This is a genomic window from Nostoc sp. (genome assembly GCF_036917535.1).
Lineage (GTDB): Bacteria > Cyanobacteriota > Cyanobacteriia > Cyanobacteriales > Nostocaceae > Nostoc.
The window spans coordinates 1-111,918 of sequence record NZ_JBALDA010000067.1 but is presented as its reverse complement, the minus strand read 5'-3'; the positions used below and the strand labels follow the sequence as shown (position 1 = coordinate 111,918).

Genomic DNA, 111,918 nt, shown 5'->3' with positions numbered 1-111,918 from the left:
CGGACTGTTGCTTTTAATCCCAATGGTGATACCTTAGCTAGTGGTAGTGACGACCAAACAGTGAAATTGTGGGATGTTAAAACCGGGCAATGCCTCAAAACCTTTGAGGGGCATATAAGTTGGGTACGGACTGTTGCTTTTAATCCCAATGGTGATACCTTAGCTAGTGGTAGTGACGACCAAACAGTGAAATTGTGGGATGTTAAAACCGGGCAATGCCTTACCTTACACGGGCATACAAGTCGAATATGGTCAGTTGCCTTTAGTCCCAATGGTGATACCTTAGCAAGCGGTAGTGACGACCCGGCAGTGAAGTTGTGGGATGTTAAAACCGGGCAATGTTTTAAAACCTTGCAGGGAGGTGCTAGCCGAGTATGGTCAGTTGCTTTTGCTCCAAAAGAGGATGTAAACAGTTCAGATAATTACATTCTGGGAAGTGGTACTGACGACCAAAAAGTCAGATTATGGAATGCTCAGGGGGAATGCCTCAAAATCTTGCACGGACACAAGAGTCGAGTATGGTCAGTAGCTTTTAGTTCAGATGGTAAAACCTTAGCAAGTGCCAGTAGCGACCAAACAATCAGATTGTGGGATGTCGAGACCGGGGAATGTCTTAGAACCATCCAGGGACATACAAATTGGATACGTTCAGTTGCCTTTAGTCCAGATGGACACACCTTGGCAAGTAGTGACGACCAAACAGTCAGATTGTGGCATGTCAAGACTGGGGAATGTCTTAGAACTATGCAGGAACAACATACGAGCCTAGTATGGTCAGTTGCTTTTAGTCCAAATGGTCAAACTTTAGCAAGTGGTAGCGAAGACCAGACAGTGAAGTTGTGGGAGGTCGAGACAGGAAAATGCCTCAAAACCTTGCAAAAACATAAGAGTTGGGTATGGTCAGTTGCCTTTAGTCCAAATGGTAAAACCTTAGCAAGTGGCAGTGACGACCAAACAGTAATATTGTGGGATACTCAAACGTGGGAAGACTTCAAAATCTTGCACGGACACAAGAGCCGAGTATGGTCAGTTGCTTTTAGTCCAGATGGTAAAACCTTAGCAAGTGGCGGTGACGACCAAACAGTAATATTGTGGAATACCCAAAGGTGGGAAGACTTCAAAATGTTGGAGAAGCAGCATACCCTTTGTGTAAGAACCGTCGCTTTTAGTCCAAATGGTCAAACTCTAGCAAGTGGTAGCGAAGATCAGACAATTAAACTTTGGAATGTTGATACAGGTAGCTGCCGAAAAACTTTGAAAATAGAAAAACTCTATGAAGGTATGAATATTACGGGTGTTACAGGTTTAAAAGATTCCCAAAAAAGAACGCTGAAAGTTTTGGGAGCAGTTGAAAAATGAAGCTTCTTGATGGTGATGATTTACCCCAAAGTCACAAATTGAAAACGGAGGGATATGAAACAAACAAGTTAGTCCACCTTAGACAAGCGATCGCACTTATTTCAGATCATGCTGATCCTGCTGCTGAGATTGGCGTAGAAGAGGCAGGGGGGCAAAATGTTTATGTTCGTCAGCTTGGCGAAACTTTGGCATCTCTGGGTTGGCAGGTAGATATGTTCACTCGTAAAGTCGATCCAAAAACTCCTGCTATTGTCCAGCACTCACCCCACTGTCGAACTATCCGTCTGGTTGCTGGACCAGAGCAATTTATTCCACGAGACGAAATTTTCCAATTTATGCCTCAGTTTGTGCAAGCATTCGAGGCATTTCGACTTAAGGAAGCAATTTACTATCCCCTAGTTCACACCAACTATTGGCTCTCTGGCTGGATTGGTTTGCAATTAAAGAAAATCCACAAGATTCAGTTGGTTCATACTTATCACTCTCTAGGTGTAGTAAAGTATAAGGTCGTTCCAAATCTATCTCCAATTGCAGATACTCGACTTAGCGTTGAAAAACAAATTCTTGAGCAAGCAGATTGTGTCATTGCAAACAGTCCTCAAGAACAAGAGTATTTGCGTACACTAGTTTCTCAGAAAGGTCATATTAAAGTTATTCCCTGTGGAACTGATAACTATCTTCGCACGGTGTCAAAGGAACAGGCTCGGGCGAAGTTAGGGTTAGATGCGGCTGAAGAAATTGTGCTTTGTGTAGCACGGTTTGACCCTCGCAAAGGCATTGAGACAGCAGTTCGAGCCTGTGCGAAATCTAAAGCTAAAACCATAGGCAACTTGCGCCTAGTCATTGTTGGAGGGAGTTGCCCAGGTCGTATAGATGAACAAGAACGAAAACGGATTGAGCAGATTGTGCAGGAAGTAGGTCTTGCTGAGAGAACTGTATTTGCTGGTCGGGTTGACCATAACGTGTTGCCATTTTACTACTCTGCTGCTGATGTATGCGTTATACCTAGTTATTACGAGCCATTTGGACTGGTAGCTATTGAGGCAATGGCTTGTGGTACTCCTGTAGTAGCTTCCAATGTCGGCGGCTTAAAATTCACTGTCTTACCAGAACAGACAGGCTTATTAGCTCCGCCTCAAGATACTGTAGCTTTTGCTACTGCAATAGATAAGATTCTATTAGACAAGCAATTTTCTAAACAACTCAGTAGACAGGCTTCAGTGCTAGTGCGCGAACGTTTTAGCTTGGATAGTATAGTAAGCCAGTTGAGCAACCTTTACCAATACCTCATAGCTCAGTCAATCGAGCGTTGTCATTGTTAGTTCATATACATCCGTGACAGGTTAACCCTCTCCTAAGAAACCGCATTTGCTTGGGGTTGGGGAATAAGCTCAAAACCCAATTGCTGTGCTCTTTTGTGGAGATTGTTGGGGTCCAGCCAAGATACGGATACTGTTGGCGAATTCCCTAAACAGCTAAAAACAGCTAAACTGAACCAATTAGTTCAGAAATGAAACGATTGAGAACCTTCTGAACAGTTTTATACCCAGTTGCTTGCTTACCTAACTTCAGTTTAGACAAAACACGGTCACGTAAAATTTCAAGTTCTGAAATCGTTGGCAACCCAACAGACTGTCTTTCGCTGGCGGTATCAGATGTTAAAAGAAACTCCCTCTGCCGTGTAATACTCAGTTGAAGTTCGTTTTCCCCCTGATGGGGAGCTAAAAATTGTGAGTCTTTCTGTGTAATACACGGGTTGGCGTTATGCTTAACAATGTGTTCTAAATAGTCAGCCCTGGTTAAACCCAAACCATTTAGAGGCTATCCCAATAGCTTTCCAGATCTCATCAGTCAGTCGCAAAGAACGTACTTCGCGATAATCATCATTCTTGAGCACGAACTTTCCCTGAATATCCCGTTTCAACATCAACTTAACCGTGTATTAGATCGTAAGTTTAACTCGAAATCACAATGATTTACCGATCGCTCGTTTTTGTCCGACTTCAGAAAATCGCGTTGCTCTCACTTGCTCTCAGTTTTTCTTTGTTTCAAATCTACCAATGTGAGTAATTTAGATCAGTTGTCCGATCGCTATTTGTTCGGGAATCACCTAACCGTGTACCCATCGTACAATTAGCCGTAGGTCATTTAAAGCATTACTATTAGATTATTAATCCCCAACTAGCTGGGAATTCCCACCACAATTAAGTTGATTAGGGTGGGCAAAGCCTTGACCACCCTATAAACTAATTTACGCCCCGCAGCTTGCGAGTATTATCAACTAAACTCTGAGCAAATTGATCGAATCTTTGAGAGAGCTTTTCATCTACTAGTTTGCCTTCAGGACTGAAAGCACCCCAAGCTTGTCCGATCGCAATTTGTTCGGGAATCACCCAACCGTGTACCCATCGTATAATTAGTCGTAGGTCATTTAGAGCGTTGCTATTAGACTGACCACCCAAGACACTAATTAATCCTGTCACTTTATCAGACAGTTGCTCAAAACTCATCAAATCCAGAGCATTTTTTAGGACACCACTAACGCCACCATGATACTCAGGTGTCGCTAAAATTAACCCATCAGCCTGACTAACTGTATCTTGCAACCGCTGAACATCTGGATACTCTGGATACTCCTTTGCGCCAGTACAAAATGGTAGCTGCAACTGCCGTAAATCGAGAATTTCTACCTCTGCACCTACAGCTTCAACCCTTTGTGCTGCGACTTCTAAAGCAACCTGGGTATAAGAATTGGACCTTAAACTACCACCAATGCCAATAATTTTCACCATAATTAACCCACAAACTACTAACTAGCTACTATTATCAGATTTCTTAAAAAGCGGAATCGTTATGACTATGTTTATCTTAGCGATTTGTGCTTGAATGTGTCAAATTAATATCTACCGGGATTGGGGGAGCAGGGGGGACGAAGGGGACAAGGGGACAAGGGGACAAGGGGGACAATAGTGAATTATTAAATAAGTCTCTCCCCGAAGTTCTGATGCCTACGGCGGGCTACGCCAACGCCGGAAGCCGGCGCTCAGACTTTTCTCCTTATCTTCCTCCTCTTCCTTGTCTACCTTGTCTCTTCTGCATGCCTTGTTTGCCCGATCTCAAACAGCTGCATAAATCTAGATAACCCTCGCTTAACTTTATGTAATAGCCTGAAGAAACTTGGGAATGCTTTTGTGTGGAAGTTAGACTAGATAAGAAAAGTGTAATTTCCAGTTATTACAATTTTTGATAGAAGAATGGGCATAAAACCAGCGCTTAACTTGTGCCAGCAGACAAAGGGTAATTATTATGACAAATTTAGGAAAAAAAGCATTGATAAAAAGGCAGTCCTTAAAGCGCGTTGCTTGGTTTGGTGCGTTGGCGCAACCCGCCGTAGGCATCGCTGCTAGTCTGATTATGTTGCCAGGAATTTTCGGAAGTACTCCTGTGATGGCACAAAAAGCAGAAACCACTTCGCTAAATTATGGTGACTTGATCGAGAAAGTGAAGGCCGGAGAAGTCCAGAAAGTAGAGCTTGACGAAACCGAACAGCTAGCAAAGGTTTATCTCAAGGGGCAAAAAGATAATACACCACCGCAACAGGTGAGACTTTTAGCACAAAACACAGAGTTAGTCAATATTCTCAAAGATAAGAATGTTGATTTTGGCGAAGTTTCCTCTGCTAACAGTCGAGCGGCTGTTGGACTGTTGATTAATTTGATGTGGATTTTGCCATTGGGGGCTTTAATGCTCTTGTTCCTTCGGCGCTCTACTAATGCTTCTAGCCAAGCGATGAATTTCGGCAAATCCAAAGCTCGCTTCCAAATGGAGGCAAAAACTGGAGTGAAATTTGAAGATGTCGCCGGAGTTGAAGAAGCTAAAGAAGAACTCGAGGAAGTTGTGACTTTCTTGAAACAGCCGGAAAGATTTACTGCTGTAGGCGCACGTATTCCCAAAGGTGTGCTGTTAATTGGCCCCCCTGGTACTGGTAAAACTTTACTAGCAAAAGCGATCGCGGGTGAAGCTGGTGTACCATTCTTTAGTATTTCCGGTTCGGAATTTGTGGAAATGTTCGTAGGCGTGGGTGCATCTCGCGTGCGCGACCTCTTCAAGAAAGCCAAAGATAATGCCCCTTGTTTAATATTTATCGATGAAATTGACGCAGTAGGTAGACAACGGGGTGCTGGGATCGGTGGTGGTAACGACGAGCGCGAACAAACCCTCAACCAACTGCTCACCGAAATGGATGGTTTTGAAGGTAACACAGGCATAATTATTATTGCAGCCACTAACCGCCCAGATGTTTTAGATACAGCATTACTCAGACCGGGACGTTTTGACAGACAAGTGATGGTCGATCCACCCGATCTCAAAGGGCGACTGGAAATTTTGAAAGTCCACGCCCGCAATAAGAAAATTGATCCTAGCGTATCATTAGAAGCGATCGCTCGCCGCACTCCTGGTTTTACTGGCGCAGACTTAGCTAATTTACTCAACGAAGCCGCTATTCTCACCGCCAGAAGACGTAAAGAAGCTGTCACCCTTTTAGAAATTGATGCTGCTGTAGACCGAGTTGTTGCAGGTATGGAAGGTACCGCTTTAGTAGACAGCAAGAGCAAGCGCTTGATTGCCTATCATGAAGTTGGACACGCTTTAGTAGGTACATTGCTTAAAGACCATGACCCTGTGCAGAAAGTTACATTAATTCCACGGGGACAAGCACTCGGATTAACTTGGTTTACTCCCAACGAAGAGCAGGGATTAATTTCGCGTTCCCAACTTAAATCGAGAATTACTGCGACTTTGGGTGGTCGCGCCGCTGAGGAAATCGTTTTTGGTAAGCCAGAAGTGACCACAGGTGCAAGCAATGACTTGCAACACGTCACAGGGATGGCGCGGCAGATGGTGACACGCTTCGGGATGTCAGAATTAGGCCCATTGTCCTTGGAAAATCAGAGTGCAGAGGTATTTTTAGGGCGCGACTGGATGAATAAATCAGACTATTCTGAGGAAATTGCTGCCAAAATTGATTCACAAGTGCGCGAAATTGTTAGCAATTCTTACATTAAAGCCAAAGAACTCTTGGAAGAAAACCGTGTAGTTTTGGAGCGTTTAGTAGATTTGCTAGCAGAACAGGAAACAATTGAAGGTGATGTATTCCGCAAAATCGTTACCGATCATGTTCAGGTAGCTGATGAACAATTGGCTGTACCTCATTAAAAACATGAGTGAGAAATAATGTAAAGACGTAGCACTGCTACGTCTCTACAAGGGTTTTGGATAATGCATATTTAATTGGGAGCATCTCATATCAATTCAAAATTCAAAATGACGCTCTCTACGAGACGCTAAAAGCGTAGCTTGCAACTCTTACAGAGTACGCGGACTCGCTCTAAACGTTCGCGTAGCGTCTCTAAGAGTTGCCATGCCGTTGGCGTTCGCGTTAGCGTCTCTGAAAGAGAAGCCTCTCGTTCGCGTTAGCGTCTCTGAAAGAGAAGAGAAGGCTTTACGCTGCACTAACAAAATTCACGCATTAAGAAAGCCAGACAGAACAAAGGTATGTCTGTATGTATCTGTCGCATTCTTTTTTCAAATTGGTATCAGTTTTTGGAGTGGCTCAAAGCGACAATAATCCATTAAGGTAGGCGCAGCGATGGACAAGCACTTGAGGTACATTTTCGCGCTTCCATTGCGCTCTAGAAATCTTAGTTCGACGGTCAACCTGTTTAATGAAGATTCAACAGATTCATCCCAATTCTTTATAAGCTTGCACTAAATGATTATCTCTCTCTTCCTTAGCGTTCTTGGCGTTCTTGGCGGTTCGTTTTTCAAGATTAAGTGCATCTTCATGGAGAATTGATATCAGCATCAAAATCCGTACCCTAAAAGCTATATCTGCCAAAAAAACCAATATTATTAGCAGGGCTTTGCGGATAAATCTACTTATTAACTGGGTCTAAGAAGGCTGTTCCTGGTTTTCTAACCTGAAACAAAACCAGTGATGCCGGCTCCGTGGTACTAGTATTTCTAGCACGAACAACAAGATTAATTGGTTCCATGATTGCTTTGCCAGCAGGAACTATAATCGAAGGCTCTCCAGATTGAAAGTCTACTGAATAGGAACCACTAATCGTATAAGCAAATACAGGTGATGCATGTGTATGCCAAATACTTACCTCTCCTGGTGCTAAAGTTGCTGTGAGAATCTCGCTTTCTAAGACTGGAACTTTGGGTATGTCATTAGTTTTCACATTGAGAGCAACAGTTGGCGCTGGTGTGAATTGCTTTGCAGGAGTTTGCGCTAATGAAATTTCTCTGATTCCAACTACAAATACAATCATGATAAACAATCCAAATATGACTTGCTTAACTCTCATCTTTGCTCCCTCTATAGAATACTGATAGAATACCCTATATTTGCTTTCAATAATTTTCTTCAGACTATTCTTTCTAATCAGGTCGGGAATCAAATAACTATTTAAACTGCAAGTCAGCTAGCCAGATAGGAGTAAACTTGTAAATCCAGTCTCGCAGGAGATAGCCGATTGCTTCCGGTAGTTTGTCCAAACTGACCAACCTGACCAGAAGTGGTAAAGTTTCAATCACAATACCGCCAAACCGAGCTTCATCAGCGCGTAACTTCAATGCATCAATGTAGCAAAGTTGACTTGTATAGGGATTTATTTTTATGAATATCCCTAAATTTACGCTTGGCTATCAACTAACTTTAGATTGCTGAAAATCCAAAGGTTAAGATTTCCGACTTATTAAAAAAGTTGGGAATTTTATTGTAAAAAAATTATAATACTACCTCAGCCTTTCCAGAAAGTAGCACACATAAAGTCTTGTCACTATAAAGCTTAAACTATTGTATTATATATACCCAAACAATGTACTACAAGTAAACATAAACATCATGAAATATAGATTTTGGGCAAGTTATCTGCTTGCTGCTTTGGCATTTCTGCCCTTCGAGCCTGTAAGCATTACTCAGGTTTTGGCAATAGAGTCAGTTTACCAACTGGCACAAGCAAAATCTGCTTACACCCAATATATGCAATTTGGTTATAATGAAACCAAACGGAGAAACTATAGAAAAGCTTTATTGAATTTTCAGCAAGCAGAGCGGCTACGTCCTGGAGATAGGTATGCTACTGTTGCAATTAGAAATGTTACTGGTTATATTCAACGCGGTAGCAGTAGAAATCGTATCGCCTTTGTCCCAGGTAGACCTGGTAGAGTGAAGTCAGCAGGAACGCGGGGAAGTTGTTTTCAAACTGGACAATACCTTATTCCCCTGACACCAACAGATAAGGAAGCTCAACGAACCACAGCAGAGTATCCCACATTCTTTTTCTACATTCCTCAAACCTCTACAACAGTGCAAGCACTAGAATTTGTTTTGCGGGATGGTGATAGCATTGACCCATTGTATAAAGGAACTTTCAAGCCTGTTGGGCAAAATGGTATTGTTAGCGTAAATGTACCTGTCGGTCAGCCATCTTTACAAATCGGTAAAGAATATAATTGGACTTTTTCGATGATTTGCGATCCTAATAATCGCGATAAAGACTCTTATGTAGAAGGTACAATTGTGCGATCGCAAGATGAAAACTTGTCTCTTGAGTTAAATCAACCAAACACAGACTTAGATCGGGCAGTTTTATTTGCAACCGCCGGATTTTGGGAGGATTCTCTAAGAACTTTAGCTAATTTACGCCGCCAGCGTCCTAACGATCCTGAAGTTGAGAAATATTGGGAAGATTTGTTGAATTCAGTAGGGATAAAAGAAATTGTAAACAAGCCTTTATTGCCCTGTTGTACTGCTCAGAAATAAATTAACAATTACTTAAAAACCCGGTTTTGATGAGAAGCCGGGTTTTTTACTCTTCATGCCCAGTAACAATGCTAGCCAGCAGATTAACTTAACTTTATAATGCGTAGGCGTAGCCCGTCGTAGACATCGCAAACCATCTCCATGAAAATCGCTTGGCGCGGATAGTATTAGTTCTCGCTAATTACTGCTGTAAGTCAACCTGGTAGAGAAACAGGAAGTGCAAAGTCAAATCAAACGCTACATTTTGTGTAACTATCTCTTTAAGTTCGGTAATCCACACTACAGATGTATTATTACACCAAGGCAAATCTTCCATAGCAATGCTAATTTATACAGAACTTTAACTTGCATTTCACAGGTAGACAACCTTGTGAGACAGACAATTGCGACTTTTTGAGTATTTTATGAGCTTATTTGACAGTGTATTTGATAATCCAAAAAATGCTCTCTTTCTTAGAGAAGATTCTAGGACAGAAGGGAAGTTGCCGCTTGCTATTGAGCAAATAATTGAAACAGAATTAGGATATTTTAATCAATCAGTATCTATTACTAACCAAAATCAGATTCCAGACACACCTCAAATACCGATTCAGAATCCTACAACTTGGTTAAAGATTCCAGATGTCATCTGCTGCTTTGTAGATATGGAAGGATCTACAAAACTTAGTGTCGGACTACATGACAAAACAACAGCAAAAGCGTATCGATTTTTCACAGAAACAGCTATCAGAATTTTTCATCAATTTGGAGCTGCATATATTGATATTAAAGGAGACGGAGTTTTTAGCCTATTCAACAAGAGCCAATCTTATACAGCACTTGCTGCAACTGTATCATTTAAAACATTTGTTTATGAACATTTTACGCCTAAAGTTCAAAAACTAACTGAACAGAATGTTGGCGGTCATTTTGGAATTGATCAGAAAACTGTCTTAGTTCGTAGATTTGGTTTGAAGAGTTATCAAAATAGGACAGATAGGCAGAATGAGGTCTGGGCTGGAAAACCCATAAATATGGCAGCAAAACTAGCTAGTTTATCTACAAATAATAGGCTTTGGGTATCAGATAGATTTTTCTATAATCTCAAAGATGAGCAGGCTATATATTCTTGTGGATGTCCAAATGGTGTTAAGGTGGAGCTTTGGAAAAAGGAAGATGTATCTAAAGACAGTAGATTTGACTTTGATAATGCTTACAGTCTTGGTAGTAATTGGTGTGAAAGACATGGTAAGTCTTTTTGCTCAAATTTAGTAAAGCTAGACACTGAAAATTAGGCTTATTTTTTCGGATAAATCTTTATGTTTACATCAAAGCTTATTTAAATTTTTGAACTAGTAAATAATTGGCTAAAATTTGCAGAAGCTAAAAATGTAATTCTTCTTAGTTTATCTGGTATTATAATTACTATTGTTAGTACATATATTAAAACTACTGCAAATATATCAATGTCAATTTACATAGGATTAATAATTGTAGTGTCTCTATTATTTATTAGCTTATTAATTTGTTTTTTATCTTTTCTTCCTAAAATTGATATTGAGCATTTTGTTTGGTTAAAATCAAAACCATCTAAAAAATCTAAATTTATACTAAAAGATACTGATAATTTTTATTTTTTCAACGATCTTAAGAAATATCAACCTGATACTTTGCTAAACTCAATGAATAGGTTATATTTTGATAATCAAGTACAAACACCATATAGAAAAGAAGATTTAGATATAGCAAACCAAATAATTATTAACTCAGAAATTACATCAATAAAGTTGATGCTTTTCAGAATAGCTTTATGGCATCTAATATGTTCTATTATTACTATTCTATTTTCATTACTAATTAGTATATTACTACATAGTAAATCATAAGTTATAAGTATTTGACACAGATGTAGAGAGACTGTAATGAAAAATTAAGTTTAAATTGTATTGTTTAAGATAAAAGACAACTGCTTTCACACAACTATTGATTAGGCTGCTATAAAAGCTTAAGCTTTCTTAAATGGAGAATCCGCCGAAAAGATTGTCCAAAGTTTTTTATATTGCTAGAACAAGTTATAGTACGAGCACCTTCTATTTTGCCAACAAGGTATGACGGGTTGGCTAATTTTTTGGTTAAATGTTTGCAGGTTACAATAATAAATAACTACAACTATTTTGCTAAAAACAGTGTATGAAGTTCAATGTAATACTTGATCGTGATGAAGATGGGGTTTGGATTGTCGAGTGCCCCAGTATACCTGGTTGTGTTAGTCAAGGTCAGTCAAGAGAAGAAGCCCTGGAAAATATCAAAGACGCGATCGCAGCTTGTCTTCAAGTTCGTGCTGAACTTGGTTTACCGCTCACTGTGGAGACTCATCAAGTAGAGGTTACAGCTTAATCATGGCATCTGCCCTTCCGGTTCTCAGTGGGCGTGAAGTTGTCCGTGTGTTTGAATCGTTCGGTTGGGAGTTTGCACGTCAAAGTGCTAGTCACATTATCCTGGTTAAGAAAGGCGAAACAGTAACCTTATCTGTACCAGATCATCGTGAGGTGGCAAAAGGAACATTACGTAGTCTCATCCGTACTGCTGGACTTACAGTTAATGAATTCATTGCCGCCATCTAATGGCGTGGTCATTGTGTTGAGATGATTTACCTTTAAATTAAGCAATTTCCCAAGCTTTTTGGTACAGTATTCTAGAAAATCCATATCACGAGAATAAGCGATCGCCTTTGGCGTTGGCGCAGCCATCGCTCAAAAGCAATTGCCAGTTTATTGCTCAGAATCAAGAATGCAGTTGCTATGATCAAACGCCTGCTTGTAGTCGAGTCTCCCGGAAAAGTTAAAAAACTCAGTCAAATTCTGGGTTCAGATTGGAAAGTTCTCGCAAGTTGTGGTCATATCCGAGAACTCAGCAATGAAGGGGACGATTCCTTGGGCTTTGTCATGGATGGTAGTAATGTTCGGTGCAATTACATCCCGCGTGACCAACGAGCGAAAGAAACAATCCAGAAGCTCAAGTCTGCGGTGAGGCAGGTTGATGAAGTTGTCTTAGCAACTGACCCAGACCGGGAAGGCGAGACAATCGCTTGGCATCTCAAAGAAACGCTGGGTTTAAGGGAACCGAAACGAGTAATTTATACTGAGATTACAGCATCGGCGGTACAGAGTGCGATCGCAAATCCCAGAAAGCTAAACCAAAATTTAATCGGTGCTGGGTTGTGCCGAGATTGCTTAGATAAGTTGGTAGGTTATAAAGGTAGTCCTTTAGTTTGGGCATTGAATAACGGCGCTAAGAGTGTTGGCAGAGTCCAAAGCGCGACTTTGCACCTGATTTGTCAGCGAGAAAACGAAATTCTGACTTTTGTCCCCCAAGATTACTGGAGTGTCTGGGTAGATTATGCAGAAGGATTCCGGGCTTTTTACAAAGGTACGGTCGATTCTGCAAAAGATACAGCAGAACAAGAAACTGAAACTCATGATGATGCGAAGGTAGGTAATAGTCCAGAAACACCGGAATCTAAGCGTGTTCTTTCTGAAGCAGAGGCTACACGTTTAGTTGAAGAAGCACAACGACATCCTCATCAGGTGATTCATTTTGAAGGAAAAATCGTTAACCGCCAGCCACCTCCACCATTTACAACTTCCAGCCTCCAGCAAGCAGCTGGTTCAAAGTTGAGGTTTGCTCCTGATAAAACTATGGTTGTTGCCCAAAAACTGTATGAAGCAGGGTTAATAACATATATGCGAACAGACTCAGTAATGCTGAGTCCAGAATTTTGTGCCAGCGCCCGTAAATGGTTAGAGCAAAATGATCCGCCGAATGTACCGCCGCAAGTCGCCAAGCATCGCAGTAGCAAATCGGCTCAAGAAGCACATGAAGCGATTCGTCCCACGGATGTGTTTCGCCCTTCAGTTCAATTGCGCTCTGAACTTCCTGATGATCAGTTTAATCTGTATGTGATGATCTGGAAACGATCAATTGCTTCTCAGTGTCGTGCTGCTCAATTGCGTAAAACTTTGGTGATTACTCAGTCTGGTTCTCTACTATGGTCAGCCAGAGGGCAAGTAATTGAATTTTACGGTTATGCCCGTTACTGGAACAATCTCAGTAAGGATAGTGTTTTACCTTCATTACAACAAGGACAAGCATTGAAACTGGAGAATGCTGGACATGAAAAGAAGCAGACCCAGCCACCGCCGCGTTATAGCGAACCCAAATTAGTGCAACTGATGGAACGTAAAGGAATTGGTCGCCCAAGTACTTATGCTCCTACTGTTGCTACTTTAAAAAAACGAAATTATGTCGAGTTGAAAAAAGACCATCTGCAACCGACAGCGTTAGGGTTAGAAGTTGATGCATTTTTGCTCAAAGCACTGCCTGATTTACTAGAGGCGGAATTCACAGCGAAAATGGAAGATGCCCTTGATGCCATTTCCGAAGGAAAAAACTCTTGGCAGCATTATTTAACTAGTTGGAATCAAAATTACTTTCTACCAGCACTTTCCAAAGCTAAAACTGTAGTTGCGAGTACTCCAACAGGTAAAGCTAATGCGATAAGCAGCGAGCGCAAATATGAAACTTCCAAGACACGATGCCCTGAGTGCAAAAATTTTCTCGCTAAAATTCCGAGTAGTAAGGTCAAAAAGAAATATTTCCTCAAATGCACAAAAGGCTGTGATGTAGTGCTATTTTGGAGCGATTTTAACAAAAGTTGGCAGCCACCACAAACTAAAGCAGTCCAGGCTGAGAATCAACAAAAGCCTCCCGTGAAAATGACGGAATATCCCTGCCCGGTATGTAAGAAACCTTTGGAAGAGTACAGTTATATCAAAGAGGGGCAGAGTAAGACCATGTTGCGATGTTCTGACTTACAATCGCGTAAGGATACTAAACATAAAGATGTGGCTTATTTTAGTACGCAAAAAGGGTGGTGGAGTCCTAAGTTTGGGGAAATATCAAAAACTTAACTAAGTTATCCAACCCTAGCTCATCTCACCTCTAGACAAAGAAATTGGAGTTTTACCTGATAACGCCTTTAACTAGCCAAGTTTGATACCCTGTTGGTTGAGTAGATTTATCAACAATTTTTTAAACACACCACTTAGGATACCAATAAGAGGAGTAGGAACAGTTAGGAGATATCGGCGGAAAGTTTTGACATCGAAGGGCCAAACGGGCAACTCATCGGTCAAAGTGTATAAAGTACGTAGCTGCTGAATTTTTTCAGATTTTTTCTTGAAAGCTTCTGTGTCTTCAGCCAGACTAGTATAAATCCCTGAATAATCTGCTCGGAACTGCCGAGCAATTTTATCTAAAGACTTTTCTTTAGCTCTTTTCATACCGTTATTTGCTGCTAGCAATGGCCCAAAAAAACATCCCATTGATATAAAAATATACAATGGAATTACTAGATGAACGAACCAGAATCCTTTTCCGACATCTTGTGTAATCGCCTGATACTCAATCACGCCAATCAAGATACCCAAAACACCAACTAGATAGGCAGTTTTAAGCGAATAATCACTAAGACATCGAAGACCGCCACAGCGATCGGGATGAAGAGGATTAATATCGAGATCCCTGTTTCCTAAAATTCGATAGAAAATCCAAATATTTGTAATCAGATTGAGAACAAGTATACTACCCATATATACGACTGCAAATGCGGCAATCGTAATAATCAATCTTGGCAGAAGACTAGAGCTAGTCCAACTTTCTTCTAATCTAGGTCGGGTTATAAAGACAATAGTGCTGAAAAAGAGAGCGCTGGCAAGTGCAGAGAGTTTGCGCCATTTTTGAGAATAGAGGTTAAGAACAAATTGATCAATCTGAAAAAAGTCAATTTCTAATACGTCAGATTTTTCAAGCTCTTGAATTACTTTATTGATCGCTTGAAAACTCCACAAGTAATATCCCAATGTTATTGGATTGATGAAAAGTCCTACTAGCCAGGGAATCCAGTCTTGAAGCAACCCCATTTGCTCGTGCTTAGACCATAATGTATTACTTATCCATGCAGTAAACAAATAAACTACAGTAGCAGTAATTGCTGCCAACAACCCGAAAGTTAGAGGAGAAAGACGAAATTTTTCAATTACTAGATACGCAACAGGATCAAATCGGTGAAGGTTTCGTTTGTGCGAAATATCGTTTGTCATTCTTTCTTGAACAATGGGTCAGGTAAATAACACCATACATACTTATGATAAAATGTGCCAATTTTTGCAAGATATAGTAACAAAGCAGGTGAGCCGAAAAAGCATACTCCATAACCATTTTGAATTCTTAATTTAAAATTTTACGTAGCGGTACTAAGTATTTATAAACACGTAATGGACTTAGTAGCAAGTTCTGCGGGGTTTAGATTTTCGTAGTGTTCAAAGGGTTGGTGAATCCAGGGGTTATCAGCCAAATAATTGACATAATAATCGGGTTTTAGAACTGAACAGGCTTTATACCAAAGAACAGCGGTGCGAATTTCCTCAATTGAGGAATCATTATTTTGCTTGAGCCAGGGTATAGTTTGTTTCAGTGTTATCCCAGAGTCTACTAAGTCATCCACTAGGAGAATGCGTGAACCTAATTTTTCTGTGGTCATTGTCAAGTGCTGGGAGAAAATTAAATTACTTCTTTCTTGCTTACCAGTGCCACTGTATGATGAAGTTGCTAAAATTGCCAGTGGCTGCTGGTATATACGGGAAAGAATATCTCCAACTCGTAGTCCTCCTCTGGCAAGACAGATAATCTGGTTGAATTCCCAACCGGATTCATAAATCTGAATAGCCAGTTGTTCAATTTTTTGGTGATAATCTGACCAAGAAACATAAAGGTCTGGCATAAGTCTAACGGGAGTCGTAGATGGCTAGTATTGAAGGCGATCGCAAACTTTTTATTTTAGTATGAGCGCAAGTTATTATGAAAGATTCTGCCGCTGATGGCGGTGCCAAACGAGATATTCTCAGTGAAAAACTCAACTTAAAAACAAAGCTGGCTTACGGTGCAGGAGATTTAGGGCCAGCAATCACCGCAAATATCTCCGTCTTTTTTCTGCTGGTTTTCTTCACGAATGTTGCTGGTATCCCTGCGGGTTTAGCTGGCAGTATTTTGATGATTGGCAAAATCTGGGATGGCATAAACGATCCGTTTGTCGGGTTCCTGACTGATAAAACGAAATCTCGTCGTTGGGGGCGTCGTCTTCCTTGGATGTTTTATGGAGCAATCCCTTTTGGAATTTTCTTTTTCTTGCAGTGGATTGTACCGCAATTTAGTGCAAATCAAAGTGATAATATTTGGCCATTATTTTGGTATTACGTAGTCATTGGGGTGATATCTCAGGCGTTTTACACGGTTGTAAATTTGCCTTATACGGCTATGACTCCAGAACTGACTCAAGATTACGACGAACGCACCAGCCTTAACAGCTATCGCTTTACATTTTCTATTGGTGGCAGCATTTTATCGTTGATTTTAACGCAAATTGTTTTTTCACTGATTGCCGATCGCCAACAACAATATCTTGTTTTAGCAGCAGTTTCTACTGTAATTTCGATTTTAGGATTATATTGGTGCGTTTTTGGAGTCCGCGATCGCATCTTAGCTTTTGAGGCTAAACGCAGCCAAACCGAAGAACCTGCATCTCTTTCCTTCTTTGAACAGCTAAAAATTGTCTTTAGTAACCGACCTTTTTTATTTGTTATTGGTATATATCTTTGTTCTTGGCTAGGGGTGCAAGTAACAGCCAGCATTATTCCTTATTTTGTAGTCGATTGTATGAAACTCAAAGAATCAGATGTGCCCACAGTCATGATTGCAGTCCAAGGAACTGCTCTGTTAATGCTATTTGTCTGGGGAGCGTTGAGTAAAAAAATTGGGAAAAAAGTTGTTTATTTTCTGGGAATGAGTTTGTGGCTCATAGCAGCTGCCGGACTATTTTTCTTACAACCTGGTCAAATAGTTTTGATGTATGTGATGGCTGTCATGGCTGGTATTGGTGTATCCACAGCTTATCTAATTCCCTGGTCGATGATTCCAGATGTGATTGAATTAGATGAACTCCAAACTGGACAACGCAGAGAAGGCATTTTTTATGGGTTCATGGTTTTGCTGCAAAAATTTGGTTTGGCTTTGGGGCTGTTTTTGGTAGGAAATGCTTTGCAAGTAGCCGGTTTCAAAGAATCTGTAGCCGGAAGCCCACTACCGATGCAACCGGAATCGGCACTGTTTGCTGTTCGCGTTGCTGTTGGCCCCATACCGACAGTTTGTTTGATTTTTGGCTTAATTTTAACGTATTTTTACCCAATTACCCGCGAGATGCACGCTGAAATTATGCTGAAACTCAAAGAACGGCAACAAAAGAGGGAGAGTTAAAAGAGCAGGGGAGCATACTTCGACTGCGCTCAGTAACCTGGGGAGTAGGGGAGCAGGGGAGCGTAGAAGAAATTCTTAACTCCCAGTCTCCAGTCCTGAATCAAAAACTTTAACCGTTGTCTCTACAACTTTTCAGAAAACATTTTTAATGTGATATTGAGCGGATACGATTGGAGTTTGAAGAAATCACTCAAGTATCACCGCACAACGATGGTGATTTCAGGAGCGATTTTTGTAGCAACGGTGTATCTATTCATAATTGTGCCTAAAGGTTTGTTCCCAACGCAGATGTCGGACAAATTACGGCAACCACTCAGGCATCATAAGATATATCTTTTGATGAGATGGTAAAACATCAACAAGCTGTTGCTGCGATCTACGAGAACTTCATTCATCCATTGACAATCCTTTCTAGCTTACCCTCTGCTGGATTTTGGGCAATACTGACCCTATTGCTGTTTCAAGTTGACTTGAATATTTATGCCTTTGTGGGCATTATCCTGCTGGTTGGTATTGTAAAGAAAAACGGGATCATGATGGTTGATTTTGCGATCGTTGCCCGTCAAAACGGCAAAACCCCTTATGATGCTATCTATGAAGCCTGCTTGGTGAGGTTCCGTCCAATTATAATGACGACAATGGCAGCACTCATGGGTACGCTACCCATTGCCCTTGGTTTGGGAGCCGGAGCAGATACACGCCGTCCCCTTGGTTTAGCAGTCGTTGGGGGGTTAGTGTTCTCGCAGTTTCTCACACTTTATTTAACACCCGTTTTCTACATCTATATGGAGTCTTGGCAAACAAAGCTCAAAAAACGCAGTTGGCGCAAACAGTCAATTTAACACTCCCCCGACCGAACAAATAACGCTTGGTTACTTTTTACAATAGCCTGTTACTGGTGAGCAACCTCAAGTGCCACAGCCACAACCTCAAAAATAATTTGCACGGAGATTCTTTTTACTTTAATATCACGCTTTTAAACGTGGGTTACTCCTGCCTTCTACCTTCTGCCTCCTGCCCCCTGTCTCCTGCCTTCGGTCATAAAGACTCTAACTGATGGTAATCTAAGATTGTAGAACCAAATTCGATAAAAACTTTTGTTTTTGACAGTTTTCTTTTTTGGACAATAGTAATATAAGTCGTGGATAAAGTCTTTAACAATTAAGACTTGGTTATGATTTAAGTAAGTTATAGAGAAATTAGTTAGTTTTTTACAGGAGAAGTAGGGTGCTTAACAACCTTCATCAGTTATTATCTCCCCGGAAGTGGGGAATTCCCCTCGCCGGCTTCGCGGGCTTAGGCTTGCTTCTCGGTTTGGGCCTTATATCCAAGCAGACTCAAGTAACATCATTTACAGATTCTCGATTCTCATCGGCTCAGATTCACAAAACCTCCGAAAACTCTCTTTTGTCGCAGCTTAGAAAAGTTCGAGAGCAAAGAAGTCAACTTAATGCGGCTTCTGGAGGCGGAAACACAGCACCTATAGTTACAGCATTGGTTCCAGGCGATCAGGGAACTACAAAAAACGCCAGAGTTTTACCAAAAGCAAATTTTCCTGTAAAAGATGGGATTTACCTCTATGGTCAATCCCCAAAACCAAACCAGCTTGGTCAAGGTTATATCATATTTCAAAAACAGCAGGATAAGGTAAAGGGTGCGTTGTATATGCCCCAATCAGAGTTGAATTGTTTTCAAGGTACAATCAACCCATCAGGAGAGTTGGCAATGACGGTTAATACTTCGTCAAATGAAGCCAGTTCTGAACAATCGAATCAGGTAGCTACGAGCAATAGACTGCCCCAGGTTAGTGATGATGAGTCAAATTCTTATGCTTACTCCCTGGCTCTGCAAGACTTTTATCGGTTAAATTCGATCGCTGCTAGCGATCGCCGCACGTTACAAATGTGCAAGTAATCTCCAATATCTTGATTATGTCCTTTTGGACTAGACACACTCAAGCAGCTTTTGAGAATCAAATCGCCCTGAGTGTGTTTTTAAGCAATCTTCAGTAGTTTTTTAAGGCTTTTTTGGCATCCGTTAAAATCGTTGACCTGTAGTAACTTCAAATCTAAGTTCTCCTTGGTCGCTAATTCCGAAGTCACCTCGAATCAGCCCAAAGGATGACTTGAAGCGCAATCCTAAGCCGTAACCAAAGCCACTTCCAGGTTTATCTCGTAGCACTCCTGGTTCTCCTAGTACGGTTCCGCTAGACCCGAAATCTGAGGCTAAGTCAGTAAAAACAACTCCTCCCAGTGAGTAAAAAATTGGGAAACGATATTCCACAGAAACTAAACCATAACTTCGACCACTGGCGACTTTTCCATAACCGTAACCTCTGACAGAATTTATTCCACCAATATTAAAAGCATCAGCTGGTGGAAAGTCTCCCAGAATCGTACCAATTTGTAAATTAATTGCCAACATTTCTGGATTGTCAGTTGGTCTACCATTACCTATCCAACTGACTGGTAAATACTGAATATAATTTCCCCGTAGGCGGTTGCTATAAATATTACCTAGTCCAATGGGAATTGCTTGTTCTGTGCTGAGAGTGAAAATTGATCCTTGAGTTGGATTTTCTCGGCGATCGCGTTGATCTCTAGATACAGAAAATAATACTGTATATAAGTCATCAATGCCAGTACCGCTAAGAGATAAAGGACTCCCTAATCTATCGACCTGTGCAACGTTATATTCGCGATCGCGTAAGCTAATTCTGGTATAATTCAAGCTTATACCTGCATCCCACTGATCAAAAGATTTTAAAACTCCCACAGAACCGCCAAACCTTCCTTCACGTACTTTGTCACCGCCAGACAATCTGATATCGTCGTTGAAAGTTCCTGATGTATTACGAGTACGAAAAGCTCTGATGCTGTAGCCTAAGCGGTTTGGTTCTTGAGGACGATAACGACTAGTGAACTGACCATTAAATTGGACATCTTTACCGCTGATTTGCACAGTCGTATCTAATTTATCGTTAAGACCGCTGATATTTTCATCTTTATAACCCACTCGACCGTATAATCCAACATCGTCATTATTACCGCCTCCAAAAATTAGAGAAGGAAAGTTACGCTCTTTAATTTGATAAATGAGATTAACGCTATTGGCATCTTCTTGTCGATAAACATTGACTTCGTTAAATGATTCTAATCTCCGCAATCGTTGCAAGTCTGCTGCAAGTAAATCTTCACGGAATACCTGACCAGGTTTAAGTTTCAGCAGACCAATAATGAAATCTTTTCTAGTTCGTCCTTTGATTGGCTGACCTTTTTCATCGAGTAATTGATCTTTATTATTAACAAAACGAATCTGGATATCTTTGACAATTCTTTGGGAAATTTGGGAAAACTCTACAGACTGGCTATCTACTGGAGTTAATCCGATATAATCACCATATTTTGCATACCCTCCCTCTATCTCTAATGTCGATGTTGCCACAATACTACTAGGGCCATCTTCAGTGGAAGATTGTGCATCTGCAACGGCCTCTAGATTTTCTCCAGCTATTAAGATGACTGCGATCGCAACTACAGCTATTTGAATATACATAAATAAAGCTTTGTCATTATCCACATTTTGGCAACAGTTAAATATTTGATAGGTAATCAAGCAAAGATGATATCAAAGCTTTCTTTCCTCAGTGACTAATGTCAAACTAACCCATTCGCCTTTCTCGTTGTATTTGCGAATCATCCGTTGGCGCAGGTTTGGCTGGATTAACCAACCCGTTTCCAGAAAAAATGGTTGGCGTAACTGCACCTTAAGAGGTGATGTTGCAGAAGCGCCATTTGGTAAAAATAATACTTGCACTTGCTTTTGGGGATCTTGGTCAAAGAGAACAATCGGACCTTTGATAGTAGCAGTTGAGGTAATTGTGCGGTCGCTAAAAGAGGTACTTTGAATTAATCGCCCAGCATCATCAAGTTGTAATTTGAAAATTGTAGAGTAAGTATCAGGCGATCGCAAATCTGGATATATTGTTACTGCTTGACCTTGCCATTCTCCCAACAAATCATTTATTTGCACAGTTGGGCATTCTGCTGCTGGGGTTCCAGCAAGATGTTCTCGAATTAAAATTAATTCCTTTAGCTGACCACTACTATCAAACAGTTGTACCAGACGCAAGCGGCGATTTTCATGAACTAAAGCGAGTTCTCCACCAAATTCGGAAAATGGCCCTAGCTGAATTAAACCTTCAGAAAATGAACCATTCTCAAAAAACAGCAGACCCCCTCCCACAGAATTAAATTCTCTGATTATATCTTGTCCCGAACGGCTCAGAGTTAGACGCACTTTCTGGCTATTGTTCAAACCTTCTAGGGAAAGACGACTAGGAGTATCATTCAAAAGTGTTCCTTGGGGAGAAAAATTCGTAAATGAACCTTCCCAAACACCAAGATTCTGCAAAAAACATTCCCATTGCGATTTCATAGTGATTTTGTCATTTGTCATTGGTCATTTAATTAGCCTTGTTAAGTTGATATATAGATTTCATTTCATATTCGTTCAAGTAAAACTTCAGTTATTCTTTGAAAATTTTGAAAGTCCTGAGTTCAGAGGTCAAAATTCCGAGTTCAGAAGTCGAAATTCCGAGTTCAGAAGTCGAAATTCCAAGTTCAGAGGTCGAAATTCCAAGTTCAGAGGTCGAAATTCCAAGTTCAGAGGTCAAAACTGCGAGTTCAGAAGTCGAAATTCCGAGTTCAAAGGACAAATGACCAATGACTATCCTTTAGCAAAACGCCGGACAGCAAATAAGCTCCCCATTAATCCTACAGCTGCACCGAAACCCAAAAGAATCAGAGGCAATAATAAAATTTCTGCTGGGGTGAGTTGCACTCTGTTGGTGATGACTTGAATAAACTCAGGTTGATTGACTAGCAACTTACCGAGAAACTGTTGAATCACAGAAATGAAACTCCAAGCGATCGCACCACCAACCAAACCAAAGGCAATTCCTTGTAAAATAAACGGCAGGTAAATCCAAACAGAAGTTGCTCCCACTAGCTGCATAATTTCAATTTCCTGGCGACGCGCCATAACAATCAGCCTAATTGTGGTAGTAGTCACTGCGATCGCTGTTAAAGTCAAAATAATCGTAATTGTTAAAGTAATCCAGTTCAGACCTCGATGCAACTGGGCAATGCGTTTAACTGCTTCATCGACATACTGCACCGTCTCAACTCCTCGTAATTTAGCCAATTGTGTTGCTAAGGTTGGTACAACTTGAGAATTACGTGCTTTCACCTTCATCTCATCAACCAGAGGATTCTCACCTAGCTGCTGGGTAGCACCCTCAATATCAGAAATTCTCATTTCCTTAACTAACTTAGTCCAAGCTTCTTCTTTGGTAATGGTTTTTATCGCCGCCACCTCTGGCATTTTAGCGATTAGTGGCTCAATATTTTCAATTTGCGTATCCGATTCGAGATAAACTGATACTTCTAGCTGGCTACCAAACTGATAAAGGAGTTTTTCAACTTGCCAAGAGGTTTGCAAACTCAAGCCAAATAAAAACAATAACACTGTTACAGTACTTACAGCTGCCCAATTCATCCAACCTCCCCGCAATAAACCGAGGAAAGTTTCTTTTAGCAGATAGTCAAGTTTCGTGAAAGATTTAAACACACATCACCTCAAAATTTGAACTTAACGCCAAGGCACTAAGTTCAACTTTTGCGTCTTTGCGTCAATAACACCACTATTTATAGTCAATGGTGCAAAGTTTGCCAATACATCAGCTTTTATCTATTGCTATTTCCTTCCTTGTCCTCTTGCTGTCTCGACCATTTATCCGATTTTTGTACTGTTTGCCACAGATATAGTCACTATTGCTTTTAACAGTTATTGATAATAATTGCCTAGCTTTTCTAGTTTCTCAGCAATTTTACTGTTCTTTAAACTTGACTTCAAAAAAGCGGGAAAATAGTTTGGTATTTATACGATGTTTTTCTTTTAAGTTCGGAGTAATTTTATAGGAGCAACAGATTGATTAAAGGAAAGTTGAACTATGAGTTTCTTAAATAAAGCCAATTTGGGCAATACCTTATTAAACCAGATTCGCTATCAGCTTGAGTCCGTAGAAATACATAATTCTAATTTGGCCAGATTATTGTGCAAAATAATTCCTTCCCATTGCCCTTTTGAAAGAACTGTTACAGTTCTCGGTCGGACTCTGTTTCAGATTCCACCTTTATGCAAATTGAACCCTCTCTACGAACAGCTAGTTAGTCTTCGTTTTAAGTGTTTATTATATTTAGTCGATGAATGTGGTGAGGATGCCAGGAAATATTGTTAAGCATAGGTTTCTATTAATAAAAATAGATTGGAGAAATATTTTTACCAAGAAAAATTGTATAGAAATCCTAGTTGCAATCAGATGTGAATACAAAATAGGCTGGCGAACTACTTATAATCGATTTCACATTCGGTGAGGCTCAGAAGCTTTAAAAGTACTGTTTAATAATGTCAGCCTTAATAAATATCACTCCAAGTCTGCTGCAACATGACTTCACAAGAATTATTTTGAAGATTGATACTACGTCTAAGAGAATGTTTAAAAAGTATTATTGCTAACAATACAACCTCAAAGACGTAACCCCCCGTAGCAAGCTTCTTGACGATAAAATAAGGGTTTGACAGCCTCTTTCCCTTGGCATCAGCCTGCTGTTAGGCAAGCAAACAGAGGAATGGCATCTGGGTTTTTGGTAATACTCTAGGACTTTTTAAACATCCTCTAACTGAGATTGATACAATGGAAATAGTAGGAATTTGCACCATCTAGCCATCAAGACTCATGCCTTCTGAAATTGCTGTCGAGAAAAAAAAGTTAAAAAATCCACCTTTGGAGCTTCATTATTTAGGCGATCGCGTGCTACGTCAAGCTGCAAAGCGGATTTCTAAAGTTGATAACGAACTTCGCCAAATAGTGCGCGAAATGCTGCAAACTATGTACAGCAAAGATGGCATTGGTTTGGCTGCACCCCAAGTGGGAATTCACAAACAATTAGTTGTCATCGACCTGGAACCAGAGAACGCAGCTAATCAGCCTTTAGTGTTGATTAACCCCACTATTAAACAAGTCAGCCGCGACATCTCTGTTGCCCAAGAAGGATGCTTGAGCATTCCCAACGTATATCTAGACGTGAAGCGACCCGAAGTCGTGGAAGTTGCCTATAAAGACGAATACGGTCGTCCTCGGACATTAAAGGCTAATGACCTCTTGGGACGCTGCATTCAGCACGAGATGGATCACCTTAACGGCGTGGTATTTGTAGACCGTGTAGAAAACTCCTTGACTTTAGCCCAGGAGCTATCTAAGAATGGCTTCTCGTATCAAACGGTGAAACCAATAGCATAGGGGGGGCAGTAGTGTATTTAACTCCAAAAAGCAGTTTATTTCTGGGTGGTTCTTGTGTAAGTGCGATCGCCGCCGTCGGTTCAATTTTTGAACTCGGTTACGGACAACCAGATTTTGGTGTCACAGCTACGGCAATTATCCTGGTATTAAGCATTCCACTCACAGGATTATTTTTCTTTGCCGCAGTGAAGGACGCAAGGGCTAACATGAAATAAGCATCAGGTACATAAAAAAGGTAAAAGGATGAAGGAAAAGGCAAAATTCATTCTTTTACCTTTTATCTTTGCTCTGAATCTTCCACTGCCCCTAGAGCTTTTAGCGTCACTAACTGCGCTGCGGTTAATCCTGTAACCCCGGTGATATTCATTTTTTCGTAGGGTCGTGGCGATCGCAGTGTTCTTAAGCACTCACCTGTGAATACATCCCAAAGCTTAATTGTCTCATCTTGGCTACCACTAATCAGGGTTTGACCATCAAGACTAAAGGCAACTGACTTTACCCAATTAGCCCCCTGCAAAGTTTTAAGACATTTGCCATTATAGACATCCCATAATTTTATCGTTTGGTCTTCACTGGCACTAGCTAAAATTCGACCATCGGGACTAAAGGCAACTGACCAGACTCGATTAGTATGTTCTTGCAAGGTTGTGAAGCACTTGCCCATGTAAACATCCCATAACTTTACTGTTTGGTCATCACTGCCACTAGCTAAAGTCTGACCATCTGGACTGAAAGTAACCGATCTGAGCCGATTGCTATGTCCCTGCAAAACTTGGATGCATTCTCCTGTATAAATATTCCATAACCTGACTCTTTGGTTTTCACTGCCACTAGCTAAAGTTTGACCATCGGGACTAAGGGTAACCGATCTTACCCAACTGGTATGCCCTTTCAAGGTTTGGAGACATTTTCCGGTGTAGACATCCCATAATTTCACGGTTTGGTCGTCACTGCCGCTAGCTAAAATTTCACCATTAGGACTAAAAGCAACTGACCTAATTCGATTGGTATGTTCCTGCAATTTTTTGAGACATTGCCCCGTGTGAACATCCCATAATTTAATTCTTCCCTTTTCACTGCCGCTAGCTAAAATTTCACCATCAGGACTGAAGGCTATCGAACGTACCCAACTTACATGTCCCTCCAAAATTTTGAGAAACTGATCGTTACGGACATCCCATAATTTCACTGTTTGCTTTTCACTGCCGCTAGCTAAAATTTGACCATTGGGACTGAAGGCAACTGACCTTACCCGATTGCTATGCCCCTGCAAATTTGTCAAGGACTTACCATCCTGGACATTCCATAATTTAACTGTTTGGTTTTCACTACCACTAGCTAAAGTTTGACCATCGGGACTGAAAGCAACTGACCTTACCCGATTGCTATGCCCTTGGAAGGTTTTCAAACATTCACCATTATTGATCTCCCATAACTTCACTGTTTGGTCATCACCACCGCTAGCTAAAGTTTGACCATCAGGACTGAAAGCAACCGACCATACCCGATTAATATGTCCCTGCAAGGTTTTCAGACATTTAGCATCACGAACATCCCATAATTTCACAGTTTGGTCATCACTGCCAGTAGCTAAAGTTTGACCATTGGGACTAAAAGCAACTGACCTTACCCAACTGCTATGCCCCTGCAAGATTTTCAGGCATTTACCATTGCGGACATCCCATAACTTCACTGTTTGCTTTTCACTACCACTAGCTAAAGTTTGACCATCGGGACTGAAGGCAACTGACATAATTCGATTGGTATTCCCCTGCAAAGTTATCAGACATTTGCCGGTGTCGACATTCCATAACTTCACTGTTTGGTCTTCACTGCCACTAGCTAAAGTTTGACCATCGGGACTAAAGGCAACTGACCTTACCCAATTGCTATGTTCTTGCAAGGTTTTCAGGCATTTACCGTCACGAACATCCCATAATTTCACTGTTTGATCGTCACTGCCACTAGCTAAAGTTTGACCATCAGGACTGAAGGCAACTGATTTTACCCAACTGCTATGTCCAATACAGCTAAAAAGTAGCTTTCCATCGTCAACTTGCCACAAGTAAGTCTTGCCATCAGCATCACCCGTAGCCAAAAGTTTTCCATTGGGGCTAAATGCTACTGACGAAACACTAACTAATGTTTCACAAAAAACAGACTTAGTTAAATCAGCATTGGCAAAATTTACCCGATGCAAATTCACACTTTGTAAATATGCTTGCCAAATACTCAAATTAGAAAAGTCATAGCCGCTAAAATCAATTTGTAGTTGACAAAGAATATTTAACAGATTTCCACCTGCATATCCTGCTGTTTGGGGAATCTGTCGTAGGGACAATAAAATTTGATATAAATGATGTTCAATATTTTTAGCATATCTAAAAATAGTTGATAACCTATCTATAATTGGTTTAATAATTAGGGTAATCTGAGTATTTCTAATATAATCTTTGGCCGCAGCTTCCATTAAAGCATGGCTCATAAATAGTCTAATATTACGAGTGGTAATTTCGTGACAAACCTGTTCAATCAGTTGGTCAGTCATGTATTCCATCACTACAGACTGGAGGGTGAAAAGTGCTGTTCTTTGTTCAATTAGTGATCGCCGTCGCAGTGATTCTAGCGCTTCTAGTATTTCCCTTTTGGGCAAGGTTCGCACAATATCATTTAGCAATTCGTCGAGAGAAACTAACTTGCGCTTGATTGCTAGCCAATAAATTATTTCCTTTTCGATCTCTGACAACCGCTGAAATTGCTGGTTTAGTAAATTTCGGGTGTCACCAAAAATTATCTCTCCTTCAGCCAGAAAAGCAGCGATATCACCATCAAATAACTCTCGAATTGGCTCAGAAACGAGCTTTAATGCTAAAGGATTGCCTGAATACTTTTCAACAAGTTTGACCCATTCCGGTTGTGAGCCAAATAACCCTTTATCTTGGAGAATTTCTTGCCCTTCTGTTTCTCCTAAACCAACTAATGAGAATGTTCTGACTGGTGATGCTTTTCCCTCTAAAGGCGCAAATTCTTTTGGTTTTTCACGAGATGTCAACACCAAACAGCTTTGATGTGGTTCTTCCCCTACCCGTCTAAGAAGTTGACCATAATCTTCATATTCTTGTCTATATTGTCCAGCGCGATCGCCTTCTTGTAAAATTGTCTCTGTATTATCAAATATCAAAAGACAACGACGCTCTCGTAAATAATTAATCAGCAGCGTTACTCTATTATCTACGGTTTCTGGCAAATCTGTTTGTGTCTGATTGGATAAAAACCCGATCAGGTTCGCTAACATCTCTGCAACAGGTGGCGCATTCCGGAGACTTCGCCAAATCAAATACTCAAAATTCTCCTGAACTTCCTTTGCCAGTTTCACAGATAAAGCAGTTTTGCCGATTCCGCCCATTCCCAATATTGCCACTAGTTGGCACTTATCCTCGAGCAGCCACTGCCTTAGCCCAGACAATTCTGCTATCCTTCCCCAAAAAAAGCAGACACCAGGCGCTTCACCCCAATCTTGACGGTTTTGGGTAATATTCAGCAAAGATGCTTGATACTCAGATTCTATAACTTGCTGTAACTTAGTGAGCTTACCTGGGCCGCTACCAGTAATATTAAATTTCTTGTAAACTTCGCTTAATCTTTTGCGTACTGCCTCGGCGCTGATTGCCAATTTTTTAGCGATCGCATTTGGCGATTGTCCCTCAACAGCATGTAAAAAGACTTCAATCTCGCTGTTAGACAAGCACCGTTTTTCGGCTAAAGCTAAAAGAACATTTTCGGGAATGACACTCATACTCACACAAAGACACATTACAAACAAATGTTATCTCACTATGTGAGATAACATTATTGCCAATCTAGTATCCCCTCAATATTTCGGGGTAAACATTTGCTGCTCTGGGAATGTTTTCTTGGGCTTTGTCGTTTTTCTCTGATGGGATGGGCGATCGCGCGGATGAGTTTAGTGTACCTGACTTAGATACATTGAGTCTACTTTCTTTGTGCAACTGGCTGCACGCGCAAACCCTCTGTCTCATCAACCGTAGGAGTGGCAATCAGCGATTCATTTCCTGTCAGACCAGATGTAATTTCTATTTCGGTACCATAATCTCGCCCAACAGCCACTTTTTGATAATGTACTGTTTGGTCTTTGGTTACAGTTGCTACCTGCGTACCTCCGGCGTTAGCGACTAAGGCACTATCTGGCACAACAAAGGGAGTATTAGTGCGGTTAATGGCAAATTTAACAGTGGCATACATCCCAGGTCGCAGTATAGCGTCCGAATTCTGCACTTCTAATTGTGTCAGCAAAGTGCGAGTATTTGGATCTATGGCGTTGCTAGTACGCACTACTTTACCCCTAAACACTCGTTGTGGTACCTCTTTGACCGTAATTTCTGCTGTTTGACCAGTCTGAAGTGACGGTGATAAACTCTGTGGAACATTCACATTCACATCTAGCTTGTCATAAGCAGCAATAGTATAAAGGCTGGTATTGCTAGTGTTGGTGTTGCTAGTATTGGTGTTACTATTAGTATTGCTGTTGCCACTACCTGCTGAAATTAAAACACCTGTATTTACGTTACGTGCGGTAATCACTCCAGAGAAAGGAGCAGTGACTTTCTTGTAAGACTGCAATACGATATTACGCTGGAAGTTTGCTTGAATGGCGTAGGCGTTAGCTTGTGCTGCTTTGACGTTAGCAGAGTCAGAATTGACAGTATTTTTTGCTGCCTCAACGTTGGCAAGATTAGCCTGATATGTAGCATATCTTGTATCTGCATCTTGTTGAGGCACTGCACCTTGCTTGACAAGAACACTCCAGCGCTGCCAACTTTGACGTGCAATCAATAGATTAGCCTGGGCTTGCTTCAAATCAGAAACGCCTTTAGCTAAACTTGCACGAGTTTGAAGCACGTTAGCTTGTGCTTGTGCTGACTCTGCCTTCGCTTGCAAAACTTGCTGATCTATGTCTGGTGAATCAATTTCTGCCAACAACTGACCAGCCTGCACGCGATCGCCAATATCTGCATACCACCGCCGCAAATACCCAGTACTGCGAGCGTAGATAGTTGTTTGGTTCAGGGCTACAACACTGCCAGGTAGTTCCAAATTAGTAGTAGCAGCAGCGCGACGGGGAGTGATCACGTTGACTGAGGGTACAGTGCTTGCTTCCTTGACTGCTGCTTGTAATTCTGACCTTTGGCTTAACCGAGGCAGAATACCTATAGCTAATAGGCTACCAAAAAAAACAGCACCAATTACAGCCCAACCAATTCGACCGATGCCGTGCCTTTTTCTAGAAGTCGTTTGTTGTTGAGAATCAGGAGATGCAGGAGGCTGAGAATCCATAGGTAAGCTGTCCCGTATTATCTAATTTGCATCAATTCAGCAGCTAGAGTCATTACCATCATTGGCTTTGGCAATTTTGAACTTTAAAAATTGCTTACTTCTTTCCTTGGGATGATGACAATGAGTATGCGGTCTGTGGATCTGAGAAATTTAAATCGTTATCATCCTCATCAATAGGACGAGGTTGTTTACGCCGTAACATACTGTAAACAACAGGTACGAAGATGAGAGTAGCAATTGTTGCAGCTGACAAGCCGCCAATTACAGCGCGACCCAAGGGTGCATTCTGCTCACCACCTTCACCAAGACCGAGAGACATTGGCACCATACCGATGAGCATAGCTAAAGCAGTCATTAACACAGGACGCAACCGCGTGTGACCTGCTGCTTGCGCTGCTTGATAAGCATTTTGCCCTTCTTGACGCTGATCATTAGCAAAAGTAATCAGTAGAATACTGTTTGATGTCGCCACACCTATACTCATAATTGCACCCATTAACGAAGGAACGCTAAAAGTGGTGCGGGTGACAAACAATATCCAAACAATACCAGCTAAAGCACTTGGCAGTGCCATCATAATAATCAGGGGATCGAGCCAAGATTGGAAATTTACCACCATTAAGCAGTAAACCAGCACAATTGCAAACACAAGTCCGAAACCAAGTCCTAGAAACGAAGAGTTCATCGTTTGCACTTGCCCGCGGACATTAATTTGACTTCCCTTAGGCAGGTTTTTCTTATAATCAGCTATGATTCGATTCACATCGCGGGCAACTCCCCCCAGATCGCGATTAGAGGAGTTAGCGTAGATATCAAAAACTGGCTGAATGTTGTAGTGATTCACAACTTGCATTACTGTGTCGCGTCTGACAGTAGCTAAATTACCCAAAAGTTGGGGTGCAGTTTGACCGTTGCTAACTGGCGTATTCTTGAGACCATCAATAGAGTCAAGTTTGTACTGTGGCACTTGTACGGCAAGGGTGTAACTCACGCCTTTTTTGGGATCGAGCCATTGGTTAATTGCGGCTTGACCGCTTGAACTTAAGGAAGTGAGGACGCTATTAGCAACATCACGCTGGGTCATACCCAGTTGTTGAGCTTCGGTGCGGTCTACATCAAGACGTAACTTGGGAGCATCGACAACTTGCTGCATGTGTACATCTACAGCACCAGGAATGCGCGTCATCCTTGCTTCGATTTGTTTGGCAATTTTAAAGTTGGCCTTTGAGTTTTGCAGAGGCCCGGATATTTGCACGTCAACAGCAGCAGGCAAACCGAAATTCAGAATTTGAGTAACAATATCAGCCGGTTCAAAAAAGAAAGTGTAGCTGGGAAATGTCGCTTTCAATTTCGGGCGCAGTTGCTCGATATAAGAAAAAGTTGAACCAGATTTTTTGAGCGACACAAGAATATCAGCATCAGCCGGCCCAATTGTGGCACCGTTGTAGCCATAGGTAAGGTTAATACCACTGTTAGGTAAGCCGATGTTATCCAAAATCATTGAGAGATTTTCTTTAGGTACAGTCTGGCGGATAACGCCTTCGACTTGGCTGACAATTCTTTCTGTCTCTTCCAAACGAGTACCGGGTAAAGCTCGAACATGAAGGCTAAACTGACCGCCATCAACTTCAGGGAAAAAGTCTTGACCGACGAACGGCAACAAAACTCCTGCACTGACTATAAAAGCGCCAAACAGCACAAAGACTATGCGGCGGTGATTCAATGCTGAGGTCAGGACATCGTAGTACCAACTGCGAAGTTTCTCAAATTGTCGATTAAACTTTTCGTGTATTCGCCATATCCAATCTTTCTTGACAGGTTCAGCAGTTTTCGTTGTTGCTTCTGGCTTTTGATGGTGGTTGTCGTGACCATTATTGTTTTGGACTGGCGAATCTATATTATGGCGATCGCGACTATTATTTTGCACTGGCAAATGGTCGTGGCGATCGCGGCGATCGCGAATTTCCACTGGTGAATGGCTATGGCGATTGTCATGACCGTTATTGTTTTGGACTGGCGAATGGCTATGGCGATCGTCATGACCGTTATTGTTTTGGACTGGCGAATCTATATTATGGCGATCGCCATGACCATTATGCCCCTCGCTTTCTCTATGCAAGTCTGCTTCATGTGGTAGAAGATAATTTGCCATCGTCGGTACTACTGTCCGAGACAGCAGATAGGAAGCAAGCATAGCAAATACCACCGCCATTGCTAGCGGCACAAACAAGTACTTTGCCACTCCACTTAAAAACACGACTGGCACAAAGACAATACAAATACATAATGTTGCCACAAGTGCTGGAGTTGCGATTTGCTGCGCTCCATCCAAGATTGCTCGCTTTATTGGTTTACCTTGTCCGAGATTTCGATGGATATTTTCAATTTCTACTGTGGCATCATCTACGAGAATACCGACAGCTAAGGACAAACCACCCAAAGTCATAATGTTGAAAGTTTGTCCCAAACGACTCATCACAATAATCGAAACCAGCATCGAGAGGGGAATTGATACGGCTACAATTACAGTGCTGCGCCAACTTCCCAGGAAAATCAGAATCATCAGTGCGGTGAGACAGGCTGCAATCAATCCTTCTTTAAGAACGCCTTGAATCGAAGCTTCCACAAATACAGATTGATCGAACAAAAACGATAAATTCAGTCCTGGAGGCATGGTGGACTGGATGCGAGGCAAAGCTTTTTTGACGCGATCAATGACATCAATAGTCGAGGCACTGCCACTCTTAAGGATGCTGAGTAAGCTCGATCGCCTGCCATTTTGACGGACAACGTTCGTTTGTACGGCAAAGCCATCTCTTACCTGGGCGACATCACGAATGTAAGTCACATTACCATTGACTTGCTTAATCGGCAAGTCGTTGAGAGCTGCCACCACATCTGGACTATTGTTAATTTGGACGGCGAAGTCACGAGTGCCTATCTTCATATCGCCGGCAGGCAAGACTAAATTTTGGGCACTGACAGCATTTGTTACATCTTGGGCAGAAACGCCTTTAGCCAACATCGCTTGGGGATCGATATCAACCATAATCTGCCGAGCTTTACCACCATAGGGCAAAGGTACACTCGCCCCTTGGACTGTTGCTAACTGGGTGCGGACAAAGTTGGTAGCATAGTCGTTGAGCGCTTGTTCCGGCAAGTTATTGCTGCTGACACTCATCTGGATAATCGGCACGCTAGAAGCGTTGTACTGAATAATGAATGGCGGCGTGATACCCGGTGGCAAAGGGCGAAGAATTGTTTGGCTAACAGAGGTGATTTGAGCAACTGCCGAGGCGATATTGGCGTTGGGTTGGAAGAAAACCTTGACGACACTAACACCACTTAAAGATTGAGATTCAATGTGTTCGATGTCACCAACGGTTGTTGTCATAGCGCGTTCGCTAATGGTAACGATTCGCTGTGCCATTTCCTCAGATGTGGTACCAGTATAAGTCCAAACTATACTGACAACCGGAATGTTGATTGATGGAAAAATGTCAACAGGTGTGCCAAATATCGTTACTACACCCATGATCACAATCATCAAGGCAGCGATCGCGAATGTATACGGAAGACGTAAAGCAATTTTGACGATCCACATAGTTAGTTAGGATACTTCAAAAGTTTTTTGGGTTAAAGCTGTTTTATTGAGGTTGGCGTTTGAGCTAATTGAAGTTGTTCTGTTTGGAGTTGCTCAACTAGCCACTCAATTTCTGATTTGATCACTTCAACTGCTCGCTTTTGCACTTTCGCTTGATAGAAATCATCAGTAACTTCAAGTGCTTTTTTCTCCGCAAGGCGTAACTGACATAACATCAATCGATGTTCGATTAACTGAATTCGTTCTTGGGGTAATAAATGACTAAAGAAAAAAAATTTGATAAAGAATCGCGATCGCGCATTAACCCAGCTTTCATGAGGATATGCCAGCATCTCTTGATACCAAATGGTTTTGCCAAGGGGTGTAATCTCATATACCTTTCCACACTGCCCACTTTCTTCTCCTTGTTCTGCACATAGGATCGCTTCACCTTGTTCTTCCATGCGCTTGAGAAGAGGATAAATCGCGCCATAGTTGACACAAATACTGCAACTCATAAACATCTCTAGTTGCTGTTTAAGCCGATAACCATTTAATGGCTCTCGTTGTAATAGACCTAATACTGCTAGCTTCAGCATTTTGATATATCAATTTGATATGTCGATCAACAATATCAAATTGAGCCTTTTTAGCCAAGTACCCAAAGTTCAATTGTCAGAATTCTCTGTGATGTCGTAAAGGCGAAGCTGTATAAATTACCTGTGGCTAGTTAGGGATAAGTGAGGCATCCACCTCACAATAAGTAGTTGAGTATTTTTCTATTTGAAAGTCCCTTAGTACCAAAAGTGAGGATTCATTTGAAGACTTCAGCTAGATTTGTAGCAATACAGTTTAGTTAAGCCTAAATAATTATACTAACGTAGGTTGGGTAGCCACTGCGTTACGGTGAGGGAGTCGCAGTTTTGGCGGTTCCCGTCGTTAGTGCAAAGCGGTAGCGACGCAGGAGCGTCACTCCCGAACCCAAAGGGGAGTTCCCCGTTGTTTGCGTAGCGTCTCCCCTTAGGAGAAGCAAGTGGCGTTTGAGGAATGTAGCTTGCTTCTCGGAGGGTAACCCAACATTATTGAGATGTTGGGTAACGCTTACGCTCAACCAAGCGTATTGAGATTTGTAGTATCTTATCCTGTTTAAATAATTTTCTCTACAGTTTACCTTGACCTCAGTAACCAAGTTACTTTATAGTGAGTTTAACAGCAGAAACCACGGTGACTTAGTAAGGTTACGGGTGAATTAAAAAAAACTTAATGAGCAAAAAATAAAAGCAAAGGCTGGAACTGCAAATTCTGAAAAAGGCAATTTATATACAAATTACCTGTAGGAATTTCAAGGGTTCAATGTGCGTAGTATGCCTTCTATGCGATTACGCGCATTGAGCGCCTAATTTTTGATATCCAGATTGCTCTGGGAATTCATCAAAGAGCTTAATTTTTCATAATCTGCAAATATCAAGACCAGCTTTTTTGGTATTCCTACTCCTGAATGGAGTGGAACTGTTGTGTACCTTGCCTTGGTGGGAGCAAAGCTGTGGAAATTCACTGTTTCTTTATTGTGGTCGGGGAAGTGCAAACTGCTACCTAGATTCAACTTTCAAAACAGGAAAAAAACTATGAAACCCAGTCTAAAAGATAACGATAATCTGTTGTTCAGGTGGTTTTTTATAGGACTCAAATATTTTCTGCTGGCACTGCTGGGGCTGGGAATAGCCTTTGTTGTGTTTCACACTTTTGGGGCAAATGCGATAGTTGGGATGCTTTTATCTGCAAACCTATGGTTATGGGTTGCGAGGATAGCAATTTTCCTAATTTGTCTATTTGCGATCGCCATGATCTATGAGTCTTGGGGTTAAGACTAAGACTCATACTGACCATAAATAGCCTTTAGCTGAGTGAAGGTCAGCTGAAAGCTTCGTAACGAGCAAGATCGAGACAAGTTGAAATAGCAGACGTAAGAACTATCTGTGAAGGCAATAAAAAATAACTGTTTTTACAGATAGTCTACCAAAGGGGAGTTGCAGATTCTAATTTACTTCTAAAATAAAAGAATGCTGTCAACTTCCACTCAACTACTGCGACTGTCTCAAGGACAACTTAACTTACTAGAAGCTTGTCCGCGTAAATTTCAACATACTTACCTCGAAAAACTCAATTCCCCCTCAAATCCAGAACAAGAAGAACGGCTAACTTTGGGTAGTCGTTTTCACTTGCTAATGCAGCAGCGAGAAATGGGTTTGCCAATTGATAGTTTCCTGGAAGCAGATGCTCAACTGCAAAGCTGGATGTTGGGTTTTGCCGATGCAGCCCCAGAAATTTTAACTACTGCATCTGATAATCAAACTTTCCGTGAAAGCGAACACTACCGAACTCTGCAAGTTCAGGACTATTTGCTGACGGTTGTCTATGATTTATTGATTGCAGATAACCAACAAGCACAAATTCTCGACTGGAAAACTTATCCTAAACCACCCAATAAACGCAAGTTAGAATCTAACTGGCAAACACGGCTTTATCTGTATGTATTGGCAGAAACTAGCGACTATTTGCCAGAAAAGATTTCCATGACTTATTGGTTTGTCCAATCTGAAGGCAAACCGCAAAATATTAAATTTAATTACAATACTGCTCAACACACACAAATAGGAAAAAAACTTAATCAACTATTAAGTCAGTTAACTATTTGGCTGGAAAATTACCAGAATAATCAGCAGTTTCCTCAAGTGGTGGAGGGTAGTAAAAACTGTGATTATTGTCAGTTTGCCAAACGTTGCGATCGCACACAAGCAACTGAAGAAGCAGTAAAAGACTCATTGCCAAATTTTGACAGCATTCAAGAAGTCTCACTTTGATTTTATTGCCAGAATTTTGCTGCTAAAACAGATTTCTTATATCTGTAGAGTCTTGTGGAAAATAAAAAAGTAATGTAGGACCCTTTTTTAACTCTAAAGCATTTGAAAGCATATTGATTAAAAGAGCTAGATTTAGTAAATGCTCTTTTTTTTCATTCAACAACATACTTATGTAAATAAATCACAATTTCTAAATTTATGTCAACTTTTGATGAAACTGAAGCAATTTATGTACGCGAATTAGGAATTGATGACATTGCTCCCGTTTACCACTTGGGAGAAGGGTTATTTACTAGCGATTTATATCCTTATTTATACCGCACCTGGGACGAATGGGAAGTAATTGGACTTTACAATACCGATCCAGAATACTGTCTTGTGGCTGAAACAGATGGGGAATTAGCAGGATTCATTTTGGGAACCATCATCACCAAAGCATCCTGGACTTATGGATATATTTTATGGCTGGGAGTTAGCCCAAAGTATCAGCGTCGGGGAGTTGCAGACAAGTTGGTTGATAAAGTCGTCGCCCGGATGATTGAAGATGGGGCGCGGTTTATGCTGGTAGATACTGACCCCACCAATACTTCAGCATTGAAGTTTTTTAACCGCAAAGGTTTTGGTAATATCCGCCAGCATATTTTCTTGTCGATGAATTTAAGCAAGCATGAATATTATGGCAGATTAATTGATTACGAACATCAAAAAGCAGAAAGAGCAGGTTATAGGCGATCGCGTCCGGCAATTCGTGCCCGTAAGCCTGATAGTGTTGCTAATGAAGTCGTCCTTAATCCTCTAGTAAGTGAATCTCAAATAACTGAGGAGCAATCTCCAATCTAACAAAAGTTAGGAGTAATCCTTTCAAAGTGGGTAAAATTTTTGGATGATAATTCCGCTTTTCTCCGTGTTCTCTGCGACTCTGTGGTTCCAACAAATTACTTTTGAACCGCAGAGGCACAGAGAACGCAGAGAGAAAAGCATGATGGCGATTGTTGATTTTGAATTTAGAGCAAAGCGATGTAACTTATGTCTATAGAATTTGGGCGGGAAATTTGTGGCAATCTTGACATTGGAGAATTGCGGGAGTGGTTAGTTACTAACGGTATTGGTGGTTATGCCTCTGGGACTGTGGCTGGTTTATTGACTCGCCGCTATCACGGACTATTGGTAGCAGCATTGAAACCACCTCTCGGTCGTACTTTAATGCTGGCAAAACTAGATGAAACTGTATTGTATGATACCCGCTCTTTTTTTCTAAACACTAATCGTTGGGCAGATGGTATTGTCAGTCCGCACGGTTATCAACATATTGAACGTTTTTTTCTGGAAGGTACAATTCCTGTATGGCGTTTTGCTGTTGCCGATGCCTTATTAGAAAAACGGGTGTGGATGCAGCAAGGCCAGAACACAACTTATGTCCAATATACTTTGCGTCGTGCCACCCAACCACTAAAGTTGACGCTCAAAGCAATAGTCAACTACCGCGATTATCACAGCGACACTCAAAGCAATGGTTGGCAGATGTCTGTTGAGCCGATGGAACAGGGAATTTGTATAACTGCTTATCCGGGTGCTGTACCACTATATCTGTTGAGCGATGCCTACGGCGGTAAACTACGCGCTACTGCATCTATTGTTCACAATTGGTATTATGGCTTTGAATTGGCAGTTGAACGCTATCGAGGATTGAGAGATAAAGAAGACCACCTCCACGCCGCCACCTTTGAAGTTACACTTAATCCTGGGGAAGCGATCGCGTTTGTAGCCAGCACGGAAAAACAAGCAAATCTCAATGGTGAAGCCACACTTAAGTTACGTCGCGCTCATGAGCAAAAGTTAACAGGATTTTGGAAAAATAATCAACCCCTCAACACTAAAGAATCACCTAGTTGGATCAACCATCTAGTACTAGCTGCTGACCAGTTTATTGTTGATCGCTCATTGCCAGAAGACCCCAACGGTAAAACCATCATCGCTGGTTATCACTGGTTTAGCGACTGGGGACGCGACACCATGATTAGTCTACCTGGCTTGACAATTTCCACTGGTCGTCCAGAGGTAGCTCGCTCAATTCTTCGCACCTTTGCCAGATATGTAGACCAGGGAATGTTGCCTAATCGCTTTCCCGATGCGGGTGAGCAACCAGAGTATAATACAGTCGATGCCACACTTTGGTACTTTGAAGCAGTCCGCGCTTACTACAGCGCTACAGACGATGATACTTTGCTTGGTGAACTCTTTCCCATACTTGCAGACATTATTAATTGGCACTGTCGCGGTACACGCTACAACATCCACCTCGATGCTGCCGATGGCTTACTTTATGCAGGCGTTGCTGGTGTACAACTGACCTGGATGGATGCTAAAGTTGACGATTGGGTAGTTACGCCCCGAATTGGCAAACCGATTGAAGTTAATGCTCTCTGGTATAATGCTTTACGGACAATGGCAAAGTTTGCCCGTCAGCTTGGTAAACCACACCAAGAGTATGAAGCAATGGCAGACCGGGCTAAGTATAGATTTTCTCGCTTCTGGAATGAAGAGACAGGTTATTGCTATGACGTTTTAGATAGTCTTGATGGTGATGATTCGTCGTTACGTCCTAACCAAATATTCGCTGTGTCATTACCAGAAAGTCCGCTCACACCTTCTCAGCAAAAGGGTGTAATGGAAGCTTGTGGGCGAACGCTGCTGACTTCTCATGGGTTGCGATCGCTAGCCCCCGATCATCCTCAGTATCAGGGTAAATACGGTGGTAATCAGTACCAACGTGATGGAGCTTACCACCAGGGGACGGTTTGGGGTTGGTTATTGGGGCCGTTTGTCTTAGCACATCTGCGCGTCTACAAAAATCCTGAGCAGGCTCGGCAATTTTTGGAACCAATGGCTAATCACCTCAACGCGCACGGTGTTGGTAATCTTAGCGAAATTTTTGATGCTGATGCCCCGATGACTCCACGGGGATGCATTGCCCAAGCGTGGACAGTGGCAGAGGTTTTGCGTGCTTGGTTGGCGACAGCTAGTTGATATGGAGAATTTCTTGTTTATCCGAACCCTGGTTTGTCTGCAAAGTCGATTTTGTCAAGAATTTTTAAGAAATTAACATTTTTCAGAAAAGGAAAGACGTAATGCTGAAGTAATCCTCAAAAGTTTATAGACACGCGCTAGTACCGCTGCGCGGAAGTCAAAAGTCAAAAGTATTGTATTTTGCGCTTTCGCGTCATTTTGAGTGGTGTGTTTATTTACGCCGTGTTGTACTAGTGTTAGGAGGAAATTATGCCGTCAGGAATGATGATCGAAGGCAAATGGACAACCGATGAGAATAAATCAGATCCCAATGGTAAGTTCAATGAAACGCCAACAACGTTTCGCGATCGCATAACCGCCAATGGTTCTAGTGGGTTTAAGGCAGAAGCAGGACGCTATCACCTCTATGTTTCCTTGGCGTGTCCGTGGGCGCATCGCACTTTAATTATGCGAGAAATCAAAGGTTTGAATGATGCCATTTCAGTCTCTATCGTCGATCCGATTCTGAGCGATAAGGGATGGATGTTTACTGAAGCACCGGGAGCTATTCCTGACTGGGTGAATCACACTCAATATTTGCAAGAGATTTATCTGAAAGCCGATCCCAAATACACAGGACGAGTCACTGTTCCGGTATTGTGGGATAAGCAAACTTTAACAATCATCAATAACGAATCTCGCGAAATCATGCGGATGTTTGATGTAGAGTTTGGGGAATTGGCAACACAAAAAATAGACTTATACCCAAGCAACCTACAGCATAAGATTGATGAAACGATCGATGCAATCTATCTGCCAATCAATGCTGGTGTATATCGCGCTGGTTTTGCGACTTCGCAAGCAGCTTACGAAGATGCGGTAACAGAACTCTTCGAGAGTTTAGATCGATGGGAAACTATTCTGAACGAGCAGCGGTATTTATGTGGCAATCAACTCACCGAAGCCGATATTTGTATGTTTACAACTCTGTATCGCTTCGACTCAGTGTATTACGGTCACTTTAAGTGCAATTTGCGGCGAATTATCGACTATCCAAATCTCTGGAATTATCTACTAGACCTATATCAGCGTCCTGAGTTCAAAGCGACTTGCAATCTAGACTATACTAAGCGCGGCTATTACATGAGTATGACTGATATTAATCCAAATCGAATTGTGCCGAAGGGGCCGATTATTGATTTTGACCAACGGCACGATCGCCAGCGTTTCACTAAGGTGTAATTAGCTTAATGTACTTATCCTTAATCTCAAGCGCTTCCTCGCCAATTCTCCTAAGTTTTATATCAAATATTATGCTCAATTTGCTCTATAAGAGCAAAGCTTAGACAACTAAGCATTCTCTTAAATATCATACACAGCAATCCGCATTCCTCAAATGCAAGGTTTACTACTTTTTTTACCCGCTTCAATTGCAAGAATGTTATGGTATAGTTTTTAGTTATCACTTTTACTCCAAACTCAACGCGAAATTAAATTAAGTTTGGTTGTTAATAAAAATTAAAATTATCTTTTACTAAGTCTCCTATAAATTTTATAATACCAATTTTACTATCAATTATTAATTATAACTTCAGGCTATCTTAAGTAGAAATGGGATACTTTAGATAGCAAATTAACTGAACTAAAATACAAATATGCACAGGGTGATATCATGACAAATTTAACTCAAGAAGAAATCAGATTAGCAGAAGCTTTGAGTCACAAAGCTCATTGGCGCAGATGGGGGCCATATTTGAGCGATCGCCAATGGGGAACAGTACGCGAAGACTATAGCCCTAATGGTACAGCCTGGGACTATTTCACCCACGATCAAGCTCGTTCTCGCGCCTACCGTTGGGGTGAAGATGGTATTGCTGGCATTTCTGATAATCATCAACGACTTTGTTTTGCGATCGCACTTTGGAATGGTGAAGATTCTATTCTCAAAGAAAGAATTTTTGGTCTAACTGGTAGCGAAGGAAATCATGGAGAAGATGTTAAAGAATATTACTTTTATCTAGACAATACTCCTACCCATTCTTACATGAAAGCGCTTTACAAATATCCCCATAAAGCCTTTCCTTACTCCCAATTAGTTGCAGAAAATCAACGCAGAAATCGCCACGAGCCAGAATTTGAATTAATAGATATAGGTATATTTGATGAAAATCGTTACTTTGATGTCTTTATCGAATATGCCAAAAATTCTGCTGAAGATATTCTCATCCAAATTAAAGTAATCAACCGAGGGTCAGAAGCAAAGACACTACACCTATTACCCACTCTCTGGTTTCGTAATACTTGGTCTTGGAATGGGGATACCAGCAAACCGACTTTAAAAGAGGTCGAATCTGGTAATGGCTTTCATCTAGTTGAGGCGTTTCATCCAACCTTAGCTAAAAGATGGTTGTATTGTCAGGAAGCAAACGAAATTCTCTTTACAGAAAACGAAACAAATTATCAGCGATTGTTTGGCTATTCTAATTCATCTGCCTATGTAAAAGATGGTATTAATGACTATATCATTCAGGGTAAAAAAGAGGCAGTAAATCCAAATCAAGTTGGCACCAAGGCATCTGCTGATTATTTTTTAACAATCGGTGCTGGTGAAACTAAAATCGTTAAATTGCGATTAAGTGATGTACCTCATTTAGTTGAGCCATTTGGGAAAGAATTCGATAGAGTATTTTGGGAACGACAACAGGAAGCAGATAATTTTTATCAGCGCGTTACACCATTTCCACTCAGTGAAGATATGCGAAATGTGCAACGACAAGCATTTGCTGGAATGCTCTGGAGTAAACAATATTATCACTATGTTATAGAAGATTGGTTGAAAGGCGATCGCAATACACCAGCGCCACCTCCAGAACGCCAACAAGGCAGAAATCGGGAATGGTTTCATCTCTACAATAAAGATATTCTTTCTATGCCCGATAAGTGGGAATATCCTTGGTTTGCGGCTTGGGATTTGGCATTTCATACCATTCCTTTGGCAATGATTGATCCCGATTTTGCTAAGTATCAGTTGGATGTTTTAACACGGGAATGGTATATGCATCCTAACGGGCAAATTCCTGCATACGAATGGGCCTTTGGTGATGTTAATCCACCTGTTCATGCTTGGGCAACTTGGCGAATTTATAAGATTGAGCAAAAGATTTATGGACGAGCAGATAGACAGTTTTTAGAACGGGTATTTCAAAAGCTGATGCTCAATTTTACCTGGTGGGTAAATCGCAAAGATACTGAGGGTAACAACGTCTTTCAAGGGGGATTTCTTGGTTTAGATAATATTGGTGTATTTGACCGCAGTGCGGCTTTACCTACAGGTGGACGTATTGACCAATCTGATGGTACGAGTTGGATGGGAATGTATTGTTTGAATATGTTAGCGATCGCTCTAGAATTAGCAAAGACTAATCCTGTTTACGAAGACATTGCTAGCAAGTTCTTTGAGCATTTCCTTTACATTGCAGATGCTATGAATAAAATGGGTGAAATGGAGGCTAGTTTGTGGCATGATTCCGATGGATTTTACTACGATGTGCTACATTTATCAGAACGACAAATTACTTTAAAAGTCAGGTCAATAGTAGGATTAATTCCTCTATTTGCTATTGAAACTATTGAACCAGAAACTTTACAAATGCTTCCCGGTTTTAAAAAGCGATTAGAATGGTTCATCCAAAACCGTCCTGACTTGCGGCAAAATGTCGCTTGTATGGAAACAAAAGGAGTAGGTGCGAGGAGATTACTAGCGATCGTTTCCAGAGATAAACTCAGAAGTATTCTCCAAAAAATGCTGGATGAAAGTGAGTTTTTTGGCCCTTATGGCATTCGGGCACTTTCTCGATTTCATGCTGAAAATCCTTATATTTTTGATGTCAATGGTTCGCAATTTCGAGTCGATTATGAACCGGCTGAATCTAGTAGTGGTTTATTTGGTGGTAATTCTAACTGGCGCGGCCCCGTTTGGTTTCCGGTGAATTTCATCCTAATTGAATCTCTACAAAAGTTTCATTATTATTTAGGAGACGATTTCAAAGTGGAATCTCCGACAGATTCTGGTCAAATGATGACACTTTGGGAAGTTGCATCAGAGTTATCTCAAAGGTTAACCAGAATTTTCTTGCAAAATGCCTCTGGTAAACGTCCTGTTTATGGTGGAATGCAAAAGTTTCAAAACGATCCACACTGGCAAAATCTGATTTTGTTTTATGAGTATTTTCATGGTGATAATGGAGCCGGAATTGGCGCTAGTCATCAAACTGGCTGGACAGGTTTAGTTGCGAAATTAATCCAGCAATTTGGTGAATATGAAGCACATGAAGCACAGGATCGAGAACCAAAAATAGAGAAGGATCAAAATGCGATCGCTTTAACATAACAACATCCAAATCCGATTCTCTCTCGCCTTCATGGGTGATTCTAATATTATTGAGGTTTATATTTGTTATTTGCGACTCAAGTTAGAAGAAAAAAATGAAAAACGTTTGATTCATACAGTCCATGGTGTAGGCTATGCACTACGGGAGTAATCGTAATGACTTGGTGGGTGATTTCAATAAAAAGCAATATATTGAAGATAAAAGAAAATTATGAAGAAAAAATGGGCTGTTAAACGACTGACAGTAAATCTCACAACCGAGGAAATGAAGAAACTTGAACAATACTGTACTCTCACAGGAAGACCAGCAACAGATGTAATTCGAGAATTGCTCCGAAGTCTTGAGTTTGACAATGCTGAAAACTCTGGGATGGTAACAGCAAACTCAACAATCACTGTTGGTAGTTGCTCAAAATCACAGTAACCATCTACTCGAATATAGCGTTTCCTAATCAAAATGAGGTACAACTTAACCTCACCCCCAATCCCTTTTTTTTCAAGGGGTTGGGGTGAGATTTTAATATGTACTTCATGCACTTGGTAACTTTTATATCCCGCCAAATTAACGTCTTTACATTTTTTGCCTTTTTTATGTTTTAACAAGTATCGATTATGGGCATCATAATCCCAATCCGAATACATCAGCTAGCAGCCAAAAAACTATTTGGCAGCAAGTTTTTCATTTACAAATATAGTATCAACCGATGGTATATAGTTTTAGACCTTATCTTTTTGTTTCTCGATATAGTTTGTACACTGTATTTCTTTTGGGATGCCTACAGATTCAATCGGCAGTAATCTGTAGCTTAGGTATTTGGATATTATCAGAAGCTAAATTACAAGCAGCCCAAGCACATCAGACCTGGAAATCATCTTTAGGATTGACTGAGCAAATCACCACAGTAAATCCTGAGTCAGCAGAGCAATACTCAAAACCACTCCCCTATCGATTAAAACCAATACCTATTTTGCTGGCGGCACCCGAAAACTTCAATCCTGATTTGCGATTACCACCATCGCTACCCGAACCACCACCGCAGAATTCTAGTCCACCAACAACTTCCACCAAACCAAAAACGCCTGATGCAGTTTTGGAAAGTATTTATACAGACTATCACTATGAGACAGACAACTTTGGGCAAACTAATTTTTTCCTCGAACCAACAGTTCAGTTTCGATTGAGAAATGGCAATAAAATATTTTTCAAGACAGGTTTTAACTTATTTGAGCAACGCGGTGTTGAATCAGTAACCAATTTTCCCTTGCAAGTTGGATGGCAAGGAAAAATTGGACAAGTGACTTTACAAACAGCAGCCGGAGTCGATGTATTCAATCGTTTACCCACAGCTATCAATCTCAATGCTAAGGTGGAGGCTTCCATTTCGCCGCCGCGAGTTTCGTCATCAGGTCGATTGCTATCGGTAGTAGTACTATCAGGTAATCTAGAACAAGGGCTTTATAAATCAAATGCTCGAACTTTAGACAATCAAATTACTGCTTGGCGATTTGGGCCTGATTTATACTGGCAGATTGACCGTGATACCAGCTTGTTTTCATCATTGCGTTTGGGTAGTTACAACGATGGTAATTCCGAGGTGCAGTCTTTTAGTAGGTTAGAGCGCAAGTTCGGACAATTTTCTTTGGTAGCTAACTTATTCACTTGGAGTTACGATCGCGATTTAGAACGCACAAGTGGTTATTTTTCTCCACCAGATTTCCTAGTTTACAACGGTGAGGTAGCTTGGGAGGGAGATATTACTAATTTCTTACGCTGTCGCCTCGCTGCCAACTTAGGACGGCAGCGACTTAAAGGAGAATTTGACAACGCCAATACCTATCAAACACGCTGTACGGTAAAACTTTCGCCCAGTATAGAAGCAGACTTGGGCTATAGCTTTAGTAATGTCCGCAATCAAGAAACCGGGGGAAGTGCCTACAGTAGTAATTCTTTGACAGGACAGTTGCGGATAAGGTTTTAGCAGGCAGGAGGCAGAAAGTAAACCCTATAAATAATCTCAAATCCAAAATGGTATAAGGCTGAAGAATGAAAGCACCATTACCTGATAACGAAACACAGCGAATCGAATCTCTTTTGGAGTATAAGATTCTCGATACTCCTTCGGAAACTGCCTTTGACGACCTTACCCGTTTAGCCTCATATATTTGTGGAACTCCCATTGGCTTAATTAGCTTAATTGATACTAATCGCCAATGGTTCAAATCAAAAGTTGGTTTGGATGCCCTAGAAACACCCCGCGATTTGGCATTTTGCGCCCATGCCATTATGCAACCTGAAGTTTTTCTTGTGCCTGATGCTACACAAGATGAAAGGTTTGCGACAAACCCGTTTGTCACCTCTGACCCGAATGTTCGGTTTTATGCTGGTGTGCCACTGACTAACGCTGAAGGATATGCGTTAGGAACACTTTGTGTAGTTGACTATGTACCAAGAAACCTCTCCCCAGAACAATTGGAAGCATTACGAATTCTCGGTCGCCAGGTAATAAAACAACTAGAAATGCGGCGCACTTTAGCAAGTTTAGTATTAGCAAGTGATACACGCAAACAGACGCAGAAGCGACGTAAACAATTTTTTCAAAAAGTAGCTGGAGGGTTTGGGTTAGCATCGGGAATTTTAGTTTTAATTGGCGTGATTTCTTATCAGAACACACGCATATTGATCGATAATAATAATCAAGTACAAAAAACTCAAGAGAAAATCAATAAACTAGAAGAATTACTGTCCGAGATGAAGGATGCTGAGACTGGACAACGCGGTTATATCCTCACTGGACAAAAAAGTTATCTAGAACCTTATCAAGCAGTAGTTGGAAACATCGATCAAAAAATTGTCGAACTGAGGGATTTAATCACAGATCAATCTAACCAACAAAAGCAGTTCGCAACCCTTGAACCTCTGATAGCTGCAAAACTTGACATACTTAAGCGGACTATAGACCTGCGTCAAAATCAGGGATTCGACGCAGCGTTGCAGTTAATCCAGACAAATCAAGGAAAACATCTCATGGATGATATCCGCAAGGTCATACATGAGATAGAGAATCAGGATAAAAGGTTGCTCCAACAGCAGTCACAAGCTGCAAAAGCCAGTGCTAACAACACGCTTTTGACACTGGCGAGCGCTATTTTTCTAAGTTTTCTGATTCTGGCTATAGTCTACTACTTAATTTCTCGTGAGGTAAAAGAGCGTAAATTAACAGAGGAAACACTGAACCAAGAACGCAACTTTATCTCAGCAGTTCTTGATACAGCCAGCGCTTTGGTAATAGTTATTGACACACAAGGACAAATCGTTCGCTTCAATCAAGCTTGTGAACAAATAACTGGTTACTCATTTGATGAGGTGAAAGGAAGGTATTTCTGGAACCTGTTTTTACTTCCTGAACAGGTAGAGCAAGTTAAAGCAGTTTTTGAGCAGTTGCGAATTGGTGAAGGGCCCAAGGAGTACGAAAACTATTGGGTAGCTAAGGATGGCACTCGGCGGCTGATTGCCTGGACTAACACTACCTTGCAAGACTATAAGGGCTACGTTGAATACATTGTTGCCACAGGTATCGACATCACCGATGTCTTTGAGGAGCTGCGCTTACGCAAACGAGTTGAACAACATTTGAAAGCTGAGTATGTTACAACCCGCGTTTTGGCAGAGTCAACCACAATCAACGAAGCCATGCCCCAAATCCTGCAAGGAATCTGCGAAAGTTTGGGATGGGATTTAAGTGAATTTTGGATGCTAGATCGGCAAGCAAATCTACTGTCTTTGCTAAATTCATGGTATAAAATATCTTTCGAGATGCAAGAATTTGACATCCTCAGTCGGCAGACCACATTTGCACCAGGAATTGGGCTGCCTGGTCGTGTTTGGGCTAGTCTTGAACCTGTTTGGATCGCTGATGTCCTTAAAGATCCGAGTTTCATCCGCTCTCAAATGGCTGCCGAAGCAAAACTGCACGGAGCTTTCGGTTTTCCGATCCGTAGTGGTAAAAAAATCATCGGTGTCATTACCTGTTTTAGCCATGAGATCCAGCAAGCTGACCCAGATTTGGCAAAAGTCATGAATTCGATTGGCGAGCAAGTAGGGCAGTTTATTGAGCGCAAGCAGGCAGAAGAACAACTTCAACGCCAAAACTTGCGATCGCAACTATTTACTGAAATCACCCTCAAAATTCGTCAGTCTTTGCAAATCAAAGAAATTTTCCAAATCACTGTCAGCGAAGTTCAAAAAATTCTCCATAGCGATCGAGTTTTGATTTATCAGCCTTTGGCAAATGGATCTGGAGCCACCGTGGTTGAAGCAGTAATTTCTGGCTGGCTGGCAATTAAAGATAAAAAGCTTACTGATGCTTACTTTCAAGCCGAATACATCCAGCAGTACTATCTACAGCAGTACCGTCAAAAACCGAATCTGGGGCTTGTTGACTTAGATATAGCTGAAGTCCAAAAAAACCATCTGGAATTACTGCAACAATTTGGAGTCCAGTGTAATTTAGTCATACCCATTCTTGTCAAAGAAGAACTTTGCGGTTTACTGATTGTCCATCAGTGCGGCAGTTCTCGCCAATGGTCTAGCTTTGAAACTCATCTTTTACGGCAAATAGCTGACCAAGTAGGTATTGCCTTAGCCCAAGCCCAAATGTTAGATGCAGAAACTCAACAGCGACGAGAACTCGAAATTGCCCGTCACCAAGCTGAATTAGCTTCTCAAACCAAAAGTGCCTTTTTGGCCAACATGAGCCATGAAATTCGGACTCCCATGAATGCTGTGTTGGGGATGACAAGCTTAATGTTAGAAACTCCCCTAAACTCCGAGCAGCGGGATTTTATGGAAACAATACGCATTAGTGGCGATGCTCTGTTAAGCCTGATCAACGAAATTTTGGATCTGTCCAAACTAGAGGCTGGGGAAATGGCACTAGAAACTCTAGATTTTGACTTATCTACCTGTGTAGAAGAGGTATTGGAATTATTGGCTCCCTCAGCCCATCATAAGGGATTAGAAATTGCAGGATTAATTTATAGCAACGTCCCCACCCGCCTCCAAGGCGATGCTGGCCGCCTCAGGCAAATTCTCATGAACCTGATTAGCAATGCGATCAAGTTCACCAGCAAGGGAGAGGTAGTATTACGAGCAGAATTGCGTTCGCTTTCCTTGACTACAGCCACTATCTATTTTGCCATTACAGATACCGGTCTTGGCATTACCCCAGAAGATCAATCCAAACTCTTTAAGCCATTTACCCAAGTAGATGCTTCCACCACCCGTAAATATGGCGGCACAGGTTTGGGATTAGCCATCTGCAAGCAACTGGTAAGCTTGATGGGAGGAGAAATGGGCGTAGAAAGTCGCTTGGGGAAAGGATCTAAGTTTTGGTTTGAAGTAACTCTCGCCAAGCAACTTGAGCCTATTTCCTTAGAAGGCGAAGGCGAACTTTTGGTGAATCGGCGCTTGTTAGTAGTGGATGATAATGCTACTAATCGCAAAATCATCCACCATCAAGCTACCCGTTGGGGGATGCTAGTGGATCAGGCTGCTTCGGCTACTACTGCCCTCAAAGCTATTCAGGAGGCTGCCAAGCAAAAAAATTTCTATGACGTTGCTGTGATTGATATGCAGATGCCAGAAATAGATGGCATGACTTTAGGAGAACAAATTAAAGCAAATTCAGCGATCGCTGGGCTACCTTTGATTATGCTTACTTCTACTAATCAACGCGATGAAATTCAGCGATCGCTAAAAATAGGATTTGCAGCTTATTTAGTCAAACCTGTTAAGCCGTCCCGACTCCTCGATACCATCATGACTATTTTAGGAACGCAGCTAGAAGAAGAGACAGAAGTCAGAATTCAGGAGTTAGAAGTCAAAAGTCAGAATTTAAAACAGAAAAATTCTGAAAACAACCGCAACTATTATTCTCCTAACTTCCCCAAACTTAGAATTCTCTTAGCTGAAGATAATTTGGTGAATCAAAAAGTTGCTTTGAAGCAACTCCAAAGCCTGGGTTATAGTGCTGATGTCGCTGGTAATGGGAAAGAAGTTTTGCAGCTATTAGAAAAAATTCCCTACGATTTAATTCTGATGGATTGCCAAATGCCAGTTCTCGACGGTTTAGAAACCACAAAAGAAATTCATCGTTGGCAAGAAAGCTACTTTGCCAGTGGTTATCGTCCTGTGGTAATTGCAATGACAGCTAATGCCATGAAAGAAGACCAACAAATGTGTCTAGATGCCGGAATGGATGACTATTTGAGTAAGCCAGTAATCAAAGAAAAATTGACGGAAGCACTAGAGCGTTGGGGAAATGCAATATTTGAGGCTAAAAAAACAGCTGCCACAGAGCAAACAGTTTCTACAACAGATATAGGTGCAGTTAACCTCCCAATTGATTGGGAACGCTTGCACCAACTCTCGGAAAATAACCCAGAATTTGAATTGGAACTACTGCAAATATTTGTTGAAGATATTCAACCTCGTCTAGAGTTAATTAAAATAGCGATCGCAGTTCATGACTTTGAGCAAATAGTGCTCCAAGGGCATCAAATTAAAGGTGCTAGTGCCAATATGGGAGTTACAATTATGCATCTGGCAGCAGAAAAACTAGAACAACTAGCGATAAACCAAGAGCGTCGAGGTTCTAATAACTTAATCGTAGAGTTAGAAGACTTTACTAAACGCATCCAAGATTTTTTGAACTGTAAAGATAGTAATGCTACAACCGAAAATAATAATATTTGTTAATAAATTAACTGAGGTATTTTTTCTGATTAAGTTATGAAAAACACTTATTTTCCATTTGTTGCTACTCATTTTCTATTTTACAGATATAAATTCTAACCGATTGGGAATAATAACAAAGTATATTCGGTTAGTTAGCTGCATCATAAGCTAAGAATTTTTAGCCTAAATGTCAGTTAAATGCATCACTTCTTATTCCCAATTGATTCCTGAAAAGCGAGGTTTTCCTAATGAGTCAGATGAGTAGAGACGATGTACGAGAAAGACTTGGCAATATTGACCAGATCCGCGATATTATTCTTGGAACACAGCTAAGAGAGTACGAAAATCGATTTAGCAAGCTGGAGTCAGATATATCTCTCTTGCAACAACAGACGCGATTGCATGTCGAACAACTCAAGTCCAACTTTTCTGCTGAACTAAAAGCAGGGTTTGAGTCCCTGGATAAAAAGCTGAAGTCATTGAGTCTCGCAACTCAAGAAGAAACTCTTGACTTACGGCAACAGGTTGATAGACTTAATAAAAAGTTCTCTAGCAGCGTTCAGGCGCTTGATGAAACCTTAGATAGCCAAACTACCTCGATTCGAGATGAAATCTTTCAAACTAAAGTTCAATTACAAGATGATGTCACGGCATTACGCGATCTGATTTTAGAAGAAATAGAGCGACGCTTTTCGCAGTTGACAGACACTAAAGTTTCTAAAGACGATATGGCTGAAACTTTGTTTGCCTTAGGAATGCGTCTGAAAGAAACTGAATTTATTCCTAAATTGCGAGAAGCAGTTAATGACCGCAGCGACGAATATACTGCTGTACCGCTTCTAGAAACTACAAAGTTGTCAAAAGTAGTTAACTCATTTTAATCGTACGGCAGAATTGCATTTGTAATTAAGTCATAAGGCAAGAATAACTCCTACTCAGCACGGGCTAAACGCCCCGCTACCGCTAACAGCACTTTAAAAAGGATGACTCAGGTGGAAAATTCGATTTATCAATCTGTTGAGCTAAAACCAGAAATAGCTGTACAGCTTGACAATTTACTAGATTTGCTAATCGAACTCGAAATTATCGAATCCCCTGAGCAGTCTTTTCCTTTATTACCATTAGAAACTGATGATAAAAATGAGGATATTCCAGAAGAAATTGAATTATTGCAACTTCCTCCAGTGACATTAGAAGTATGTGAAGCTTATTTAGAGTCAAATTTTAATTTGACTCAAGATATATTTAATTACTCACAAACTACTCAAGAAGAATTAGAGGAATCTATTGAAATAGTTACAGAATTTGAAGAAAAATTAGACAACTCAGAGGATGCATTGCAAAAATTACGGGAAATATTAGTAGGATATGAACTATCAGAAATAAATAATATTACAGCTAAACTCGAACAAAAATTAACAAAAATAGAGCATCAAATTTACGACCCGAAAGAGCTAATAAATCTACTACTGCCGTGGATTTCTGAGCTTTTAAAGCTGAAGATTACAGAGTCGAGAGAGGAAATTGTCCAGATAATTGCTCCTATTATCGATGAGACTATCCGCAGTCGCATTGAACAAGATAAAATTAGCATGAGTGAGGCGATCGCACCTGTAGTTCCTCTAGCTATTTCCCAACAGATTATTATAGCTCCAGAAGAAGTTTCAGATGCGATCGCTCCGGCAATGGGACGAGCTATAAAAAAGCAAATTGAAATTGAGCAGAATATTGTGGTGGATGCACTCTACCCAGTTATTGGTAGTACCATAGCCAAATATATGGCAGAGACAATCCGTGCCATTAACCGACAAGTTGAAGAAACCCTCAGCGTTGAAGGTATTAAACGTAAAATTCGTGCCAAGCTACAGGGAGTTTCAGAAGCAGAATTAATTCTTAAAGAAGCTCTACCATTTACAATTCAAGCTATTTTCTTGATTCATAAAGCATCTGGTTTAGTTATCTCAGATATTCAGCATTCTGATGTAGAGCAGCTAGAAGCTGAAATGGTAGCAGGAATGCTGACAGCAATTCGCAGCTTTGCCAATGATTGCATCAATCAATCTGGAAGCATAACAGAATTAGATGCAATTGAATACGGGACATCCAAAATAATTTTAGAAGTTGCAGGATACTGTTATTTAGCGATTGTTGTGCAAGGCGAACCAAGCAAAAACTTTATTTGGAAAATGCGGCAAGTATTTAGCAAAATTATTAAAAAGTATGGCGATTTAATTGAAAAGTTTGACGGCAATGCAGATTTAATTCCTCTTGAAGTTAATACACTTTTAGAAGAACTTAAACATACAGATATTCAGGAGAAAAAGAAAACAAAAATCTCACCACTCCAGATATTAGTATTAACAGTTATCAGTACCATTATAATTCCTTGGGGTATTTGGCAATACCGTAGTGGAGTTATACATTCCATCGAAAATCAAACTTTGTTGGCTCTAACTTCTGTTCCAGAACTAGCCGTATATCGGCTCACTGTAAAAGTAGAACACAACAAATTAAAATTAACAGGACGATTACCTAATCAACTTTTTCGCCAGAAAGCCGAGCAAACTGTCAAAATCACCTTTCCTAATTGGTTGATTGACAATCAAATTTTATTAGTAGAAGTACCAGCAGACCCCGTATTAGCTGCTGCTGAAGTCAAACGAGTCACAGCAGTTTTAAATCAGACTGACGATATAGCAATTTCTGCTCAATACATTGCTGGTAAAGTAGCTGTTGAAGGAACTGTCAACCGAATTACAGATGCTCAGATTATTGCTAATGCATTTGAACAAATTCCCGGTGTAAAATCTGTGTCTAGCGCTGTGCGAGTAGAACCCCCACAGATTGAAGTTCGATTTTACTTTCAAAACAACTCAGCAACTTTAACAAAAGCAGATTTAATATACAAGATTCAACAGATTAAGTTTTTTCTTAATCAGCATCCAAATAAGCATTTAAAAATCATTGGTTATAGTAATCGTAATAGCGAGAACAAATCTCAAAAATTGGCACTGGCGCGAGCAAAGGCTGTACAACAAGCACTGATTAAATTAGGCATAGAGCCATCTCGCCTACAGGTCATTGAGAGAACAAATTTACCACCAGGAATTGATCAGACTCAACCCTTGTGGTTGAGCCGCTGTGTTGCTCTAGAACCGATAAACAAGCAATTTTAAGTTTATAGTAGCGATGATTCGGATAAAACATTCTCTATTTTTCTTCAACTATGTCTACAATATCTAAAAAAATATGCTTATTTGGTGATTTTGGTGTTGGTAAAACTAGTTTGATTCGCCAATTTGTAGAGTCTCAGTTTAGTGATGAATATCTTTCAACTGTAGGAGTAAAAATCTCTCGTAAATTGGTTAGTATTTCTGAAGTAAATCTACTTAATGAACAAAAATTACAATTGATAATTTGGGATATTGAAGGCAGTAATAAGTTTAAAGCAGTTGCTAACAATTATTTTCAAGGTTCTAAAGGTGCTGTGATAGTTGGTGATGTGACACAAGCAGAAACACTCAATCATATCCAGGAGCATATTCAAACTTTTTTAGCTGTTAATCCTAACAGTTATATTGTTGTTGCACTGAATAAATCAGATATGATTGCAGCCGAATATTTAGAAAAAATTCGTCAGATGTATCAATTTACCAATCAAGTTAATATATTAGATACTTATGTAACTTCAGCTAAAACTGGCAATAATGTTGATAAAATATTTCAAGCTTTAGCCACTCGTTTAGTTTAATTAATATGAATTTATTTTTGACAAATTTATTATCTGTATGTGGTATTGAATATTTGATAATTGATGAAAACTTCAAGATTATAGAGATGTCTTTAGGATTAAATAATTTTACCGATATTCTTAATGAAGCAAAGCTTGGTCATGATGTTCGGATTGTGTTTCCAGAATTAGAGGGACTGGAAGATATCTTTGATGCAATTCTACAGGGAGAACAAGATAATTTTGAATTAAAAGGAGTTATGCGATCGCCAGATACTGCTTCTCCTTTATATATTGATATTCGGATTATTAACAATATCCAAGAAGACCATTCTAGCAATCAACTAACTATCGTTGTAGAAGATGCTACAGAACGGATGGTACTTGAGCAATCTTTATTTCAAGGTGCAAATGAAGCAAATCTTTTGTTACGTAACTTAAAAGCTTCTAAACAATATATTGACCAAATTGTGACATCAATGGCAGACGCGTTGTTAGTAACAACGCTATCAGGTGAGATAAAAAAAGTAAATTATGCTGCACAAATTTTATTACAATATAATGAATTAGAACTAATCGGTCAACCTATTACTAAATTTATTAAAGAAGTTAACAAATATCCACTGATTATTGGTGATATTGAAAATATTGGTAGATTCCACGATCAAGAAAAAAATCCTTTAATAAAAGAAGTAGAAACCGTTTGTTATCCCAAAAGTGGTAAAACAATTCCCGTAGCTTTTTCATCCTCAATAGTGAAAACCGAAATTGAACATTTTCAAGGTTATGTTTACATTTTGCGAGACATGACTGAACGAAAGCAGGCAGAACTTGCTAAACAAGAATTCTTGGCGATGATTAGCCATGAAGTTCGGACTCCGATCGCATCGGTAATTGGTATGGCCAATTTGTTGCAATATACTGAATTGACTGCTGAACAGCAAGACTTTGTTGAAACCATCTATACCAGTGGAACTTCTTTACTAAAAATTATTAATGATTTCCTTGACTTCTCTAAAATACAATCTGGCAACTTAGAACTCGAAGCTGAACCTTTTGTTTTGCGAAATTGTATTCATGAGGCTCTTTATATGCTTGCGCCTACAGCTAGAGAAAAAGGTTTAAAACTCACATTTTTTAATACTCCTGAACTTCCTACTACGATTCTGGGGGATATTACCCGACTGCGCCAAGTCTTAATTAATTTACTCTGTAATGCGATTAAATTTACCGAAACTGGAACCATAGAAATTTCAGTCATAACCCGCAAGAATAGCGATATTAATCATTCTTTTGCTGCCAATACTGAAGAAATTCAGTTTAGTGTTAAAGATACAGGCATTGGAATTCCACGCGATCGCCTTGAACGTTTATTTAAAGCCTTCAGTCAGGTTGACTCCTCCATTACTCGACAATATGGCGGTACTGGCTTAGGTCTTGCTATCTGCAAGCAACTGTGTGAGTTAATGGGTGGTAAAATTTGGGTTGAAAGTGAGCTTAATGCAGGTAGCACGTTTTACTTTACGATTACCGCTTCTGTTATTCCAGAAGAGTCAGCAGCCAGTGTGGTCTTCTCCCAACAGGAGATACAAAAAGCGATCAAGTCTCCGCAAGTGGAGCAACTGGTGTTCAAGAGTCAGGAGATATTCAGCGTCTCTGCATCTTCTTCCCCGTTTCCTGACTTACATAAATTAAGAATTCTTTTAACTGAAGATAATCTAGTGAATCAGAAAATAGCCTTGAAACAACTTAAAAACCTGGGCTACAGTGCTGATATCGCTAATAATGGCAAAGAAGCATTGCAGCTATTAGAAAAAATTCCCTATGATTTGATTCTAATGGATTGCCAAATGCCAGTTCTTGATGGTTTGGAAACCACAAAACAAATTCATCGTTGCCAAGAAAGCAGCTTTGCTAGTGGTCGTCGTCCCGTGGTAATTGCGATGACAGCGAATGCGATGAAACAAGACAAACAAATGTGTTTAGATGCCGGAATGGACGACTATTTGAGCAAACCGGTGATGAAAGAAAATTTGGCCGCGACGCTAGAGTATTGGGGAAATGTGATATTGAGAGCAAAAGAAACAGCTGCCACAGAGCAGAAAGTTTCTCCAACAGATATAGATTCGGTTGACCTCCCAATTGATTGGGAACACTTGCATCAACTTTCAGAAAATAACCCAGAATTTGAATTGGAACTATTGCAAATATTTGTTGAGGATATTCAACCTCGCTTAGAGTTAATTAAATTAGCGATCGCAACTCATAACTTTGAGCAAATAGCACTCCAAGTCCATCAAATTAAAGGTGCTAGTGCCAATATGGGAGTTACAACCATGCATCTAGCAGCAGAAAAACTAGAACAACTAGCGATAAACCAAGAGCGTCGAGGTACTACTAACTTAATCGTAGAGTTAGAAGACTTTGTTAAACGCATCCAAGAGTTTTTAATCAGTAGTAAGTAGTCAGTGTCTTCCCGCTCCAGTTATAAATCTTTTTTGTAATATTTACTAATAAATAAACAGTAACGATTATCTTCTGTCAGATGATAACTCAATTTGTCAGCAATAGTAGACATGATTTTTAAACCCCGCCCGCGCTCTTGATCGTTATCCTCAAATTCAGATGTTTGGCGCAATTGCTCTTCTAAGTCAAAGGCTTCACCTTGAGACCAGATGCGAATTTCTATATATTCATCTAACCGCACAGCTTCCATCTCAATCGGAGTTTCAATAGGTAAATGTTTGTGTGCATGTTCAACAATATTAGTAAAGCCTTCCATCATTAGCGTTTGACATTGCCACCAAATTTGTTTATTGGAAATAGGTGGTTGATTCATCTGCTCGAACCAAGACAAAACTTGAGGTGAAGCAGTCAGGTCTGTGTTGACTTTGAGATAAATTTTATGATTCACTTCTTAACTAAGAAAATATTTTGAAATCATCATATTCGTTAATTAGTTTATTTAATTTGAGTATTTTTACTATACATTAAAAACTAATTTGCATATAACTTAAATTAAAGTAACTATTTACCGATCGTTTTACTTAGTAAACTGTAATGTATGTTTAAAATTCTGGTTATTGATGATGACCCAACAGTGCGAGCAGTACTGAAAAGCACACTCCAAAGGCAGGGTTATGAGACTACTGTAGCTAGCAATGGCGAAGAAGGAATTATACAAGCACAACTGCTACATCCTGCCCTGATTATCTGTGACTGGATGATGTCCCAGGTAGATGGGCTAGAAGTGTGTCGTCAAATTAGAACAGATCCACAGTTAGCAACTACTTTTTTTATTCTATTGACGGCTAAGGGAGCAGCTCGAGGAGAGGAGGAAGATAGAGTTAAAGGACTTGATGCTGGAGCAGATGAGTTTATCTCCAAACCGATAGAGATGAATGAATTGAAAGCACGGGTAAGAGCAGGACTAAGGTTACATCAGCTAAATCAGGATTTACAAAGTCAAAAGCAAGCTTTGGAGACACTCAATCAAGATTTGCAAACCCAAAAGCAAATTTTGGAAACCGAATTGTCTGAGGCAGCTGCTTATGTGCGATCGCTTTTACCCTCACCGCTTGTCGGAGCAGTAACTACAGAAAATCTGTTTATTCCTTCAGCACAACTAGGAGGTGATTGCTTCGATCATCATTGGATTGACGAGGATCATTTAGCAATTTATTTGTTGGATGTATCAGGTCATGGGGTAGGTTCAGCCCTCCTATCGGTATCTGTGTTGAATGTTTTGCGATCGCAATCTCTACCAAACACTAACTTTTGTCAACCAAGTGAAGTCCTAAAAGCTCTCAATCATGCTTTCCAAATGAGTAAGCACGGTGATAAATACTTCACAATCTGGTATGGAGTTTATCACCGCCTTAAACGTCAACTCATCTATGCCAACGCTGGACATCCACCAGCTTTACTATTATCTAATACCTCCACAAACAACATCGAAGTTAAACAGCTAACTTCCTTAGATTTACCAATTGGTTTTTTACCTGAAGTTCAATTTGAAGATGCAGTTTTTGAAGTGGAAAAAAATAGCACTTTATACATCTTTAGTGATGGTGCTTATGAAATTAATCAGTCAGATGGCAAAATTTGGGGAATCGATGCTTTCATTGACTTACTAACCAAATATAGTCAGAAAGATACCTGTAACCTAACTCAACTTTTAGCCAAAATTCTCACTTTAAATACTCAAAAAAATCTTGAGGATGACTTGTCTTTAGTAAAAGTTAATTTTGGTTAGGATAATCAAATCTGCATATTTTGTTTGGGATTTTCTCACAGGTTACTGTATTGCCAAAACTTGGCGATTGAATTCATCTTGGTCAGCAAAGGTTTGGAAAATTCTATCCATTTTAGTCAGTTCAAATAACATCCTAACTTGATCGCTTATCGAACAAACAAACAGTTTGGCATTAGCAGCTCGTACCATTTGCATTGCTGATACTAAAGCACCTAAACCAGAGCTATCAATAAACTTTACTTCTTTCATATCGATCAACAAAATCTCGACTCCGTTTGTCAGAATACTGCTAACTTCACGACGTAGTTCATTACCTCTAATCCCATCTAAAATTCCAGATAATTCAAGTACTTTTACATTCAAAGTCATGGTTATATTGCCCTATTATTTTGCTTGAAAACGATGTAGTTATATTTTGGCATTGACTTCATACAAACCGCAATAGATAAAGTTTGTAATTAGCTTTGTTTTAATACTTGCTGATTACTATTATTTGCGATCGCCGTAAAAAAGCTAGCATCAACCCATTGCCGAGAAATTTCAAAAGCTTCAAAATAGCCATCTTTTTGACCTAACTCTCGTGCCCAAAAGCGAGACAGAACAAGTATGGCATCAAGTTGCATAAATGCTTTATTTAATTCTGATTCATAACAACCGATAGCTGCAACTTTTTCTTCAATTACAGAGGTGATATCCACAAAAAAGTTGGGTTCAAAACCGCGCAAAAAAACAGGTGGTGCTGAATACCATAAAGGTATATTTTTGCGGGTAGCAACATTAGAAACTGCGATCGCACACACTTCATGATCTCTATGTCCATATTTTTCAGGTTGTGGTGCGTGAGTAATAATCAGATCCGGTTGCCAACGTTTAAGAGCTTCTTCAGTAACTTTAATCACTGCTTGTGTGGAGAAATTGCACTCCTCAAGTGCATGAAACTCGTAAGTTGCACCGATGATTTTACCTGCTGCATCTGCTTCTTGATGACGTGTACCCTTAACAGGCGAACTAGAAAGACCGCCATCAGTCAAAATTAAGCAACGAACATTCCATCCTGCTTGAGACATCAGACTGAGAGTACCAGCAGCAGGTAGAACTTCATCATCAGCATGAGCATAGATTGTTAAGACAGTTCGCTGACCAAGGTTGTTTGAGTCTGAATAAGTGTTCATAGCTGTTTTCTTTCTAGACTGGATTTATAAGTCAGTAGTTATTCTCCTTATTGCCTCTGCCACTTCTGTTACTTTCCTTTTAAATCTCTTTTGGGGGCTGCCAAACAGATGCGCGGATGATCGCCCACAAAAGTAATAAATTATAGATAGCCCATGCACCATTGAGCAGGTGAACTTCAGGATTATTTAAATGACCAATTGCGAATTGATAAAGGCTCCATAACATTCCTAAGATGGTAAGGATGAAGACAACCAACTGTGGCCAAACAAGCCGGAGATAAATTCCAGATTGGCGTTGCTTAGGTGTTACTTGGAAATTGAGTTTTTGTCCTGTGAACACACTCCATACAGCTTGGATTAATAAGGGAAATAAAGCGATCGCATATTGTTCCGAGCGCCATACTTCTCTAGCTGGAATGCCCCAAGTAGCTGCAAGGAAAGTCAGACGGTTAATAATAAAAGCTGGGAAAAAGTGTACGGCAAAGTCAGGGCCGTAGGTTTTGACTGGAACAATGTCCGTAAAAAAATAAATAATTGGACAAGAAATAAAAACCAGAGTCGCAAAACCAGAGAAATAACTATACATCGTCTTGAAATATTGCAACCTTTGCCAAAAGGTTAGCCCTGGTTTTATCAATGGATTTTCTCTTACTAGCACTTGGATAGTTCCTTGTGCCCAGCGTAGCCGCTGTTTGAGAGTAGAACTTAGATCGTCTGGTGCTAAACCTTCTGCTAAAAGTTCATTGTGATAAATAGATTTCCAACCAGCACTATGCAGACGCATTGCTGTATTCATATCTTCCGTAATGCTATTACTGGATACCCCACCAACTAAATCAAATTCGTCTAAACGTTTTTCATCTTTGGCAAATTCATCAGCAAAATTTTGCAGTCCTACACTAACTAATGCTTCACGTCTAAGGATCGCATTTGTGCCCGTATAAAAGGCAGCATTCATACCATCTTTACCTTGTTGAAGCGGCCCATAAAATAAATTTGCTCGATGTCCAAAAGGATCGCCTGGAGGAATATTATAAAAATCCTGACGGGTCTGTACAAAAGCAATTTGATTCTGGTCGTATTTTCCTGTTGAAAGATTATAGGTGTAGAAATAAGGCAGAACTCGCTTGAGAAAATTTCGTTTGGGAATGTGGTCAGCATCTAGAGTAACAATAAAATTTCCTGAAGTTTCTCCAGAAAAAATTGCATAATTGATATTGCCTGCTTTGGCATGATGTGCTATACCAGGCGTCTTCGGACGAGCAATGTAACGAAAACGAGCAAGTTCAACTAGTTCTAGTTCTTTTTTGTGAATAGCTTCTTTTAAAGCTTTCCGTTCGGTAATTAGACGATCGCTAATACTTTGATGAGTCGGAGGTAGCCAAAGAATCAGCGATCGCAAACTTTGCACAAATTCAGCCGCAGGCTGGTTCACCACTAGTTCTGATGATGTTTGCAGCCATTGTTCCGCAGCTTGAGTATTAGGTGTGAGATTTTCCAGTTGCTTCAAACGCTCCAACAAGCCAGAATGTTCTGCATCAATCCGTTCCGCTTCTAGGTGTAATTGTGGTGACTGCAAATCTTCAATACACAATCTTTCTGTCATCGCTCGCATATCAGCCGAGTTACCATCATCCAGTACATAAACGCGTAACTTGACAGGCGGATAATCCATTGCTAGGGCGGCTTTGGCAGTTTCTTCAACAATTTCCGGCGGTTCATTGTAGCAGGTTACAAATACATCCACTGTTGGCCAGTCGGCTTTAGGTATGGGTGGGGTCATCTGGTCGAGAGACTTAATTTGTCTGACTAAAGGTCGCCACAACCCAATTACAAACATTACGCCGCCGAAATAGCTGTAAATCTCGGCTATCAGCAAAGGAATAGAGAGCCACAGTGCATCAAAATTGATCGAATGGGTAATGCGCCATTGCAAATACCAAATCCCAAAAATTAAATTGATTTCTGCCAGGTAGCGAAATAATAGTGTTCTTTTTTTGAGTAATGAGCGACTGTTACCAGAAAAGTTTGAGGAACGATCGCTAATAGAAACTGAAGTCATTTTAGTACCAGCAATTAATGTAAAAGGATAGCGTAATGGTGAAAAATGCTAAATTAGGAGTTAGAAGTTGTTAAAAATTTTCTTTATTTCTGCTGCCTCACCTGGCTCTTGGCTTCAAGCACCAGTGGATGTCTGCCTCTAGCTTGGTAAAGCAAACTTTCTAAAACGATCGCATTCGTATTAACGTCAACTGAAGCATTAACACCTAGTTGAGAATTTTCATATCGTCCTGAAAGATAGCCGTGATTTTTATCGGATAAATTTTGAACAAAGTCTCGCAGCCTTTTCGTATAAGGGTCATCTGGCATGAGCGCAAACCAAGAAAATGCTGCTTTTGTACTAACAAACCGCAATTGGGGATAAGCTTTTCCGCTGACGTTAACGGCTTGCCAAGATTGACCATTGGCATAGACGCTGTAATACAGAAAGTAAGGGGGACGATCCAACGAATCTTCATTTATAGCAGTTAAAATTCCAGTGCGCTTAAACCGTTGTTGTTGCACTTTGAACAGATTTTGCACTTGAGGCTTGACAGTATCATTCCAACCCATTTCTAAACCCCAAAGTAAATAAGGATCATTTGTTAGATAATTAGTAGCTCCAGAGTTTTTTAAATTCCGTTGATCGACTTGCAGAGTAATACCATCCACTTGAATCACCTTGACTGGTGGATTAGAGAGAGCATTAGTGGCTTGAATATTCCATAGCATTAAACTGTGAGCAGCATATTGCTCGTAGCCTAATCGCCCTTCCTGCACTTCCAGAAGTTGACCGACTCTAGGAATAGCACCGTTTAACCAACCATTTTTGACAAGTTTCGATAGATTCCAGCGAGCAACGATGTGATTTATGCGATCGCTATATTCTGGATAATGCGATCGCATAACATGCAATCCTAATAAAAATCGGGCCATATCTAGAACTGACCAACCACTTGTACCCTTGGGATCAGGGGTGTCATTGAGATGGCGCATTTCGGCAGTATGGGTACTATAAGCTTTGTTGGGTAAACCAGTTGGCGGTAGCGGCAGTTTTTCCAACGTCTGTAGCAATGTGTTCATCCGATTTTGGAAAACATCTTGCGGCAATAATCCTAATTGGTAAGCCGCATGAATTCCTAATAAGGCGCTACCCTGATCCCACCAAGTTGTCCACGGCAAGTTGTCTCCCGAATTTACTAAACCTGTTTGGGGATTCCAGTTACGCTCAAAATATTTCCAAGCTCGCTTGGCAGCAATTTGATCCGCTTCTTGGGTCAATCGTGGTAAAGAAGTTGTTGGTGAAGGAGTAACAGGTTTATCTGGTGTAGCTGTTGGTTTTAGTGGTATCAGTTTTGGTTTTAACGGTAGTGGCGTAACTGTGGGAACATTAGGTTCTGGAACGGTTTGTGGCAATGGTGTTTCGACATCAGGGCTAAAGTTATCAGGGGCAGCAATGATCATAGATGGGATAGGAGAGCATTGCCACGTCGCAGTACTCGGACAAAGCAGTGGTTGTTGATTTGTCGTTGCGTACAAAACTGATTGCAAAATCATACTTTTAATGACGCTTGTTGCCATTTATATCTTGTTTGCCAACTCAGCAGGAGATAAATAGCCGAAAGCCGGATTATTTACCGCGTCTTTATAACCAGCAGATTTGCCACTATTATTGTTAATTGCCCAATCACATTCCTTATCAATATTGAAATAAAGGATGGCTTTTACACCCATCCCAGGTAGCTGAGTGTAGGAGTCTCTTAACCATTGGTCTTTGGCAGTGTTGGGTAAACCATTTTGTGTATTACTCGTACTAGCTGTTTGAGCGATAAAAATCGGCTTACTGCCAGCCATAACTTTCATCCGCTTGATATATGGTTCAAAAACTTCTTTTGGGCTACTCCAGTGTTTCCAAGAAGAATTACTACAAAACCCCCAGTTGTAAGAACTAAAGGCAACAATATCTACCGACGTGTCCCCAGGATAGTAGTTTTCAAAGCGATGTTCATTGTTTTCACTCCAACCATTAGGTGCAAATACCCAACGTATTACTTGTGAAGATACACCAGCCTCTTTAAATATCTTTTGGATACGTTGATAAGCTAATTTGAAGTTCTGCGGGTCTTTGCTGTATGCTTCTCCAGGAATATTCATCTCTTGCAATGGTGCGATGAACGCCATACGACCCTCTCCTTTATTTGCCCAATCAGCATAGGCTTTTGCCACTTTTTGTAGAGAGCTATCTACGTCTCCCTTAGCAATCTGCGCTGCCGAACGAGTAGATTTGAGATTAATAAAAGCTGTATATCCGTTGTGCTTCAGTTGTTCTAGGGACACTGGGATGTTGTAAGCAGGATTTGAGTCCTCAATATCTAAGAACAATCCAGCAATAGTATGGCGCTTACCAACCCATTGATCGACTTGACGTAATTGGCTGTCAATTGTACTTTGATTTCCTAGATAATCTGCGGCATACAGTCCCAGTAGTACAGGAGTATTGGAAGGTATTTGGTTGCGAATTTGGTTTAATTTCCGGTTTTCGAGTTGCCTTGAGGCATCAGTAACCGCCATGAGATTTTTATTCGCAAAGATGCTTCCTAGTAAAGTTAGCATCATCAGCGCCAGTCGTACCTTGTCCATAGATTTGAACGAATAAACAGGGATTTTGAATCCAGATGTCTGTTGCTCGTGAAAGCTACTGCATCATGTACAAGTATTCCCAAATACAACTGATTAATAACAAACACAACTTGGTAATTACATAAAGTCAGCGTGAAAGCCCACCCCTTCAGGGATGAGCTGAAAGTATAGCCATAGTCACATAGGTTAGGACAGTGTTAATTATTCAAAGCCCTAAATTGACTGGGTTTTTACTCAGCACTCAAACTTAGCACTTGCTATAAATTGCGTTTCAACTTATTCTGTGACTTTTGTACCAGTTACTAGTACAACACGGCGTAAATAAACATACCATTCAACATGACGCGAAAGCCGAGAATACATTACTTTTGACTTTTGACTTTTGACTTTTGACTTCCGCGCAGCGATACTAGTGGAGCTTTTTCACTATCTGAAACCCAGTAACTTCCAGAACTATCAGAAATTAACTTGGTTTGTTGTTTAGCAATGTTGGGTAAACCTCGCCCAGAATTTTCTTTACTAACTTCTTGCCACCAAGGAGATTTCATGTTATTGGTGGGACGAATTAAAGGTTGTTGATTCATCACCTTGTATAGCAAGGATTGTAAAATCATACTGTTGGTGCTATTGGTAAAACCAACTGCTGTTTTACCCGTAGTTTCATAAAAGCCCTCATAAAATCCGGCTAATGGATTGTATAAGTCAGTCGTTCCTTGTAGTAACTCTTGACTATACTTATTTTCTGGAAGCAGAGCATGATAGGCAAAAGCAACTGCTGTACTCACTAATCGTCCCTTTGGTACAATTTGCCCATTATCTGCTAAAGCTACCCAAGGCTCACCTTTTCCAGTAATTGTACTGTGGACAGTGTAAGGTTTACGATCAATCAAGGTGGTGGCTGAAGCTGTAAGAGTGCCAGTGTGACGGTAACGTTCAGCTTGTGCTTGAAAAATTGGTTCAAAGAGCGATCGCATTTGTGGATCTAATCCAAACTCCAATGCATAGAGTACAAAAGGATTGCTAACTGTGTATTTGTTAACTTTGGAATTAGTATCTGTGCGATGGCGTTGAATTGGGACTTTCAATCCCTCCACTGAGGTAGTTTGATATTCACCCCCAACCGCAGAATGATCGAGATTAAACCCCCATAATTGAAAAGCACGAGCAGCATATTCCTCATAACCCAAGCGAGTTTCGGGGTTAACGCGGGTGAGATATCGCCCATCTTGCTCTTTAGTAACGGTGGCACTAGAAAGAATACCTTCGCGCACTACACGCAAGTATGACCAATCCAGCACAATTTTATCTACGGCAGCCGTATATTCAGGATGACAGCTTTTTAAGTTGTACAGCGCCGCCAGCATTCTACCCAAATCTAAAGCTGACCAACCGTTTCCTTCTGCAACTGGATTTCCACCATAATCGACTGGTTGGAGAGTTCTAGTATCATAACCCCGACTTGGCAATTCCCCCCCAAATAACGGTAACTTTGTCAAAGCTCCTAAGAGATGACGGGTGCGCTGGTCAAATTCTTTGGAGGTAATTGTATCAAGCGATCGCGCTGCGTGGAGTGCAGCAAGATAATCTCCTAATCCCCAGAGGGTTGCACCTTTGAAATCACTGCGATCGTCTATCAGTCCACTCTTGGAGTGATAATTTGCTTGAAAGTATCGCCAAGCCGCCTCTGCATAGCGCCGTTCAACAGGCGTCAGTGGTCGATCTAGTTTCAAATTAGATGATGGCTGGGGACTATCCACTGCTGGAATAGGTGCAACAGTTACTTCTGTAGGTTTAGAAGTATCCGCAGGGGTTGCGATCGCAGTCGTAACAGTAGAATTCGCTTGATTTGCGGGTGTTGCTGGAGAAGCATTTTCACTCGGCTTGTCAGTAGAATTCGGTTGATTTGCAGGTGTTGCTGGAGAAGCATTTTCACTCGGCTTGCCAGTAGACACACTTGCAGAAGTGGAAGCAATTAACGGGTGATTTCCCCTAGCTTTGTAGTATAAAATCTCTAAAATTAACCCATTAGTATTACCCGTCAAAGCTTTGTTAGGTTGTTTTGATTCTTCATAGATTCCAGCATAGTAACCACTATCATCAGGACTGTGGAGATCCTTGACTGCATCAAAAACTTTTTGGGCATAAGCATTGTCGGGAAACAGATAGTGCCAGCCAAAAGCAGCTTTTGTACTGATGCTGCGAAACTGTGGATAAGGTTGATTGGCATCGGTAATAGTTGCCCAATTTGCACCGTTGGCGTAGACGGTGTTATAGAGAAAATAAGGTGCTTGGTCGATATTATCTTCTGTTACCGCAGTTAACTGACCTGTGGTATCAAAACGCCGTTTTTGCACATCTAAAACCCTGGCAGCAAAATCAGCTAATTCTCCTTGTAAGCCAAATTCAATTCCATCAAGGATGTAAGACTCACTCACAACGTAATTATTAGCGTTGGTACTTTGAAAGTCACGACTATCAACAGGAATTTGCACACCATTAATTTCAACTAGCTTAAACGGTTCTAAAGCAATAGCTTTAGGTGCTGAAAAACCCCAAAGTTGATAACCTCTAGCGCCGTATTCTTCGTAGCCGAGTCGTCCTTCTTGCACTAGTAAGGTTTTCTTGTCAGGGAGAACAGTAGCGCCAAAAAGTTGTCCATCTTTGAGCGATCGCGCCACCTGCCATTTTGCGACAATTCCTTTGAGCCACTCATTATATTGAGGATGACAGGTACGGATGACATCAAACGCAGCCAGTATTCGCCCAATATCCAAAGCAGACCAACCAATACCTTGTTCTAGTGGATTGTTGCCATAATCAACCATCTTTGCCGTAGCTGCGTTATAGACTTTATTGGGCAAAGCATCTTCAAATAACTTCAAGCTGTTGAGAGTCGTCAAAAACTTATTGAGGCGGGAATCAAAATCTGCTTGATCGGTAAGATTCAACCATCGTGCAGCATTCAATGCCATCAGGTAGTTACCCATATCCCAGAGTGTACCTGAAGGATAACCCCCAGTAGAATTGGTAAATCCCGTTGCTGGCTGATAATTTTTGACAAAATACTGCCAAGCCGCACGAGCATAAGTTTGTTCTTCAGATGTGAGTGGGGTTGTAATATTGCTACAGCTATTGGAATTTTGAGATAAGACTGGTGTTGGGATGTAAAACAATAATTGCAGAAATGTTCCAATTAGGAACAATGCAATCCATCTCAACAGCTTTTGTTGAGGGAGTTTGTATATCATAATTTCAAGAAGGAGGTAAGAGCGTCATAGCCCGTCTGTACAGTTATAATTCATAAATTGAGCTTTATCAGGTCTATTCTTTTTGTAATATCGTTATCGATTCAGTCGAGTAGCGTCAGAGAACAACATCAAATCGCTTAATCATGATAGATTTTTTATTAGTCAAGCCGACTACGAACACCTCAACCATCACGGCTCAGAATATAGGTTTTCTCAGTACTGTACGAATAATGTTTCAGGTAAATTACATTCTGAACCTGTTTCATCAACTTATTTGAGCGTTTTTCCGTAGTTTGATATCCAGATAAAGTCTGTATAGTGTCTTAATACGGGATGATATTCGGAAAAATTCTGGATATCAGGGTGAATTATACGGAAATTTTTTATATTGTTTACTTATACGGGGTCTGTATACGGAAAAAGTTTATATTTTGCCCAAAAAGAGATGTTATGAAGAAAGTTTCTATATATTTATGACAAATTGGGTAAATACGCAGATAAATTCTGGTATATAGTTGATAACTATAGTAAAACTATATATTATTTTAATTATGAATTATACATTCCAGTTACTGTAATAGTCAGCAATTATGTATGCAGAAGGCATTAGTATAATAACTAGTTAGACTGCTTCAATTCTTGGCAGAGGTAATTGTTTCAAAGTTATCTAACAATTGGGTATTAAGTAGTTTATATTTAGCTTTACGACCGACAAAAGCTTTGCTATTCAAACAGGTTAAGTAGACTGCTGATCGTAATATATGCAATAGTTAAAACATTACTTTGTCAAGCTAACAATAAACATAATCATTCTTTAATATTTCCTATGAAAACTTTATATATTGCAGCAGATGGTGACGATGTAGGTCGAAAAATTGAGTTTTTTATTGTTATGGAGCAAATGGATCCGTTATCAGATTTTTTCAATGATTTTCAAGCAGCTATGATTTGGTTTACAGAGAAGTTATTAAAGGAGTTTAATGCAAAAATAATATTTAGCGGGGGAGATAGTTTACTAGCAAGCCTCATAGTAAGTGAACTTTTAATTGATGAGCTAGAAAAGTTAAGAATTGAGTTCTCTAATCTATCACATACAACAATATCATTTGGTATCGGCGACAGCCCGCGTCAAGCATATTTTGCGCTTAAATTAGCTAAAGCTAGTGGAAAAAATCGGATTGAAATCTTTCAGGAGTGTGCTAGGTGACAAAAGAATTACTCCTTTTCATCCAAAGTGATAATCCAGGACTCTATGTCAATATTATAACTCATTGTATTCAAGTTGAAGGCGTTCGTAACATACATTTTGCAGTCAACTCAGGGGCAGTAGGAAAGCTTTCAGAAGCAAGAGATAAGATCAAAAAAATTAAAAACAAATTTGAAGAACTTTCCATTAATTATCCTAACATATATAAGCTTGGCTACGAAACAATGCCTTCCTCTAGTCAATTAGAAGAACGAATCATAAGAGTTTTATTTACAAATCCAGAATTTTCAACTAAAGATTTGAACAAAAAATTTCACGATATGGATGAACTTATTGTGGATATTTCTGGCTGTAACAAAAAAGTTTCTAGTGATGTTATCTCGTCTTATATCTTGAATGGGATTAGGCATATTTGCTGCTTTGAGCTTGATGATAGAGTCTATTCACAAGAATGGAAAACGCAAGGTCTAAGCAGAGATTATCATGATATATGTAGGGATATTGTTTGCTATGAATACATTGACTTTTCTAAATCAGGAACAACTATAAAAAGCTTTAATACTATGCGTTCTCAAGGGAGGCTTATAAAGCTTCTTTTGGTAATTTCTATTGTTCTTGGAGTGATGGTTTTTGTATTAATTCAGCAGCAACAAAACGTCCTTGCTCAATATGCAGCGATCGCACTCGCATTGGTAACAGGACTAGGGCTTATCAACGATATTTTTGGGGTTGCAGATCGTCTAAAATAAAGCATAAAGCCGTGCAGTAACTTGGCTGTAACAGCTTGCGACAAGGTTTGGAAAATACTGTGGGGATTTGCAAAACCAGGATCGACTTCTTCAACAACAGTATCAAGTTTGGTAAAAATATCAACTGCGGCTTTAACTAAGACAGCTATTTCTAGCTCGACATCGGCGTAGCCAAAGTTGGGACTGTAAGCAATCCGCAGTTCCACAACACCTTTATCTAAATCAAACTGTAGTCCTGTTTGTCATCGGATAAAGCTGGCTATTGTAAGCATTAATCCGCTTTAGGGCAGCTTTGGTTGCTTCTATTGGTGACAATTAGCGATCGCGATCTAACGACAAAAGCTTAGAAGCCGAGAAATCAGCAATCTCTGACATATTCAGGATTTATTGAAGGAGGTAGAATTAGCTTATCCATTCTTCGGTAAGCACCATCGATAAGTTGCTAATCCTGTAGAAAATCAAGATAGCGAAAATGGAAGCTGGAGCGATCGCAGCTAATATATTCAAAAATATTTTTTAAACTAAACGGTTTAGTATAAAATAGTTATTAATAAATTTTTGATTTAATAATGACTAATAATTTCTTGAGAAGTTACGATAAAATCACAATCGAATTTTAGTTGAGACATTTCCTTATCAGGCAAGTAAAAGCATCAAACAGCAATGCCTCTTCCGTGGAATTTTAGGAATTCATAGTAAATCTCACTTAGTAAATCCCATGCCAAATCGTCATTATCCTCCCGCCTACTTACGCTATCTCAAAGCCAGGTTATGGAATCTAGGGCGACCTGGTTTTTGGGGAACTGCGATTTTTTTATCTGTAGTTGGGCTAGCAACCTGGGAATACTGGTCAAACCCAGATATTTTCGTTTATAAGCAAAAAAAACCTGTCGTTATAGAAAAATCTGCTGATTCCTCCCTGTCAGAAGAAAACAAAGCTATTGCAGCAGATATTGATAACCTGCCAGTTTTATTTAATGACTTTGACCAAGCAACTCCCTCATCAACAGCAAATGGGTCTGAGCAAAAGACTGAGGCGAACAAGAGCAAAGACTCATTAGATGATGTAAGTAACAAACAAAAGTCTGCTAATAATACCAAATTAGATCCTAGTTTAGACATTAACGGCGACACCTCCCCAGCCTTTAAAAATCCTTTTGTTGTCCAAACAGACAATTTATTGCGTACTGGAACGGTTAATAGTAGTAACCAGTTTCTAGGTCTTAAAACCTTTAATGCAGCGTCTGAACCAATAGGAGGAAACCAAACATCCTCTAGCCTGGGTATTGGATTGCCTAATCAAACCAACAATAATCAAAATTCTCTTTCTATCAGCCCTCTGCAAACAGGGCTTAACCAATCGACAAACCAGAAATTGTCTAGTTTCAATGGTACTACTGGAACTCAGACAAATGCTTCGGGTCAAGTCTCCGCTCCAGGAACAACACTAACGCCACCCATCAATAGCTTAACCAGTCAGAATTCTCTACCAAGTACTGGGTTAACTACTGGGACAGGCAACGCGTCAACGGATACGAACTTACCACAAAATTCCTACAATAATTTAAATAATGGTCAAGTAGTGCCTAATAATGGGTTAACTACGGGTACGAATTTACCGCAAAATGCCTACAACAATTTAAATAACGGTCAAGTAGTTCCTAATAATGGGTTAACTACAGGTACGAACTTACCGCAAAATGCCTACAACAATTTAAATAATGGTCAAGTAGTGCCTAATGTAGTACCAAGTAATATTGTACCTTACTCTAGCCAAAGTCAAAGTGTTGTCACACCCACAAACCCTGTAGGGTATGGGAATTATGGCTTGCAGCAACCAATGCAACCACCACAATCTAATTATGGAAATTATGGCTTGCAGCAACCAACCCAACCATCACAATCTAATTATGGGAATTATGGCTTGCAGCAGCCGACCCAACTACCACAAACTAATTATGGGAATAATGTCTTGCAGCAACCAACGCAATCTAATTCCTTATATCTTCTTCGTCAACTTCGAGACAAGTATAGAAATCCAGGTCAAAACTAATTTTGAGTACGTTGGCTTGATAAAATCTAGTTAAGGTGATTGTGGGCTATTTGGAATTATCGGAACTTCTGGTGTTTCGGGTTGTTGCTGTTGTCGTTGCAAATATTTACTCAATACATAAGCCATATCCCCACGAGTTACGGGTTTTAATGGAGAAATATTGCCTTGAGCATCTGTATTCAGAAATCCCTCACTAGCTACTGTAGCGATCGCTTTTCTAGCCCAAGTTGGGATAGATTTTTCATCTGGATGTGAAGCCAGAATCTCATTTACAGCGCTATCGGGAAATTGAAATACACCATAAGCCTGGGCGAAAATAGCCAGAGCTTCTGCCCTTGTCACCTTTTGGTTAGGGAAGAATTCATTGCCCCGATAGCCTTTCATAATGTCAGTTTTTAAGACTGTTTGTATATCATTAAATGCCCAATAAGAACGAGGAACATCTGGAATAGTTAAATTTTCTTTGGTAACAGCTTCTCTTTTATCTAGGCGAAATGCTTTTACCATAATCGAGGCTAATTCTGCCCGACTCACTAACCTTTCGGGATAAAATTTGCCATCGGGAAAGTTTGTCATCCATTTGACAGCAGTTACCTGTTGAATGGAATCAGCTGGGATTCCAGAAGTAGATTCTGGTACTTGAGCAATTGCTGGCAAGCTTTGTAGTAGTGCCATTAAAGATAGAGAAATTGAAAGCTGACGCATCATGATAAGCACTTTTAACTGCTAAGGTGAATTTAAAAAACTACGTTACTGGTTAACGTAAAATTTGGTGTTCCTAATAACCTGTAACTCAGCTAGTGACGAATTTAGGCTGGGCAATGTTGCTTTAGCTACGTAGGGTGTGGCTATAAATTTTAAAAATTAGGACTGTGTTCAGTATCCCAGCACTTCCCATGATTCCAGATTCTACCAGTGTGTTCGCATTCTGATTTATCGTCAATCCAAGGAATTGAAGTAGGGTAATAGGAGCTAGATGTGGGAGTAAGTGAAGACAATGCAAAAGAAAATATAGTGTAGCTACAAGTAGATAGAATGATTAGAAATCCTATGAGGAACAAGATATTGGCAGGAGTCCAAAAAGGATATAAACCTTTTTCAGAGCGTAAACGCACTTGAGAGCGACGCTCTGAACCTGCTAACAACACCAGATAAAACCTTAATCCGGGAATTGGTACTGAAACTCTTATGTCTAAAGAATGACGTGTCCTAGCACGAGAGGCCAAACCCTTTTTTATCGATTCTAATTGCTCTACCGTGAAGCTATTTGCTATTTCCGGGTCAATCTCAGCGAAAAGTTGCTTAAAAGTAGGAACGATGTACTGGGGATTGTTCATTAAATTCGTATATTAATATACATTACTTCTACATCAGTCATCTCCTTTATTCCGGACACTAAGATATTTTTTATTTTGGAAGTCCCTAATCAAGGAAGTAGAAATTAGCAAAAACTTGTTTTTTCCCTTTGATGTTTTGGCGTTATCTGCCCACTACTATGGACTATAGTCAGTTTTTCAGGAGTTTTGGGAATGACAACAGCAGCAGATCCCGCAAAGTTGATGAAGCAAGAAGTTGGCAAAGCCGCCGCCGCCCTAGTCAATTCGGGTTCCATTGTCGGGTTGGGTACGGGGTCAACTACAGCATATACGATTCAGTTTTTGGGCGATCGCCTCAAGTCTGGTGAACTCAAAGATATCATTGGTATACCTACCTCATTTCAGTCAGAAGTGCTGGCAAAGCAGTATGGTGTCCCTCTCGCCACCTTGGATGCTATTGATCGCATCGATATTGCCATTGATGGGGCTGATGAAGTCGATCCGCAGAAGAATTTGATTAAAGGCGGTGGTGCAGCACATACCCGCGAAAAAGTTGTAGACTACCTAGCAGAACAGTTCATCGTCGTGGTAGACAGTGGCAAATTAGTAGACCGCTTAGGTTCTAGTTTTGCTGTACCCGTGGAAGTGATTCCAATGGCAATTACTCCTGTAACTAATGCCATCAAAAAACTCAGTGGTAAACCAGAACTCCGCATGGGTGTAAAAAAAGCTGGTCCAGTAATCACAGACCAAGGGAACTTTGTCTTAGATGTCAGATTTGACTCTATTGAAGATCCAGCCGGACTAGAAAAAACATTGAATAACATTCCCGGCGTTCTGGAAAATGGTATCTTCGTTAACTGTGTCGATTTAGTTTTGATTGGTGAAGTTAAAGATGGTCAGCCATTAGTGCGGCAACTGTAAAAATTTTAGATTTTGGATTTTAGATGTTTCTAAAATCCAAAATTTAGCAATAGATATCTCCAGAAATTAATTATGCGCTATTCAAAATCCTTATAGAGACTTAGTTAGCAGTGCTATAGCTATTATTTCACTCCAAGCTAGAACTGAGTACTAGACGATAACGTTAGTACCGACTACCAGATTTGTAGCCGTGAAATTATTCAAAGTCGCCAAGGTCTGATTGTAGTAATCATTAACTTGTGTAGAAGTACCCGATTGCACAAACGTTAGGTAGCCATCACCAATGGGATTACTGCCACTGTAGCCGTCACCTTTAAGCACATCAGTAAGGACTAACTTATCCTCGCTCTGATTAAAGTCAGTAATCGTATGATTAGTGCTAGAGACTTGGTAGATGAACTGGTCACTACCGCTACCGCCACTCAGGGTATCCTTATAATCACCAGCAAATAGAATATCATTACCAGCACCGCCACTGAGGTTATTGCTACCTTGACCGCCAATTAGTATGTCATCACCAGCACCACCAATGAGAGTGTCGTTACCTGTACCACCGCGTAGCAGGTCGTTGCCACTCTTGCCATTGATGTAGTCATCACCCTCTTGACCATTTATAACATCATCTGAGTTTTCAAAGCCATTGACATTGTTATTTAGGTCATTGAGAAAGGTGACTGTGTTTTTGTTGAAGATGGTGTTTTGAGTAGAGTTGGCATTGAAGACATCAAAGCTGTCACGAATGCTGCTTTGCCCATCAAACAAGATATTGCCTAGCGTTGATAGGTTGTCTAAGTTCTCCAGAGGAAAGTTTTGCAGGATAACTTTGTCATCAGCTACGCCTTCAAAAGTGATTTCCAGATTGCTGGCATTCTGGGTGAGTAACAGATTTCGGGCTGTCAATCCAGCACCTTGGAATTTCAGGGTATCCAATTGACTAGCGATGGCTGCCGAGGGATTTGAGCCTTTACCTAACCCACCAAAATCGGTGATTGTATCAACACCGTCACCTAAGTTGTAAACAAATCTATCCTTGCCACCGCCACCAGTTAGGATATCGTTGCCTTGATTACCTGTGATGGTATCATTTCCAGCTTGAGCATTAATTATATCACTGTAGTTTTTGCCCACTAGATTATCAGCGCCATTGGTTCCATTCAGCCCATTGAACTCTAAGGCACCAATATCAACTTTACCCTCAGATATTCTGTCAAATCCAGCGCCACGTTGGTCAGTGGTGATTCCTGCTGGAATTAAAGCATTCTTGCCTGCGTTAATTGCAGGACTATTCTCAAGTAAGGCGTGAGTTAAGGTTGCACCGCCGTTATTTTGCAGCGGACTGAGTTTGGGATCAATGGGGTTGGCGCTGGTGCCGACGAGGGTGCTGGTAGTAAAGCCAGTACTACCAGTGCTATTGCCAATCAAGTTACTGCCGAGGTCGGTGAAGTTGCCGAAAACGTCGCCCTGTAAGCCGAAGTTGCCTGCAATGATAGTGTTGCCAACAATGACAGTGCCATCAGAGTCATTGAAAACGCTTCTACCTTCGCCACCATAAGCATCAGAAAAGCCATTACCATCAAAATTCTGATATGATTGGATGTAATTCTTAGTAATAGTGCTGTTGGTGAGGGTAAGGGTGCCTTTGTTAGAGATGGCGTTGCCCTCTTTGAACGCTTTATTGCTAGAGACAGTACTGTTGGTAAGATTGAAGGTGCCTTGGTTAAAAATGCCGCCGCCGTAGGTTGCACTACTGTTAGAGACCGTGCTTCCTGTTATGCTGAGGTTGCCTGTGTTAAAGATGCCACCACCGTAGCTATCTACTAAATAACTGCCAGGTCCTCCTCGTTCATAATCTAATACGCTGGGCAGGTAATTACCAGAGACTGTGCTTCTTGTTAGGCTGAGACTGCCTTTGTTGAAGATGCCGCCACCATAGTAGCCACTTGAGGAATTACTAGAGACAGTGCTTCCAGTTAGGCTAAGATTGCCAGTGTTAAATATGCCGCCTCCTAGTGATAACCCAATATTATCAGAGACAGTAGTGTTAGTCAGGCTAAGGCTACCTCTGCTAAAGATACCGCCTACCGACCCCTTATTATCAGATACAGTGCTGTTGGTCAAGCTGAGGCTGGCATTGCTATTGAGCAGAATACTACCAAAGGCATCACTAGCATTAGCAATTTTCAAGTCATTAATGCTGGTATCTGTTCCTGTACCTGATATCTCGAACACGCCAGAGGCATTATTCCCGCTGATGGTGAGGTTAGATACCCCAGTTCCCAAAATAGTTAGATCATCGGTAATCGTCAATTTCCCAGAGGTGAGGGTGATGATATCTGGGGTGGCATCGGTGAACACGTCCGCAAATGTAATGGTATCTGCCCCAGCATTAGCATTGGCATTGAGAATAGCCTGCCGCAACGATCCTGCTCCTGAATCGTTAGTATTAGTCACTACTGTGTCAGTATTAACAGGTGGTGGGCTAGTGGACTGGACTTCATAAGCACCAATATCCACTCTATCGCCGGATATTCGGTTAAATCCAGCGCCCCTTTGGTCAGTAGTAATACTACCAGGAACTAGAGAATTATTGCCTGCGTTAATAGCGGGACTATCAGCAAGTAAAGCATCAGTAAAGGTTGTACCACCGTTATTTTGTAGAGGGCTGAGTTTGGGGTTGATGGGGCTGGTGCTAGTTCCTACTAAGGTACTGGTAGTGAAACTAGTACTACCAGTGTTATTACCAATCAGATTATTGCCTGAGTCGTTGAAGCTTCCAGCCACGTCGGGGTAGATATTTGCGGAGGTGGACTTATCGAAGTTGCCTGCTATGATAGTGTTGCCAACAGTGATAGCTCCACCATCGTTAAAAACACCACCACCGTCTCCAGTCCCATCGCCGTTTGAGTCAGCTGTATTATTGGTAATCGTGGTGTTGATAAGAGAGAGGGTGTCGTTATTATAGATGCCGCCGCCGTCAGAGGTAGCCTTATTACCAGATACAGTACTGTTAATCAAGATTGCTGAACTTGAGGCATCAAAATATATATCAGAGAGGTGTAAGTTAGAAATGCCCCCTCCTCTATTGCCAGAGACACTGCTATTGGTAAGCCTAAGAAAGCTGCCTACGTTAGAGATGCCTTCTGCTGTATTGTTAGAGATGCTGCTATTGGTGAGGCTAAGGGAACCAGAAGAAGTTAAATTATAACCGCCACTAGCCTCATTAGATATGCCGCTTTGCGTATTGCTAGAGACACTGCTATTAGTTAGACTGACTGTACCACCAAAGTTGGAAATACCGTTATATGTATTGCCAGAGACACTGGTTCCCGTTAGGTTGAGGAAGGCAATGTCAAGATTATTAGTGATCCCGTTTCCTGTATTGCCAGAGACACTACTTCCCGTTAGGTTGAGGATGCCAGAGTTATAGATGCCCTCTCCCGTATTGCGGGAGACAGTGCTGTTAGTGAGCCTGAGAATGGTATTGTTATCGACTAAAACACCGCTGCCATTGTAATAATTGGGATTGATATTACCATTAGCAACGGTCAGACCATCAATGACGACATCTGTTCCTATGCCCGATGTCTCAAACACTCTGGAGGCATTATTGCCACTCACAGTCAGCTGAGATGCCCCAGTCCCCAAGATAGTCAGATCATCGGTAATCGTTAGTTGTCCAGAGGTAAGGGTGATAACATCTGGGGTAGTATCAGTGAATACACCCCCAAAGGTAATAGTATCATTCCCAGGAGTAGCATTTGCTAAGTTAATTGCCTCCCGGAGTGTGGTGATGCCGTTGTTGGCATTCCCATCATCCGTATCTCCGATATTATTCACCGTAAAAGTTGCTAGTACTCCTGGGTAAGCTTCTCGCGTTATTTGTGCAAACGCAAGATTTACTTCCATATCAGCAGTGCGAACTTCTAACTCCCAGTTACCGCCTAATGCTGCATTGCCAATCCGTTGACGAGAAGCGGCAATATTCGCTCCTGTGAGTTGGTGCAGTTTTTCTACAAATTCTGCCCCTGCATCACCCAAAGCCACATTGCAACCATAGATGAGTAAGTTACTGGGGTTATCGCTTTTGCCACAGGTTGAAAATATCTTCTGCCATTGTTGGAGTTGCTGGCTGTATTCATTGAGGGTATCAAGTCCTAAATGTGTGTTGCCCAATTGCAAGTAACCTGGGGCACCGTGGCACACAATATGAATATCAGTCAAAATTGAGCGATGTCTAACGACCAGTCGTTGCGCGTCTACCCAACTTGCCAGAATTTTTGTAATTTGTTCAATACCGTTCTGTGTCGAGTCAAGTACGAACACTTGGCTATTGGGAAGCATACCATTGACTAAATCGCCATAGTCTTCAACCGCCATATCGATGAAGACTAGACTATGGGTATATGAGGTAAAAGTTGCGTGATTTTCTGGGAAGTTTGAGGTATGTAGCGTTGCCATTTTGTTACTTTCAGCTAAGGTAATGAGGGAAACTCAAACCGACTTAAGCCTTGTAATTACGGGGTTTTCACACAACTACCGAGAGCTAAAAAAACTGTATGTTTACTAATTATTTTCCCTTTCGTTGCTATCATCTAGCAATCTAGCACTTTTGTAAAGCAGTAAAAGTATGTAATTTTACTAGGTTATCCAACTCACATCTAGCTTGGTTATCAAAAATCAGTTTTTATACTGGTTTATCCTAAAAACCTAGATTTTTTGCCCACAAAAGCGGTTTCTCAAGTTTTTTTAAGGTCGTGCCAGATATTCAATTGATGAATTTGGGTTTTAAATAGCTTTTCTAAAAATGACTTTTATAAAATCTAAAAAATAGCCTTAGCCCGTCTTCCGCTTTAAGCTTGCCGCACTCCCGCGCTATCATCTGAGAAAGATAAAACTGTTGCGATCGCAGGGAGGTCTTTCTCACTTCAGAAATTTCAACAACTAAATCATCCCGTAAAATAGACAGGCAAGAACCCTGCCCGATAAAAATATGGGAAAATTTTGGGGAAATCCCTCAAAACTCAGGACTCGCTACTTATCTGCTCGCTCAGGATTCAGGACTCTTTATGTTAGCAGGCACAATTTTGCAGGATGGAAAATATACCCTAATTCAAGAAATAGGGCGGGGCGGCTTTGGCATTACCTTTAAAGCTAGGCATCACTACTTAGGTCAAGAGGTGGTGATGAAAACCATCAATGAACGGTTGCGACAACATCCTGATTTTGCCAAATTCGAGCGCCAATTTCAAGATGAAGCTAGACGATTAGCTACGTGTATTCACCCAAATATAGTCCGAGTTAGTGACTTTTTTGTAGAAGCTGGACTGCCTTATATGGTGATGGAATACATTCCTGGCGAAACCTTGGGAGACGCATTTGTTTTACCGGGGATAACTTTGCCTGAAGCTACAGCAATTCATTACATCCGGCAAATTGGGGCAGCGTTGCAGGTTGTACACAACAACGGTTTGTTACACCGTGATGTCAAACCAGATAATATCATCCTTCGCCAAGGAACACAGGAAGTTGTACTAATTGATTTTGGTATTGCCAGGGAATTTAATGGCGGTGTCAGGCAGACCCACACAGGTCTGGTTTCTGAGGGTTATTCTCCCATTGAGCAGTATATGACGCAAGCGGCGCGCACACCCGCCACAGATGTTTATGGTTTAGCAGCAACCTTGTATGCACTGCTGACAGCCCAAGTTCCCATGCCAGCATTATTGCGCGATCGCGAACAAATGCCTTCACCTCGCGAATTACAACCACACTTGAGTGCTGCTGTCAACCAGGCGGTAATGCGCGGTATGGCAGTAGAGTCTCGTTTTCGGCCAGCGACAGTTGCTGAGTGGCTGCAATTACTACCTGGAAATGAAGTGAATCGGACATCGCAAGTCTTACCCACTTATGCAGTGCCAACTATCAATTTATCTGCCCAACAGGCAGCAACTTTAATTGGAAAAACTGCCCAAAATCGTATTTATAGACCATCTGTGTTGGCGCAACCCAACCCAGGCATCGCGAAAGAAACCGTACTGGCAATAAAGCTGGGGTCATCTCAGATATTTATTGGTATAGGTGTAGCCCTAATTGCTGCTATAGCAGGTTTTGGGATTACGAGTATATTACCCAAATCTCAGCAGCAACCGACTGCAAAGCCGCTTTTTCAACAGCCAACTCAAGAACCAGCAGCGAAAGCACCTAATTTTGATAGTACATCTTCACCTAGAGGTGAAAAGACTAACACTACCTCAAGATCCGAAACAGCACCTGCCTCTAATTCCAAACAGCGTCGGCGCAATCGTCGTTCTTCCCAACAAGAATCTCCTAGCAACCCTACAAGAGAATCGCAACGCGATAATTCCGAAAAATCCACACCTTCACCTAGCGTTTTACCCACACCCTCCTTAGTGGAGAAACTACGGGCAATCCGCTCATCTCGAAAAGCTTCCCCCGCACCATTGCCATTTCCACAAAAGAACTTACCCGCTTCTAGTCAAAATCCTGCCTCCCCTCAATCCGTAAGTCCATCAAAACCTGTACTTATACCACCAGCACCACCAACAGAATCCAAACAATCAGATCCTTCTGCTGTAGTAGTACCAACACTAGAAAAGCAAAATTCACCGACTAATAGTCAACCCCAGAATATTCAGAAGTTCGAGGAAAAGCCACAAGATGACAATAACTAATCAATTCTAGATTTTCAATTTGGGATTTTAATGAAGCAGCGTAGTCAGTCCAGCACAGCGCTCACTCCTATTAACTAATTACAAATTACGTAGCTTGCTTCTCGCCTTTGGCGAGTATTAGTAGTTATTTTAGGAAGGATTAAGCCTATTTTGTACAACAATTTCTCCCTTCTTATTAATCTTCACCGGATTCTTGGGAAAAGCTTGATTGTTCAAATAACGCATAAGTCTCACAGTTTGAAAACTCTGATCAATATGAGGAATTCCTTGCCGATCTATCCGAACAGGAATAATTTTACTTGATACCAAATCTCCTGCTGAGTTGAGTTTGACTTCTAAAATCATTGAGTCACCTGTTTGGGCATTTGTAGATAAAGTCCGATATCCCAAAAAGTTTCCTAAAGAATAGGCAATGATTTTTCCCTTATAAATTTCCATCGCTCTGGGAACGTGAGGGCCATGTCCTAGTACTAAGTCTGCTCCTGCATCAATCATGTTTCGAGCAAAGGCGATCGAATTGCCTCGGTTTTCTCCATAAAAATACTCTGTTTGATTCTTAACGTGTAGTGCCCCCGTTCCTTCCGCTCCAGCGTGCATTGATACTACTACAATGTTGGCTTTATTTTTGGCTTCTGCTACGAGTGCTTGAGCTACTCCTAAATTATGGATGGAATTATACATTTCATAAGGAGAAAACCCGACCATTGCCACGGGAATATTGTTAGCTTCCAAATAAAGAATTTGATTTTTATGACCTAATGTTGCAATGCCCACTGCCTGAAGATTTTTCATTGTATCTTTGAACCCTACTGGCCCAAAGTCCATTGCATGGTTATTTGCCATATTGAACACATTAAAACCAGTTTCAGCAAAAAGCTGGGCATATGCAGGTGGAGAGCGAAAGGCAAAGACTTGTCCTCGACTAATATCTTTGGCAGTATAGGGATAATTAGTTAGACTACTTTCAAAATTACCAAACAAGATATCAGCTCCTTGCAAGTGAGTTCTCACTGATTTTGGTAATAATTGATCTCGAAAGCGGGGTAATCTATAGTTAGGGAAATTAGTGCCGGGAATAATATCTCCAACGGCTTTGATGGTAATAGTATCTGGAAAGGTTTGTTGTTCTGTTGTTGATGACGTAAGTGTAGGAATAGCTAATGAAAATTGCACAGGCTTAGTAGGTGTAGTAGCAGCGTTTAATCGCTGTGATTGTCCAAGCCGGATAATAACTCCTATACTAATACCTAGATATAAACAAATGCTGATAAGACTAAATGAGAATACTCTCCCCAAGCTGCGATCTACCATCGTTCAGTCCTCACACGATGGCATTAGTTTATCCCAAAAATCTGTGTTGGCGGTGTATATTTTAGTGTTTTTTAGTAACTATTGGACCACTTAAATATTAAGCGAGAATCCTATCTCACTTGCAATAAACAGACAAGTTGCTCTGGATTCTCGTTAAAGGCAGGTAAATTTTAGCCACATTGTAGTAAATTTTCAATAATCTTTTGAACGGAGAGGGGGGGATTCGAACCCCCGTTGAGTTTCCCCAAAACGCATTTCGAGTGCGTCACCATGAACCGCTCGGACACCTCTCCAACTATTTATTCAAACATTTGAGTATCTATTCTACATTCAAATGCTATAAATTTAGGGAAATTTTGCTGGATTCCCCATAATAATATAGCATTATCGCTTTTTTTTTGCGTAACGCATCCTCCAAGAACGCCAAGGGCGAATTAAGGTCTGTAGACATCGAAAAAGACATCATAAAATTCATCATATTACATTAACATGACTTAAAAATAACAGCACTCGTATTATTCTGTGAAATATTTTTTAATTAACATCCTCTTATCTCAACCACTCCAATAAAAGCGATCGCACCAAGTGACTCATGCTGATACCAGTGCGATCGTATTTTGGCATAACCAGTAAAAATTCCGCCATTTTTTATCTCAAAAATAACCTTGCAAATATATCTCAAAAGCTAAAATGCGATTCTCCAGAAGAAACGCTGCGCGATCAATTAATCTGAAAGACGCAATTAATCGCGTCTTAGCTTCTCTGGCTCAGACCCTAGTGTAATTATTGATTACTTTGGCTAAGTCTGGCACTGCTTCTTCTACGTGTTTTTTGGCTGAACCGCGAAGTTTTTCATAAGTTCCTCGCACGATTTGGCGGTTTGAGTTCTTGACTCTTGCATCAGTAACACCCAGTAGTGCATCTGCTGTATCAGAGCGATTCGCACTCAGATATTCAACTGGGTCGCCTTTCTCTAGACCTTGACTCCAGATGGGATCGAGAGCTGTAAAGCATTGCGGTAATATCTGCTCAACGACATAGGGAATGTACCCTGGCTTAATCCCCTTTAAAGCAGCAAAGGCAGTTTTCAAAGCGATGCCGCTCATGCCTGACTTGGATGCAAGCTGTCCTTCAATCATGTTGCAACAATCATCTATGACCATAGCCTTTTTGGTCGGGTTCAAAAGTCCGTCGTTAAGTCCCATTTCACTCTTCCTTATCTAAGTACTTAATTTTTATTCGACTAATTTTTTTAGCAAGCAGGAAATTACAGAAAATGGTATCAGAGTTAGAGAATGTTGTGGATAAGCTGATACGCTTTTAACCTGTATAGTTCAAATTGCTAAAAAAATGCGGGGACTAAGAGAAGTCCCCTAACACTGGCAAGCATTCTCTAGGTTATCTGCACTTTGCTAGGAGACTGAAGGGCAAAAGTTAGGTTATCCCATCCTCCTGAGACCTGAGTTGTGTCTCTGGCTGACTTGAACCAGCAGGTAGAGCTTTATGTCTAGTTCCCGAAGCTCCATTTTGAGAATTTGGAGGGTTTGAGCCTCCCGATCGCTTCCGAGATAATATAGCCTGAGCCAAACTCTTAACCAAAATATACAAAATTGGCACTAAGAATAAACTCAAGAATGTTGAAAGCATCAACCCCCCAAACAGCGCCGTTCCTAAAGACCAACGGCTGCTGGCTCCAGCCCCTTGAGAGATTACTAAGGGCAAAAATCCTAACAGCGCTGCAAAGGATGTCATTAAGATCGGTCGCAGACGTTCTTGCCCTGCTTTTACTGCCGCCCTTGTGTAGCTCATGCCCTGCTCATGCAATTGATTGGCAAATTCCACGACTAGAATCGCGTTCTTGGCAGCTAGACCAATCAAAGTTACTAGACCTACCTGGCAATAGATATCATCCACCACTTTCGGGAAAAGACTAGTTGCCATGAAAATATTTGAGCGTAGCCAAAGGGCTGTCATCGCTCCTAAGACTGCTAGAGGAACAGTCAGCAAAATAATAATTGGGTCAATGTAGCTTTCATACTGAGCCGATAGCACCAGAAAGACAATCGCGATCGCTAAGGCAAAAATCAAGCCTGTAGCTCCTCCAGATGTCTTCTCTTGGAGATAAGTGCCTGTCCATTCATAACCAAAGCCTTGAGGTAAAACCTCTGCTGCTACTTCCTCCATTGCTTTAATCGCCTGTCCAGAACTAGCACCAGGAGCAGGAGCGCCCTGGACTTTGATTGACCTGTACAAGTTGTAATGGGAGATGGTTTTTGGCCCCACAAAGGGAGTAACTTTCACCAGGCTGCTCAACGGAATCATTGCCCCATTTGCAGAGCGAACATACAACTTGCCAATATCCTCTGGATTAGAGCGGAAAACCCCATCTGCTTGCACATAAACTCGATACTGTCGCTGTCCCTGCACAAAGTCATTTACATATTGCGACCCCAAATAATTTTGCAACGCCCCAAAGATGTCGTTGAGTTCGACATTGAGAGCTTTGGCTTGGTTGCGGTTTACCTGAATGTCAAATTGGGGAGTGTCTGCGGTGAACTGAGTGAAGACTCGTTGTAAAACAGGCTTTTTATTTGCCGCCGCAATGAATTTGTTAGTAGTGTCAACCAGGGTTTGAATCGGCGCAGTTCCAGTTTTGTCTTGAATGATAAACTCAAAACCACCCGTAGTACTCAATCCTCTAACTGGAGGAGCATTCACAGCGATCGCTCTGGCATCTGTAATTGCAGAGAGCTTTTTGTTCATTCTCTGAAGTATTCCATAGACAGACTCAGATTGGCTAGGTCTCTCTTTCCAGGGTTTCAGGTTAGCAAAGGCGATGCCTAAATTAGAAGCATTGCCATCGAAACCAAAACCACTGATCATAAAACTAGCTTGAACTTCGGGAAGTGATGTTACTTCTTTGACAACCCGATTCATCACAGATTCGGTGTATTTCAAAGAAACCCCGTCAGGCCCTTGGACAATCACAAAGAAGTAACCTTGGTCTTCTTCTGGAATAAATCCGGTAGGCACTGCTCTGTACATCAAAACTGTTGCTAGTAAACCAGTAATGAAAACCCCAATTACAATCGGCTTGACATGGGTAAGGTAGCTAACAAACCTGACATATCGGCGCGTGAACCAGCCAAATCCTCGATTAAACTGCGTAAAGAACCACCCCAAAGGGCCCCGTGGAGTCTGAGCCGGGCGCATGAGGATGGCTGCCATACTCGGAGAGAAGGTTAAGGCATTGAAGGTCGAGATGCCAATGGAGCAAGCAACGGTTAACGCAAATTGTTTGTAGACAATCCCAGTAGTGCCCGGAATGAATGCAACTGGAATGAATACCGCCATGAGTACAAGTGAAGTGGCAATGATTGCCCCAGTTAACTCCTTCATGGCTTCAACAGCAGCCTCAAAGGGCCTCATGCCCTCCTCTAGTTTGACCGCAACTGCCTCCACTACAATAATTGCATCATCGACGACGATACCGATCGCGAGGACGAAACCAAATAAGGTCAGTGTATTAATCTGAAATCCTAAAACCAACAAAGCTGCACACGTCCCAATCAGGGAAACAGGGATCGCAACAGTGGGAATGATCGTGGTACGCCAGTCTTGCAAAAAGATAAAAATTACCAAGACCACTAGGACAATCGCTTCAACCAGAGTGTGCAGAACTTCTTCTAAAGAGATTTCTACAAATGGAGTGGTATCAAATGCTAACTGTGCTTTTAGTCCAGGTGGAAAACTCTTCTCTAATATTTTGATCTGCTCTTCAACAGCATGAGCAACTTGAAGCGCATTACTACCCGGAAGTTGATATATACCCAAACCCACGGCTGGCTTGGGAGTATTTCCTGGGATGGTGAATTTGGCATCAGCAAGATAGTTCTCTGCTCCCAGTTCAACTCGACCAACATCTCTAACTTTAACTAGAGTGCTATTAGTAACGCTATTAGTAATGCCATTAGCAATGTCATTATTAATGCCATTAGTAGTGCTATTAGTGGTGCTATTAGTGGTGCTATTAGTGCCACCTTGATTCACCTTCAGCACCATGTCCTCAAATTCAGCCGCATCTTTAAATCGACTGGTTGCTCGTAAAGCAAATTCAAAGCTTTGATTATCTGGTGCTGGTTCCTTACCAATTGCCCCTGCACCCACCTGAATATTTTGTTCTTGCAGGGCAGTTGTCACATCTTGAGGAGTTAGTTGATGTTGGGCAAGCTTGTTAGGATCGAGCCAGAGACGCATGGCATATTTGCGCTCCCCAAAAATCGTGGCTTTTCCGACACCAGGAAGCCGTTTGATCTGATCGAAAATATACAGGTCAACATAGTTACTGATAAAAATGTTGTCATACTCATTATTTTCTGAGTAAAACCCATAAACCAGAAGCAGACTGCTTGATGCCGTTTCAACAGTGACACCTGTTCGTTGAACAATATCTGGCAGTTGAGGTTCAGCAAGTGCTTGTTTATTTTGAACGTTTACTTGAGCAATATCGCTATTGACATTAGTTGGGAAGGAGACAGTTATATTGCTGGAACCATCATTACCCGTATTAGAAGATATATAGGATACATCTCTAACCCCATTAATTTGTCGCTCAATAATGTTGGTGACAGTACTTTCTGTTGTTTGAGCATCCGCACCAATATTGTTAGAGCTAACAGTGATTTGCACCGGAGCAAGCTCTGGTAGCTGAGAAATCGGCAGGATCGGAATACAGATGCTTCCCAGCAGCAAGATGATGAACGTGCAGACCGTCGTCAAGACTGGACGTCTGATGAAGGTATTGACAAACATAAATCAAGGAATAAAGGAAAAGTTTTAGACTGATTAGGAACGTAGTAGCTTTTTATTAATATAAGGATTTATTAAGGTTTCATGTTGGCGATCATCAAAGATTAGGGATTAGCAATTGGGAAGGGACAAGGAAAAAACCTCTCCCTTGTCCCCTTCATTTCTTTGCTCTCCTGCAATCAGAGAGGGCAGAATTTGTTCTAATCAACTCAAAAATGCGGTAATGAATCTTAATTTCTAATTATCTTTGCCATTACTTGTAAAATTTAACGACTGCTCGTCATTGACCCAAATTGCTTGTTGAGGTACAGAGATGGAAATTCCAGCTTCGTCTAAGGCAACTTTCAAGCGGCGGCGAAGTTCTCGTGCGACATCCCATTGTTTGAGGGGCTGTGTTTTAATCCAGACACGAATAATCAAACCGCGATCGCCAAATTGATCTATTCCCAAAACTTGCGGCGGTTCCAAAATTTGACTCTGCCATTGCATTTCTTGATTCATCTGATCGGCAATAGTTGCAATCAACTTCAAAGCCTCTTCTGTATCGGCTTGGTAGGCGATGGGAATTGTTAAATCGGCTCGTGACCAACGACTAGAAAGATTAGCAACAACTTTAATTTCACCATTGGGAATCGTGATCAAGCGCCCTTCGGAATCCCGCACTTGGGTCATTCGCAGATTCAGATTTTCTACTAAGCCTCCCACATCTCCCACAGTAATCACATCGCCTAAAGCATACTGGTCTTCTAAAATGATCAAAAAACCGTTAATCGCATCTTTAATTAAGTTTTGCGACGCCAAAGACAATGCAACACCAACTAAACTGGCACCAGCTAGCAAGGGAACGATATCTATCCCCAAGGATACCAGCGCTAGCAGGAAGGCTACTCCTAACCAGATAGCAGTAGTGATACCTTTAGTCACGCCAGAAAATGTGGAAACTCGCAGTTGCAGCCGTGCAGAACTTTCTGGGGTGAGGAAGGCACTACTGCTAATCAGAGTAGAGGCGAAGCGGTCAATTAGGGCGTAGGTTAAACGAATTGCTACATAGGCTGCTATACATACAACACTTAATCGCAAAGGAAATTGGGCGGCTGTGAGAATTGCTACTTGAAAACCTCGTGTATAGGGAAATAGACCCAAAATAAAGAAGCTTCCACCTCCCCAAATTCCAGCTTGACCGAGCTGAAATAATTGTCTCTTGGCTTCTTGGAGATGTTGCTGTTGTCGTTGATTGAGTTGTGTTGTAATTGCTTGATCTGCTGGTTTTGGGTAGTTGAAGAGTTCCTTTTCGGTTTGGGAGGTAATGGAGTTTTTTAAATCTTTTTGGGTACGCCGCTGCCAGCCATATAGCCCCAAACTGATAATTACCATTGCCACTCCGGTACCAGCAGCAATTTTACCTTGGTCGATTAGAGATGGAGTTTGTCTTTCTTGCTTTGCTTGTTGCAAGTCTTCTTCTAACGATTCTTTGACTTGATTTGCTGATGTCGATACATCTACCTGTCGCAGTCCCGCATCCTCAGAAGTAACGGTCATTAGATATTGACCGTTGACATAAATTACTGGTAATCCATTGGCTTGGCGAACTTCTACCTTGACTGGTGTTTCTGCTGGTGATTGAAAGTAATTTTGACCAATTTTCCGCAATTTCTTTTGAATATCTTCTGAACGCTCAGGAAAATTAGTTTTTGTTGCCGCTATTTGAAATAACCGACGACCATCTAAATAAATCCAGCCCGAAACAACTCTGTTATCCGAATCATTACTCACACTGCTGGGAGTTTGCAGTTGCGGTAAAAAAGGAATTTGGGCTGTGGCTTTTGGCACAGATACAACGCCTATGGCGATTGAACTGGCGATCGCCAAAAATTGAAAGCGCACTCAAACACCTCCTTGAATCAAATCTACTGGTGATTACTTCTATAACTATCCTCCGCAATAACTTTTGGTAGATGTACCTATCTAAAGTTGAGGTTTTGCCTTTAGACGATGAAAATTTGATATTTTTTATTTGTCTTCTATCTTTAGATAGGTGACAATTTACTGAAAATTAGCATTCCAAGCTGAGAAGAATCTTACTCTTACCAAAGATAAAACAAAAAGGAAGAAGTTGGAGAGGAAGTTGACATTCTGCCGATCAAACGTCAAGCTAGTCCTGAGGATTATTGGCTAGTGATTTGCTTTCATACAAGCAAAAATCGCCAGTAGTAGAATAACCTAGTAAAGTGCGAAACTTTACGTAGCTTTTTTAATTTTTTGAGGTAACTTTTGATGACCGCAACTTCTCCCCGATTAAAGCACGAGGTTAAAGACCTCGGCCTAGCTGCCTTGGGAAGACAGCGCATTGAATGGGCTGGACGCGAAATGCCAGTTTTGCGGCAAATTCGCGATCGCTTTGCTAACGAAAAGCCCTTCGCTGGTTTACGCCTTGTAGCTTGTGCCCACATTACAACAGAAACAGCACATTTGGCGATCGCTCTGAAAGCCGGTGGTGCAGACGCGCTTTTAATTGCTAGCAATCCCCTATCAACCCAAGATGATGTAGCCGCTAGCCTCGTCGCTGATCATGAAATTCCCGTTTTTGCTCAAAAAGGCGAAGATAACGCAACTTATAACCGCCACGTCCAAATAGCTTTAGATCATCGCCCCAATGTCATTATTGATGACGGTAGCGATGTAGTTGCAACTTTGGTACAAGAACGCCAACACCAAATTGCTGATTTGATTGGTACCACCGAAGAAACCACCACCGGCATTGTGCGTTTACGCGCCATGTTTAGAGAAGGCGTTCTCACCTTCCCCGCAGTCAACGTCAATGATGCTGACACCAAGCACTTCTTTGATAATCGCTATGGTACTGGGCAATCAACCCTAGATGGTATTATCCGCGCCACCAATATTTTGTTGGCTGGGAAGAACGTTGTTGTCGTCGGTTATGGCTGGTGTGGTAAAGGTACAGCCCTCCGCGCCCGTGGAATGGGTGCTAACGTCATCGTCACCGAAGTCGACCCGATCAAGGCAATTGAAGCCATAATGGATGGCTTCCGCGTCCTGCCAATGGCTGAAGCTGCACCCCAAGGTGATATTTTTGTCACTGTGACTGGTAACAAGCACGTCGTTCGTGGTGAACACTTCGATGTCATGAAAGATGGTGCGATCGTTTGTAACTCTGGTCACTTCGACTTGGAACTTGATTTGAAATACTTGGCTGCACAAGCTAAGGAAATCAAAGAAGTTCGTCCTTTCACTGAAGAGTATAAGTTGAAAAGTGGTAAATCAATTGTTGTTCTCGGACAAGGACGCTTGATTAACCTAGCTGCGGCTGAAGGACACCCCAGTGCAGTTATGGATATGAGTTTTGCGAACCAAGCTTTGGCTTGTGAATTCCTGGTGAGAAATAAGGGTAAGTTGCAACCTGGTTTGCATTCAATTCCGGTTGAAGTTGATCAAGAAATTGCTCGGTTGAAGTTGCAGGCTATTGGTATCACGATTGATAGCCTAACTCCTGAGCAAATTGAGTACATCAATTCTTGGACAAGTGGAACTTGATACACTGATTAGTTGATTTTTTGAAGGGATAGGCTTTTGAGCTTATCCTTTTTTGTGTCTGTTTAAAATATTCGATGAGTTCTTATATCGCTCGGTTATAAACTACGCTGAATTAATTGCTTTGCTTGCTCTGCCATCGCCTTTTCTGAGGCAATTGCTAACTGCATTAATATTGATGCCTATTCAGATGTAATTCTATCAAGTTCATCGAGAATATTGCTATCTATATCAATGTCAAACTTCCGAGCAAAATGAGCAGATGATGCAAGTAGATTTGGCAGGTCTTCCGTAAGTAATATTTTTGGATGAGGGCCTCCAGTTGACCAATCGACATATCGCCGACAGTCATTTTTTAGTTTAAGATGAGGTGAATTACCAAGTATAGTTTGAATATACGCCTCTTCTGTATACCTGGCCTGACTGTAATGTAAGGTTACGGCATTTCTCTGTCCGTGGAAATCGATAATGTGCTCAGCTGCTTTGCGGTTGGCACTAAACCATTGACTTCCACTGAAACAAGCAAATTTTTTTGAAAAAGGAAGAAAAAGTTTCGTTAATAAAGGATGTTCTAAACGTATTTCTATATTCATTTGAGCAAAGTATTTTATTAAGGAATGAAAAGAAAACGACTTTGTACAGTATCGTTGATAGGAATTTTTTAGCCATGACATATCTGGTGGTATTGCATCAGATTTATACTTTTCGTATGTGATTTGCTCATGCTCAACATAAGCATCATACGAATTAGAGGTTAGCTCATCTAATATTTGTCTTGCAGTTTTAATAGGATAGTCTGCTCCACTAAGATATACAAACCAATCCGGGGCTTCTGGATTTTCGTACATTACTTTGATTGCCTTAACTGTAGCCTCTTCAACAGAAAAATCTGCCCACTTCGTTTCTATGTGAGGGCGTACTAATAAAACATTTTTTGACAAACTGTTTACAGATAAATCAGATTTTGAAAAATCATGATGGCACACAATTAGAGGATAATTAAACATACTATTTAACTTATTAATTAGCCTGTAAGTTTGTAAAGGCTTATTATGAGTTAGTAAGATAAAACCTATGGCATTACTCGGATAATTGGACATTTTTTAATCAAGAAGTATTACTTTTCTAAATTTTGTCGTAGTGCGTAGCCCGTCGTAGACATCGCACTTTGCACCAGAGGCAGGAATGCGATCGCCTCACGGGACGCAAAAGCTACGATTCCCCCTCAGATTACAAATCATTTAAGCCTTGACTGCGATTTGTTTATACACAGACAGAGCCTGAGCGACACATTGATCCATGTTATAGTACTTGTAGGTTGCTAATCGTCCAACAAAATAGATCCCTGGAGTTTCATCTGCCAGCGCCTTATATTTCTTATAAATTTCCTGATTCTCAGAACGCGGTACAGGATAATAAGGGTCTCCCTCAGCTTCCGGAAACTCGTAAACAATACTAGTTTTAGAGTGTTCTTGACCAGTTAAATATTTAAACTCTGTAACACGAGTATAAAGGTGTTGATTGGGATAGTTAATTACTGGCGCTGGTTGAAACACAGTGATGTTGTGCGTCTCATGCTTGAAATCAAGCGAGCGATATGGTAGTTTGCCGTGGCGATAATCAAAAAATTCGTCAACAGGCCCCGTGTAAACCATCTCGCGGCAAGGTATTGCTTTTTCAATTTCCTGATAATCTGTGTTGAGCATTACCTTGATGTTCGGGTGATTAAGCATATTCTCAAACATCCGGGTAAAGCCGTGTAGGGGCATCGCTTGGTAGGTATCAGTAAAATAGCGATCGTCACGATTAGTACGTGTAGGAATTCTGGCAATTACTGATTTATCAAGTTCCGACGGGTCGAGTCCCCATTGCTTTTTGGTATAACCCTGGAAAAACTTTTCATACAGTACTCGACCAACTTTACTTACTACCACATCCTCACTAGTGCTAATGCGTTCTATTGGTTCAGCAAGCGATTTGTAAAACTCCTCTACCTCAAATGAATTGAGATTCATACCATACAGTTTGTTGATGGTGTCGAGGTTGATAGGAATAGGAACAAGTTGCCCGTCTACACTTGCAAGGACGCGATGTTCGTAAGACCGCCATTGAGTAAAGCGTGAGAGATATTCAAAGACTTCACGGGAGTTGGTGTGAAAGATGTGGGGGCCATATTTGTGTACAAGGATGCCATGCTGATCATAATGATCGTAAGCGTTGCCACCGATATGGTTGCGCTTGTCTACAACCAGCACTTTTTTACCAGACTGAGTTGCCAAACGTTCCGCAATAACGCTGCCAGAGAAACCAGCGCCGACAATTAAGTAATCGAAGACAAATTCTCTGGTAATGATATTTGGTGCTTGTTTATCATCTGCACTTTTTGAGTTAACTTTGTCTTCACTATCACGGGCTGCAATGGTAGAGTCAATCAGTTTTATCATAGCTTGACGTATTTTTGTTGTTAATTGGTACAATTAATACTTTGTAGAATAATAATAAAAAATTTATTTTTGCCTGAATATCTATCTGAATGAGTATTAAATACGTCATGTTTTTTTCTTAAGTATGATACTTTTATCAATACTAAATATTTTAACAACGTATAATAATCTCATAAATAATCATTTTTACTCTTATCCTCCTACCTCTTTGTTATAAATAGGATTTAGGCACTGTACAAATTTCTCATTTCGTGCTCTTATGAAATTAGTGCTTTTTTACACAATTGGGGGCAATACCAATTTAAATTTTGCAAAATTTAAATTCTCACGCTTCGGCTTTATGACACTTTTTACATCGAAACTGACGGCGATTTATTCGGAGTAATACTATTTTGCCGTTCCACGGTAAATCTTGAACTATGCGCCAGTGGTTTTGGTGTATGCTTTAACTTCTAGTCCCACACTTAGGACAACTACAAGAATTCGTTTCTGCCTCGATTTTTATAATTATTCCTATACCTTCAAATTCCTGACGATTTAATACCTTTACTCCTGGTATATTCAGAATTTTTTAATGGCTAATGTCATTATGAGCACCCTCGAATTTAATTTATGCTATTATTAGATACTAGTTAGCGATCGCACTTAATTATCAATGCTAAAAAAGGTTACATAGCAATACTTTCAGATGTTTATTTCTTATATATTTCTCTCGTTTTATTCGTCTTATTTATTTTTTTACATAAAGGGAGCGGTAGAACCAAAAGGGCGCTACCGCTAACAGCACGGGCTAAACGCCCCGCTACCGCTAACAGCACTTTCTAGTCAGATTCTGTGAACGATTACCTTTTAGTGTAAAATTTTTGATGAAATTTTTCGACAAAATATTTCGGATTTTCTGATAACTTACTGTATTCTGGGATATCCTACCTTGTGAAAAGCCAAATGATGATTATGAATATGCAACGACTTATCAAAAAAACCTCTAACCCAATTCGCAAGAAAACAGAAGTAACTCCACCATCGACTGAACCCTTTGAGATGCTTGAGAGTCAAGATATTCCTGAATCGGTGGTTGAACCAAATCCACCTGTGTACATCGAAGCATCCGAATCGGACTACATCTGGGAAGATTATCGCCCTTTGCGCTCCGTGGGAAACTCTGGCTGGCAACCGTCTGATGTGTGGCGCGAGTTGAGGGTTGATAATTTCTGCGGATGAGTAATATTAACGCAGAGAGCCATTCAAGTTATTGCTGAATAAAATTATACGTTTGTGTAAGTCCTGCTGAAATGTAATTCCTCAGCTACAGCAATAAAGTAGCGCAGGTATCGTAGTCCTCTCTTTTTGACACTTTATAAGTCTCAATTTTAAATATATATATATTGTACATCTCAAAAAAGGCTACATATCATACTCGTACCATTCGTGACAGGTTAAGGTTATTAACGATTTGTCAATGAGTAATAATGCTTAAAATCTTGCCAAAAATAGGGTAGAAAAACACAATTTTTGGGCTAGTGATGCCTGCGGCGGGCTACGCCTACGCGCCATCTTAAAAAGCATCACTCATTCTTACCCGATAAAGTCCGTATAATATAAAAATTTATACCCATCTATAGTTTAAATTTCTAGCGTAACTACTATTGACAAAACGAATTTTGTCTAAATTTGTCACAAATGGATACTCCTTGGGAATACTAACTTCATGAGACAAAAACAAACTCCCACAATCAGGTAAGTATAAATGACAGCTGCAAGCTCTACTCCTATTATCCCCGGATATCAAATTAGCTCTCAATTGTATGCAGGCTCCAGAACTAGAGTATATCGAGCTATTCAAGAGCAAGAAACACTTGCAGTCGTCATTAAACTTCTGACATCTGAATATCCCAGTTTCAACGAATTACTGCAATTTCGTAACCAATATACCATTAGCAAAAATCTCAACATTCCTGGTATCATTCGTCCTTTATCATTAGAAGCTTATGGTAATGGTTATATTTTAGTGATGGAAGATGCAGGGGAAATTTCTTTACGAGAATACATTAAAACTACTACCCTCTCATTTAGCGATTTTTTTAAGATTGCTATCCAATTAACCAATATTCTCCATAATTTACAGCAAAACCGCGTTATCCACAAAGACATCAAACCCACAAACATCCTGATTCATCCCCAAACTAAACAAGTTAAATTGATTGATTTTAGTATTGCTTCATTACTGCCTAAAGAAACCCAAGAAATTAAAAGCCCTAATATTTTAGAAGGAACCCTCGCTTATATTTCCCCCGAACAAACAGGAAGAATGAACAGAGGGATAGACTACCGCAGCGATTTTTATTCTTTAGGTGTGACATTTTATGAATTATTGACGGGAGAATTACCATTTATATTTGATGAACCGATGGAATTGGTGCATTGTCATATTGCTAAAATGCCTATGGCATTAATAGAGAAGAGAAAAGAAATTCCACAGGTGCTTTCAGATATTGTGATGAAATTGATGCACAAAAATGCCGAAGATAGATATCAAAGCGCATTGGGATTGAGATATGACTTAGAGAATTGTTTATATCAACTAAAACAAACAGGTAGGATTAAGAGTTTTGAAATTGGCCAGCGGGATGTGTGCGATCGCTTTCTAATTCCTGAAAAACTTTATGGGCGAGAAATAGAAGTCACAACCTTGCTTCAAGCTTTTGAGCGCGTCGCCAATGGCAGTTCAGAAATGATGCTAGTAGCAGGATTTTCCGGGGTTGGGAAAACAGCAGTAGTCAATGAAGTCCACAAGCCAATTACCCGTCAGCAAGGCTACTTCATCAAAGGCAAATTCGACCAGTTTAATCGCAACATTCCCCTATCTGCCTTTGTGCAAGCCTTTCGTGACTTAGTAGCACAACTGCTGAGTGAGAGCTATACCCAACTGGCAGCATGGCAAACCAAAATTCTCGCTGCTGTAGGCGAAAACGGGCAGGTGATTGTGGAGGTGATTCCGGAACTAGAAAGGATCGTTGGCAAACAACCGCCAGTGCCGGAACTCTCCGGTAGTGCAGCCCAGAATCGCTTCAACTTACTGTTTCAAAAATTTATCCAAGTCTTCACCACAAAAGAGCATCCCTTGGTGATGTTCCTAGATGATTTGCAGTGGGCAGATTCAGCTTCCCTGAACTTGCTGCAATTATTGATGAGTGAAGCTGGTTGTGGATATTTACTAATTCTGGGAGCCTATCGAGACAATGAGGTGTTTCCGGCTCATCCCTTGATGCTGACACTGGAACAAATTCAGAAAGTAGGAGTGCTCGTCAATACCATTACCCTGTTACCTTTGGGGGAAATGACAGTAAATCAGTTAGTAGCAGACACTTTGAGTTGTTCTCCTGAATTAGCACAACCCCTGACACGGTTGGTGTATCAGAAAACCAAAGGAAATCCCTTTTTTACAACGCAGTTTCTCAAAGCATTATACGAGGATGGTTGGATTCAGTTCCAGTCAGAACTGGGTTCTTGGCAATGTGACATGACGGCGGTGCGACAGTTAGCCTTGACCGATGATGTGGTGAAGTTTATGGCATTGCAGTTGCAGAAACTGCCAACACAGACGCAGGCAATTTTGAAATTGGCGGCTTGTATTGGCAACCAATTTGATTTGAGTACTTTGGCGATCGTTTCAGAGCGTTCAGAATCTGATGTGGCAGATGCTCTTTGGAAAGGGTTGCAGGAAGGGTTTGTTTTACCTCAAAGTGAGATTTACAAATTTTATCTAGGACAGCCATCTCAGGATAACAACTTAGCACTCGACGTTAAAAAGACAGTCCTGACATACAAATTTCTTCACGATCGCGTCCAACAAGCTGCCTATAGTTTAATTGCCAGCGATCGGCAACAGGCAACTCATCTGGCGATCGGTCGATTGCTGTTGCAAACAAAGCAGGCTGAACTAGATAGCAATAATATTTTTGAGATTGTCAACCATTGGAATCAGGCAATTGATTTAATTGTTGCCCCCTTAGATCGGCAACAATTGGCCAGTCTGAATTTAATCGCAGGACAAAAAGCAAAAACCTCGGCAGCTTACGAGGCTGCACTCAGATATTTTACTATTGGCATAGATCTACTCGATCCTGATTGTTGGCAAACTCAATATGATTTGGCATTGCAGCTTTACACTGCGGGAGCAGAAGTTGCCCTACTCAATGGTAACTATCAACAAATGGACGCACTGATTACAGCAGTGCTGAACCAAACAAAAGAATTACTCGATCAAATCAAGGTTTATAAAGTTAAAATCCAGGCGCGAATCGTTCAAAATCAACAGCAAGATTGTTTAGATATCGGTCTATCTGTACTGCAATTGTTGGGTGTGACCTTAGAGCAGAACCTCCCAAGGCAGGTTGAGGAGATTGAAGAATTGATTCATCTGCCAGAGATGAAAGATCCTCACAAATTAGCCGCTGCTGATATCCTCATCGATGTAATTACACCAGCGTGGACTCTCAACCCAGAAATATTCCAGCAGACGATTTTTACCTTAGTGAATCTTTCGCTCGACTTTGGAAATTGTCCTGCTTCTGCCTTTGGCTATGCTTGGTATGGAACTCTAATGTGTGAAACGCTAGGAGATACCGACTCTGGTTATCAGTTTGGCCAGTTGGCTCTCAAACTCCTAGATAAATTCAATGCAAAAGAATTGAAAGCAAGTGTAAATGTTCTTTTTGCAACTCATATCGGTCATTGGAAAGACCATACTCGAACTACGTTACTGTTCCATTTAGCAGGAATACAACATGGTTTGTCAACTGGCAATCTGGAGTATGCAGGTTATGGGGCAGCAGAATACTGCCAATATTTATTTTTAGTAGGTGAACCTCTTGCTGTTGTAGAGGAAAAATGCCGTTGGTATTTAGAATTGATTCAAAAGTTGCAATTGGAATTCCATCTGTTATATCTTGCTCCCTGGCAGCAGGGAATTTTGAATCTGCAAAAAGATGCTACTACTGAAACCACCGAATTAGTCGGAAATTGCTATAACGAACGGCATCATCTCCCACAAATTGTTAATGATAATCAACTTACTTTAGGCTTTGTCAACTTTTTTATCAAAGCACTATTGTGTTATTTGTTTGCTGACTATGACAGAGCAATTGAGTATAGCAATATTGCTTTGCAAAACAAAGCAGGTGTATTTGGAACTTATTTTATTCCGACTACGTTCTTTTATGCTTCACTGGCTATTTTAGCCAATTACTCGAATGTTAACTCTGTTCAGCAAGAGCAATATCGTCAGCAGATTGTCAGAAATTTATCTCTTCTACAGGATTGTGCGGTCAGCGCACCCACAAATTATCGGCACAAATATGAGTTAGTCAAAGCAGAGTATTGTCGGGTGTCGGAACAAAAAGATGAGGCGATACAATTGTATGATCGCGCCATAGCGGCTGCCAAGGAAAACGGTTACACCCAAGAACAAGCCATAGGTAACGAAATCGCTGCCAAATTCTATCTCAACTGGGGCAAACAGAAGTTAGCCGCAGAATACATGCAACAAGCATACTACTGCTACACCCATTGGGGTGCAAACGCGAAAGTCACTCATTTAGAACAACAATATCCGCAACTACTAGCAGCCATCCTCCAACCTCCCAACCTCGCCATCACATCTGAAGCAACCATTGCTCAAACCATGACCAAGAGCATCACTATCGCTAGTAACGGCCAAAATTTGTGGTTAGATTTGCCAGCAGTGATGAAAGCCGCACAAGCCATCTCCCAAGAAATTGAATTAGACAAACTGATAGCAACTTTAATGCAGATTGCGATCGCCAACGCTGGCGCACAAATCGGTCATTTAGTTCTTCTCCAAGCAGAAAAATTTTTAGTAGTTGCTAAAGCTGATTGCAAACAGGTAGAAACTTTAGAAATTCCGCTTGAGCAATACCAGGAAATTCCTCAAAGTTTAATTTATGCAGTAGCACGGAATCAACAGACGGCTGTGTTTGCAAACTTGAGTAATTCAGGACAATTTGCAGGCGATCGCTACATCATCATCTATCAGCCTAAATCAGTTTTGTGTACTCCAATTAGTCGGCAAGGAAAACTTATTGGTATTTTGTACCTAGAAAACAACTTAACCGTGGGCGCTTTTACTGGCGATCGCATTGAGATTCTGCAATTGTTGACTAGCCAAGCCGCCATCTCTGTAGAAAATGCCTGTCTGTATCAACAAATCGAAAACTATTCCCACACTTTAAAAGCAGAGGTAGAACGCAAAACTCAAGCTCTTAACCAAAAGGCTCAAGATTTAGAGCAAACCTTGAACAAATTACAACAAACTCAAGCGCAATTAATTCATAACGAGAAAATGTCATCTCTAGGTCAAATGGTAGCGGGTGTTGCTCACGAAATTAACAATCCAGTTAATTTTATTATAGGTAATCTCTTGCATACAGCAAGTTATATCCAAGACATGATGCGTTTGCTGACACTTTATCAACAGGAATATCCTCAACCTAGTGTAGCTATTCAAGCTATAAAGGAAGAAATTGACCTTGATTTTTTGTTTGAGGATGCCAGTCAAATTTTAGAATCTATGAAAGTTGGCAGCGAACGCATCAGCCAAATTGTCTTGAGTTTACGGAACTTTTCTCGCTTAGATGAAGCTGAAATCAAAGCTGTGGATTTACACAGTGGAATTGAAAGTACACTGTTAATTTTGCAACATCGCTTGCTGAAGAGTGAAAATCAGTCCGAAGTGAGAGTCATCAAGGAGTATGGCAATATACCTCTAGTGACTTGCTATCCTAGTCAGTTAAATCAAGTCTTTCTAAATATCATTAACAATGCGATTGATGCGATTCGAGATAATCCCCAAAGCAGCGAAAACCCGGAAATTCGGATTCGTACTCAAGTCATCGACGCTGAACGGTTACGAATTACAATCGCTAATACAGATAGTACGATTCCTGTAAGTCTTCAACACCGGATTTTTGAACCCTTCTTTACAACAAAACCTGTTGGTCGTGGTAAAGGTTTGGGGTTATTTGTCAGCTATTCAATTATCCAAAAACATGACGGCACTTTGAGCGCGCGATCGCACCCCACTGAGGGAACTGAATTTGAAATTCTCCTCCCTATCCGGTGAAAACTCACATTATCTATAGTAGGAGTATTATGGCGTTGTGCATGGTCAGAGTTTTGTTTTGGTCGCTTGGGCATGGTGGTAAACCAAACTTTTCATTACCTCGTTTGCGAACTTGAATTTACCTAAAAAGGTTGCCCAATTTTTGTTAAGTTATTCTCTCGTTACAATACTTTTCCATTGGACATTTTAGCTATTAAAAAATTGTTTGATAATGATAATCATATCTGGGGAAGTAGGCGAGCGTAGTTCGCCTACTTCCCCACCCCCGCACGATTATCATTTTTATTCAGATTGCTTTGAGTATTTTAGCTGATTGACAAAATGCACTCTACTTTAACCTCTCACGAATGTACTCGTACAGAGATTTGATTGAGACCAGAGCAATGAGTGAAAAAACAACGTCAGAGAATTTCAGAAGTAAAGTTGTCACACAAGGGGTGCAGCGATCGCTAAATCGCACTTTGAAACTAGTTAATACTGATAACTGTGTTGCGTCCGTCGCGGGCGTGTTTGTGACAGAATTTTTGACGGATAGAAAAGCTCCGCGATCGCCCTCATAAAAATACAACCAAGAAAATAAGGAAGCAATGCACCTGATCAAATAGGAACCCTAGTAATAGTTGCGTTTCTCACCTTCATTACATTCTTAAACTTCCTCAAACCCAAACCTGCACCAACTATTCTATGCTACGGACAACAAAGCTGCAGCGTAGAGCAAGAGCAAATTTAATCAGTTATGGGATGGTTGTTTGCTAGTTTAATGGCGGCTGGATACTTCGGGAAATCCCATATTATCTGGTACGATGACACTAACCCAGACCCCAGCCTGGAGCAGATGATGAAGAAAGCTATGTGCTTCTGTCAAACTGTTTTTTTGTACCGTTGCGGTGGTGGGGTATCGTCGCTGCCTACTGGGTATTACTAACGGTAACGGATAATGACGAATACCCATCAATGCGGATTTCCCAGTTAGAGGTTCCCAGTTCAATCTAATTTTTGATCTAGGAGAAAAACTTGAAAAATATAGTAACTTCTGTTTTAGACAAAGAACGAACCATTGCACAGCCTAGATTTAATCGTTGGCTAATTCCTCTAGCAGCATTAGCAATACACTTGTGCATCGGACAAGTGTATGCATTTAGTGTGTTCAACCTGCCAATGACCAAACTGATCGGCATTACCCAATCAGCACCGACCGATTGGAACTTGCCGACTCTCGGCTGGATATTTTCTAGTGCGATTGCCTTTCTAGGGATTTCTGCGGCTCTATTTGGGAAATGGGTTGAAAAACAAGGTCCCCGCAAAGCAATGTTTGTTGCAACACTCTGCTTTAGCGGCGGCTTCTTTATTTCTGCTTTCGGAGTGTATCTACATCAGATTGTACTTGTTTATCTTGGTTACGGTGTATTAGGCGGTATTGGCTTAGGTATTGGCTATATTTCTCCGGTCTCGACGTTGATTAAATGGTTTCCCGACCGTCCAGGGATGGCAACAGGGATGGCAATTATGGGATTTGGTGGCGGAGCGATTATTGGTTCGCCACTGGCGGTAGCACTGATGGATCATTTTAAATCTTCGACCTCTGTCGGGGTATGGCAAACATTTGTGGTTATGGGTGTAATTTACTTTTGTCTGATGATGTGTGGTGTATTTTTTGTACGTATTGCACCCCCTAGTTGGCAACCCCCACACTACACACCACCTACTCAACCCCAAAAGTTGGTAACAACGTCCAATATTACTGCCGATAACGCAATTAAAACACCGCAATTCTGGTTGTTATGGATTGTATTGTGTACAAACGTCACCGCCGGAATTGGTGTTTTAAGCCAAGCTTCGCCCATGATTCAGGAAATCTTTAAGGTTTCTTCCTCAGTCGGTGCTGGATTTGTCGTGCTGTTAAGCTTGTTTAATTTAGTTGGTCGGTTTTTCTGGTCATCTTTATCAGACTACATCGGCAGGAAACAAACCTATATGATTTTCTTTGGTTTAGGCATACTTTTGTATGCTTCAATTCCGACAATTGGCGAACTTGGGAATATTCTACTGTTTTACATCAGTTTTTGTATCATTTTGACCATGTATGGTGGTGGATTTGCCACCATTCCTGCTTATGTGCGTGATTTATTTGGAACAATGCAGGTTGGCGCTATTCATGGACGGTTGCTTACGGCATGGTCTGTAGCAGGGGTTATCGGCCCAGTTCTTGTAAATTACATCCGCGAGTTTCAGATAAATCATGGGATACCGAAAGCTCAAGCCTATACAGTGACTATGTATATCATGGTAGGAGTATTGATTATTGGCTTTATTGCCAATCTACTCATCAGTGAAATTCACAGAAAATACACTATTGGACAAGAGCAGTTATAACCTGTATTACATTTTCTGGCGATCGCTCTGGTCGAAGAAGGTGATAGCATCACTATCGATGCTAATTCTCGCTTGTTACAAATCAACATTTATGATGCAGAATTAACTAATCGCCGCGCCAAATGGCAACCCCGTCCACCCCGTTATACAAAAGGCATTTTAGCAAAATATGCCCAGTTAGTTTCCTCTAGTAGTGTTGGTGCTGTCACAGACTTGGATTTATTTCATGAGTAGTGAGTAAGAGTAGAGACGCGATATACCGCATCTCTCTACAAGAGTACGGAAAGACGACTTTCTGGCATTGGCTGTGAAATTTATTTCATCTTTTAGCGATCGCTGTATGTCAAAATCGAAAATGTATGCTTCTTGTTTTTTACCGCGATCGCGACCCGTATTTAGTTATCTTCACATAATTTGCTTCTTTTAAGTCGCTCTACTTATGTTTTAAAGTAGGAAATAGTTGATTGAAAGTGTTTGTTACTACCAATGAAAGTTTTAGGGTTAATCTTGCCAGTCCTGTTGCTGCTATGCAGTCCTGCTATGGCAGTTGAGCTTAAAGGACAAAATATTGATGGTCAAAAGCTGCCTGCTAGAGCTTATTACTATGCAACTGGTGGAGTCTACAAAGTTCAGGTGCGCTTTCACAACAAACGAGCCACAATTTACTTTGACGACGGCAACCAAACAACTATACAGTTGAACCAGCAAGCGATCGCTGACCCAAAGAATATTGAAGGTTTTGGAAAATTAGGACAATATCCTTTAAATAGAATATTCAGTGTTGGGTTGGTGTATGACAATAATTGGCTCGGTAGCAATGATAGTCAATTCCAACTGTCTAATCCGCTAGATGGGTTGTGGAGAATTAGTTTGGAGTGAATACTCATCCGACTTTAAAAAGGTTTCTCACTTCTGACAGGGCAACTCAACAATATGTCTTCTGCTAGATTCGGAGCAATTACTTAATTAATAAAGTAACATATATAAGACTCATATTTAAGTTTTGAATAACTAAGCAGCTTAAAAGCTTGCTAGACAAAGATTTTTTTCAAAACCTTCAGCAGTATTTAAGTAGTATTACTATATATATGTAAACATAATAATTACATAAATGAAAGTTGGCATTCAAAATACAGTAGAAATTCTAGAGCAAGTTCACCAATTAGAGTCCACATTAGGTCTTAAAAATGAAGCCTGCCGTTCTAAATTTTTGATTCATCCTGACTTTACGTCAAAAGTTTTTTTGTTCTTGCATGGTTTTACAGCAGGCCCTTACCAGTTCGAGCCGCTTGGTAAAGCCTTCTTTAACACGGGATATAACGTTCTGATTCCTTTACAACCTGGTCATGGACGCTCAGGTGATTGGAAGTCTCAAAATCCTCCACCCCTGCCAACAGATATTAAGATTTATCAAAAATTTGTAATCGAATGGTTGCAGATTGCAAAAAGGCTAGGGCAACAAGTTGTAATTGGTGGATTATCAACAGGTGGAACTTTAGCTGCTTGGTTAGCTTTAGAGCATCCTCAAGAGATTCACCGCACCTTATTGTTTACGCCTTTTTTAGGTAGTCGCTACTTAATATTCGACCAACTGCTCAAAATTCTGCCAATTTACTTTGAATGGTTCAACAAAGATGCACCCGGCAATTTTGGTTATAAAGGTTTTTGTCTTAAAGCCTTACGGATATTTCTGGAATTAGGATATCAGGTTTTAGACAAGTCTCAAGGCTCTGTTTCTGCCCCAATTTTAATGGTATGTAGTGAGGCAGATCGTGCTGTTAGTCGCTCGAAACAGCAGGATTTTTTCCGAAGAGTACTTAGGCAGCAACCAAAATCCTGGTATTATTGTTTCGATGATTCGCTTCACATTGAACATCGAATGATGACAAAATTGGAAGACAATGATTATGAGGAACTGGTCATTACCCTTAGTAAAGCATTTGTTGAGAGTGATTTAACTTGGGTAGAGTTTGAGCAAATGGCAAAGCGGATAGCGCAGGGGCAAGCTCATGACCAAATCATGCGAGAACTCAACTTTGATGAACAAGTTTTTCCCCAGCTATCTGCAATGATGACTCAAGGTTTTGGCTGTGAACATCTTAAATGTATTAATCCAGATTTTTAATAAATATCGTGATTTTGCAAAAAATCGTTTTTTGTGTAAAACATGATACTTATCTTCAAATTATAAAAAAGAACAAATTTCTTAAGGAGTATCGGAAAGAATGCTTACAAGTTGAAGCTTACCACGCTTTTAGCGTCTGGTAGAGAGCGTCATTTTTAATTTTGAATTGGTATTACCTTAAAGTCTTCAGCAACTGCGTAGGCATAACCCGTCGTAGACATCGCTATACCTATTAGTAAAAGTATGCACAAGTTTTTTCAGCTTTAACATTATATCTGCTTAATTACTTATTAAGTTATTAAAACTTTATATAAGGATATCTAAGTTTTCCCGGCTTAGATATCCACTAGCAACATAACCTACATTTAATAGATTGTTATCTCTATTATAATTACTAGTTTTTATTTTTAAATGGTTCCTGGGACAGTTATAAATTCGTCCTTAAGTTGGATGTCAAAATTAGATATATATTTTAGTTCAATTTCCAAAGCATATTGAATTAAAATTTTTGTATAATGGAATGCTCTTTGCTAATCATACCTTCTTAAACAATTAGTTATTAGATAAACTTTTATTCAAATAGAATTCAAGAGTTAAGAGTTAAAATTTAATTGGGTATTTTGTACTTTTAGTGGATAGCGCAGCGGTAGCAAGTCTGCCTACCCTTACAAGGAAGCAAGCTACGCGCAAACAATTGCACCAAAACGCATAAGCTATGTATAGGTGCGTTACATTGCGTTAACGCACCATACTTTCTAAGACAAGTTAGCAACACTAGAGTTTTCTAAATTCGCTACTAATTTCACTCCAAATTCTTCTTCAAATACTCCTTTTTTATAATCTAAACTCCAAAGTTCTAAAGCGCAATCATCATCTGATTGAGATGGAAAAATTAGCAGATTAACCTGCCTAAGCTGTGAATAATACTCACATTGCACTTGAGCAACTGCACCAATTTGTCGTCTATCTAATGCCACTGCTAATCTTAAAATCGCACTTAATTGACTAACAATTTGTCGCTGTTGTTTAGTCAGCAAATTTTGGTAGCTTTCATGTTTTTTCTTGGGCGGCGATTTGCGATGATAACGCGCTATATTGGCAATAATTTCAATCTCAGTTTCTGTATAACCGAGTAATTCTCCATTGCGAATTAAATAGTAAGAGTGCTTGTGGTGAGACGAATGGCTGATATAATGACCGCAATTGTGTAATATTGCCGCTGCCCACAGCATTTGTCGCTCGTCAGTTCCCCAGTGATGTAACGTACCTTGAGTTTGATCGAATAAACTCTCGCCAAATTTTGCTACGCGATCGCTATATTCTAAATTGATGTGGTATTTATCCGCCAGTTTGAGAACATTTCGTTCCCGAATTGAACTTTGGTAGCGTAGCTTATCTTCAATTAAACCGTGGCTTAACATCCAGTCTACGATTACGCCTTCCCTCAAAGAACGCTCACAAACTGTTACCGATTCACTACCCAAAAGGGTCATTGCTTCCTGTAATATAACTGCGCCAGCGAGGATAACTTCAGGGCGCTTCTCTGGCATACCAGGAATCTCAGCCCTTTCGGAATTACTCAGTTTCCGCAAGCGATTTACCAACTCTTGCAAATCTTTAAAACTAAATTGGTAGCCATTGAGAGTGGAAGGAATAGCACCCGACTTTTCCCGTGCATGAATCATCGCCAGGGTTTCAATTGTGCCTGCCGTACCCACCAAACGCGGAGATTCCCCTGACTCTAGGTTTGCTAAGATTTCTTCTACAGAACGTTCTAACATCCCGCGTGCAAAAGCTTGCAAATACTGGAACTCAGTGTTGCTAATGGGGTCAGTAGTGATTAATTCGCTAGTGAGTCGCACTGCACCAACTTTTGTACTTGTAAGAATGCGGGCTTGGTGACTATCGCCTAAAATCAATTCTGTGGAACCACCGCCAATATCAATAATGGTATGAGGCTGGTTGTTAAATTCCATGCCCGATAGCACACCAAGATAGATTCGCCGCGCTTCTTCTTGACCAGAAATCAAGTTAACGCTTAAACCCAACTCCGTTTCTATTGTGTGCAAAAAATCTTTTCCATTGGGGGCTTCTCGCACAGCACTAGTTGCTACAGCGATGGTTGTTTCAGCGTTGATAGTTTTGGCAACTTCTTGGAAGCGTCCTAAAGCCGCGATCGCCTTTTTAATGATCTCTGGTTTGAGTTCTCCAGTAGTAAGATTGCGATCGCCAAGTCTCACGGTTTCTTTTTCTTTAGCAATAATGCTGAAAGCTGGTAGTGTGGGGTCAATCTTGACTACTACCATGTGTAGAGAATTTGTTCCCAAGTCAATGGCAGCAATAATCCGATGTTGCTTAGATGGTTGAGTAGGAATACTCTCCCAGCTAGAAACTAAATTCAGCATCTAGTTTTCTCTCTTTATTAAGAAATGATGGCAAACGGTGATATGTCAGGGTAGCTAGCACTGATATTTATGACAACACACTTGCTTAGGCTGAGTGCTGTTAGTAGATAGCTAGGGTTTAGCCCATATTGAGTAAATTAAAAAATACTCAGCCTGAGCAGTTCAGTTTAATCGAGGGTAACTGAGCTATGTATATTTACCCTACTACTTATAACCTCAGTGACTATTTAAAAATATTTAAAGTTGCCACTTTCAGTTATGTTTTTACAAATAACAAATAACGTTATTCTATAGATGTAAAGAAGTGTGAATTGATCTATCTAAAGTTATTTGTTGATTTCTATGTTAACGACGCCAGAACGCCCCCAGGAACCAATTTGGCTTGTAATTATCCGGCTTTTGCGCTGGCATAAACCAGAAGGGCGGTTAATTTTAATGATTCCTGCTCTTTGGGCTGTATTTTTGGCAGCTTCAGGGAAACCGCCTTTACCTCTAGTTGGTGTGATTATATTGGGTACTTTGGCCACGAGTGCGACTGGGTGTGTTGTTAATGATTTGTGGGATCGGAATATCGATCCAGAAGTGGAGAGAACACGCGATCGCCCTCTCGCTTCTCGCGCCTTATCTGTGAAAGTTGGGATTGTAGTCGCGATCGTATCTTTAGCGTGTGCAGCAATCTTGGCCTTTTATCTTAACCCCCTGAGTTTCTGGTTATGCGTGACAGCAGTGCCTGTAATTTTGCTTTATCCAGGTGCAAAGCGGGTGTTTCCTGTACCGCAACTAGTGCTTTCCATCGCTTGGGGTTTTGGGGTATTGATTAGTTGGAGTGCGGTAACGCAAAATCTTTCTCAACCAACTTGGTTACTTTGGGGCGCGACTGTACTGTGGACATTGGGATTTGATACAGTTTACGCCATGAGCGACAAAGAAGATGATCGCCGCATTGGTGTTAATTCTAGCGCTCTATTTTTTGGTAATTATGCCCCTATAGCCATTGGAATTTTCTTTGCTGGCACAATCTTATTATTGTCTTGGTTAGGCATAGCTATACATCTGCACTTAGCCTTCTGGATTAGCCTTGCAATTGCTACTATCGCATGGGTTTGGCAGTCTCTGCGATTAAGAAAGCGATACTTACCTAATTCTGTTTATGGTAAAATATTTCAGCAAAACGTGTGGATTGGTTTTATTTTACTTGCTGGGATGATTGCTGGATCTTTATTATAAGAAATAAAAAAGTTACATCAGAGCAAGCTCCTCACTTGCGGCGAGTGCGTTAGAGGTGGGGTTCTTACTGAATTATGCGTTGAAAATTTCCCATGCTATTTGATGCGTTTAAAAATCGTAAATCCCCTAAAATCGAATTCATTAAAACTAACCCAACCTGGCGCGTAGGGTGGGGAAACATTAGTTCAAATTATGAAGATATAGCTTGGCGAGATGAAAAAATTTCTGTAATTTTACCACGCACAACTTCGGAATTTCCAACGGAGAAATTAGCAATCAGTTCTAGAGGACGATTTGTTGTTGTTGGTGATGTTTGGTTAACTAACCGAGTGCAATTGCTGCAAAAATTGGGAATTGAACCAGATAGCTTTCAAGCAAATTCTCTGCAACTGGTGGCCAATCTTTGGGAACGATGGGGTAATGAAAGTCTTAGCCAACTTGTGGGGATGTTTGCGCTAGTGGTTTGGGATAGAGACAAACAGGTGTTGAGATTGATTCGCGATCGCATCGGTGTTCGTACTCTCTATTACACTACCACTGGTTCAGTTCGTTGGATTGCGCCTCAACTGAGAACTTTAGCACCTCATCGTTCATCCGATTTAGATTTAGTGGCGTTGCGAGATTATCTTTGTTGTGCCTTTGTTCCTGGAAAACGAACCCTTTGGGAACAGGTGCGGGAACTGCGACCTGGAACCGTTTTAGAATTTCCCGATTGCAAAGTTACAGCATATTGGCAGCTTCAAGAACAGATTACAGCAATCGATCAACCCTTAGCATGGCATGGCGATCGCTTGCGAGAACTCCTAGACCAAGTTGTTCAAGAATATTTACCACCAGCAAATGAACCCGTTGGCGTTTTTCTTTCCGGTGGTTTGGACTCTAGCAGTATCACTGCTTTAGTAGCAAAATTTCACAAAGCACCAGTCCACACCTTCTCGATTCATTTTGGTTCGGAATGTCCCAATGAGTTAGAATTTTCCAGTTTGGTTGCATCCCATTGTCAGACACAGCACCACATTTTAGAAATTACTTTTCAGGATATGTGGTCACGCCTGCCGGAAACAATGGCTTATTTAGATGACCCGATTGGCGACCCATTGACTGTTCCTAACTTGTTGCTGGGACGCCTGGCGAGAGAAAGCGTAGAAGTAGTTTTGAATGGTGAAGGTGGCGACCCTTGTTTTGGCGGGCCAAAAAATCAGCCGATGCTAATTAATAGTTTATATGGCTCCGTCACCAATCAGGATGCATTGCAAGCTTATTTAACTTCCTTTCAAAAGTGTGCTGTTGACTTACCGCAACTTTTAAAACCAGAAGTTTGGACAGCAGTACAAACAGCGCCTTGGGTTTTTGCAGAAGATTTATATTCTCAAGCCAGCTATCTGAATCGTTTGATGGCAATGAATATCAAATTTAAAGGCGCTGACCAAATTCTGACCAAAGTCAGTAACTTGACTCAAGCTGCTCTTTTGCAAGGTCGTTCTCCTCTGTTTGACCAACGAATAGTAGACTTAAGCATGGAGATACCTCCAGAGTATAAGCTTTCTGGAGTAGAAGAAAAAGCAGTTTTAAAGCAAGCAATTACCTACGGTACGTCTTTGGCGATCGCAGATATTTTACCAGACAAAATTATTCATCGTCCCAAAAGTGGCATGATGGTACCGGTGCAGTTAGGATTTCGGAAATATTGGCAGCAAGAAGCCAAAGATTTATTGCTCAATCAAAATGCATGTATTACTCCTTACTTGAACCAATTACCAATTCGTAATTGGTTAAACTATCAAGGAGATACTTGGAGTCGTTATGGAGTCAAGCTGTGGTTACTTGCTAGTTTAGAAATTTGGTTACAAGTAAATCAAAAAGTGCAGTAGTGAAAGCAACAAAAGGATACGCTATTAAGATTACTTATGCTAATTTGGAATTTGGAGTAAGCAACATGATTGTTGTTGTATGAATATTTCCTGACTTATGTCAGCATTTTTTGTTTTAAAAACCACTGAGAAAACGTATTTTCAAGTGATTGCCGATTTTTTGTTAATTTATTTTTGATTATTTACTGAGCTAATCTCCGTTTGCGGTGTACTCTCAATATACGGCAACTACCACACTCAACCTTTGAGATCAATTACACCCAGAGGTGAATACCATGAAAAATTATACTCAACAACAGGAATTTATTTTAAGTCAAATCACAAATAAATATTATCAGCGTCGGGATTTCAGTGGATGTGACTTGAGAGGAATCGACCTGAAAGGAATTGATTTAAGTGGTATTAATTTAATTGGAGCAGATTTGCGTGAAGCAAATTTGTCTGGCTGTGTTCTGACTCGTGCTAATTTAAGTGGCGCAAATTTGATGCAAGCTAGCTTACGTGAAGCTAATTTGTATGAAGCGTCTTTATGTGAAGCCAATTTGACTAATGCTGATTTAACACGAGCAAATTTGTGCGGAACATTCTTATGGCGAGTGAAATTCATAAGTAGTAACCTTTGGGGTACTTCTTTATGTGATGTGGATTTGAGAGAAGCAGACTTAAGTGAAGCCAAATTAATTGAAGCATCGCTGATTGAGGCTAACTTAAGTTTTGCAAATCTTACACAAGCAAAGCTATGTGGAGCAAAATTACTAGAAGCGAATTTGACTGAGGCTAACTTAACTAGTGCAGACTTGACATGGGCAAATTTAACTAAAGCAAACTTGAATAAGGCAAACCTTTGGAAGACAAATTTGATTTATGCGAAGTTGCGAGATACTATCATGCCTGATGGTACAATTGAGCAACCTCAGATAGTTATTTATTAGCTAGAAATAGCTCTGCCAAAGTGAGATAATCTTGTGATTTCGTTTTCATGCTCTGCATGGAAACGAGATGCAGCATAATTCACAATTCAAAAGTCAGAATAAGTAAACTTGAAACCCAATACTTCTCGATTAAGGGGAAGTTTGGCTACCTCCTGTTAGATGCTTAGATTGGCAACAGCGATCGCCATCATGAAAACTGGAGTTTTGTCCACAATAAAACGGTATCTACTACAGCAGAAACGGTACACTTAGCACCAACCTATGACCATGTCTTATCTTTAGGACGTGACCTCCCTGATGAACAGAGGCAGAAGCGCATCATTTAATTAATACGACGATTAAGTATTAACTTTTCCTTAGATCCTGACTGAAAGTGGTTGATTGCACCCTGAAGTACATTTACATTTATGGGGTCATCAATAGGTACACAAGCATATTTAAAATAAATTTTTACTGCTGCGAAAGAGATTCGATTTATCACATCAACAAATAGCATTCTGTCAAAATCTTCTCTATTAATCAAAATATCATAATCTTGCTGATTAAAGACATTTGCTAATGTTTGAAAACAGGATAAGTATTGTACTTCTTCCCGGTCAAGATTCTGTATATTTTGCGCGTTGTAAATCTTTACATTTGTGAAATAGGTCATAACAACTCTTGTCGTTGCTAGTTTTTACGAACATGCATTATACAGGAGCTATTCTAACTAGTACATTAGTTCTTAAGAATTTCTTAATCTATACTGCGTAAATGTTCTGAATGTTTACGTTATCAGGACTTACGCAACTGTCACAAGCGACGGTGCGGCTGTGCCGCACCGAGTGCCAAACAACTAGATAATAAACATAGGAACATTCGGACGTTTT

75 protein-coding genes, 1 tRNA gene and 7 pseudogenes are annotated in these 111,918 nt (G+C 40.7%); 46 read left to right on the top strand and 37 right to left on the bottom strand.

From position 1 onward, the window contains the following. A partial coding sequence (locus V7K56_RS22250) for a WD40 repeat domain-containing protein (protein ID WP_442940139.1) occupies nt 1-1,359 on the top strand: 1,359 nt, incomplete at its 5' end. Continuing rightward, the gene (locus V7K56_RS22245; protein WP_334913658.1) at nt 1,356-2,681 is read left to right on the top strand and encodes a glycosyltransferase family 4 protein; all 1,326 of its coding nucleotides are present in this window, start codon (nt 1,356-1,358) and stop codon (nt 2,679-2,681) included. The genes V7K56_RS22250 and V7K56_RS22245, both read left to right, overlap by 4 nt. A gap of 163 nt (nt 2,682-2,844) precedes the next feature. On the opposite strand, the pseudogene V7K56_RS22240 reads toward V7K56_RS22245, so the two are convergent. Beyond that, nucleotides 2,845-3,286 (bottom strand): annotated as a pseudogene (locus tag V7K56_RS22240) (hypothetical protein). A 319-nt stretch (nt 3,287-3,605) separates the two neighbouring features. Then, nucleotides 3,606-4,151, bottom strand: coding sequence for an NADPH-dependent FMN reductase (locus V7K56_RS22235; protein ID WP_334913654.1), 546 nt, complete (start codon nt 4,149-4,151; stop codon nt 3,606-3,608). A 514-nt stretch (nt 4,152-4,665) separates the two neighbouring features. On the opposite strand from V7K56_RS22235, the gene ftsH reads away from it, so the two are divergent. Next, nucleotides 4,666-6,576 (top strand): ATP-dependent zinc metalloprotease FtsH, encoded by a 1,911-nt coding sequence (ftsH, locus tag V7K56_RS22230; protein WP_334913651.1) that lies wholly within the window; start codon nt 4,666-4,668, stop codon nt 6,574-6,576. Nucleotides 6,577-6,973: 397 nt separating this feature from the next. On the opposite strand, the pseudogene V7K56_RS22225 reads toward ftsH, so the two are convergent. The 3 genes and pseudogenes from V7K56_RS22225 to V7K56_RS22215 all read right to left on the bottom strand — a co-directional run. Continuing rightward, nucleotides 6,974-7,087: pseudogene (locus V7K56_RS22225) on the bottom strand (ISKra4 family transposase); the annotation flags it as partial. A gap of 208 nt (nt 7,088-7,295) precedes the next feature. Then, on the bottom strand, nt 7,296-7,733 hold the full coding sequence (locus V7K56_RS22220; RefSeq protein WP_334913649.1) for a cupin domain-containing protein: 438 nt from the start codon (nt 7,731-7,733) through the stop codon (nt 7,296-7,298). 97 nt (nt 7,734-7,830) lie between these two features. Continuing rightward, nucleotides 7,831-8,001, bottom strand: coding sequence for a hypothetical protein (locus V7K56_RS22215; protein WP_334913647.1), 171 nt, complete (start codon nt 7,999-8,001; stop codon nt 7,831-7,833). Nucleotides 8,002-8,272: 271 nt separating this feature from the next. Here V7K56_RS22215 and V7K56_RS22210 point away from each other — a divergent pair, with 271 nt between their 5' ends. The 5 genes from V7K56_RS22210 to topA all read left to right on the top strand — a co-directional run bounded on the left by V7K56_RS22210 (nt 8,273) and on the right by topA (nt 14,142). Beyond that, nucleotides 8,273-9,193 (top strand): DUF928 domain-containing protein, encoded by a 921-nt coding sequence (locus V7K56_RS22210; RefSeq protein WP_334913645.1) that lies wholly within the window; start codon nt 8,273-8,275, stop codon nt 9,191-9,193. 404 nt (nt 9,194-9,597) lie between these two features. After that, a complete protein-coding gene (locus V7K56_RS22205; protein WP_334913642.1) occupies nt 9,598-10,467 on the top strand; it encodes a hypothetical protein in 870 nt (289 codons plus the stop codon). An 895-nt stretch (nt 10,468-11,362) separates the two neighbouring features. After that, entirely contained in the window at nt 11,363-11,569 is a 207-nt protein-coding gene (locus V7K56_RS22200; protein ID WP_292857025.1) for a type II toxin-antitoxin system HicB family antitoxin, read from the top strand. A 2-nt stretch (nt 11,570-11,571) separates the two neighbouring features. Then, nucleotides 11,572-11,796, top strand: coding sequence for a type II toxin-antitoxin system HicA family toxin (locus V7K56_RS22195; protein WP_334913640.1), 225 nt, complete (start codon nt 11,572-11,574; stop codon nt 11,794-11,796). A gap of 177 nt (nt 11,797-11,973) precedes the next feature. Next, nucleotides 11,974-14,142, top strand: a complete 2,169-nt coding sequence (gene topA / locus V7K56_RS22190; protein WP_334913638.1) for a type I DNA topoisomerase — start codon at nt 11,974-11,976, stop codon at nt 14,140-14,142. A gap of 72 nt (nt 14,143-14,214) precedes the next feature. Here the strand turns inward: topA and V7K56_RS22185 are convergent, their stop codons facing one another. Together V7K56_RS22185 and V7K56_RS22180 are read right to left on the bottom strand one after the other, a co-directional pair. After that, nucleotides 14,215-15,333: a hypothetical protein gene (locus tag V7K56_RS22185; RefSeq protein WP_334913636.1), complete on the bottom strand. Its 1,119-nt coding sequence runs from the start codon at nt 15,331-15,333 to the stop codon at nt 14,215-14,217. A gap of 161 nt (nt 15,334-15,494) precedes the next feature. Continuing rightward, a complete protein-coding gene (locus V7K56_RS22180; protein ID WP_334913634.1) occupies nt 15,495-16,013 on the bottom strand; it encodes a phosphoribosyltransferase in 519 nt (172 codons plus the stop codon). Nucleotides 16,014-16,090: 77 nt separating this feature from the next. Between V7K56_RS22180 and V7K56_RS22175 the strand changes: the two genes are divergently transcribed. The 3 genes from V7K56_RS22175 (at nt 16,091) to V7K56_RS22165 (ending at nt 19,456) form a co-directional block, all read left to right on the top strand. Continuing rightward, nucleotides 16,091-17,542 (top strand): MFS transporter, encoded by a 1,452-nt coding sequence (locus V7K56_RS22175; protein ID WP_334913632.1) that lies wholly within the window; start codon nt 16,091-16,093, stop codon nt 17,540-17,542. Nucleotides 17,543-17,886: 344 nt separating this feature from the next. Further along, nucleotides 17,887-18,384, top strand: a complete 498-nt coding sequence (locus V7K56_RS22170; protein ID WP_334913630.1) for an efflux RND transporter permease subunit — start codon at nt 17,887-17,889, stop codon at nt 18,382-18,384. A 385-nt stretch (nt 18,385-18,769) separates the two neighbouring features. Beyond that, nucleotides 18,770-19,456, top strand: a complete 687-nt coding sequence (locus V7K56_RS22165) for a hypothetical protein (RefSeq protein WP_334913628.1) — start codon at nt 18,770-18,772, stop codon at nt 19,454-19,456. 123 nt (nt 19,457-19,579) lie between these two features. Here V7K56_RS22165 and V7K56_RS22160 read toward each other — a convergent pair whose 3' ends face one another. From V7K56_RS22160 to V7K56_RS22150, 3 genes are all read right to left on the bottom strand, one after another. Then, nucleotides 19,580-21,097, bottom strand: a complete 1,518-nt coding sequence (locus V7K56_RS22160) for a BamA/TamA family outer membrane protein (protein WP_334913627.1) — start codon at nt 21,095-21,097, stop codon at nt 19,580-19,582. A 72-nt stretch (nt 21,098-21,169) separates the two neighbouring features. Next, nucleotides 21,170-21,979, bottom strand: a complete 810-nt coding sequence (locus V7K56_RS22155; RefSeq protein ID WP_334913625.1) for a DUF3598 family protein — start codon at nt 21,977-21,979, stop codon at nt 21,170-21,172. 291 nt (nt 21,980-22,270) lie between these two features. Beyond that, nucleotides 22,271-23,173 (bottom strand): cell division protein FtsX, encoded by a 903-nt coding sequence (locus tag V7K56_RS22150; RefSeq protein WP_334913623.1) that lies wholly within the window; start codon nt 23,171-23,173, stop codon nt 22,271-22,273. A 382-nt stretch (nt 23,174-23,555) separates the two neighbouring features. On the opposite strand from V7K56_RS22150, the gene V7K56_RS22145 reads away from it, so the two are divergent. The 3 genes from V7K56_RS22145 to V7K56_RS22135 all read left to right on the top strand — a co-directional run bounded on the left by V7K56_RS22145 (nt 23,556) and on the right by V7K56_RS22135 (nt 25,120). Next, nucleotides 23,556-23,843: a Mo-dependent nitrogenase C-terminal domain-containing protein gene (locus V7K56_RS22145; RefSeq protein ID WP_334913621.1), complete on the top strand. Its 288-nt coding sequence runs from the start codon at nt 23,556-23,558 to the stop codon at nt 23,841-23,843. A gap of 498 nt (nt 23,844-24,341) precedes the next feature. Beyond that, on the top strand, nt 24,342-24,905 hold the full coding sequence (def, locus tag V7K56_RS22140) for a peptide deformylase (RefSeq protein ID WP_334913619.1): 564 nt from the start codon (nt 24,342-24,344) through the stop codon (nt 24,903-24,905). 11 nt (nt 24,906-24,916) lie between these two features. Further along, complete coding sequence (locus tag V7K56_RS22135) at nt 24,917-25,120, top strand: hypothetical protein (protein WP_289798204.1); 204 nt, start codon at nt 24,917-24,919, stop codon at nt 25,118-25,120. A 62-nt stretch (nt 25,121-25,182) separates the two neighbouring features. Here V7K56_RS22135 and V7K56_RS22130 read toward each other — a convergent pair whose 3' ends face one another. From V7K56_RS22130 to V7K56_RS22110, 5 genes are all read right to left on the bottom strand, one after another. Next, a complete protein-coding gene (locus V7K56_RS22130) occupies nt 25,183-28,701 on the bottom strand; it encodes an NB-ARC domain-containing protein (RefSeq protein ID WP_334913617.1) in 3,519 nt (1,172 codons plus the stop codon). Between the two features lie 197 nt (nt 28,702-28,898). Then, nucleotides 28,899-30,260 (bottom strand): efflux RND transporter periplasmic adaptor subunit, encoded by a 1,362-nt coding sequence (locus V7K56_RS22125; RefSeq protein ID WP_334913615.1) that lies wholly within the window; start codon nt 30,258-30,260, stop codon nt 28,899-28,901. Nucleotides 30,261-30,354: 94 nt separating this feature from the next. Continuing rightward, nucleotides 30,355-33,864, bottom strand: a complete 3,510-nt coding sequence (locus V7K56_RS22120; protein WP_334913613.1) for an efflux RND transporter permease subunit — start codon at nt 33,862-33,864, stop codon at nt 30,355-30,357. Between the two features lie 32 nt (nt 33,865-33,896). Continuing rightward, complete coding sequence (locus V7K56_RS22115) at nt 33,897-34,442, bottom strand: PadR family transcriptional regulator (protein ID WP_334913611.1); 546 nt, start codon at nt 34,440-34,442, stop codon at nt 33,897-33,899. Between the two features lie 302 nt (nt 34,443-34,744). Beyond that, nucleotides 34,745-34,954: a hypothetical protein gene (locus V7K56_RS22110; protein ID WP_334913609.1), complete on the bottom strand. Its 210-nt coding sequence runs from the start codon at nt 34,952-34,954 to the stop codon at nt 34,745-34,747. A 514-nt stretch (nt 34,955-35,468) separates the two neighbouring features. On the opposite strand from V7K56_RS22110, the gene V7K56_RS22105 reads away from it, so the two are divergent. From V7K56_RS22105 to V7K56_RS37195, 15 genes and pseudogenes are all read left to right on the top strand, one after another. Beyond that, nucleotides 35,469-35,708 (top strand): hypothetical protein, encoded by a 240-nt coding sequence (locus V7K56_RS22105; RefSeq protein ID WP_334913607.1) that lies wholly within the window; start codon nt 35,469-35,471, stop codon nt 35,706-35,708. 195 nt (nt 35,709-35,903) lie between these two features. Next, nucleotides 35,904-36,704 carry a PD-(D/E)XK nuclease family protein gene (locus tag V7K56_RS22100; protein WP_334913605.1) on the top strand — a complete coding sequence of 267 codons (801 nt, stop codon included), beginning with the start codon at nt 35,904-35,906 and terminating at the stop codon, nt 36,702-36,704. 198 nt (nt 36,705-36,902) lie between these two features. Beyond that, nucleotides 36,903-37,544 (top strand): GNAT family N-acetyltransferase, encoded by a 642-nt coding sequence (locus tag V7K56_RS22095; protein WP_322729914.1) that lies wholly within the window; start codon nt 36,903-36,905, stop codon nt 37,542-37,544. A 186-nt stretch (nt 37,545-37,730) separates the two neighbouring features. Next, the gene (locus V7K56_RS22090; RefSeq protein WP_334913601.1) at nt 37,731-39,731 is read left to right on the top strand and encodes an amylo-alpha-1,6-glucosidase; all 2,001 of its coding nucleotides are present in this window, start codon (nt 37,731-37,733) and stop codon (nt 39,729-39,731) included. A gap of 249 nt (nt 39,732-39,980) precedes the next feature. Next, complete coding sequence (locus V7K56_RS22085; protein ID WP_334913599.1) at nt 39,981-40,952, top strand: glutathione S-transferase family protein; 972 nt, start codon at nt 39,981-39,983, stop codon at nt 40,950-40,952. A 430-nt stretch (nt 40,953-41,382) separates the two neighbouring features. Further along, nucleotides 41,383-44,100: an MGH1-like glycoside hydrolase domain-containing protein gene (locus tag V7K56_RS22080; RefSeq protein WP_334913597.1), complete on the top strand. Its 2,718-nt coding sequence runs from the start codon at nt 41,383-41,385 to the stop codon at nt 44,098-44,100. Nucleotides 44,101-44,128: 28 nt separating this feature from the next. Beyond that, nucleotides 44,129-44,251 (top strand): annotated as a pseudogene (locus V7K56_RS22075) (winged helix-turn-helix domain-containing protein); the annotation flags it as partial. 60 nt (nt 44,252-44,311) lie between these two features. After that, nucleotides 44,312-44,524, top strand: coding sequence for a CopG family transcriptional regulator (locus tag V7K56_RS22070; protein ID WP_334913595.1), 213 nt, complete (start codon nt 44,312-44,314; stop codon nt 44,522-44,524). 325 nt (nt 44,525-44,849) lie between these two features. Continuing rightward, nucleotides 44,850-46,079 carry a hypothetical protein gene (locus V7K56_RS22065; protein ID WP_334913593.1) on the top strand — a complete coding sequence of 410 codons (1,230 nt, stop codon included), beginning with the start codon at nt 44,850-44,852 and terminating at the stop codon, nt 46,077-46,079. 65 nt (nt 46,080-46,144) lie between these two features. After that, entirely contained in the window at nt 46,145-50,857 is a 4,713-nt protein-coding gene (locus V7K56_RS22060; protein WP_334913591.1) for a response regulator, read from the top strand. Between the two features lie 236 nt (nt 50,858-51,093). Next, the gene (locus tag V7K56_RS22055; protein WP_334913589.1) at nt 51,094-51,717 is read left to right on the top strand and encodes a hypothetical protein; all 624 of its coding nucleotides are present in this window, start codon (nt 51,094-51,096) and stop codon (nt 51,715-51,717) included. Nucleotides 51,718-51,819: 102 nt separating this feature from the next. Then, nucleotides 51,820-54,012, top strand: coding sequence for an OmpA family protein (locus V7K56_RS22050; protein WP_334913587.1), 2,193 nt, complete (start codon nt 51,820-51,822; stop codon nt 54,010-54,012). Between the two features lie 50 nt (nt 54,013-54,062). Then, the gene (locus tag V7K56_RS22045; RefSeq protein ID WP_334913585.1) at nt 54,063-54,587 is read left to right on the top strand and encodes a Rab family GTPase; all 525 of its coding nucleotides are present in this window, start codon (nt 54,063-54,065) and stop codon (nt 54,585-54,587) included. A gap of 5 nt (nt 54,588-54,592) precedes the next feature. Next, nucleotides 54,593-55,537, top strand: a pseudogene (locus V7K56_RS37200) (PAS domain-containing protein); the annotation flags it as partial. Between the two features lie 243 nt (nt 55,538-55,780). Further along, nucleotides 55,781-57,031: pseudogene (locus V7K56_RS37195) on the top strand (ATP-binding protein); the annotation flags it as partial. Between the two features lie 20 nt (nt 57,032-57,051). Here the strand turns inward: V7K56_RS37195 and V7K56_RS22035 are convergent. Continuing rightward, nucleotides 57,052-57,480: an ATP-binding protein gene (locus V7K56_RS22035; protein ID WP_334913581.1), complete on the bottom strand. Its 429-nt coding sequence runs from the start codon at nt 57,478-57,480 to the stop codon at nt 57,052-57,054. A 150-nt stretch (nt 57,481-57,630) separates the two neighbouring features. Here V7K56_RS22035 and V7K56_RS22030 point away from each other — a divergent pair, with 150 nt between their 5' ends. Continuing rightward, nucleotides 57,631-58,821: a PP2C family protein-serine/threonine phosphatase gene (locus tag V7K56_RS22030; RefSeq protein ID WP_334913578.1), complete on the top strand. Its 1,191-nt coding sequence runs from the start codon at nt 57,631-57,633 to the stop codon at nt 58,819-58,821. 42 nt (nt 58,822-58,863) lie between these two features. On the opposite strand, the gene V7K56_RS22025 is transcribed toward V7K56_RS22030, so the two are convergent. The 6 genes from V7K56_RS22025 to V7K56_RS22000 all read right to left on the bottom strand — a co-directional run bounded on the left by V7K56_RS22025 (nt 58,864) and on the right by V7K56_RS22000 (nt 67,921). Beyond that, nucleotides 58,864-59,190, bottom strand: coding sequence for an STAS domain-containing protein (locus V7K56_RS22025; RefSeq protein ID WP_334913576.1), 327 nt, complete (start codon nt 59,188-59,190; stop codon nt 58,864-58,866). A gap of 89 nt (nt 59,191-59,279) precedes the next feature. Beyond that, nucleotides 59,280-59,993 (bottom strand): PIG-L deacetylase family protein, encoded by a 714-nt coding sequence (locus V7K56_RS22020; protein WP_334913574.1) that lies wholly within the window; start codon nt 59,991-59,993, stop codon nt 59,280-59,282. A 79-nt stretch (nt 59,994-60,072) separates the two neighbouring features. Beyond that, nucleotides 60,073-62,055, bottom strand: a complete 1,983-nt coding sequence (locus tag V7K56_RS22015; protein WP_334913572.1) for a glycosyltransferase — start codon at nt 62,053-62,055, stop codon at nt 60,073-60,075. 83 nt (nt 62,056-62,138) lie between these two features. After that, complete coding sequence (locus tag V7K56_RS22010; RefSeq protein WP_334913570.1) at nt 62,139-63,614, bottom strand: DUF3131 domain-containing protein; 1,476 nt, start codon at nt 63,612-63,614, stop codon at nt 62,139-62,141. Then, nucleotides 63,615-64,673, bottom strand: a complete 1,059-nt coding sequence (locus tag V7K56_RS22005; RefSeq protein WP_334913568.1) for a hypothetical protein — start codon at nt 64,671-64,673, stop codon at nt 63,615-63,617. It abuts the gene before it with no gap. A 362-nt stretch (nt 64,674-65,035) separates the two neighbouring features. Then, a complete protein-coding gene (locus tag V7K56_RS22000) occupies nt 65,036-67,921 on the bottom strand; it encodes a DUF3131 domain-containing protein (RefSeq protein WP_334913566.1) in 2,886 nt (961 codons plus the stop codon). 826 nt (nt 67,922-68,747) lie between these two features. Here V7K56_RS22000 and V7K56_RS21995 point away from each other — a divergent pair. Continuing rightward, nucleotides 68,748-69,128, top strand: a complete 381-nt coding sequence (locus V7K56_RS21995; RefSeq protein ID WP_334913564.1) for a mCpol domain-containing protein — start codon at nt 68,748-68,750, stop codon at nt 69,126-69,128. Further along, the gene (locus tag V7K56_RS21990; RefSeq protein WP_334913562.1) at nt 69,125-69,877 is read left to right on the top strand and encodes a hypothetical protein; all 753 of its coding nucleotides are present in this window, start codon (nt 69,125-69,127) and stop codon (nt 69,875-69,877) included. Before V7K56_RS21995 ends, V7K56_RS21990 begins: the two co-directional genes overlap by 4 nt. Here V7K56_RS21990 and V7K56_RS21985 read toward each other — a convergent pair. Beyond that, complete coding sequence (locus tag V7K56_RS21985; RefSeq protein ID WP_334913560.1) at nt 69,793-70,083, bottom strand: hypothetical protein; 291 nt, start codon at nt 70,081-70,083, stop codon at nt 69,793-69,795. The two genes, V7K56_RS21990 and V7K56_RS21985, sit on opposite strands and share 85 nt — an antisense overlap. A 512-nt stretch (nt 70,084-70,595) precedes the next feature. Here V7K56_RS21985 and V7K56_RS21980 point away from each other — a divergent pair. After that, complete coding sequence (locus tag V7K56_RS21980; protein WP_334913558.1) at nt 70,596-71,930, top strand: hypothetical protein; 1,335 nt, start codon at nt 70,596-70,598, stop codon at nt 71,928-71,930. A 30-nt stretch (nt 71,931-71,960) separates the two neighbouring features. On the opposite strand, the gene V7K56_RS21975 is transcribed toward V7K56_RS21980, so the two are convergent. Both V7K56_RS21975 and V7K56_RS21970 read right to left on the bottom strand, forming a co-directional pair. Beyond that, nucleotides 71,961-72,635, bottom strand: a complete 675-nt coding sequence (locus V7K56_RS21975) for an S-layer homology domain-containing protein (RefSeq protein ID WP_334913660.1) — start codon at nt 72,633-72,635, stop codon at nt 71,961-71,963. 152 nt (nt 72,636-72,787) lie between these two features. Next, nucleotides 72,788-73,267: a hypothetical protein gene (locus V7K56_RS21970; RefSeq protein ID WP_334913556.1), complete on the bottom strand. Its 480-nt coding sequence runs from the start codon at nt 73,265-73,267 to the stop codon at nt 72,788-72,790. Nucleotides 73,268-73,459: 192 nt separating this feature from the next. On the opposite strand from V7K56_RS21970, the gene rpiA reads away from it, so the two are divergent. Beyond that, nucleotides 73,460-74,170 (top strand): ribose-5-phosphate isomerase RpiA, encoded by a 711-nt coding sequence (gene rpiA, locus V7K56_RS21965; RefSeq protein ID WP_334913554.1) that lies wholly within the window; start codon nt 73,460-73,462, stop codon nt 74,168-74,170. 150 nt (nt 74,171-74,320) lie between these two features. Here rpiA and V7K56_RS21960 read toward each other — a convergent pair whose 3' ends face one another. Beyond that, nucleotides 74,321-78,628, bottom strand: coding sequence for a DUF4347 domain-containing protein (locus V7K56_RS21960; RefSeq protein WP_334913552.1), 4,308 nt, complete (start codon nt 78,626-78,628; stop codon nt 74,321-74,323). Between the two features lie 608 nt (nt 78,629-79,236). Here V7K56_RS21960 and V7K56_RS21955 point away from each other — a divergent pair. Continuing rightward, nucleotides 79,237-80,862: a serine/threonine protein kinase gene (locus V7K56_RS21955; protein ID WP_334913550.1), complete on the top strand. Its 1,626-nt coding sequence runs from the start codon at nt 79,237-79,239 to the stop codon at nt 80,860-80,862. Between the two features lie 129 nt (nt 80,863-80,991). On the opposite strand, the gene V7K56_RS21950 is transcribed toward V7K56_RS21955, so the two are convergent. The 5 genes from V7K56_RS21950 to V7K56_RS21930 form a co-directional block, all read right to left on the bottom strand. Then, on the bottom strand, nt 80,992-82,173 hold the full coding sequence (locus tag V7K56_RS21950) for a CapA family protein (protein ID WP_334913548.1): 1,182 nt from the start codon (nt 82,171-82,173) through the stop codon (nt 80,992-80,994). A gap of 208 nt (nt 82,174-82,381) precedes the next feature. Continuing rightward, nucleotides 82,382-82,466: transfer RNA gene (locus tag V7K56_RS21945), tRNA-Ser, on the bottom strand. Between the two features lie 474 nt (nt 82,467-82,940). Then, a complete protein-coding gene (locus V7K56_RS21940) occupies nt 82,941-83,378 on the bottom strand; it encodes a DUF6918 family protein (RefSeq protein WP_334913546.1) in 438 nt (145 codons plus the stop codon). A 229-nt stretch (nt 83,379-83,607) separates the two neighbouring features. Then, on the bottom strand, nt 83,608-86,985 hold the full coding sequence (locus tag V7K56_RS21935; RefSeq protein ID WP_334913544.1) for an efflux RND transporter permease subunit: 3,378 nt from the start codon (nt 86,983-86,985) through the stop codon (nt 83,608-83,610). 234 nt (nt 86,986-87,219) lie between these two features. Further along, the gene (locus V7K56_RS21930) at nt 87,220-88,866 is read right to left on the bottom strand and encodes a mechanosensitive ion channel family protein (protein WP_334913542.1); all 1,647 of its coding nucleotides are present in this window, start codon (nt 88,864-88,866) and stop codon (nt 87,220-87,222) included. Nucleotides 88,867-89,256: 390 nt separating this feature from the next. On the opposite strand from V7K56_RS21930, the gene ahcY reads away from it, so the two are divergent. Further along, nucleotides 89,257-90,534 carry an adenosylhomocysteinase gene (ahcY, locus tag V7K56_RS21925; RefSeq protein ID WP_334913540.1) on the top strand — a complete coding sequence of 426 codons (1,278 nt, stop codon included), beginning with the start codon at nt 89,257-89,259 and terminating at the stop codon, nt 90,532-90,534. A 179-nt stretch (nt 90,535-90,713) separates the two neighbouring features. On the opposite strand, the gene V7K56_RS21920 is transcribed toward ahcY, so the two are convergent. The 3 genes and pseudogenes from V7K56_RS21920 to V7K56_RS21910 form a co-directional block, all read right to left on the bottom strand. Then, a complete protein-coding gene (locus V7K56_RS21920) occupies nt 90,714-91,631 on the bottom strand; it encodes a beta-1,6-N-acetylglucosaminyltransferase (protein WP_334913538.1) in 918 nt (305 codons plus the stop codon). 141 nt (nt 91,632-91,772) lie between these two features. Continuing rightward, on the bottom strand, nt 91,773-92,975 hold the full coding sequence (gene glf, locus V7K56_RS21915) for a UDP-galactopyranose mutase (RefSeq protein ID WP_334913536.1): 1,203 nt from the start codon (nt 92,973-92,975) through the stop codon (nt 91,773-91,775). A 337-nt stretch (nt 92,976-93,312) separates the two neighbouring features. Beyond that, nucleotides 93,313-93,543: pseudogene (locus V7K56_RS21910) on the bottom strand (transposase family protein); the annotation flags it as partial. A 377-nt stretch (nt 93,544-93,920) separates the two neighbouring features. Between V7K56_RS21910 and V7K56_RS21905 the strand changes: the two are divergent. The 3 genes from V7K56_RS21905 to V7K56_RS21895 all read left to right on the top strand — a co-directional run bounded on the left by V7K56_RS21905 (nt 93,921) and on the right by V7K56_RS21895 (nt 100,676). Further along, complete coding sequence (locus V7K56_RS21905) at nt 93,921-94,196, top strand: hypothetical protein (RefSeq protein WP_334913534.1); 276 nt, start codon at nt 93,921-93,923, stop codon at nt 94,194-94,196. A 526-nt stretch (nt 94,197-94,722) separates the two neighbouring features. Beyond that, nucleotides 94,723-100,116: a trifunctional serine/threonine-protein kinase/ATP-binding protein/sensor histidine kinase gene (locus V7K56_RS21900; protein ID WP_334913532.1), complete on the top strand. Its 5,394-nt coding sequence runs from the start codon at nt 94,723-94,725 to the stop codon at nt 100,114-100,116. A gap of 383 nt (nt 100,117-100,499) precedes the next feature. Beyond that, a complete protein-coding gene (locus V7K56_RS21895; protein WP_334913530.1) occupies nt 100,500-100,676 on the top strand; it encodes a hypothetical protein in 177 nt (58 codons plus the stop codon). A gap of 197 nt (nt 100,677-100,873) precedes the next feature. On the opposite strand, the gene V7K56_RS21890 is transcribed toward V7K56_RS21895, so the two are convergent. Further along, a complete protein-coding gene (locus tag V7K56_RS21890; protein ID WP_334913528.1) occupies nt 100,874-101,068 on the bottom strand; it encodes a hypothetical protein in 195 nt (64 codons plus the stop codon). Between the two features lie 62 nt (nt 101,069-101,130). On the opposite strand from V7K56_RS21890, the gene V7K56_RS21885 reads away from it, so the two are divergent. The 4 genes and pseudogenes from V7K56_RS21885 to V7K56_RS21870 all read left to right on the top strand — a co-directional run bounded on the left by V7K56_RS21885 (nt 101,131) and on the right by V7K56_RS21870 (nt 104,614). Then, nucleotides 101,131-102,489 (top strand): L-lactate MFS transporter, encoded by a 1,359-nt coding sequence (locus V7K56_RS21885; RefSeq protein WP_334913526.1) that lies wholly within the window; start codon nt 101,131-101,133, stop codon nt 102,487-102,489. An 18-nt stretch (nt 102,490-102,507) separates the two neighbouring features. Continuing rightward, a pseudogene (locus V7K56_RS21880) lies at nt 102,508-102,723 on the top strand (dihydroxy-acid dehydratase); the annotation flags it as partial. A gap of 306 nt (nt 102,724-103,029) precedes the next feature. Beyond that, nucleotides 103,030-103,368, top strand: a complete 339-nt coding sequence (locus V7K56_RS21875) for a hypothetical protein (protein ID WP_334913524.1) — start codon at nt 103,030-103,032, stop codon at nt 103,366-103,368. Between the two features lie 232 nt (nt 103,369-103,600). Next, nucleotides 103,601-104,614 (top strand): alpha/beta hydrolase, encoded by a 1,014-nt coding sequence (locus tag V7K56_RS21870; protein ID WP_334913522.1) that lies wholly within the window; start codon nt 103,601-103,603, stop codon nt 104,612-104,614. A gap of 755 nt (nt 104,615-105,369) precedes the next feature. Here the strand turns inward: V7K56_RS21870 and V7K56_RS21865 are convergent. Further along, a complete protein-coding gene (locus tag V7K56_RS21865) occupies nt 105,370-107,019 on the bottom strand; it encodes a Ppx/GppA phosphatase family protein (RefSeq protein ID WP_334913520.1) in 1,650 nt (549 codons plus the stop codon). Nucleotides 107,020-107,361: 342 nt separating this feature from the next. Between V7K56_RS21865 and V7K56_RS21860 the strand changes: the two genes are divergently transcribed. The 3 genes from V7K56_RS21860 to V7K56_RS21850 all read left to right on the top strand — a co-directional run bounded on the left by V7K56_RS21860 (nt 107,362) and on the right by V7K56_RS21850 (nt 111,049). Further along, the gene (locus V7K56_RS21860; protein ID WP_334913518.1) at nt 107,362-108,246 is read left to right on the top strand and encodes a 4-hydroxybenzoate solanesyltransferase; all 885 of its coding nucleotides are present in this window, start codon (nt 107,362-107,364) and stop codon (nt 108,244-108,246) included. 92 nt (nt 108,247-108,338) lie between these two features. Then, entirely contained in the window at nt 108,339-110,117 is a 1,779-nt protein-coding gene (locus V7K56_RS21855) for an asparagine synthetase B family protein (protein WP_334913516.1), read from the top strand. Between the two features lie 275 nt (nt 110,118-110,392). Next, the gene (locus tag V7K56_RS21850; RefSeq protein ID WP_334913514.1) at nt 110,393-111,049 is read left to right on the top strand and encodes a pentapeptide repeat-containing protein; all 657 of its coding nucleotides are present in this window, start codon (nt 110,393-110,395) and stop codon (nt 111,047-111,049) included. Nucleotides 111,050-111,371: 322 nt separating this feature from the next. Here V7K56_RS21850 and V7K56_RS21845 read toward each other — a convergent pair whose 3' ends face one another. After that, nucleotides 111,372-111,701, bottom strand: coding sequence for a hypothetical protein (locus V7K56_RS21845; RefSeq protein WP_334913512.1), 330 nt, complete (start codon nt 111,699-111,701; stop codon nt 111,372-111,374). Nucleotides 111,702-111,918: the final 217 nt, after the last annotated feature.

Bases quoted from the DNA above. Each gene is read 5' to 3' on its own strand.
- V7K56_RS22245 (WP_334913658.1), top strand. From the start codon at position 1,356: ATGAAGCTTCTTGATGGTGATGATTTACCCCAAAGTCACAAATTGAAA.
- V7K56_RS22235 (WP_334913654.1), bottom strand. From the start codon at position 4,151: ATGGTGAAAATTATTGGCATTGGTGGTAGTTTAAGGTCCAATTCTTAT.
- ftsH (WP_334913651.1), top strand. From the start codon at position 4,666: ATGACAAATTTAGGAAAAAAAGCATTGATAAAAAGGCAGTCCTTAAAG.
- V7K56_RS22220 (WP_334913649.1), bottom strand. From the start codon at position 7,733: ATGAGAGTTAAGCAAGTCATATTTGGATTGTTTATCATGATTGTATTT.
- V7K56_RS22210 (WP_334913645.1), top strand. From the start codon at position 8,273: ATGAAATATAGATTTTGGGCAAGTTATCTGCTTGCTGCTTTGGCATTT.
- V7K56_RS22205 (WP_334913642.1), top strand. From the start codon at position 9,598: ATGAGCTTATTTGACAGTGTATTTGATAATCCAAAAAATGCTCTCTTT.
- V7K56_RS22200 (WP_292857025.1), top strand. From the start codon at position 11,363: ATGAAGTTCAATGTAATACTTGATCGTGATGAAGATGGGGTTTGGATT.
- V7K56_RS22195 (WP_334913640.1), top strand. From the start codon at position 11,572: ATGGCATCTGCCCTTCCGGTTCTCAGTGGGCGTGAAGTTGTCCGTGTG.
- topA (WP_334913638.1), top strand. From the start codon at position 11,974: ATGATCAAACGCCTGCTTGTAGTCGAGTCTCCCGGAAAAGTTAAAAAA.
- V7K56_RS22185 (WP_334913636.1), bottom strand. From the start codon at position 15,333: ATGACAAACGATATTTCGCACAAACGAAACCTTCACCGATTTGATCCT.
- V7K56_RS22180 (WP_334913634.1), bottom strand. From the start codon at position 16,013: ATGCCAGACCTTTATGTTTCTTGGTCAGATTATCACCAAAAAATTGAA.
- V7K56_RS22175 (WP_334913632.1), top strand. From the start codon at position 16,091: ATGAAAGATTCTGCCGCTGATGGCGGTGCCAAACGAGATATTCTCAGT.
- V7K56_RS22170 (WP_334913630.1), top strand. From the start codon at position 17,887: ATGGTAAAACATCAACAAGCTGTTGCTGCGATCTACGAGAACTTCATT.
- V7K56_RS22160 (WP_334913627.1), bottom strand. From the start codon at position 21,097: ATGTATATTCAAATAGCTGTAGTTGCGATCGCAGTCATCTTAATAGCT.
- V7K56_RS22155 (WP_334913625.1), bottom strand. From the start codon at position 21,979: ATGAAATCGCAATGGGAATGTTTTTTGCAGAATCTTGGTGTTTGGGAA.
- V7K56_RS22145 (WP_334913621.1), top strand. From the start codon at position 23,556: ATGAGTTTCTTAAATAAAGCCAATTTGGGCAATACCTTATTAAACCAG.
- def (WP_334913619.1), top strand. From the start codon at position 24,342: ATGCCTTCTGAAATTGCTGTCGAGAAAAAAAAGTTAAAAAATCCACCT.
- V7K56_RS22130 (WP_334913617.1), bottom strand. From the start codon at position 28,701: ATGAGTGTCATTCCCGAAAATGTTCTTTTAGCTTTAGCCGAAAAACGG.
- V7K56_RS22125 (WP_334913615.1), bottom strand. From the start codon at position 30,260: ATGGATTCTCAGCCTCCTGCATCTCCTGATTCTCAACAACAAACGACT.
- V7K56_RS22120 (WP_334913613.1), bottom strand. From the start codon at position 33,864: ATGTGGATCGTCAAAATTGCTTTACGTCTTCCGTATACATTCGCGATC.
- V7K56_RS22115 (WP_334913611.1), bottom strand. From the start codon at position 34,442: ATGCTGAAGCTAGCAGTATTAGGTCTATTACAACGAGAGCCATTAAAT.
- V7K56_RS22105 (WP_334913607.1), top strand. From the start codon at position 35,469: ATGAAACCCAGTCTAAAAGATAACGATAATCTGTTGTTCAGGTGGTTT.
- V7K56_RS22100 (WP_334913605.1), top strand. From the start codon at position 35,904: ATGCTGTCAACTTCCACTCAACTACTGCGACTGTCTCAAGGACAACTT.
- V7K56_RS22095 (WP_322729914.1), top strand. From the start codon at position 36,903: ATGTCAACTTTTGATGAAACTGAAGCAATTTATGTACGCGAATTAGGA.
- V7K56_RS22090 (WP_334913601.1), top strand. From the start codon at position 37,731: ATGTCTATAGAATTTGGGCGGGAAATTTGTGGCAATCTTGACATTGGA.
- V7K56_RS22085 (WP_334913599.1), top strand. From the start codon at position 39,981: ATGCCGTCAGGAATGATGATCGAAGGCAAATGGACAACCGATGAGAAT.
- V7K56_RS22080 (WP_334913597.1), top strand. From the start codon at position 41,383: ATGACAAATTTAACTCAAGAAGAAATCAGATTAGCAGAAGCTTTGAGT.
- V7K56_RS22070 (WP_334913595.1), top strand. From the start codon at position 44,312: ATGAAGAAAAAATGGGCTGTTAAACGACTGACAGTAAATCTCACAACC.
- V7K56_RS22060 (WP_334913591.1), top strand. From the start codon at position 46,145: ATGAAAGCACCATTACCTGATAACGAAACACAGCGAATCGAATCTCTT.
- V7K56_RS22055 (WP_334913589.1), top strand. From the start codon at position 51,094: ATGAGTAGAGACGATGTACGAGAAAGACTTGGCAATATTGACCAGATC.
- V7K56_RS22050 (WP_334913587.1), top strand. From the start codon at position 51,820: ATGACTCAGGTGGAAAATTCGATTTATCAATCTGTTGAGCTAAAACCA.
- V7K56_RS22045 (WP_334913585.1), top strand. From the start codon at position 54,063: ATGTCTACAATATCTAAAAAAATATGCTTATTTGGTGATTTTGGTGTT.
- V7K56_RS22030 (WP_334913578.1), top strand. From the start codon at position 57,631: ATGTTTAAAATTCTGGTTATTGATGATGACCCAACAGTGCGAGCAGTA.
- V7K56_RS22025 (WP_334913576.1), bottom strand. From the start codon at position 59,190: ATGACTTTGAATGTAAAAGTACTTGAATTATCTGGAATTTTAGATGGG.
- V7K56_RS22020 (WP_334913574.1), bottom strand. From the start codon at position 59,993: ATGAACACTTATTCAGACTCAAACAACCTTGGTCAGCGAACTGTCTTA.
- V7K56_RS22015 (WP_334913572.1), bottom strand. From the start codon at position 62,055: ATGACTTCAGTTTCTATTAGCGATCGTTCCTCAAACTTTTCTGGTAAC.
- V7K56_RS22010 (WP_334913570.1), bottom strand. From the start codon at position 63,614: ATGGCAACAAGCGTCATTAAAAGTATGATTTTGCAATCAGTTTTGTAC.
- V7K56_RS22005 (WP_334913568.1), bottom strand. From the start codon at position 64,673: ATGGACAAGGTACGACTGGCGCTGATGATGCTAACTTTACTAGGAAGC.
- V7K56_RS22000 (WP_334913566.1), bottom strand. From the start codon at position 67,921: ATGATATACAAACTCCCTCAACAAAAGCTGTTGAGATGGATTGCATTG.
- V7K56_RS21995 (WP_334913564.1), top strand. From the start codon at position 68,748: ATGAAAACTTTATATATTGCAGCAGATGGTGACGATGTAGGTCGAAAA.
- V7K56_RS21980 (WP_334913558.1), top strand. From the start codon at position 70,596: ATGCCAAATCGTCATTATCCTCCCGCCTACTTACGCTATCTCAAAGCC.
- V7K56_RS21975 (WP_334913660.1), bottom strand. From the start codon at position 72,635: ATGCGTCAGCTTTCAATTTCTCTATCTTTAATGGCACTACTACAAAGC.
- V7K56_RS21970 (WP_334913556.1), bottom strand. From the start codon at position 73,267: ATGAACAATCCCCAGTACATCGTTCCTACTTTTAAGCAACTTTTCGCT.
- rpiA (WP_334913554.1), top strand. From the start codon at position 73,460: ATGACAACAGCAGCAGATCCCGCAAAGTTGATGAAGCAAGAAGTTGGC.
- V7K56_RS21960 (WP_334913552.1), bottom strand. From the start codon at position 78,628: ATGGCAACGCTACATACCTCAAACTTCCCAGAAAATCACGCAACTTTT.
- V7K56_RS21955 (WP_334913550.1), top strand. From the start codon at position 79,237: ATGTTAGCAGGCACAATTTTGCAGGATGGAAAATATACCCTAATTCAA.
- V7K56_RS21950 (WP_334913548.1), bottom strand. From the start codon at position 82,173: ATGGTAGATCGCAGCTTGGGGAGAGTATTCTCATTTAGTCTTATCAGC.
- V7K56_RS21940 (WP_334913546.1), bottom strand. From the start codon at position 83,378: ATGGGACTTAACGACGGACTTTTGAACCCGACCAAAAAGGCTATGGTC.
- V7K56_RS21935 (WP_334913544.1), bottom strand. From the start codon at position 86,985: ATGTTTGTCAATACCTTCATCAGACGTCCAGTCTTGACGACGGTCTGC.
- ahcY (WP_334913540.1), top strand. From the start codon at position 89,257: ATGACCGCAACTTCTCCCCGATTAAAGCACGAGGTTAAAGACCTCGGC.
- V7K56_RS21920 (WP_334913538.1), bottom strand. From the start codon at position 91,631: ATGTCCAATTATCCGAGTAATGCCATAGGTTTTATCTTACTAACTCAT.
- glf (WP_334913536.1), bottom strand. From the start codon at position 92,975: ATGATAAAACTGATTGACTCTACCATTGCAGCCCGTGATAGTGAAGAC.
- V7K56_RS21905 (WP_334913534.1), top strand. From the start codon at position 93,921: ATGATGATTATGAATATGCAACGACTTATCAAAAAAACCTCTAACCCA.
- V7K56_RS21900 (WP_334913532.1), top strand. From the start codon at position 94,723: ATGACAGCTGCAAGCTCTACTCCTATTATCCCCGGATATCAAATTAGC.
- V7K56_RS21895 (WP_334913530.1), top strand. From the start codon at position 100,500: ATGAGTGAAAAAACAACGTCAGAGAATTTCAGAAGTAAAGTTGTCACA.
- V7K56_RS21890 (WP_334913528.1), bottom strand. From the start codon at position 101,068: ATGGGTATTCGTCATTATCCGTTACCGTTAGTAATACCCAGTAGGCAG.
- V7K56_RS21875 (WP_334913524.1), top strand. From the start codon at position 103,030: ATGGCAGTTGAGCTTAAAGGACAAAATATTGATGGTCAAAAGCTGCCT.
- V7K56_RS21870 (WP_334913522.1), top strand. From the start codon at position 103,601: ATGAAAGTTGGCATTCAAAATACAGTAGAAATTCTAGAGCAAGTTCAC.
- V7K56_RS21865 (WP_334913520.1), bottom strand. From the start codon at position 107,019: ATGCTGAATTTAGTTTCTAGCTGGGAGAGTATTCCTACTCAACCATCT.
- V7K56_RS21860 (WP_334913518.1), top strand. From the start codon at position 107,362: ATGTTAACGACGCCAGAACGCCCCCAGGAACCAATTTGGCTTGTAATT.
- V7K56_RS21855 (WP_334913516.1), top strand. From the start codon at position 108,339: ATGCTATTTGATGCGTTTAAAAATCGTAAATCCCCTAAAATCGAATTC.
- V7K56_RS21850 (WP_334913514.1), top strand. From the start codon at position 110,393: ATGAAAAATTATACTCAACAACAGGAATTTATTTTAAGTCAAATCACA.
- V7K56_RS21845 (WP_334913512.1), bottom strand. From the start codon at position 111,701: ATGACCTATTTCACAAATGTAAAGATTTACAACGCGCAAAATATACAG.